109 protein-coding genes and 5 tRNA genes (2 of these 114 cut by a window edge) are annotated in these 114,241 nt (G+C 56.6%); 55 read left to right on the top strand and 59 right to left on the bottom strand.

Annotation, left to right across the window (positions count from 1 at the left end):
* The 3 genes in view from hdeA to O3S68_RS15915 are tightly spaced (at most 41 nt apart) and all read right to left on the bottom strand, a layout consistent with a single transcriptional unit that may run on beyond the window.
* Window positions 1-95: the start of an acid-activated periplasmic chaperone HdeA gene (hdeA, locus tag O3S68_RS15925; protein ID WP_020454885.1), read on the bottom strand. It extends 220 nt beyond the left edge of the window; only the first 95 of its 315 coding nucleotides appear in the window; the start codon lies at window positions 93-95; the stop codon falls past the left edge of the window.
* Between the two features lie 41 nt (window positions 96-136).
* Window positions 137-1,663, bottom strand: coding sequence for a glutamate:gamma-aminobutyrate antiporter (gene gadC, locus O3S68_RS15920; protein WP_269231913.1), 1,527 nt, complete (start codon window positions 1,661-1,663; stop codon window positions 137-139).
* A 35-nt stretch (window positions 1,664-1,698) separates the two neighbouring features.
* A complete protein-coding gene (locus O3S68_RS15915; RefSeq protein WP_269231912.1) occupies window positions 1,699-3,084 on the bottom strand; it encodes a glutamate decarboxylase in 1,386 nt (461 codons plus the stop codon).
* Between the two features lie 443 nt (window positions 3,085-3,527).
* On the opposite strand from O3S68_RS15915, the gene O3S68_RS15910 reads away from it, so the two are divergent.
* The 6 genes from O3S68_RS15910 to O3S68_RS15885 all read left to right on the top strand — a co-directional run bounded on the left by O3S68_RS15910 (window position 3,528) and on the right by O3S68_RS15885 (window position 10,379).
* The gene (locus O3S68_RS15910) at window positions 3,528-4,454 is read left to right on the top strand and encodes an aminoimidazole riboside kinase (RefSeq protein WP_045510868.1); all 927 of its coding nucleotides are present in this window, start codon (window positions 3,528-3,530) and stop codon (window positions 4,452-4,454) included.
* Between the two features lie 163 nt (window positions 4,455-4,617).
* A complete protein-coding gene (locus O3S68_RS15905; protein ID WP_269231911.1) occupies window positions 4,618-6,135 on the top strand; it encodes a carbohydrate porin in 1,518 nt (505 codons plus the stop codon).
* Window positions 6,136-6,202: 67 nt separating this feature from the next.
* Window positions 6,203-7,573, top strand: a complete 1,371-nt coding sequence (locus tag O3S68_RS15900) for a sucrose-specific PTS transporter subunit IIBC (RefSeq protein WP_269231910.1) — start codon at window positions 6,203-6,205, stop codon at window positions 7,571-7,573.
* Window positions 7,573-8,982 carry a sucrose-6-phosphate hydrolase gene (locus O3S68_RS15895; RefSeq protein ID WP_269231909.1) on the top strand — a complete coding sequence of 470 codons (1,410 nt, stop codon included), beginning with the start codon at window positions 7,573-7,575 and terminating at the stop codon, window positions 8,980-8,982. Before O3S68_RS15900 ends, O3S68_RS15895 begins: the two co-directional genes overlap by 1 nt.
* Before the next feature lie 29 nt (window positions 8,983-9,011).
* Window positions 9,012-10,025 carry a substrate-binding domain-containing protein gene (locus O3S68_RS15890; RefSeq protein ID WP_020454892.1) on the top strand — a complete coding sequence of 338 codons (1,014 nt, stop codon included), beginning with the start codon at window positions 9,012-9,014 and terminating at the stop codon, window positions 10,023-10,025.
* Window positions 10,026-10,226: 201 nt separating this feature from the next.
* Window positions 10,227-10,379 carry a hypothetical protein gene (locus O3S68_RS15885; protein ID WP_269231908.1) on the top strand — a complete coding sequence of 51 codons (153 nt, stop codon included), beginning with the start codon at window positions 10,227-10,229 and terminating at the stop codon, window positions 10,377-10,379.
* On the opposite strand, the gene O3S68_RS15880 is transcribed toward O3S68_RS15885, so the two are convergent.
* The gene (locus tag O3S68_RS15880; protein WP_269231907.1) at window positions 10,369-11,640 is read right to left on the bottom strand and encodes a lipase family protein; all 1,272 of its coding nucleotides are present in this window, start codon (window positions 11,638-11,640) and stop codon (window positions 10,369-10,371) included. The two genes, O3S68_RS15885 and O3S68_RS15880, sit on opposite strands and share 11 nt — an antisense overlap.
* 153 nt (window positions 11,641-11,793) lie before the next feature.
* Between O3S68_RS15880 and O3S68_RS15875 the strand changes: the two genes are divergently transcribed.
* The 5 genes from O3S68_RS15875 (at window position 11,794) to tcp (ending at window position 16,551) form a co-directional block, all read left to right on the top strand.
* Complete coding sequence (locus O3S68_RS15875) at window positions 11,794-12,105, top strand: ArsR/SmtB family transcription factor (protein WP_045510887.1); 312 nt, start codon at window positions 11,794-11,796, stop codon at window positions 12,103-12,105.
* A 2-nt stretch (window positions 12,106-12,107) separates the two neighbouring features.
* Window positions 12,108-12,632 (top strand): rhodanese family protein, encoded by a 525-nt coding sequence (locus O3S68_RS15870; protein ID WP_269231906.1) that lies wholly within the window; start codon window positions 12,108-12,110, stop codon window positions 12,630-12,632.
* An 82-nt stretch (window positions 12,633-12,714) separates the two neighbouring features.
* Window positions 12,715-13,257, top strand: a complete 543-nt coding sequence (locus O3S68_RS15865) for an RNA 2'-phosphotransferase (protein ID WP_269231905.1) — start codon at window positions 12,715-12,717, stop codon at window positions 13,255-13,257.
* Window positions 13,258-13,332: 75 nt separating this feature from the next.
* The gene (locus O3S68_RS15860; RefSeq protein WP_269231904.1) at window positions 13,333-14,754 is read left to right on the top strand and encodes a DNA cytosine methyltransferase; all 1,422 of its coding nucleotides are present in this window, start codon (window positions 13,333-13,335) and stop codon (window positions 14,752-14,754) included.
* A gap of 132 nt (window positions 14,755-14,886) precedes the next feature.
* Window positions 14,887-16,551 (top strand): methyl-accepting chemotaxis citrate transducer, encoded by a 1,665-nt coding sequence (gene tcp, locus O3S68_RS15855; protein ID WP_269231903.1) that lies wholly within the window; start codon window positions 14,887-14,889, stop codon window positions 16,549-16,551.
* Between the two features lie 102 nt (window positions 16,552-16,653).
* Here tcp and O3S68_RS15850 read toward each other — a convergent pair whose 3' ends face one another.
* Both O3S68_RS15850 and O3S68_RS15845 read right to left on the bottom strand, forming a co-directional pair.
* Complete coding sequence (locus O3S68_RS15850) at window positions 16,654-17,535, bottom strand: hypothetical protein (RefSeq protein ID WP_269231902.1); 882 nt, start codon at window positions 17,533-17,535, stop codon at window positions 16,654-16,656.
* A 151-nt stretch (window positions 17,536-17,686) separates the two neighbouring features.
* Window positions 17,687-17,845 carry a YqaE/Pmp3 family membrane protein gene (locus tag O3S68_RS15845; protein ID WP_017459341.1) on the bottom strand — a complete coding sequence of 53 codons (159 nt, stop codon included), beginning with the start codon at window positions 17,843-17,845 and terminating at the stop codon, window positions 17,687-17,689.
* A 179-nt stretch (window positions 17,846-18,024) separates the two neighbouring features.
* On the opposite strand from O3S68_RS15845, the gene O3S68_RS15840 reads away from it, so the two are divergent.
* Both O3S68_RS15840 and alaE read left to right on the top strand, forming a co-directional pair.
* The gene (locus O3S68_RS15840; protein WP_020454900.1) at window positions 18,025-18,204 is read left to right on the top strand and encodes a hypothetical protein; all 180 of its coding nucleotides are present in this window, start codon (window positions 18,025-18,027) and stop codon (window positions 18,202-18,204) included.
* Window positions 18,205-18,653: 449 nt separating this feature from the next.
* Entirely contained in the window at window positions 18,654-19,103 is a 450-nt protein-coding gene (alaE, locus tag O3S68_RS15835) for an L-alanine exporter AlaE (protein WP_017459339.1), read from the top strand.
* Between the two features lie 31 nt (window positions 19,104-19,134).
* Here the strand turns inward: alaE and O3S68_RS15830 are convergent, their stop codons facing one another.
* Window positions 19,135-19,479, bottom strand: a complete 345-nt coding sequence (locus O3S68_RS15830; RefSeq protein WP_017459338.1) for a DUF2002 family protein — start codon at window positions 19,477-19,479, stop codon at window positions 19,135-19,137.
* 162 nt (window positions 19,480-19,641) lie between these two features.
* On the opposite strand from O3S68_RS15830, the gene O3S68_RS15825 reads away from it, so the two are divergent.
* The 14 genes from O3S68_RS15825 to emrB all read left to right on the top strand — a co-directional run bounded on the left by O3S68_RS15825 (window position 19,642) and on the right by emrB (window position 33,975).
* Window positions 19,642-19,968, top strand: coding sequence for a DUF883 domain-containing protein (locus tag O3S68_RS15825; RefSeq protein ID WP_017459337.1), 327 nt, complete (start codon window positions 19,642-19,644; stop codon window positions 19,966-19,968).
* A gap of 262 nt (window positions 19,969-20,230) precedes the next feature.
* Window positions 20,231-20,476 carry a glutaredoxin-like protein NrdH gene (gene nrdH / locus O3S68_RS15820; RefSeq protein WP_020454901.1) on the top strand — a complete coding sequence of 82 codons (246 nt, stop codon included), beginning with the start codon at window positions 20,231-20,233 and terminating at the stop codon, window positions 20,474-20,476.
* Entirely contained in the window at window positions 20,473-20,883 is a 411-nt protein-coding gene (nrdI, locus tag O3S68_RS15815) for a class Ib ribonucleoside-diphosphate reductase assembly flavoprotein NrdI (RefSeq protein ID WP_020454902.1), read from the top strand. The genes nrdH and nrdI overlap by 4 nt, the downstream gene beginning before the upstream one ends.
* On the top strand, window positions 20,856-23,000 hold the full coding sequence (gene nrdE / locus O3S68_RS15810) for a class 1b ribonucleoside-diphosphate reductase subunit alpha (protein ID WP_269231901.1): 2,145 nt from the start codon (window positions 20,856-20,858) through the stop codon (window positions 22,998-23,000). The genes nrdI and nrdE overlap by 28 nt, the downstream gene beginning before the upstream one ends.
* A 10-nt stretch (window positions 23,001-23,010) precedes the next feature.
* Window positions 23,011-23,973 carry a class 1b ribonucleoside-diphosphate reductase subunit beta gene (gene nrdF / locus O3S68_RS15805; RefSeq protein WP_269231900.1) on the top strand — a complete coding sequence of 321 codons (963 nt, stop codon included), beginning with the start codon at window positions 23,011-23,013 and terminating at the stop codon, window positions 23,971-23,973.
* A 388-nt stretch (window positions 23,974-24,361) separates the two neighbouring features.
* A complete protein-coding gene (gene proV / locus O3S68_RS15800; RefSeq protein WP_269231899.1) occupies window positions 24,362-25,564 on the top strand; it encodes a glycine betaine/L-proline ABC transporter ATP-binding protein ProV in 1,203 nt (400 codons plus the stop codon).
* Window positions 25,557-26,621, top strand: coding sequence for a glycine betaine/L-proline ABC transporter permease ProW (gene proW, locus O3S68_RS15795; RefSeq protein WP_020454906.1), 1,065 nt, complete (start codon window positions 25,557-25,559; stop codon window positions 26,619-26,621). The genes proV and proW overlap by 8 nt, the downstream gene beginning before the upstream one ends.
* A 58-nt stretch (window positions 26,622-26,679) precedes the next feature.
* Entirely contained in the window at window positions 26,680-27,681 is a 1,002-nt protein-coding gene (gene proX, locus O3S68_RS15790; protein WP_020454907.1) for a glycine betaine/L-proline ABC transporter substrate-binding protein ProX, read from the top strand.
* A gap of 441 nt (window positions 27,682-28,122) precedes the next feature.
* A complete protein-coding gene (locus O3S68_RS15785; protein ID WP_269231898.1) occupies window positions 28,123-29,307 on the top strand; it encodes an MFS transporter in 1,185 nt (394 codons plus the stop codon).
* Window positions 29,308-29,436: 129 nt separating this feature from the next.
* Window positions 29,437-30,183 carry an AzlC family ABC transporter permease gene (locus O3S68_RS15780; protein WP_269231897.1) on the top strand — a complete coding sequence of 249 codons (747 nt, stop codon included), beginning with the start codon at window positions 29,437-29,439 and terminating at the stop codon, window positions 30,181-30,183.
* Window positions 30,173-30,508, top strand: coding sequence for an L-valine transporter subunit YgaH (ygaH, locus tag O3S68_RS15775; protein WP_269231896.1), 336 nt, complete (start codon window positions 30,173-30,175; stop codon window positions 30,506-30,508). Before O3S68_RS15780 ends, ygaH begins: the two co-directional genes overlap by 11 nt.
* Before the next feature lie 90 nt (window positions 30,509-30,598).
* Window positions 30,599-31,129, top strand: coding sequence for a transcriptional repressor MprA (gene mprA / locus O3S68_RS15770; RefSeq protein WP_020454911.1), 531 nt, complete (start codon window positions 30,599-30,601; stop codon window positions 31,127-31,129).
* A gap of 50 nt (window positions 31,130-31,179) precedes the next feature.
* A complete protein-coding gene (gene emrA / locus O3S68_RS15765) occupies window positions 31,180-32,424 on the top strand; it encodes a multidrug efflux MFS transporter periplasmic adaptor subunit EmrA (protein ID WP_304465993.1) in 1,245 nt (414 codons plus the stop codon).
* Between the two features lie 15 nt (window positions 32,425-32,439).
* The gene (gene emrB, locus O3S68_RS15760; RefSeq protein WP_020454913.1) at window positions 32,440-33,975 is read left to right on the top strand and encodes a multidrug efflux MFS transporter permease subunit EmrB; all 1,536 of its coding nucleotides are present in this window, start codon (window positions 32,440-32,442) and stop codon (window positions 33,973-33,975) included.
* A 51-nt stretch (window positions 33,976-34,026) separates the two neighbouring features.
* Here the strand turns inward: emrB and O3S68_RS15755 are convergent, their stop codons facing one another.
* From O3S68_RS15755 to mltB, 20 genes are all read right to left on the bottom strand, one after another.
* Window positions 34,027-36,252, bottom strand: coding sequence for an FKBP-type peptidyl-prolyl cis-trans isomerase N-terminal domain-containing protein (locus O3S68_RS15755; protein ID WP_269231895.1), 2,226 nt, complete (start codon window positions 36,250-36,252; stop codon window positions 34,027-34,029).
* Window positions 36,249-36,620 (bottom strand): hypothetical protein, encoded by a 372-nt coding sequence (locus O3S68_RS15750; RefSeq protein WP_238328387.1) that lies wholly within the window; start codon window positions 36,618-36,620, stop codon window positions 36,249-36,251. Before O3S68_RS15750 ends, O3S68_RS15755 begins: the two co-directional genes overlap by 4 nt.
* Before the next feature lie 277 nt (window positions 36,621-36,897).
* Window positions 36,898-37,413 (bottom strand): S-ribosylhomocysteine lyase, encoded by a 516-nt coding sequence (luxS, locus tag O3S68_RS15745; protein ID WP_071925219.1) that lies wholly within the window; start codon window positions 37,411-37,413, stop codon window positions 36,898-36,900.
* A 152-nt stretch (window positions 37,414-37,565) separates the two neighbouring features.
* On the bottom strand, window positions 37,566-39,110 hold the full coding sequence (gene gshA / locus O3S68_RS15740) for a glutamate--cysteine ligase (protein WP_269231894.1): 1,545 nt from the start codon (window positions 39,108-39,110) through the stop codon (window positions 37,566-37,568).
* Between the two features lie 80 nt (window positions 39,111-39,190).
* A complete protein-coding gene (locus tag O3S68_RS15735) occupies window positions 39,191-39,619 on the bottom strand; it encodes a YqaA family protein (RefSeq protein ID WP_017459318.1) in 429 nt (142 codons plus the stop codon).
* Entirely contained in the window at window positions 39,616-40,182 is a 567-nt protein-coding gene (yqaB, locus tag O3S68_RS15730) for a fructose-1-phosphate/6-phosphogluconate phosphatase (protein WP_269232026.1), read from the bottom strand. Before yqaB ends, O3S68_RS15735 begins: the two co-directional genes overlap by 4 nt.
* 265 nt (window positions 40,183-40,447) lie before the next feature.
* Window positions 40,448-40,524, bottom strand: a tRNA-Arg gene (locus O3S68_RS15725).
* A gap of 173 nt (window positions 40,525-40,697) precedes the next feature.
* A tRNA-Arg gene (locus O3S68_RS15720) sits at window positions 40,698-40,774 on the bottom strand.
* A 63-nt stretch (window positions 40,775-40,837) separates the two neighbouring features.
* Window positions 40,838-40,914: transfer RNA gene (locus O3S68_RS15715), tRNA-Arg, on the bottom strand.
* A gap of 62 nt (window positions 40,915-40,976) precedes the next feature.
* Window positions 40,977-41,053 (bottom strand) — tRNA-Arg (locus tag O3S68_RS15710).
* Window positions 41,054-41,057: 4 nt separating this feature from the next.
* Window positions 41,058-41,150, bottom strand: a tRNA-Ser gene (locus O3S68_RS15705).
* 338 nt (window positions 41,151-41,488) lie between these two features.
* Window positions 41,489-41,674: a carbon storage regulator CsrA gene (gene csrA, locus O3S68_RS15700; protein ID WP_007370562.1), complete on the bottom strand. Its 186-nt coding sequence runs from the start codon at window positions 41,672-41,674 to the stop codon at window positions 41,489-41,491.
* 238 nt (window positions 41,675-41,912) lie between these two features.
* The gene (alaS, locus tag O3S68_RS15695; protein WP_269231893.1) at window positions 41,913-44,543 is read right to left on the bottom strand and encodes an alanine--tRNA ligase; all 2,631 of its coding nucleotides are present in this window, start codon (window positions 44,541-44,543) and stop codon (window positions 41,913-41,915) included.
* Between the two features lie 129 nt (window positions 44,544-44,672).
* Window positions 44,673-45,173, bottom strand: coding sequence for a recombination regulator RecX (recX, locus tag O3S68_RS15690; protein WP_249880924.1), 501 nt, complete (start codon window positions 45,171-45,173; stop codon window positions 44,673-44,675).
* Window positions 45,174-45,241: 68 nt separating this feature from the next.
* Window positions 45,242-46,306, bottom strand: a complete 1,065-nt coding sequence (gene recA / locus O3S68_RS15685) for a recombinase RecA (RefSeq protein ID WP_020454923.1) — start codon at window positions 46,304-46,306, stop codon at window positions 45,242-45,244.
* 89 nt (window positions 46,307-46,395) lie between these two features.
* Window positions 46,396-46,893 carry a nicotinamide-nucleotide amidase gene (pncC, locus tag O3S68_RS15680; RefSeq protein ID WP_269231892.1) on the bottom strand — a complete coding sequence of 166 codons (498 nt, stop codon included), beginning with the start codon at window positions 46,891-46,893 and terminating at the stop codon, window positions 46,396-46,398.
* Between the two features lie 136 nt (window positions 46,894-47,029).
* Window positions 47,030-47,908: a metal ABC transporter substrate-binding protein gene (locus tag O3S68_RS15675; protein WP_200552592.1), complete on the bottom strand. Its 879-nt coding sequence runs from the start codon at window positions 47,906-47,908 to the stop codon at window positions 47,030-47,032.
* A 12-nt stretch (window positions 47,909-47,920) separates the two neighbouring features.
* Window positions 47,921-48,784, bottom strand: coding sequence for a metal ABC transporter permease (locus O3S68_RS15670; RefSeq protein ID WP_269231891.1), 864 nt, complete (start codon window positions 48,782-48,784; stop codon window positions 47,921-47,923).
* Window positions 48,781-49,455: a metal ABC transporter ATP-binding protein gene (locus tag O3S68_RS15665; RefSeq protein WP_269231890.1), complete on the bottom strand. Its 675-nt coding sequence runs from the start codon at window positions 49,453-49,455 to the stop codon at window positions 48,781-48,783. Before O3S68_RS15665 ends, O3S68_RS15670 begins: the two co-directional genes overlap by 4 nt.
* A 227-nt stretch (window positions 49,456-49,682) precedes the next feature.
* On the bottom strand, window positions 49,683-50,765 hold the full coding sequence (gene mltB, locus O3S68_RS15660; RefSeq protein WP_020454928.1) for a lytic murein transglycosylase B: 1,083 nt from the start codon (window positions 50,763-50,765) through the stop codon (window positions 49,683-49,685).
* A gap of 273 nt (window positions 50,766-51,038) precedes the next feature.
* Here mltB and srlA point away from each other — a divergent pair, with 273 nt between their 5' ends.
* The 7 genes from srlA (at window position 51,039) to gutQ (ending at window position 55,936) form a co-directional block, all read left to right on the top strand.
* A complete protein-coding gene (srlA, locus tag O3S68_RS15655; protein WP_045510963.1) occupies window positions 51,039-51,599 on the top strand; it encodes a PTS glucitol/sorbitol transporter subunit IIC in 561 nt (186 codons plus the stop codon).
* Complete coding sequence (srlE, locus tag O3S68_RS15650; RefSeq protein WP_020454930.1) at window positions 51,596-52,561, top strand: PTS glucitol/sorbitol transporter subunit IIB; 966 nt, start codon at window positions 51,596-51,598, stop codon at window positions 52,559-52,561. Before srlA ends, srlE begins: the two co-directional genes overlap by 4 nt.
* A gap of 10 nt (window positions 52,562-52,571) precedes the next feature.
* Window positions 52,572-52,934: a PTS glucitol/sorbitol transporter subunit IIA gene (gene srlB, locus O3S68_RS15645; RefSeq protein WP_269231889.1), complete on the top strand. Its 363-nt coding sequence runs from the start codon at window positions 52,572-52,574 to the stop codon at window positions 52,932-52,934.
* Between the two features lie 17 nt (window positions 52,935-52,951).
* Complete coding sequence (gene srlD, locus O3S68_RS15640) at window positions 52,952-53,731, top strand: sorbitol-6-phosphate dehydrogenase (RefSeq protein WP_017459304.1); 780 nt, start codon at window positions 52,952-52,954, stop codon at window positions 53,729-53,731.
* Window positions 53,732-53,777: 46 nt separating this feature from the next.
* Window positions 53,778-54,134, top strand: a complete 357-nt coding sequence (gene gutM, locus O3S68_RS15635; protein ID WP_269231888.1) for a transcriptional regulator GutM — start codon at window positions 53,778-53,780, stop codon at window positions 54,132-54,134.
* 70 nt (window positions 54,135-54,204) lie between these two features.
* Window positions 54,205-54,978 (top strand): glucitol operon DNA-binding transcriptional repressor SrlR, encoded by a 774-nt coding sequence (gene srlR / locus O3S68_RS15630; protein ID WP_020454933.1) that lies wholly within the window; start codon window positions 54,205-54,207, stop codon window positions 54,976-54,978.
* A complete protein-coding gene (gene gutQ, locus O3S68_RS15625) occupies window positions 54,971-55,936 on the top strand; it encodes an arabinose-5-phosphate isomerase GutQ (RefSeq protein ID WP_269231887.1) in 966 nt (321 codons plus the stop codon). Before srlR ends, gutQ begins: the two co-directional genes overlap by 8 nt.
* Before the next feature lie 79 nt (window positions 55,937-56,015).
* Here gutQ and O3S68_RS15620 read toward each other — a convergent pair whose 3' ends face one another.
* Together O3S68_RS15620 and norR are read right to left on the bottom strand one after the other, a co-directional pair.
* Window positions 56,016-56,177, bottom strand: coding sequence for a hypothetical protein (locus O3S68_RS15620; RefSeq protein WP_269231886.1), 162 nt, complete (start codon window positions 56,175-56,177; stop codon window positions 56,016-56,018).
* A gap of 86 nt (window positions 56,178-56,263) precedes the next feature.
* Window positions 56,264-57,778, bottom strand: coding sequence for a nitric oxide reductase transcriptional regulator NorR (gene norR / locus O3S68_RS15615; protein ID WP_269231885.1), 1,515 nt, complete (start codon window positions 57,776-57,778; stop codon window positions 56,264-56,266).
* A 183-nt stretch (window positions 57,779-57,961) separates the two neighbouring features.
* Between norR and norV the strand changes: the two genes are divergently transcribed.
* Window positions 57,962-59,413, top strand: coding sequence for an anaerobic nitric oxide reductase flavorubredoxin (norV, locus tag O3S68_RS15610; RefSeq protein ID WP_269231884.1), 1,452 nt, complete (start codon window positions 57,962-57,964; stop codon window positions 59,411-59,413).
* Window positions 59,410-60,543, top strand: coding sequence for an NADH:flavorubredoxin reductase NorW (gene norW / locus O3S68_RS15605; protein WP_045510974.1), 1,134 nt, complete (start codon window positions 59,410-59,412; stop codon window positions 60,541-60,543). Before norV ends, norW begins: the two co-directional genes overlap by 4 nt.
* On the opposite strand, the gene hypF is transcribed toward norW, so the two are convergent.
* From hypF to O3S68_RS15585, 4 genes are all read right to left on the bottom strand, one after another.
* On the bottom strand, window positions 60,524-62,782 hold the full coding sequence (gene hypF / locus O3S68_RS15600) for a carbamoyltransferase HypF (RefSeq protein ID WP_269231883.1): 2,259 nt from the start codon (window positions 62,780-62,782) through the stop codon (window positions 60,524-60,526). The two genes, norW and hypF, sit on opposite strands and share 20 nt — an antisense overlap.
* The gene (fdhF, locus tag O3S68_RS15595) at window positions 62,766-64,916 is read right to left on the bottom strand and encodes a formate dehydrogenase subunit alpha (RefSeq protein WP_086873690.1); all 2,151 of its coding nucleotides are present in this window, start codon (window positions 64,914-64,916) and stop codon (window positions 62,766-62,768) included. Before fdhF ends, hypF begins: the two co-directional genes overlap by 17 nt.
* Window positions 64,917-64,952: 36 nt before the next feature.
* Window positions 64,953-65,498 carry an electron transport protein HydN gene (gene hydN, locus O3S68_RS15590; protein WP_269231882.1) on the bottom strand — a complete coding sequence of 182 codons (546 nt, stop codon included), beginning with the start codon at window positions 65,496-65,498 and terminating at the stop codon, window positions 64,953-64,955.
* Between the two features lie 136 nt (window positions 65,499-65,634).
* Window positions 65,635-66,648: a LacI family DNA-binding transcriptional regulator gene (locus O3S68_RS15585; protein ID WP_269231881.1), complete on the bottom strand. Its 1,014-nt coding sequence runs from the start codon at window positions 66,646-66,648 to the stop codon at window positions 65,635-65,637.
* Window positions 66,649-66,913: 265 nt separating this feature from the next.
* Here O3S68_RS15585 and ascF point away from each other — a divergent pair, with 265 nt between their 5' ends.
* The 4 genes from ascF (at window position 66,914) to O3S68_RS15565 (ending at window position 72,755) form a co-directional block, all read left to right on the top strand.
* On the top strand, window positions 66,914-68,356 hold the full coding sequence (gene ascF / locus O3S68_RS15580; protein ID WP_269231880.1) for a PTS cellobiose/arbutin/salicin transporter subunit IIBC: 1,443 nt from the start codon (window positions 66,914-66,916) through the stop codon (window positions 68,354-68,356).
* Between the two features lie 21 nt (window positions 68,357-68,377).
* The gene (locus O3S68_RS15575; protein ID WP_097407340.1) at window positions 68,378-69,802 is read left to right on the top strand and encodes a 6-phospho-beta-glucosidase; all 1,425 of its coding nucleotides are present in this window, start codon (window positions 68,378-68,380) and stop codon (window positions 69,800-69,802) included.
* Window positions 69,803-69,969: 167 nt separating this feature from the next.
* Window positions 69,970-70,863 carry an SDR family oxidoreductase gene (locus O3S68_RS15570; RefSeq protein WP_020454945.1) on the top strand — a complete coding sequence of 298 codons (894 nt, stop codon included), beginning with the start codon at window positions 69,970-69,972 and terminating at the stop codon, window positions 70,861-70,863.
* Between the two features lie 65 nt (window positions 70,864-70,928).
* Window positions 70,929-72,755 carry a glycoside hydrolase family 15 protein gene (locus tag O3S68_RS15565; protein WP_269231879.1) on the top strand — a complete coding sequence of 609 codons (1,827 nt, stop codon included), beginning with the start codon at window positions 70,929-70,931 and terminating at the stop codon, window positions 72,753-72,755.
* 73 nt (window positions 72,756-72,828) lie between these two features.
* Here O3S68_RS15565 and O3S68_RS15560 read toward each other — a convergent pair whose 3' ends face one another.
* Both O3S68_RS15560 and O3S68_RS15555 read right to left on the bottom strand, forming a co-directional pair.
* A complete protein-coding gene (locus tag O3S68_RS15560) occupies window positions 72,829-73,881 on the bottom strand; it encodes a bifunctional transcriptional activator/DNA repair enzyme AdaA (protein WP_045510991.1) in 1,053 nt (350 codons plus the stop codon).
* Window positions 73,865-74,632: an isocitrate lyase/PEP mutase family protein gene (locus O3S68_RS15555; RefSeq protein WP_269231878.1), complete on the bottom strand. Its 768-nt coding sequence runs from the start codon at window positions 74,630-74,632 to the stop codon at window positions 73,865-73,867. Before O3S68_RS15555 ends, O3S68_RS15560 begins: the two co-directional genes overlap by 17 nt.
* Before the next feature lie 267 nt (window positions 74,633-74,899).
* Between O3S68_RS15555 and O3S68_RS15550 the strand changes: the two genes are divergently transcribed.
* On the top strand, window positions 74,900-75,097 hold the full coding sequence (locus tag O3S68_RS15550) for a hypothetical protein (protein WP_269231877.1): 198 nt from the start codon (window positions 74,900-74,902) through the stop codon (window positions 75,095-75,097).
* Window positions 75,098-75,206: 109 nt separating this feature from the next.
* Here the strand turns inward: O3S68_RS15550 and O3S68_RS15545 are convergent, their stop codons facing one another.
* The 5 genes from O3S68_RS15545 to O3S68_RS15525 form a co-directional block, all read right to left on the bottom strand.
* Window positions 75,207-75,758 carry a hypothetical protein gene (locus O3S68_RS15545; protein ID WP_269231876.1) on the bottom strand — a complete coding sequence of 184 codons (552 nt, stop codon included), beginning with the start codon at window positions 75,756-75,758 and terminating at the stop codon, window positions 75,207-75,209.
* A gap of 4 nt (window positions 75,759-75,762) precedes the next feature.
* The gene (locus O3S68_RS15540) at window positions 75,763-76,203 is read right to left on the bottom strand and encodes a hypothetical protein (protein ID WP_269231875.1); all 441 of its coding nucleotides are present in this window, start codon (window positions 76,201-76,203) and stop codon (window positions 75,763-75,765) included.
* Between the two features lie 248 nt (window positions 76,204-76,451).
* Window positions 76,452-77,165, bottom strand: a complete 714-nt coding sequence (locus O3S68_RS15535; RefSeq protein WP_269232025.1) for an ArsR/SmtB family transcription factor — start codon at window positions 77,163-77,165, stop codon at window positions 76,452-76,454.
* Window positions 77,162-77,554 (bottom strand): amino acid-binding protein, encoded by a 393-nt coding sequence (locus O3S68_RS15530; protein ID WP_269231874.1) that lies wholly within the window; start codon window positions 77,552-77,554, stop codon window positions 77,162-77,164. The genes O3S68_RS15535 and O3S68_RS15530 overlap by 4 nt, the downstream gene beginning before the upstream one ends.
* 1 nt (window position 77,555) lies before the next feature.
* Complete coding sequence (locus O3S68_RS15525) at window positions 77,556-77,870, bottom strand: antibiotic biosynthesis monooxygenase family protein (protein WP_269231873.1); 315 nt, start codon at window positions 77,868-77,870, stop codon at window positions 77,556-77,558.
* Window positions 77,871-78,101: 231 nt separating this feature from the next.
* Between O3S68_RS15525 and O3S68_RS15520 the strand changes: the two genes are divergently transcribed.
* Together O3S68_RS15520 and O3S68_RS15515 are read left to right on the top strand one after the other, a co-directional pair.
* A complete protein-coding gene (locus tag O3S68_RS15520; RefSeq protein ID WP_269231872.1) occupies window positions 78,102-79,961 on the top strand; it encodes a beta-glucoside-specific PTS transporter subunit IIABC in 1,860 nt (619 codons plus the stop codon).
* Window positions 79,962-80,000: 39 nt separating this feature from the next.
* Entirely contained in the window at window positions 80,001-81,005 is a 1,005-nt protein-coding gene (locus O3S68_RS15515) for a LacI family DNA-binding transcriptional regulator (RefSeq protein WP_269231871.1), read from the top strand.
* A gap of 16 nt (window positions 81,006-81,021) precedes the next feature.
* On the opposite strand, the gene O3S68_RS15510 is transcribed toward O3S68_RS15515, so the two are convergent.
* Complete coding sequence (locus tag O3S68_RS15510; protein ID WP_020454957.1) at window positions 81,022-81,885, bottom strand: aldo/keto reductase family oxidoreductase; 864 nt, start codon at window positions 81,883-81,885, stop codon at window positions 81,022-81,024.
* A gap of 97 nt (window positions 81,886-81,982) precedes the next feature.
* Between O3S68_RS15510 and O3S68_RS15505 the strand changes: the two genes are divergently transcribed.
* Both O3S68_RS15505 and O3S68_RS15500 read left to right on the top strand, forming a co-directional pair.
* Window positions 81,983-82,903, top strand: coding sequence for a LysR family transcriptional regulator (locus O3S68_RS15505; RefSeq protein ID WP_020454958.1), 921 nt, complete (start codon window positions 81,983-81,985; stop codon window positions 82,901-82,903).
* Window positions 82,904-82,953: 50 nt separating this feature from the next.
* A complete protein-coding gene (locus O3S68_RS15500) occupies window positions 82,954-83,910 on the top strand; it encodes a sensor domain-containing diguanylate cyclase (RefSeq protein WP_020454959.1) in 957 nt (318 codons plus the stop codon).
* Window positions 83,911-83,946: 36 nt separating this feature from the next.
* On the opposite strand, the gene hycI is transcribed toward O3S68_RS15500, so the two are convergent.
* From hycI to hycA, 9 genes are all read right to left on the bottom strand, one after another.
* Window positions 83,947-84,402, bottom strand: a complete 456-nt coding sequence (hycI, locus tag O3S68_RS15495; RefSeq protein WP_249880902.1) for a hydrogenase maturation peptidase HycI — start codon at window positions 84,400-84,402, stop codon at window positions 83,947-83,949.
* Window positions 84,395-84,805: a formate hydrogenlyase maturation HycH family protein gene (locus O3S68_RS15490; protein WP_020454961.1), complete on the bottom strand. Its 411-nt coding sequence runs from the start codon at window positions 84,803-84,805 to the stop codon at window positions 84,395-84,397. Before O3S68_RS15490 ends, hycI begins: the two co-directional genes overlap by 8 nt.
* Window positions 84,805-85,569 carry an NADH-quinone oxidoreductase subunit B family protein gene (locus O3S68_RS15485; RefSeq protein ID WP_020454962.1) on the bottom strand — a complete coding sequence of 255 codons (765 nt, stop codon included), beginning with the start codon at window positions 85,567-85,569 and terminating at the stop codon, window positions 84,805-84,807. The genes O3S68_RS15490 and O3S68_RS15485 overlap by 1 nt, the downstream gene beginning before the upstream one ends.
* Complete coding sequence (locus tag O3S68_RS15480; RefSeq protein WP_269231870.1) at window positions 85,569-86,111, bottom strand: formate hydrogenlyase complex iron-sulfur subunit; 543 nt, start codon at window positions 86,109-86,111, stop codon at window positions 85,569-85,571. Before O3S68_RS15480 ends, O3S68_RS15485 begins: the two co-directional genes overlap by 1 nt.
* Before the next feature lie 16 nt (window positions 86,112-86,127).
* On the bottom strand, window positions 86,128-87,840 hold the full coding sequence (gene hycE, locus O3S68_RS15475; RefSeq protein WP_020454964.1) for a formate hydrogenlyase subunit HycE: 1,713 nt from the start codon (window positions 87,838-87,840) through the stop codon (window positions 86,128-86,130).
* Between the two features lie 12 nt (window positions 87,841-87,852).
* Window positions 87,853-88,779: a respiratory chain complex I subunit 1 family protein gene (locus O3S68_RS15470; RefSeq protein WP_045511026.1), complete on the bottom strand. Its 927-nt coding sequence runs from the start codon at window positions 88,777-88,779 to the stop codon at window positions 87,853-87,855.
* Window positions 88,780-88,781: 2 nt separating this feature from the next.
* The gene (hycC, locus tag O3S68_RS15465; protein WP_269231869.1) at window positions 88,782-90,596 is read right to left on the bottom strand and encodes a formate hydrogenlyase subunit 3; all 1,815 of its coding nucleotides are present in this window, start codon (window positions 90,594-90,596) and stop codon (window positions 88,782-88,784) included.
* Window positions 90,593-91,201 carry a 4Fe-4S dicluster domain-containing protein gene (locus O3S68_RS15460; RefSeq protein ID WP_086873867.1) on the bottom strand — a complete coding sequence of 203 codons (609 nt, stop codon included), beginning with the start codon at window positions 91,199-91,201 and terminating at the stop codon, window positions 90,593-90,595. The genes hycC and O3S68_RS15460 overlap by 4 nt, the downstream gene beginning before the upstream one ends.
* A 97-nt stretch (window positions 91,202-91,298) precedes the next feature.
* Complete coding sequence (gene hycA / locus O3S68_RS15455) at window positions 91,299-91,766, bottom strand: formate hydrogenlyase regulator HycA (protein WP_020454968.1); 468 nt, start codon at window positions 91,764-91,766, stop codon at window positions 91,299-91,301.
* A gap of 200 nt (window positions 91,767-91,966) precedes the next feature.
* Between hycA and hypA the strand changes: the two genes are divergently transcribed.
* Genes hypA through flhA form a run of 6 tightly spaced genes read left to right on the top strand, consistent with a single transcriptional unit; the run spans window position 91,967 to window position 97,710 of the window.
* Window positions 91,967-92,314, top strand: coding sequence for a hydrogenase maturation nickel metallochaperone HypA (gene hypA / locus O3S68_RS15450; protein WP_045511032.1), 348 nt, complete (start codon window positions 91,967-91,969; stop codon window positions 92,312-92,314).
* Window positions 92,315-92,317: 3 nt separating this feature from the next.
* Entirely contained in the window at window positions 92,318-93,190 is an 873-nt protein-coding gene (gene hypB, locus O3S68_RS15445) for a hydrogenase nickel incorporation protein HypB (RefSeq protein WP_020454970.1), read from the top strand.
* A complete protein-coding gene (locus tag O3S68_RS15440) occupies window positions 93,181-93,453 on the top strand; it encodes a HypC/HybG/HupF family hydrogenase formation chaperone (RefSeq protein ID WP_160268885.1) in 273 nt (90 codons plus the stop codon). Before hypB ends, O3S68_RS15440 begins: the two co-directional genes overlap by 10 nt.
* Window positions 93,453-94,574: a hydrogenase formation protein HypD gene (hypD, locus tag O3S68_RS15435; protein WP_097407326.1), complete on the top strand. Its 1,122-nt coding sequence runs from the start codon at window positions 93,453-93,455 to the stop codon at window positions 94,572-94,574. Before O3S68_RS15440 ends, hypD begins: the two co-directional genes overlap by 1 nt.
* A complete protein-coding gene (gene hypE, locus O3S68_RS15430) occupies window positions 94,571-95,581 on the top strand; it encodes a hydrogenase expression/formation protein HypE (protein ID WP_269231868.1) in 1,011 nt (336 codons plus the stop codon). The genes hypD and hypE overlap by 4 nt, the downstream gene beginning before the upstream one ends.
* A 56-nt stretch (window positions 95,582-95,637) precedes the next feature.
* Window positions 95,638-97,710 carry a formate hydrogenlyase transcriptional activator FlhA gene (gene flhA, locus O3S68_RS15425; RefSeq protein WP_044489467.1) on the top strand — a complete coding sequence of 691 codons (2,073 nt, stop codon included), beginning with the start codon at window positions 95,638-95,640 and terminating at the stop codon, window positions 97,708-97,710.
* Between the two features lie 144 nt (window positions 97,711-97,854).
* Here flhA and O3S68_RS15420 read toward each other — a convergent pair whose 3' ends face one another.
* A complete protein-coding gene (locus tag O3S68_RS15420) occupies window positions 97,855-98,196 on the bottom strand; it encodes a nitrous oxide-stimulated promoter family protein (protein ID WP_044489469.1) in 342 nt (113 codons plus the stop codon).
* Window positions 98,197-98,338: 142 nt separating this feature from the next.
* Here O3S68_RS15420 and O3S68_RS15415 point away from each other — a divergent pair, with 142 nt between their 5' ends.
* The 4 genes from O3S68_RS15415 to O3S68_RS15400 all read left to right on the top strand — a co-directional run bounded on the left by O3S68_RS15415 (window position 98,339) and on the right by O3S68_RS15400 (window position 101,127).
* On the top strand, window positions 98,339-98,839 hold the full coding sequence (locus O3S68_RS15415; protein ID WP_269231867.1) for a hypothetical protein: 501 nt from the start codon (window positions 98,339-98,341) through the stop codon (window positions 98,837-98,839).
* Between the two features lie 30 nt (window positions 98,840-98,869).
* Complete coding sequence (locus O3S68_RS15410; protein ID WP_269231866.1) at window positions 98,870-99,478, top strand: hypothetical protein; 609 nt, start codon at window positions 98,870-98,872, stop codon at window positions 99,476-99,478.
* The gene (locus tag O3S68_RS15405) at window positions 99,475-99,996 is read left to right on the top strand and encodes a surface-adhesin E family protein (RefSeq protein ID WP_269231865.1); all 522 of its coding nucleotides are present in this window, start codon (window positions 99,475-99,477) and stop codon (window positions 99,994-99,996) included. The genes O3S68_RS15410 and O3S68_RS15405 overlap by 4 nt, the downstream gene beginning before the upstream one ends.
* 87 nt (window positions 99,997-100,083) lie before the next feature.
* The gene (locus O3S68_RS15400; RefSeq protein ID WP_269231864.1) at window positions 100,084-101,127 is read left to right on the top strand and encodes an alpha/beta fold hydrolase; all 1,044 of its coding nucleotides are present in this window, start codon (window positions 100,084-100,086) and stop codon (window positions 101,125-101,127) included.
* Between the two features lie 42 nt (window positions 101,128-101,169).
* Here the strand turns inward: O3S68_RS15400 and O3S68_RS15395 are convergent, their stop codons facing one another.
* From O3S68_RS15395 to O3S68_RS15360, 8 genes are all read right to left on the bottom strand, one after another.
* Window positions 101,170-102,357 carry a cytochrome c biogenesis protein DipZ gene (locus O3S68_RS15395; RefSeq protein WP_269231863.1) on the bottom strand — a complete coding sequence of 396 codons (1,188 nt, stop codon included), beginning with the start codon at window positions 102,355-102,357 and terminating at the stop codon, window positions 101,170-101,172.
* Between the two features lie 129 nt (window positions 102,358-102,486).
* A complete protein-coding gene (locus O3S68_RS15390; protein ID WP_269231862.1) occupies window positions 102,487-103,788 on the bottom strand; it encodes an ATP-binding protein in 1,302 nt (433 codons plus the stop codon).
* Complete coding sequence (locus O3S68_RS15385; RefSeq protein ID WP_269231861.1) at window positions 103,785-104,525, bottom strand: response regulator; 741 nt, start codon at window positions 104,523-104,525, stop codon at window positions 103,785-103,787. Before O3S68_RS15385 ends, O3S68_RS15390 begins: the two co-directional genes overlap by 4 nt.
* A gap of 91 nt (window positions 104,526-104,616) precedes the next feature.
* Window positions 104,617-108,360 carry a bifunctional nitrate reductase/sulfite reductase flavoprotein subunit alpha gene (locus O3S68_RS15380; protein WP_269231860.1) on the bottom strand — a complete coding sequence of 1,248 codons (3,744 nt, stop codon included), beginning with the start codon at window positions 108,358-108,360 and terminating at the stop codon, window positions 104,617-104,619.
* Between the two features lie 17 nt (window positions 108,361-108,377).
* Window positions 108,378-111,290, bottom strand: coding sequence for a nitrite reductase large subunit NirB (gene nirB, locus O3S68_RS15375; RefSeq protein WP_269231859.1), 2,913 nt, complete (start codon window positions 111,288-111,290; stop codon window positions 108,378-108,380).
* A gap of 34 nt (window positions 111,291-111,324) precedes the next feature.
* Window positions 111,325-112,119, bottom strand: a complete 795-nt coding sequence (locus O3S68_RS15370; RefSeq protein ID WP_269231858.1) for an ABC transporter ATP-binding protein — start codon at window positions 112,117-112,119, stop codon at window positions 111,325-111,327.
* A 9-nt stretch (window positions 112,120-112,128) separates the two neighbouring features.
* Window positions 112,129-113,016: a nitrate ABC transporter permease gene (gene ntrB / locus O3S68_RS15365; protein WP_020454986.1), complete on the bottom strand. Its 888-nt coding sequence runs from the start codon at window positions 113,014-113,016 to the stop codon at window positions 112,129-112,131.
* A gap of 10 nt (window positions 113,017-113,026) precedes the next feature.
* Window positions 113,027-114,241, bottom strand: partial view of a CmpA/NrtA family ABC transporter substrate-binding protein gene (locus tag O3S68_RS15360; protein WP_269231857.1) — the 3' portion only. The gene runs 45 nt beyond the window's last position; the window shows 1,215 of its 1,260 coding nt (coding positions 46-1,260); its start codon lies beyond the right edge, outside the window; it ends in the stop codon at window positions 113,027-113,029.

Genomic DNA, 114,241 nt, shown 5'->3' with positions numbered 1-114,241 from the left:
GTCCAGCTATTCACGGGCTTACCTTTATCTGCTGCCTGTGTTGCAGCGGAAACCAGCAGCAAGCTGCCAACGATGATGCTAACGGTTGTTTTCATTCACTTCTCCTTATTAATGACTCATATCATTGAAAAAACTGCTATTCCTTAGGGGCTAAATGATGCGGTGAACGCGCGCGTGGATGGATAAAGAAATGTCCTTTCGGCGCATTATCAGCGGTGATGGCAACCAGGGTCACAGTGCCTTGTTTACCGCGCTTGTCATGCAGCGCGTAGACCAGAAAGGGGAGGATCAGCACAATCACAAAACAGATAACCAGCAGCGTGATGTACTTCTCGTCGGCGCTTTCGCCGCCAATCGAGGCCGGTGGATAAAACGAGACGATAAAGGCCAGTAGCGAAACCAACAAGCCCAGCCCTGCCACCGCGAGCCGGAATCCTTTTACGCCGGGAATATGAAAGGTGCGCTTGAGCTGTGGCTGTTTGCGAATTAACTGCATATAGCCCAGGAACAATAAAAAATAGCTACACAGATAAATCACCACCGTCAGCGTCAGGGCAATCAAAAAGGACATATTGCTCCCGCCCCCCGCATTGGTGAGCACCACCAGCGCAACGGATGTCATCAGCAGTTGGCTCACCACCAGCGTCACCGGCACACCGTTTTTATTAACCCGGGCGAATGGCGCAGGCAGTATGCCTCGCTGCGCGGTGACATACATGCCGCGAGACGGGCCAACAATCCATGAGGCGATCTCTGCCAGCACGCCCAGTACCAGTAGCGCCGCGATGACTTTTACGGCCCAGGCGAGTCCGGCACCGTAATGGGTGATTAACACGCTGAAAGTTTGAACGACCCCGGCAGAAAGGTTGATCTCGTTATGTGGGATCACGGCCGCGACAGACAAGCCGCCAATCGAACTGAGGCAAATCGCGGCGATCATCAGCAGTATCATTGCCAGTGGATAGTCACGGCCTGGGTTGTTCATTTCGTTAACATGCGTAGCCGACGCCTCGACCCCCATATAACTCAGAATGAACGCCACAAAGACCACCAGCGTGCCAAGCCGGGTGAAATCCGGGACAAACGTCGACATATCAAAAGTGATGGCCAGCGGCGCGCCGCTGAGAAGGTACGCGATGGCCAGCACCACGAGGATAGCGGCAGGCAGCAGGATGCCGCCGAAGAAGCCCAGTTTGGCGATTTGCGCGGTATATTTCGTGCCGCCAAATTGGGTAAACGCCAGCGCCCAAAGAATGATTAACGCGGCGATTGTTTTCGTCAGCGGGTCACTGTTCAGCGCTGGCCAGTCAAGGATATAAGCCAGCGCGCCCAGTACGAAGTAGAGCATCGGGATAAAACCGATCGCGATTTGCAGATAACCAAACGAAATTGCCGCAAACCCCCAGCGTTCTCCCAGCGTTTTTGATACCCAGGTGAAGATCCCGCCCTCTTCCCAGCCCTCAACCGTGGCCATTTCAGCCGCACACAGGCCAACCGGGATAAACCATAAAATACCGCCCAGTAATAAGAAAAAAACCAGGCTGAAACCCGATGTCGCAAACGTCGGGTATTCATACACCGCCATCACCATGGATGCGGTAATAGCAAAAAAACCAATCATGGATAATGTTCTAGCCGGAACGCTTTTGTTCACCGCCTCCATGGCACTCCTCCTTTCATAACGAGACTTTCCGGGCCTCAGGCATGATTAAAACCACTGGCTTCCTCAGCGCTGAGCGGGTTTATGACCGGATGGCGGGAAAAGTAGTCAAGCGCGCGCTTAATATCGTCCACCAGCAAGCTGGCGAGATCATGGCTTACGCCGTGGCGCACCAGCACCCTCTGGATAACCAAATCTTCGCGATGGGCCGGCATTGAATAGGCGGGCACCTGCCAGCCGCGGCTGCGCAGGCGATCTGCAAGGTCATAAAGGGTGTATCCGCCAATGGCGCGCTCGGTGCGCAGCGTCCACGCCAGCGCAGGAATGCCTTGCTGGCTGTCGCCATCGAACAAGATTTTGAACGGCCCAAATTTGTCGATTTCCCGCGCCAGATACTGCGCTGTCTGGTAACAGGCGTGATGAATTTTCGTGTAGCCTTCCCGCCCCAGGCGCAGGAAATTGTAATACTGGGCAATGACCTGCCCGCCAGGTCGTGAAAAGTTGAGGGCGAACGTCGGCATGTTGCCGCCGAGGTAGTTAACATTAAAAATCAGTTCTTCCGGCAAATCAGCGGCCTCGCGCCATACGACCCAACCGGCACCCAGCGGGGCAAGACCGAATTTGTGGCCAGAGGCATTAATTGATTTCACCCGCGGCAGGCGAAAATCCCACGCAATGTCCGGTGCGCAAAACGGCGCCAGAAACCCGCCGCTGGCACCGTCAACATGGATGGGAATATCAAGACCGGTTTCCTGTTGCAGCTTATCCAGCGCATCATGCACCGCTTTTACCGGCTCATACTGGCACGAGAAGGTGACGCCCATCGTCGGGACAACGCCAATGGTGTTCTCATCAACCCGCTTGATCACCTCTTCGGCGTTCATCACTAACCGCTGGCCTTGCAGGGGAATTTCGCGCAGCTCAACATCAAAATAGCGGGCAAACTTGTGCCAGCAGATTTGCACAGGCCCGCAGATCAGGTTCGGTTTGTCGGTAGGTTTGCCTGCAGCGGCCTGTTTTTTTCGCCAGCGCCATTTCAGCGCCAGCCCGCCGAGCATTGCCGCTTCAGAGGAACCAATCGTCGAGCAACCGAGCGTGTTTTGCGCCTCCGGCGAGTGCCATAAATCGGCCAGCATATGTACGCAGCGAGACTCAATTTCAGCCGTTTGCGGGTATTCGTCTTTATCAATCATGTTCTTGTCGATGGACAAGTCCATCAATGTCCGAATTTCATCATCGACCCATGTCTGGCAAAACGTTGCCAGGTTTTGTCGTGAGTTACCGTCAAGCATCAATTCGTCGCGTACTGCGGCAAAGACATTGCGCGGGTCCCGTTCTTTAGCGGGGAACTGGTGTTTTTCCAGGGACGAAGATAATTCCAGGGAGGCATAAATATCATCTATGCCAGGGTATTGCTCATCCATGTGCTCTCTCCTTATGGGTGCAATCGGTAATTCGTTATGCCTGAGAAAGCTATAAACCCTGATTTTTATTTTTTCAAACGAATGGAATTTCCTTATCCAGTAATTAAATGAATGGAAATGGCATCTCATTAGACTGAATTTTAAAGAAAAAAACCATTAACAGGTGAAATGTATATTTATTAATAAGAACAACTAACCTGCTGATATAAATAACCACCCTCATTATCTTAATTTATATTTCATGAGAAAAATTCAGATCTTATATGGCCGGAAATCGTTATTTTCCGCCTGACTATATTCTTCTTTCTCTGATATATCTTTTACGTTGCGCATAAAATCCACCGCACAGCAGGGGTTAAAAAATCACAGGTCTTGCAAAACATCATTGATTTGCTAAACCGTTTTAGTTAATTTTTAGCAATACGTTTTGTCAGGAGAAAAGCATGTCAGCCAGAGTCTGGTGTCTGGGCGATGCCGTCGTGGATTTACTGCCGGAAGCACCGGGACATTTAATGCAGTGTCCCGGCGGCGCACCGGCGAATGTTGCGGTCGGCGTTGCGCGGTTACAGGGAAATAGCGGGTTTATTGGCCGCGTCGGTGACGATCCATTTGGTCGTTTTATGCAACAAACGCTGTCAGCAGAACAGGTCGACACGGCGTTTATGCGCGCTGACCCGTCGCAGCGCACCTCCACGGTGGTGGTGGCGCTGGACGATGACGGTGAACGTTCGTTTACCTTTATGGTACGCCCGAGCGCCGACCTGTTTCTTGCCGAAAGCGACCTGCCGGAATTCCAGTGCGGCGAATGGCTACACTGCTGCTCGATTGCGCTGGCGGCAGAACCATCGCGATCCACCACCTTCTCTGCCATGCAGCGGGTGCGCAGCGCGGGCGGCTTTGTCAGCTTCGATCCCAATATCCGCCAGGATCTCTGGTCGGACGCCACGCAGCTTCGCCAGTGCCTGAGCCAGGCGTTAACGCTGGCCGATGTGGTGAAACTGTCTGAAGAGGAGCTGGCGTTTTTTTCCGGTTCCACACAGCTTGAGGCCAGCATGCAAGCCATGGCAAGTCGTTATGCCATTAGCTTATTGCTGGTGACACAAGGAAAAGCGGGCGTCACCGCCTGGCACAGCGGCAAGATATTCCACTACCCCACTTTACCGGTGGTGAGCATCGATACCACCGGTGCGGGCGACGCCTTTGTCGCCGGGTTGTTGTGGGGGCTCGCGGAGCACGGCCTGCCGGACTGCGAAGCGCAGTTGTCCGCGAGGCTTGCCAGCGCGCAGATCTGCGGCGCGCTGGCGACTACCGCCAAAGGTGCGATGACCGCCCTGCCGTATCACCACCAGCTTCTGGAACAATGCCGCTGATTTAGCGGGCCTGCCGTTTCGTTTTGCGAGCCGTCTCACAATCACTAAACCGGTTTAGCAAATTTCATTGCGTGTAGAAAATGGCCTTGATTATGATTCGAGGCCTAAACCGGTTTAGCAAAATAACTCTGTGATGATGGCTCTTCCTTAGGGATGCAAAAAGATGAAAAAAAGCACGCTCGCCGTAACCCTTGGTTTGATATTAAGCGCCGGGGCCGCTCACGCCGCCGCCCCCAGCATGAGCAGCATTGAAGCGCGTCTCGCCGCACTGGAACAGCGCCTGCAAGCCGCAGAACAACGCGCTAACGCCGCCGAAAACCGTGCGCAGGCCGCCGAAAAACAGGCCCAGCAACTGGCTGCCGCCCAGCAAAAAAACCAGACCACCACCGCCCCGGTTGAACAGCGTATCGCCAAACTGGAACAAAAAGCCGCTGACGAAGGCGGGTTTGAGTTCCACGGCTACGCCCGCTCCGGCTTGCTGATGAACAACTCGGCCGCCAAAACACAGGGTGGCCCAACGGTGACACCTGCCGGAGAAACCGGCGGCCACGTTGGTCGTCTGGGGAATGAGCCGGACACCTATGTCGAGATGAACCTCGAGCATAAACAGACGCTGGCGAACGGTGCGACCACGCGCTTTAAAGTGATGCTCGCCGACGGGCAGAAAACCTATAACGACTGGACGGCGTCCTCAAGCGATCTCAACCTGCGCCAGGCATTTACCGAAATCGGCCATCTGCCAAGCTTCAGCGGCGCGTTTAAAGATTCCACCTTCTGGGCCGGTAAACGCTTTGACCGCGACAACTTCGACATTCACTGGATCGACTCCGATGTGGTGTTCCTCGCCGGGACTGGCGCGGGCGTGTACGACATGAAATGGGGCGACAACGCGCGCAGCAACGTCTCGATTTACGGGCGCACTTTCGGTGATATCGAAAACAGCAAAAACACCGCGCAGAACTACATTCTCTCGCTGAATAACTTCTACGGTCCGGTGCAGTTGATGGTGAGCGGGATGCGCGCCAAAGACAATGATGACCGCCTCGATCTCGACGGCAACAAAGTGAAGAGCGATGCGGCGAACACCGGCGTACATGCTCTGCTCGGCCTGCATAACGACAGCTTCTACGGTCTGCGCGAAGGGTCAGCGAAAACCGCGCTACTGTACGGTCACGGCCTGGGTGCGGAAGTGAAGTCAATCGGTTCAGACGGCGCGCTGCTGCCGGAAGCCAACACCTGGCGTCTTGCCAGCTACGGTATTACGCCGCTCGGCGGCGGCTGGCATATTGCCCCGGCACTGCTGGCGCAGACCAGCAAAGATCGCTATGTCAAAGGCGACAGCTATCAATGGGCAACCGCTAACGTGCGCCTGATTCAGGGCTTTACCGAAAACTTCGAAATGCAGTATGAAGGCAGCTATCAGTACATGGATCTGCGCCCGGAAGGCTACAACAGCCGCAACGCGGTCAGCGGCAACTTCTACAAACTCACCGTCGCCCCAACGCTGAAAGCCAGCGATGTGGGTGAATTCCTTAAACGCCCGGAAATCCGCCTGTTCGCCACCTGGATGGACTGGGATCATCGTCTGGATAAATATGCGAGCTCCGATGCCTTTGGCAGCGACGGCTTCAAGGCCGGCGGTGAATGGAACTTCGGCGTACAAATGGAAACCTGGTTCTGATGAAACGGCTCCTTCGGGAGCCCTTTTTGCCGGTTAGTCCCACAAAAACGATAAAACAGAGGTTTTTATGGATTTTGCACAAATTTCCCGGTCGCTACTGCCGCTGCTGGGAGGCAAGGACAATATTGCCAGCGCCGCGCACTGCGCGACACGCCTGCGCCTGGTGCTGGTGGAAGACGCTAAAGCAGACACTGCCGCGATTGGCAAAGTTGACGGCGTAAAGGGGTGCTTTCGTAACGCTGGTCAGTTGCAGATTATCTTTGGCACAGGCGTAGTGAACAAAGTCTACGCCGCGTTTATTGCCGAAGCCGGGATCAGCGAAACCAGTAAATCGGAAGCGGCAGACATTGCCGCGCGTAAACTGAACCCGTTCCAGCGTATCGCCCGTTTGCTCTCCAACATTTTCGTGCCGATTATTCCGGCGATTGTCGCCTCCGGTCTGCTGATGGGCCTGCTGGGGATGGTGAAAACCTACGGCTGGGTCAACGCCGACAACGCGCTCTATATCATGCTCGACATGTTCAGCTCGGCGGCGTTTATCATTCTGCCGATCCTGATTGGCTTTACTGCCGCGCGCGAATTTGGCGGCAATCCGTACCTTGGCGCAACGCTGGGCGGCATTCTGACTCACCCGGCGCTGACTAACGCCTGGGGCGTGGCGGCTGGCTTCCACACCATGAACTTCTTCGGCATCGAAGTGGCGATGATCGGCTACCAGGGGACCGTCTTCCCGGTGCTGCTGGCGGTGTGGTTTATGAGCCTGCTGGAAAAACAGCTGCGCCGGGTGATCCCGGATGCGCTGGATCTGATCCTCACGCCGTTCCTGACGGTGATTATCTCCGGCTTTGTCGCGATGTTGATTATCGGCCCGGCGGGTCGCGCGCTCGGCGACGGCATCTCGTTTGTGCTCAGTACCCTTATCGCCCATGCCGGATGGCTGGCCGGTCTGCTGTTCGGCGGCTTGTATTCGGTGATTGTCATTACCGGTGTGCACCACAGCTTCCATGCCATTGAAGCCGGGCTGTTGGGGAATCCATCGATTGGCGTTAACTTCCTGCTGCCGATTTGGGCGATGGCAAACGTGGCGCAGGGCGGCGCGTGCCTGGCGGTATGGTTTAAAACCAAAGACGCGAAGATTAAAGCGATTACCCTGCCCTCGGCGTTCTCTGCCCTGCTCGGCATTACCGAGGCGGCAATTTTCGGTATCAACCTGCGCTTTGTAAAACCGTTTATCGCCGCACTGATTGGCGGCGCGGTTGGCGGCGCGTGGGTGGTGTCGGTGCATGTCTATATGACGGCGGTTGGCCTGACCGGCCTACCAGGGATGGCGATTGTGCAGGCCAGCTCGCTGCTGAATTATATTATCGGCATGGCTATCGCCTTTAGCGTCGCCTTTGTTATCTCTTACCTGCTGAAATACAAAACGGACTCTGAATAATGGCTTCACAACCGCTGCTACCCGCCATTTTACAGGCGGTGATGAAAGGTCTACCGAAGGCGCTGAATGACAGCCACTACCCCGGCTGGCACCTGGCGCCGGCCACCGGGTTACTCAACGATCCGAACGGGTTTATCCACTTTGCCGGGCGCTACCACCTGTTCTACCAGTGGAATGCGCTGGGCTGCCAGCACCAGCACAAGTGCTGGGGGCACTGGAGTTCAGAGGACTTAGTGCACTGGCAGCATGAACCTGTCGCGTTGATGCCTGATGAAGAGTACGACCGCAGCGGTTGTTATTCCGGCAGCGCCGTTGATAACAATGGCGTCCTGACGCTTTGTTATACCGGCAATGTGAAATTTGATGATGGCACGCGTACCGCGTGGCAATGCCTGGCGGTGCAAAACAGCGCGGGCGGCTTCGACAAGCTCGGCCCGGCGATCCCCCTGCCGCACGGCTACACCGGCCACGTTCGCGACCCGAAAGTGTGGCGCCACGGCGACTATTGGTACATGGTGCTGGGCGCGCAGGACCTGCAATTGCAGGGCAAAGTTTTACTCCTGCGTTCCGAAAACCTGTGGAACTGGCAAAACCTTGGCGAAATCGCCGGTAGCGGGATGGGTGGACTGGGTGACGCGGGCTATATGTGGGAGTGCCCGGACATGTTCACCCTTAACGGCAGTACGTTTTTAATCTGCTGTCCGCAGGGGATCGCGCGGGAAGAGAAGCGTTATCTCAACACTTACCCAAGCGCTTATTTAAGCGGTCAGCTCGACTACGCCAGTGCAAGCTACCAGCACGGCGACTTTCACGAACTGGACGCCGGGTTTGAGTTTTATGCTCCGCAAACCACGCTCAGCGCCGACGGGCGCCGCCTGCTGGTAGGCTGGATGGGCGTGCCGGACGGCGAAGAGATGCGCCAGCCGACCGTTGCCAACGGTTGGATCCACCAGATGACCTGCCTGCGTGAGCTGTCCTCACGCAACGGAAAACTCTATCAGCAACCGGTCAGGGAGTTGCAGGCACTGCGTGGTGATCAGCAACATTATTGCGGCACAGCGCACAAGATGCCCGCGCTGGATGCGCAGCGCCTGGAACTGGTGCTGGAAAGTGCGGGCGGCATAACGCTGGATTTCGCCGATACGCTGCGCCTCGAATGGCGGCACGATGAACTGCGTCTTTCACGTCGCAGTCTGGAGAACGGCGCGTGGCAGCACCGTTACTGGAACGGTTGCGCGCATAAGTTGCAGATCCTTTGTGACCACTCCAGCGTCGAAATCTTTATCAACGATGGCGAAGGGGTGATGAGCAGCCGCTACTTCCCGGCCCATCCGGCGCAAATAACTCTGACGGGAGACGCAGAAGTGCAGGCCAGCTACTGGTCGTTACGTGCTTGCATGGTAGAATAAGTGCTTGTTTCCTTAACCGATGCACAACCGTGAGAAAAACAAAACGCGTTACCATCAGTGATATCGCCGCGCTGGCGGGGGTCTCAAAAGCCACCGCCAGCCTGGTGCTGAACGGCCGTGGTAAAGAGCTGCGCGTGGCGCAGGAGACGCGCGATCGCGTGCAGGCTATCGCCCAGCAGCATCATTACCAGCCCAGCATTCACGCCCGCCTGCTGCGTGAAAACCGCAGCCACACGCTGGGGCTGGTGGTGCCGGAAATCACCAACTACGGTTTCGCTGTTTTTTCTCACGAGCTGGAAAATCTCTGCCGCGAAGCCGGTTTGCAGCTACTTATCTCCTGTACCGATGAAAACGCCAGCCAGGAAACGGTGGTGGTCAATAACCTGGTTGCGCGCCAGGTCGACGGGCTGATTGTCGCCTCCAGCATGCAAAACGACGCCGACTATGTGAAGCTCAGCGAGCAGTTGCCGGTGGTGCTGTTTGACCGCCATATCAATGACACACAGTTGCCGTTGGTGATCACCGATTCGCTGACGCCGACCGCCGAACTGGTCGAACGGCTGGCGCGCGCCAACCCGGATGAAGTCTACTTTCTTGGCGGGCAACCGCGCCTGTCGCCCACCAAAGACCGCCTTGCCGGATTTATGCAAGGGCTGGAGCGCGCCGGTGTGACTCCGCGCCCGGAGTGGATTATTCACGGTAATTACCATCCGAGCAGCGGTTACGAAATGTTCTCGGCCCTGTGCGCGAAACTGGGCCGCCCGCCAAAAGCGCTGTTCACCGCCGCCTGCGGCCTGCTGGAAGGGGTGCTGCGTTATATGAGCCAGCACCATATGCTGGAGAGCGATATTCATATCGCCAGCTTCGACGATCACTATTTATATGATTCGCTGACGCTACCGATTGATACGGTGGAGCAGAATGTCCCGCGCCTCGCGCAGGACTGCTTTGATATCATCACCCAGATGATAGAAGGCAATGAACCGGCTTCACCACAGCGCGTGCTGCCCGCAACGCTGCGCTTTCGCCACTCCACTTCATAAGAATCATCCCTCTCCTGTTTGCTCTATTTTTAATCATGCAGCCCTGCTGGCGGTTTAACACAAACAGGAGAGGATCATGAGCACATCACTCTTCAGCCTCCCGTCGCTGACGGTTATCGACAACCATAGCCTGCCGGTGCCTGACACCGATTTTTCCCTTTTACTTGCTGCCTTTCAGACGGATTAAAACAGGCGAGAACCATGAGTACATCACTCTTCAGCCTCCCGTCGCTGGCGGTTATCGACAACCGTAGCCTGCCGGTGCCTGACACCGATTTCTCCCTTTTACTTGCTGTCTTTCAGGCGGAGAGTGTATTGCTGCATTTCTGGTCTGCCCGGTACGCTACCGGTTAAACGGCACGCCCTTTAATGGCTGCTGCAATTCGCCAGGAGCCTGTAACGAACCACAACTGTTGGACTGCGGGGCGTTTTCCATCACGCCGCGTACAAATTTCAGTTCGTCATCGAAAGCGACGTTAACCACACCGTTATGCGTAATGCCGGGGTAGGTCTTCCACTCCACCGCATTGCCACCCGCGCAGAGCGCAGCGATAGCGGCGTACTGGTGATGCGGTGACAACGTGTGATCGGCAAGCCCGGTTGCGGTAAACAGCGGCGCAGGAAAGGTTTTCACCGGCATATCCGTTACCGCAAGCAAGGTTGACTCCACCTGTTTTGTGCCACCGATAAACACCGTGTCACCAGTCAGTTTTTCGTGGCGCTCATAGCGCCCCAGTTCCGGCATACAGGATGTTCTGGCGAGCGCCAGCATCTTCGCGCCTTGATCTGTCACCCATTTTTCCGCTGGCGGTGCGCCGTCCGGCAGCGAACCGCCAATGATGCGCAGCAGCGTAAAACGGGCAGGATCGCGCTGCCCTGGCCGCGCAGATCCCGCTTTGATCGGGCCATCCGGAAAAGTGGCGACCACACCGGTAGCAATGGTCGCGCGAAGCTGGAGTTCCGGCGCGTAATCCGGCGCGAGCAGGCTGGCGCCAAGCGATGCGCCGGAGCCTTGCGACTGACCGCTGATCACCAGGTTATTTGCCAGTTGCGGCGTGCTGCTGAGCACAGCGCGCACGCTGTCCAGCACCGAACGCCCTTCTGCTTCCCAGTTCATATATGGGTGCGGGCCTGGCCCGCCAAGGCCCTGGTAATCGGTGGCGACGACAGCAAAACCGTGCTTCAGCCACTGATTGATATAGTGCGCATCCCGCGGGGTCGGGTTAGTCCAGGAAGGCGCACAGCTATCGGCAACGCCCAGCGTACCGTGCGCCCAGGCGACAAGCGGCCAGCCGCCTTTTGGCGCGTGCCCTTTCGGCAACCACAGCGTACCGCTGACCGGCACGATGCCAGCATTCCAGCGTTTATCCTGCGAGGTATAAAGAATGCGCGCGATCTCGCTGGCATCAGGAATGTCAGGCTGACCGGGAATCGGCTCTTCACGCAGCATCACGCCGGGTTTATCGGGTAACGCGCCATCCCAGATATAAAACGGCGAAAGCGTTTGATCACCTGCCGCAGGCCCAACCGGCAGCGCGTTGCTCCAGGCGTTCGCGCCGTTGACCCACAGTGTAAGGGCGCAAATCGTACAGTTGAGATAGCGGCAAACTTTCACGTTTTTCTCCATAGATTGCGGGATGTTAGCCGTCAGTAAACGGAGTTGGCGGCCAGAATTCAAACCGAAAGTGTGAGCAATTTATTCATACAGGTTGCTTTCTCCACGCCACTTATTTTAGAGTTATCTAAATTTAGACAATACTAAAATAAAATGACCAGTCCGGATATCACCTTACTGCAAGCACAGGCAGAGAAAGCGTCTGCCCTGCTGAAAGCGATGAGTAACCCGCATCGTTTACTGATCCTCTGCATGTTGTGCGACGCGCCCGGCACATCCGCCGGGGAGCTAAGCGCGATTACAGGCCTTAGCCCTTCCGCCACGTCGCAGCATCTGGCACGGATGAAAGAGGAAGGGTTGATCGAAAGCCAGCGCCAGGCGCAGCGGGTGAACTACTTCATTAAAGCGCCTGCGATCCGCACGCTGGTTCATACGCTGAAAACCATTTATTGCCCGGAGATATAACCATGCAGTACACCCTCGTCAGCCCACAAGAAGCCAGCGCGCAGCAGCAAAACGGCGCGCTGATTGTTGATATTCGCCAGGCGGATGAATTTCGTCGTGAACATTTGCCGGACGCGGTTTCCCTGCCGCTGGACGACGTGCTTGCCGGGCAAACTGTTACGCCAATTTCGCCGGACCAAACGGTTATTTTCCATTGCCAGTCCGGCATGCGCACGCAACAAAACGCCGACGCATTAGTACGCGCCGCAGCGCCAGCTAAGGTGATGATCCTCGACGGCGGGCTCAATAACTGGAAGCGCGAAAAGCTGCCAACGGTGCAGGATAAACGTCAGCCGCGCCCGCTGATGCAGCAGGTGCAGATTGTGGCAGGCAGCCTGATCCTGCTCGGTGTAGTGCTTGGTTTTACGCTTCACCCTAATTTCTTTCTGCTGTCGGGTTTTGTCGGCGCGGGTTTGCTGTTTGCGGGTCTGAGCGGCTGGTGTGGCATGGCGCTGCTGCTGGCGAAAATGCCGTGGAACCGCAGTTAAGCAGGTTTGCGCTGCCAGAAGTGGGTAATTGCCCGCACAGAAAAGTCGCCAGATAATGGCGCTTTCAAACGGAGAGTCATTGATGGACAAAAAACAGAGTGAGATGAGTAAGTTTTTAAGCTACGTCTTACGCCATGAACCTCAGGCGATTGGGTTGACGCTGGATGCGGAAGGCTGGGCCAATATCGATGCGCTGATCGCCGGCGCAGCGCTGCAAGGTTATGCGTTTACCCACGAGCTGATCCGCCAGATTGTCGAGACCAGCGATAAAAAGCGCTTCACCTTATCTGCCGATGGTGTATCAATCCGCGCCGCGCAGGGGCATTCCACCGCGCAGGTCAATATTTCCTATCAACCGAAAGTGCCGCCAGAAACGCTTTATCACGGCACGGCTACCCGTTTCCTTGACGACATTCTGGCGCAGGGGCTTGAAGCAAAATCGCGCCAGTATGTGCACTTATCCGCCGATGAAGTCACAGCAACGGCAGTTGGCCAGCGCCATGGGAAACCGGTGGTGCTGCGGATTAACGCAGGCGAGATGCAGACGCAGGGCTTTGTTTTCTATCAAGCTGATAACGGCGTGTGGCTCACCGAATCAGTACCGCCTTCATTTATTACGCAGTAAAAATCCCCGCACCTGCCGATTATCCTCTGGGTCAAATGAGTGATATATTTCAGGGCCTAACCCCAAGGAGACGTCATGGCGGAATTTGATTCACTTGCGCAGGATCTGCTGGCGCAGGCAGATACTGACCAGCAGCGACAGCAGGAACGGGACCGGGTACTACTGGATCAGGTGCTGGAAATCTACGGCCAGAAATATGTGGCAGAGCAGTTAAAAAAAGCGGGTAAAGCCGAGTGGAGCCGCGAATCGCTCAACCGCTGGGTCAATGGCAAAGGCAATCCGAGAACGTTCACCGCCGCCGAAGAAGCGCAGCTTCGCAGCTTGCTGCCCTCCCCGCCCGCCCATCACCCGAACTATCGTTTTCGCTTTATCGATCTCTTTGCCGGTATCGGCGGTATTCGCAGCGGGTTTGAAGCCATTGGCGGACAGTGCGTGTTTACCAGTGAATGGAACAAAAACGCGGTGCGCACCTATAAAGCCAACTGGTACAACGATCACGCCACGCATACCTTCAATCAGGATATTCGCGAAGTGACGCTGAGCGGCAACCCGAACGTTTCCGAAGCCGACGCTTACGCGCATATCGCCGCAACGATCCCTGACCACGATGTTCTGCTCGCCGGATTTCCCTGCCAGCCCTTTAGCCTCGCGGGCGTGAGTAAAAAGAACGCCATGGGTCGCGCGCACGGGTTTGAGTGCGAAGCGCAGGGCACGCTGTTTTTCGATGTGGCGCGCATTATCAAAGCCCGTCGCCCGGCGATCTTCGTGCTGGAAAACGTTAAAAACTTAAAGAGCCACGACAAAGGCAAAACCTTCAGCGTGATCATGAATACGCTGGATGAGCTGGGCTATGACGTCGCTGACGCCGCGCTAAACGGCAAAGATGACCCGAAAATCATCGATGGCAAACACTTTTTACCTCAGCACCGCGAGCGCATTGTGCTGGTGGGTTTTCGCCGCGATTTAGATCTCGCCGACGGCTTTACCCTGCGCGATATTGACCGTTTTTATCCGGCAAAGCGGCCCGCGTTCGGTGAGTTACTGGAGCCAACCGTCGACAGCAAATATGTGTTGTCGCATAAGCTGTGGGATTACCTCTATCGCTACGCGAAAAAACACGCCGCGAAAGGCAATGGTTTTGGTTTCGGGCTGGTTGATCCAACCCGCGCGGATAGCGTGGCGCGCACGCTTTCGGCGCGTTATCACAAAGATGGTTCAGAAATTCTTATCGATCGCGGCTGGGATAAAGCGCTCGGCGAGGCCGATTTTGCCAACGCGGAAAACCAGGCGCGTCGCCCGCGACGCCTGACGCCACATGAGTGCGCGCGTTTGATGGGGTTTGAAAAAGTGGGCGAAAAACCGTTTCGCATTCCGGTTTCCGATACCCAAGCTTATCGCCAGTTTGGCAACTCGGTTGTCGTTCCCGTCTTCGCCGCCGTGGCAAAACTGCTGGAACCCCGTATTGCTCTCGCCGTAAAACGCCGCAAAAAAATCTAAAACATGTTCCCGGCGCGCAAGGCGCCGGCACTTATTTAAGTCTTATTTAAGTGTTTAAAAAGTGATCATAAAGTTAATGCTGGCCAGGTCGATATTAGTGGTGCAATCCCGACTCTCTCACGGACTATGGCCATGCTTAAAAATATACGGGTTATTACAGGCATCATTATTGCTCTTTCAGTATTTTGTCTTCTTCAACTGGTTACTGGGGGTCTTTTCTACTCTGCGGTCAATAACGACAGGGTCAACTTTCAGAACACTGGCGTTCTGAACGCGCAGCAAGAAAATCTTGGCGACAGCGTAAACACGCTTATCAAAACACGCGTTACCGTTACCCGCGTAGCAATCCGCTTTTTGAAAAACCAGCGCGATCCGGCGTCGCTGGCCAGCATTGAAAAGCTGCTCACTACGGCGGCAGATTCTCTGGGTAAGTCAGAAGGCTATTTCAACAACTATAAAAGCACACCGCGCGTTGCCGGTCAGGACGCTGCATTAGCCGACGAAGTGGCGCAGAACATCACCAAAATGCACGATGTGTTGCAGCAGTCGATCGCTTTCCTGCGCGCCAATAACTATGAAGCCTATGGCAACCTCGACGCGCAGCAAGCGCAGGATGATATGGATGCCAGCTACGCCAAATGGCGGGCGGAAAACAATACCTTCCTGCAAGCCGCCGCCCAACAAAACCAGAGCAGTTTTACCAGCATGCAGTGGACGCTCGGCGTGATTTTGTTGGTGGTAATTGCGGTAATGACCGTTATCTGGCTCGGTTTGCAGCACTTGCTTCTGCGCCCGCTGCACAGCGTGATGGGGCATATTCGCGCTATCGCCGGGGGCGATTTGACGATGAGCATTTCGGCCGAAGGGCGCAACGAAATGAGCCAGCTCGCCGCCGGCTTACATGAAATGCAAACGTCGCTGGTGAAAACCGTCAGCGCGGTGCGTAACAGCTCCGATTCGATTTACACCGGCGCCAGCGAAATCTCCACCGGCAACAACGATCTCTCGTCGCGTACCGAGCAACAAGCCGCCTCGCTGGAAGAGACCGCCGCCAGCATGGAACAGTTAACGGCCACGGTGAAACAGAACACCGATAACGCCCGTCAGGCATCGCATCTGGCGAAAAATGCCTCCGATACCGCCGCGCGCGGTGGCGAAGTGGTGAATAACGTGGTGCGCACGATGAGCGAAATTTCCGACAGCTCGCAGCAAATCGCCCATATCACCAGCGTGATTGACGGCATCGCCTTCCAGACCAATATTCTCGCGCTCAACGCTGCGGTAGAAGCGGCGCGTGCCGGTGAACAGGGCCGTGGTTTTGCGGTGGTGGCAGGCGAAGTCCGTACGCTGGCAAGCCGCAGTGCGCAGGCGGCTAAAGAGATCAAAACCCTGATCGATAACTCGGTGAACCGGGTGAACTCGGGTACCACGCAGGTTGCTGAAGCGGGCGATACGATGAAAGAGATCGTCAACGCTGTTACGCGCGTGACGGATATCATGGGCGAAATCGCCTCCGCCTCTGAAGAACAGAGCAAGGGAATTGAGCAGGTGAGCCTCGCGGTATCGCAGATGGACAGCGTAACTCAGCAGAACGCCGCGCTGGTACAGGAATCTGCTGCCGCTTCCGCCGCGCTGGAGCAGCAAGCCGAGCAGTTGCGTCAGGCGGTTGCCGTGTTCCGTGTTAACGGACACAACCCACTCCTGAGTGCAAAACCGGGCAAACCGCAAGCCACGCCGCTGCGCCCGGTCGCTACCGCATCGCCTTCAAGTAGTGACAACAACTGGGAAACGTTCTGATACCCGCAAAAAGCCAGCGCGATATGCTTCGCACTGGCTTTTCTTCCTTTCACGATGATGTTTTTAAGCCGGATGGCGCTGCAACGCAGTAGCGGTTACTGGCTACTGCTTGCCCGCCTCTTGTGCTGCATCGCTCTGTTTTGCCGTCTGCAAAAAGACCGCAAACTGCTGCCATTGCTGCTGTAGCGCGCTGATGTGGTTTTTCTCGATATCACGCATAAACGGCAGCGTTCCGCTACTGTCCACTGACTGATTAAACTGCGTGAACCAGCTATCGCTGTCAGTACCGCTGGCGGTGATACTCAGCATTTGATTGCGTACCGTCTGGGAGGCATGAGTGCCCGCACTCAGTTGATCAATCGCCTGCTGATGTTGCCTGGCTTGTGTCGTATTGCCCAGGCTTTGCGCCAGATTCGACGCCTGCGTCAGCACCACGCGGTTAATCTGATCGGCCTGATCGGCTTTATCAGCAATAAAACCAGCGACAAACGCGCTGGCCTGTTGCTGATAATCAGCAGAGATGTACTTTGACACCACCTCATTCAGCTTCGCCTGGGTCATCGACAGATCCATCGCGCTGGTAGTGTAATCACCGCTCGCTTGCGGTGAGACCAGCGCCTGATGCAGCGCGGCGGCCATGTCATCAGGGTTAACGGTTGAGTGCTGGAAAAAGTCGATAAATTTCACCGCGTCGCCCGCGCTTTGCGGATCGGAATAGAATTCGCTGGCGAGGCTTGGCCCACGGGCATAAGTGGCCATGTTGGCATTGCGAACCACCGCCATTGCCTGAGCCCTCTTTTCCGCTTCTTCTTTGGTTGGCGGCGTGTGCCCTTCCATGCCCTTCGCCAGCGCTTCTGCTGAAATGTTGACGGAAATCGAGCGCTCCGTGACGATCTCTTTTCCGGCAAACGTGATGGTTTTTGGCTGACGTACTTCGGGCAACGCCTGTAACGCGACAGCCGAACCGACATCCTGAATGCTCATATCTTCTCCATAGAATTAACGTTCATCAGTCGGTTATCGTCTGCGTCGTATCGCTTCTTTACTTTTTTGCGCAAAATTCACGCAAAACCACCATAAATTGGGGTGTTATCAGGTGAGTTTTAATAATGGGCGGAGACCCGCCCGACAGGGGTTAATTGCGGGTTTGCACCCAAAACGCGTGGATAAGGCCAGGGAAATAGCCCAGCAGTGTAAGCAGGATGTTAATGATAAATGCCCATCCAAAGCCTTTGCCAAGCAGCACGCCCAGCGGCGGCAGAATAATGGTAAATACAACTCGCCAGAAACCCATATAAACCTCCTGTGCAACGTCATTCCAGCTGATTGAAAAAAAAGACAATCCCTTAAAGATTAGCCACTTTGACTGTACCTGCCACTTTCACTGGCCGTGTTTACCCTCTTTTACGCTGTACCCAGGCAGACGTTCAGGCTATGTTTATCTTCACAAACTCATTACAAAAGGAGCAAAGCATGTTTTCTGTCGGCGATATTGTGCAGCCACGCATTGGCGGGCCAAAATTGAAAGTTCTGGAAGTCCATCAGGATCAGATTGTCGCGGTTCCGGCCCACGACGAGCAGGCAGCAAAAATCACGCTGAAAGCGGAAGATGTCTCTTTGTATAAAGAAGACGGTGATTTTGGCGTCTGCTGATCGGCGGCGGTGGGCGTTCACCCACCGCTTAAAACTTCATTTCCATTCAAAAAAACCGCATAAACAAGCAACCTCATTTTCAGCACTAAACACTGCCATTCACGCTTAGTTAGCATAAAAAATGCTGCCTAATGTTTTATTTTCTTCCGCAAAGCATAGCGCTCTGAAACCCGCCCATTTTGTCACAGCCGCTCAGTGCGCCACATCACACAAAACATACAAGCATTTGATAAATAAAACATTTCATAACCAATCCAACAAAAATAATGAAATGCGTAAAATTCACGCAAACACAGAGCACTTTATCCAATAAAGAAAAGAAAATAAAAATTTATAGCTAGTTGTGAGTTTCAATGCAGACGGATAATCTACACACATCAAACCAGCCGTTTCAAAACGCTAACACGACCGTTCATTAGCCTGTTTATTGATTATCAAGGAGCACCACCATGTTCTCTTCGCAGTCTCGCCTGCGTCACGCCGCTGCGGACACCTTTGCTATGGTTGTCTACTGTTCGGTAGTGAACATGTTGATTGAAATATTTCTCTCCGGAATGAGCTTTGAACAGTCACTTTCATCGCGGCTGGTGGCTATCCCGGTGAACATTATTATCGCCTGGCCTTATGGCATGTACCGCGATGCATTTATGCGTTACGCCCGCCGTATTAGCCCGTCTGGCTGGATGAAAAATCTCGCCGATGTGCTGGCTTATGTGACCTTCCAGTCACCGGTGTATGTCGCTATTTTGTGGGGAGTCGGTGCCGACTGGCACCAGATTGTCGCCGCAGTCAGCTCCAATATTGTGCTGTCGATGATGATGGGCGCAGTGTACGGTTACTTCCTTGATTATTGCCGCCGCCTGTTCCGGGTGAGCAACTACCATCAGGCCAAGGCCTGATGGCGGGCGGCAGGCTTCGGTCTGTCGCCTTTTAATGCGCTTCGCCAAATAACCCCGTGATAAACTTTTCCAGCGCCACGCGCGAGCTAAAGCCGTGCGGAATGCCGTAATGCTCCTGCGCATCGCCGCCGAAATAGAGCGGGAAATTCTGGTAGTGATCGCACAGTTTGATGTCCGAGGCGGGTTCCGCAAGCGACGAACTGCGTTCTTTCAACGTGGGGTGGATCACCAGCGCCGTGCGTCCCATACGCGCTTCGCGGTTAACATACACATAATTTTCGCCACGGCGATAACCATAGGTTTTCGGCGTGGCCACATCCATGGTAAATCCCACTTTTTCCAGCACGCGCGCCACTTCATCGGGTCTTAAATACATAGATTTTCCTCGTCATCTTTCCAAAGCCTCGCCACCTTACATGACTGAGCATGGACCGTGACTCAGAAAATTCCACAAACGAACCTGAAAGGCGTGATTGCCGTCTGGCCTTGAAAATTATGGTCTAAACTAAAATTCACATCGAAAACGAGGGAGGATCCTATGTTTAACAGACCGAATCGCCGTGACGTAGATGAAGGTGTTGAGGATATTAACCACGATGTTAACCAGCTCGCTGACAGCCTCGAAGCCGTACTGAAATCCTGGGGCAGCGACGCGAAAGACGAAGCGGAAAGCGCGCGCCGTAAAGCACAGGCCCTGCTGAAAGAGACCCGCGCACGCATGCATGGCCGCAGCCGTGTGCAACAAGCGGCGAGAGACGCCGTGGGTTGTGCCGATACGTTTGTGAAAGACAAACCCTGGTGCAGCGTTGGCGCTGCCGCTGCGGTCGGTATTTTTCTTGGCGCGCTGCTGAGCTTGCGCCGCTAACAGATTTCCACCCTGCTGACCCCTGCTGGTTTCAACGCCCGCAGGGGTTTTTATTTGTCTGCACATGCCCTTTTCTGTACGAAACGCGTACACACCGCCCTTACCCATTGTTTCTATCCTCAGGGCAAAGCCTATGACAATTTCCTATATATTGTGTGGTTGCATCTTTAAATAACTACATCTAGTATTCAGATCAGTAACACAGACACTAACTGACGCGAACCTTCGCGCCGCCAATCCATTTTAGACGGAAATACGAATTATGCGCATTACCATTTACACTCGAAATGATTGTGTTCAGTGCCACGCCACCAAACGTGCGATGGAAAGCCGTGGCCTGGCGTTCGAAATGGTGAACGTTGACCACGTGCCGGAAGCGGCAGATGAGCTGCGTGCAATGGGCTTTCGTCAGTTACCGGTGGTTGTCGCCGGGGAAACAACATGGTCCGGTTTTCGCCCGGATATGATTAATCGCTTACATGCCGCGCCGAGCGTCGCCAGCGCATGAGCACTCTCGTCTACTTCTCCAGCAGCTCGGAAAACACGCAGCGTTTTATCGCGCGTCTCGGGCTGCCGGCCGTGCGCATTCCGCTTAATGAGCGTGAACGCCTCCAGGTAGACGAACCCTATATCCTGGTGGTGCCCAGTTATGGCGGTGGCGGTACGGCAGGTGCGGTTCCGCGCCAGGTGATCCGTTTTTTAAACGATCCGCACAATCGCGCATTGATTCGCGGCGTGATCGCCTCCGGCAACCGTAATTTCGGTGAAGCCTTTGGCCGCGCAGGCGATGTGATATCGCAAAAATGCGCCGTGCCGTATCTGTATCGTTTTGAGTTGATGGGCACTCAACAGGACATCGACAACGTGCGTAAAGGAGTGAGCGAATTTTGGCTACGACAACCGCAGAGCGCGTGATGCAATCCGCGCCCGATTTCCACGCGCTGAATGCGATGCTGAATCTTTATGATAAAGACGGCCGCATTCAGTTTGATAAAGACCGCGAGGCGGTGGACGCCTTTATGGCAACCCATGTGCGCCCGAATACCGTGACGTTTAACAGCCAGGATGAACGTCTGAACTGGCTGGTGGCGGAAGGTTATTACGACGACAGCGTGCTGGCCCGTTACGACCGCGCGTTCGTCGTTGACCTGATTGCCGATGCGCACGCCAGCGGTTTTCGCTTCCAGACCTTTCTCGGCGCATGGAAGTTTTACACCAGCTACACCCTGAAAACCTTTGATGGTAAACGCTATCTTGAACATTTCGAAGATCGCGCCTGCATGGTGGCGCTGACGCTGGCGCAGGGCGATAAAACGCTGGCGCGCCAGTTAACCACCGAGATCCTCTCAGGCCGTTTTCAGCCCGCGACGCCAACGTTCCTCAACTGCGGCAAACAGCAGCGCGGCGAGCTGGTCTCCTGCTTCCTGTTACGCATTGAAGACAATATGGAGTCGATTGGCCGCGCGGTGAATTCCGCGTTGCAGCTTTCCAAACGCGGCGGCGGCGTGGCATTTCTGCTCTCCAACCTGCGCGAAGCCGGCGCGCCGATCAAGCGCATTGAAAACCAGTCCTCCGGGGTGATCCCGGTGATGAAAATGCTGGAAGATGCCTTTTCCTATGCCAACCAGCTTGGCGCACGCCAGGGCGCAGGCGCGGTTTATCTGCACGCGCACCACCCGGATATTCTGCGTTTTCTCGATACCAAGCGCGAAAACGCCGACGAGAAAATCCGTATCAAAACCCTGTCGCTGGGCGTGGTGATCCCGGATATCACTTTCCGTCTGGCGAAAGCGAACGCTGAGATGGCGCTGTTCTCGCCCTATGATATCGAGCGTTTATACGGCAAACCGTTCGGCGACGTAGCCATCAGCGAGATGTACGAGCAGTTGCTGGCCGACGATCGCGTGCGTAAAAGCTACATTAATGCCCGCGATTTCTTCCAGACGCTGGCGGAAATCCAGTTTGAATCCGGCTACCCGTACATCATGTTTGAAGATACGGTCAACCGCGCCAATCCGATTGCCGGTCGCATTAACATGAGCAACCTGTGCTCGGAAATTTTGCAGGTCAGCAGCGCCTCGACCTTCGATGAGAATTTTGATTACGCCAATACCGGGCGCGATATCTCCTGCAACCTTGGCTCGCTGAACATTGCGCACACCATGGATTCCCCGAACTTTGGCCGCACAGTGGAAACCGCCATTCGCGGTTTAACCGCGGTGTCTGACATGAGCCATATCCGCTCGGTGCCCTCGGTGGAAAACGGCAATGCCGCCTCGCACGCCATCGGGCTTGGGCAGATGAACCTGCACGGTTATCTGGCGCGCGAAGGCATCGCCTATGGCAGCGAAGAGGGACTGGATTTCACCAATTTCTACTTCTACACCATTACCTGGCATGCGCTGCATACCTCAATGATGATCGCCCGCGAGCGCGGTCAGCATTTTGCCGGTTTCCCGGCCTCGCGCTACGCCAGCGGCGAGTATTTCAACCAGTACCTTGAGGGTAACTGGCAACCGAAAACGGAAAAAGTGCGGGCGCTGTTTGAACGTGCTGGCATCACCATCCCAACACGTGAAATGTGGCAACAACTGCGTGACGATGTGATGCGCTACGGGATCTACAACCAGAATCTGCAGGCCGTGCCGCCCACCGGGTCGATCTCGTATATCAATCACGCGACATCAAGCATTCACCCGATTGTGTCGAAAATTGAGATCCGCAAAGAGGGCAAGACCGGGCGCGTTTACTACCCGGCGCCATTTATGACCAACGACAACCTGGCGCTGTACGAAGACGCCTACGAAATCGGGCCGGAAAAGATCATTGATACCTACGCCGAGGCCACGCGCCATGTGGATCAGGGGCTCTCCCTAACGCTGTTCTTTAAAGACACCGCCACCACCCGCGATATCAACAAAGCGCAGATTTACGCCTGGAAAAAAGGCATTAAGTCGCTGTATTACATTCGCCTGCGCCAGCTTGCGCTGGAAGGCACCGAAATCCAGGGCTGCGTGTCCTGCGCGTTGTAAGGAGAAAAGGATGAGCCAACTATCACGCGTCAGCGCGGTGAACTGGAACAAAATCCAGGACGATAAAGACCTGGAAGTGTGGAATCGCCTGACCAGCAACTTCTGGTTGCCGGAAAAAGTGCCGCTATCGAACGATATTCCTGCCTGGCAGACGTTAAGCCCGGCAGAACAGCAGCTTACTATTCGCGTTTTTACCGGTCTGACGTTACTCGACACCATTCAGAACACCGTCGGCGCGCCCGCGTTGATGGCGGACGCGCTAACCCCGCACGAAGAGGCGGTGTTGTCGAATGTCAGCTTTATGGAAGCGGTGCATGCCCGCTCTTACAGCTCTATTTTCTCTACGCTGTGCCAGAGCAGAGATGTCGACGCCGCTTACAGCTGGAGCGAAGATAACCGCGCATTGCAGCGCAAAGCGCAACTGATCCTGCACTATTACCGCGCCGATGAACCGCTGAAGAAGAAGATCGCCAGCGTGTTTCTGGAATCATTCCTCTTCTATTCCGGTTTCTGGTTGCCGATGTACTGGTCGAGCCGCGGTAAGCTCACTAACACCGCCGATTTGATTCGCCTGATCATCCGCGATGAAGCGGTGCACGGCTACTACATTGGTTATAAGTACCAGAAAGGGCTGGAAAAAGTGAGCGCGGAAAAACGCGAGGAGTTGAAAACGTTCGCGCTGGATCTGCTGATGGATCTCTACGAGAACGAACTCAGTTACACCGACGATCTGTACGCCGGGAGCGGCTGGGCCGAAGATGTGAAAGCGTTTCTCTGTTACAACGCCAACAAGGCGCTGATGAACCTCGGTTACGAGCCATTATTCCCGCCGGAAATGGCCGACGTGAACCCGGCAATTTTGTCCGCGCTCTCGCCAAATGCCGATGAAAATCATGACTTCTTCTCCGGCTCCGGCTCGTCATACGTGATGGGCAAAGCCGTCGAAACCGAAGATGAAGACTGGAACTTCTAATCTTTCATTCCTCTCCTGAAAGGGAGAGGAATATTCCCGTTGATATTGCACTTAAAATAACCCGCCACGAAAAAAGGATATTATTATTTTAATAATGCCTTCGTGATTTCCCGGCACAATATCCCTTCAGCTTCTACACTGTAATTGTTTCGTCATTTTCATCTGAATCAGCACTATTCAGGTGCGATTCCCCGATGATTTTCAAAAAAATCTCATCCGCCGCCAGCCCTTATTTCATGGGAAATCGCGGCAATTATCGCTTAAGCAAATTCTTAAAGACGGGAAATTCAGGGTTGTCTCAGATTCTGAGTATGCTAGGGTATATCCAGTCAATTATTCTCACCAGGTACGATATCGACACAATAAATAACAGGAACTCTATTATTGCATGGCAATTAAATTAGAAGTTAAAAACCTTTATAAGATATTTGGCGAGCATCCGCAGCGGGCTTTCAAATATATTGAAAAAGGACTTTCGAAAGAACAAATTCTGGAAAAAACGGGTCTATCGCTTGGCGTGAAAGACGCCAGTCTGGCCATTGAAGAAGGCGAGATATTTGTCATCATGGGGTTATCCGGATCGGGTAAATCCACTATGGTACGCCTTCTCAATCGCCTGATTGAACCCACCCGCGGACAGGTGCTGATTGACGGCGTGGATATCGCCAAAATATCAGACGCCGAATTACGCGAGGTGCGCAGGAAAAAGATTGCGATGGTCTTCCAGTCATTTGCGCTAATGCCCCATATGACGGTGCTGGATAATGCCGCCTTTGGCATGGAATTAGCCGGTATTCCGGCGCACGAACGCCAGGAAAAAGCGCTGGACGCGCTGCGTCAGGTTGGGCTGGAGAATTATGCGCACAGTTATCCGGATGAACTTTCTGGCGGTATGCGCCAGCGTGTTGGTCTGGCGCGCGCATTAGCCATCAACCCCGATATCTTATTAATGGATGAAGCCTTCTCCGCGCTCGATCCATTAATTCGCACCGAAATGCAGGATGAACTGGTAAAGCTTCAGGCCCGCTACCAGCGCACCATTGTATTTATTTCCCACGATCTGGATGAAGCCATGCGTATTGGCGACAGGATTGCCATTATGCAAAACGGTGAAGTGGTACAGGTCGGCACGCCGGATGAAATATTGAATAATCCGGCCAATGATTATGTGCGCACCTTCTTCCGTGGTGTGGATATTAGTCAGGTATTTAGCGCCAAAGATATTGCACGGCGTACTCCCGTTGGGCTGATTCGCAAAACGCCAGGCTTCGGCCCGCGTTCGGCGCTGAAAGTGTTGCAGGATGAAGATCGTGAATTCGGGTATGTGATTGAACGCGGCAATAAGTTTGTCGGCGTTGTTTCCATCGACTCCCTGAAAGAGGCGCTCGGTCAAAGCCAGGGGATCGAGGCGGCGTTAATCGACTCCCCGCTTGCGGTGGATGCCGAAACGCCGCTCAGCGAGTTGCTCTCCCACGTTGGACAAGCGCCCTGCGCCGTACCGGTGGTCGGTGAAGAGCAACAGTATGTGGGCATCATCTCTAAACGGATGCTGCTGCAGGCTTTAGATCGCGAGGGGGCAAACAATGGCTGATCAAAACAACCCGTGGGATAGCGCACCGGCAACCGACAACGCCGCGCAGTCTGCGGATGCCTGGGGCGGCGGCAGTAGCGCACCAGCCGATGGCGGCAGCGCTGACTGGCTGCACAGCGCGCCGGCACCCGCGCCGGAACACTTCAATATTATGGATCCGTTCCACAAGACGCTGATCCCGCTCGATAGCTGGGTAACGCAGGCGATCGACTGGGTGGTGATGCACTTCCGCCCGTTGTTTCAGGGCATTCGCGTGCCGGTGGATTACATCCTCAGCGCATTCCAGCAGATGCTGCTGGGCATGCCCGCGCCGGTGGCGATTATTCTTTTCTCGCTGATCGCCTGGCAGATGAGCAGCGCCGGAATGGGCGTTGCCACGCTGGTATCACTGATTGCTATTGGTGCTATCGGTGCCTGGTCGCAGGCGATGGTGACATTGGCGCTGGTACTGACCGCCCTGCTGTTCTGCGTGGTGATCGGTTTGCCAATGGGCATCTGGCTGGCACGTAGCCAGCGCGCGGCGAAAATCGTTCGCCCGCTGCTGGATGCGATGCAGACCACCCCCGCGTTTGTCTACCTGGTGCCGATTGTGATGCTGTTTGGTATCGGCAACGTACCGGGCGTGGTGGTGACGATTATCTTCGCCCTGCCGCCGGTGGTGCGTCTGACTATTCTCGGCATCAACCAGGTGCCGGCCGATTTGATCGAAGCCTCGCGCTCATTTGGCGCAAGCCCGCGCCAGATGTTGTTTAAAGTACAGTTACCGCTGGCCATGCCCACCATTATGGCGGGAATTAACCAGACGTTGATGCTTGCCCTCTCCATGGTAGTGATCGCCTCGATGATCGCCGTTGGCGGGCTTGGCCAGATGGTACTGCGCGGTATTGGCCGCCTTGATATGGGGCTTGCCACCGTTGGCGGCGTGGGGATTGTTATCCTCGCTATCATTCTCGACCGCCTGACGCAGGCTGTCGGTCGCGATTCCCGCAGCCGCGGTAATCGCCGCTGGTATCAAACCGGCCCGCTGGGTCTGCTGACCCGCCCTTTCGCTAAATAATCTGTCGCCCGGCAACTCGCCGGGCAGCAGTATCCCACCTGAACAATAAGGAACAACGATGCGACATAGCGTACTTTTTGCCACAGCGTTTGCCACCCTTGTCTCGACCAGTGCATTTGCTGCGGACGCAGAACTGCCAGGCAAAGGCATCACCGTGAAGCCTTTTCAAAGCACTATTGCCGAAGAGAGTTTCCAGACATTGCTGGTGAGCCGCGCCCTTGAAAAACTCGGTTACACCGTGAATACCCCGGACGAAGTGGATTACAACGTGGGTTACACCTCAATGGCGGCGGGCGATGTCACCTTTACCGCCGTCAACTGGCAACCGCTGCATGACGACATGTATGCCGCCGCCGGAGGCGACAAAAAATTCTACCGTGAAGGCACCTATGTCACCGGCGCGGCGCAGGGGTATTTGATCGATAAGAAAACCGCCGAGAAATATCACATCACCAATATCGAGCAGCTAAAGGATCCGAAAATCGCCAGGCTGTTTGACGGTAACGGCGACGGCAAAGCCGACATGATGGGTTGCTCACCGGGCTGGGGCTGCGAAGCGGTGATTAACCACCAGCATCAGGCTTATGGTCTGGAAAACACTGTCACCGTTAGCCACGGGAACTACTCAGCGATGATGGCGGATACCATTACCCGTTTCAAAGAGGGTAAACCGGTGCTCTATTACACCTGGACGCCGTACTGGGTCAGCGACGTGCTGAAACCGGGTAAAGATGTGGTCTGGCTGCAAGTGCCGTTCTCTTCCCTGCCGGGGGAACAGAAAGATATCGACACCAAACTGCCAAACGGCATGAACTACGGGTTCCCGGTGAATACCATGCATATTGTTGCCAACAAAGCCTGGGCCGAGAAAAACCCGGCGGCGGCGAAACTTTTCGCCGTGATGAAACTGCCGCTGGCCGATATCAATGCCGAAAACGCCATGATGCATGCAGGCAAATCCTCTGAAGCGGATATTCAGGGTCACGTTGATGGCTGGATCAAAGCGCACCAGCAGCAGTTCGACGGCTGGATCAAAGAGGCGCTTGCCGCACAGAAATAACCTGTCGCCGTCACCCCTTCAACAGCGCCATCGGTTTTTTGCCGGATGGCGCTTTTGCTTATTCAGGCAGTACCTGTTCGCCTGTTTACCTGTTACCCGTTACCCGTTACCCGTTGCCCGTTACCCGTTGCCCGTTGCCCGTTGCCCGTTGCCTGTTGCCTGTTGCCTGTTGCCTGTTGCCTGTTGCCTGTTGCCTGTTGCCTGTTGCCTGTTGTCTGTTGTCTGTTGCCTGTTGCCTGTTGCCTGTTGCCTGTTGCCTGTTGCCTGTTGCCTGTTGCCTGTTGCCTGTTGCCTGTTGCCTGTTGCCTGTTGCCTGTTGCCTGTTGCCTGTTGCCTGACAGGGTACGTTACCGCACGTTCCGACACGCGATCTTCCTCACAAAATTCAATCTATTGGCTATGATGAGTGTCTGGAAAAAACATACCTGACTGACAACGCCAATGAACACACCGAACCAGGGTCTCAGCCCGGCGCTGATTGCGCTGATGTCCGTTGCCACCGGCCTCGCCGTCGCCAGCAACTACTATGCACAACCGCTCCTCGATACCATCGCCCACGCCTTTTCGCTCACGCCCAACCAGGCCGGATTTATTGTTACCGCCGCCCAGCTTGGCTACGCCGCCGGGCTGTTATTTCTCGTGCCGCTTGGCGATATGTTCGAACGACGTTCGCTGATCGTACTGATGACACTGCTGTCGGCAGGCGGCATGCTGATCACCGCCAGTAGTTCGTCGCTCGGTCTGATGATCCTCGGCACGGCGCTGACCGGGTTGTTTTCCGTGGTAGCACAAATTCTCGTACCGCTGGCCGCCACGCTGGCAACCCCGGACAAACGCGGCAAAGTGGTGGGCACGATCATGAGCGGTCTGCTGCTCGGCATTTTGCTGGCGCGCACCGTTGCCGGATTACTGGCAAGCCTCGGCGGCTGGCGCACGGTTTACTGGGTCGCCAGCGTATTAATGGTGCTGATGGCACTGGCGCTGTGGCGCGGGCTGCCGAAAATCAAGCAAGATAATCATCTTAATTACCTGCAACTGCTTGGCTCGATATTTGGCCTGTTTGCCGGTGACAAACTGTTACGTACCCGGGCAATGCTTGGCTGCCTGAGCTTTGCGAACTTCAGCATTTTGTGGACGTCAATGGCGTTCCTGCTGGCCTCACCGCCGTTTCAGTTCTCCGAGGCGACGATCGGACTGTTTGGCCTGGTGGGCGCCGCAGGCGCCCTTGGCGCGCGGCAGGCCGGTGGGCTGGCGGATCGGGGTCACTCCCATCTCACCACCACCGGCGGCCTGATCCTGTTGCTGCTCTCGTGGGTGGCTATCTGGCTTGGATACAGCTCGGTTATCGCCTTGATTATTGGCATTATCGTGCTGGATCTCACCGTGCAGGGGGTGCATATCACCAACCAGACGGTTATCTATCGCGTAAAACCGGACGCGCGAAACCGCCTGACCGCCGGGTATATGACCAGCTATTTTATTGGCGGCGCGGCGGGCTCGCTGATCTCCGCTTCCGCATGGCAACACGCCGGCTGGACAGGAGTTTGCCTGGCGGGTAGCGTTCTGGCACTGCTGAATCTGCTGGTTTGGTGGCGAGGATTTCACCGCCAGGAGGCGGCAATCTAAGCACTCCCCCACGTTTGCACGTTTCGGAGGAACACCGGGGTGTTAACGAGTCCCTCAGTCTGTTAAGGTTATGGGACTTGTTTATCCCGGTTATATTAACGTGGGTGATATATAACAAACATTATGGATATGGATAGTTCAGTAACCGCAACAAAGAGCACGTCTGACCAGAGCGCGACATTTCTGGAGGGTATCAAAGACAGCCTTCCCATCGTTTTGAGTTACGTCCCCGTCGCGTTTGCCTTTGGCATGAATGCCACCAAACTCGGTTTTACCCCACTCGAAAGCGTTTTCTTCTCCTGCATTATTTATGCGGGTGCCAGCCAGTTCGTCATCACCACCATGCTTGCCGCAGGTAGCGCATTATGGGTTGCCGCGCTGACTGTGATGGCCATGGATGTTCGCCACGTGCTTTATGGCCCGTCGCTGCGCAGCCGTATTCTGCAACCACTCAAAAACCGCAAAACGGCCGTCTGGGCTTTTGGCCTGACGGATGAGGTATTTGCCGCCGCCACCGCGAAGCTGGTGCGTGATAACCGTCGCTGGAGCGAAAACTGGATGATCGGCATCGCCTTCTTTTCCTGGCTTTCATGGGTGGCAGGCACGGTGCTGGGTGCGTTTTCCGGCGACGGGCTGCTCGATGGTTACCCGGCGGTGGAACCGGCGTTAGGATTTATGTTGCCCGCGCTGTTTATGAGTTTCCTGCTGGCCTCGTTCCAGCGTCGCCAGATAAGTGCCGTGACGGCGGCGCTGCTCGGCGCACTGGCGGGCGTCACGCTGTTTTCCATTCCTGCCGCGATTCTGGCGGGGATTTTCGCCGGTTGCCTGGCCGCGCTGGTACAGGCGTTTTATCAAGGAGCATCGGATGCGCAATGAGGTGCTGCTGCTCGGCCTGCTGGTGGGCTGCGCCAATTTTTTATTCCGTTATCTGCCGTTGCGTATCCGCGCCGGACAGTCGCGCCCGGCGAAACGCGGCGTGAGCGGTGTGTTTTTGGACACCATTGGCATTGCGTCCATCTGCGCGCTGCTGGTGGTTTCCTGCGTGCCGGAAATCGCCGCCGACAGCCGCCGTTTGCTGCCGACACTTGCCGGTTTCGCGGTGCTCGGCGTGAGTTTCTGGAAAACACGCAGCATTATTCTCCCCACGCTACTGAGCGCTTTCGCGTACGGAATCGTCTGGAAACTCCTGGCAGATGCATAGATAAGGCAAATTTATTACTACAAATAATACATTTACTTTATTTGTCACTGTCGTTACTATATCGACTGCAATTAATGAGGTTATACCCAAATGGATAGTTCGTTTACGCCCATTGAACAAATGCTTAAGTTTCGCGCCAGCCGCTATGAAGATTTCCCGTTTCAGGAAATTCTGTTAACCCGCCTGTGTATGCATATGCAGGGCAAGTTGCTGGAAAACCGCAATAAGATGCTGAAAGCGCAGGGCATTAACGAGACATTGTTTATGGCGCTGATTACCCTGGAATCCCAGGAAAATCATAGTATTCAGCCTTCTGAGCTGAGTAGCGCGCTGGGATCATCCCGTACCAATGCGACACGCATCGCTGATGAGCTGGAAAAGCGCGGCTGGATTGAGCGTCGCGAAAGCGATAACGATCGTCGCTGTCTGCACCTGCAACTGACCGAGAAAGGTCACGAGTTCCTGCGCCAGGTTCTGCCCCCGCAGCATAACTGCCTGCATCAACTCTGGTCTTCGCTGAGCGTTGGCGAGAAAGATCAGCTTGAGCATATCACCCGAAAACTCCTGACGCGTCTCGACCAGATGGAAGAGGACGACGTCATTCTCGAGGCGTTACGCTAACGCGATAAGACGCTCGAATATCCAGGATATAAGAATACTGAAAAGCCAGTATCTACTGGCTTTTTTGGCAAAAACAGGCCGGCGTTTGCCGGGATGAAAATAAGAAGATCGTGGAGAAAAGCATGAGCGCAAATGCGGAGAGTCAAACCCCGCAGCAACCGGTCAAAAAGAAAGGCAAACGTAAAAACGCCCTTCTTCTGCTGACCTTGCTCTTTATTGTTATTGCCGTGGCATACGGGATTTATTGGTTTTTGGTACTGCGTCACTTCGAGGAGACCGATGACGCGTACGTGGCAGGGAACCAGGTACAAATCATGGCGCAGGTGTCCGGCAGCGTGACGAAAGTCTGGGCCGATAACACTGATTTCGTAAAACAGGGCGATGTGCTGGTAACGTTGGACGCAACTGACGCGCAGCAGGCGTTTGAAAAAGCGCAAACCGCGCTGGCAAGCAGCGTTCGCCAGACCCGCCAGTCAATCATCAACAGCAAACAGTTGCAGGCGAGCATTGAGCTGAAAAAAACCGCCCTCGCCCAGGCGCAGAGCGATTTTAACCGCCGCGTGCCGCTCGGCAGTGCCAACCTGATTGGCCGTGAAGAGCTGCAACACGCCCGTGATGCCGTGGCCAGCGCGCAAGCAGAGCTGGATGTCGCCATTCAGCAGTACAACGCTAACCAGGCCATCGTGCTTGATACCCGTCTGGAAGATCAACCGGCGGTAAAACAAGCTGCGACCGAAGTTCGCAATAGCTGGCTGGCGCTGCAACGAACTAAAATCGTCAGCCCAATCACCGGCTACGTTTCCCGCCGCGCCGTGCAGCCTGGCGCACAGATCACAACGTCCACCGCGCTGATGGCTGTCGTTCCGGCCAGTAACCTGTGGGTGGATGCGAACTTTAAAGAGACGCAGCTTGCGCATATGCGTATTGGTCAGAGTGCCACCATCGTCAGTGACATTTACGGCGATGAAGTGAAGTACACCGGCAAAGTGGTTGGCCTGGATATGGGCACCGGCAGTGCGTTCTCGCTGCTGCCTGCGCAAAACGCCACCGGTAACTGGATCAAAGTGGTACAGCGTCTGCCGGTACGTATTGAGCTGGATGCAAAACAACTCGCCGACCATCCGCTGCGTATTGGTCTGTCCACGCTGGTGAAAGTGGATACCGCCGATCGTGAAGGTCAGGTGCTGGCAAGCCAGGTGCGCACCAGCCCGGCCTATGAAAGCAACGCCCGGGAAATCAGCCTTGAGCCGGTCAACACCTTGATCGAAAACATCGTGAAAGCCAACGCCGGTTAATCTGAGGTGAGTGCAATGCAACAGAAACCGCTGGAAGGCGCGCAGCTGGTCATTATGACCATTGCGTTGTCGCTTGCGACCTTCATGCAGGTGCTGGACTCGACCATCGCTAACGTTGCTATTCCGACTATTGCCGGTAACCTTGGCTCCTCGCTGAGCCAGGGTACCTGGGTGATCACCTCATTCGGGGTGGCAAACGCCATCTCGATTCCGATCACCGGCTGGCTGGCGAAACGCGTTGGGGAAGTGAAGCTGTTTCTCTGGTCTACCGTCGCCTTCGCAATTGCCTCCTGGGCGTGCGGCGTCTCCAGCAGTCTGGGAATGCTTATCTTCTTTCGCGTGATCCAGGGGATTGTCGCCGGGCCGCTGATCCCGCTGTCACAGAGTTTGCTGCTCAGCAACTATCCGCCTGCCAAGCGCTCTATCGCGCTGGCGCTGTGGTCAATGACGGTGATCGTCGCGCCGATTTGCGGGCCGATCCTCGGCGGCTATATCAGCGATAACTACCACTGGGGCTGGATCTTCTTTATCAACGTACCGATCGGTGCGCTGGTGGTGCTGCTGACGCTGCAAAGCCTGCGTGGGCGCGAAACGCGTACCGAGCAGCGGCGCATTGATGGCGTAGGGCTGGCGTTGCTGATCGTCGGTATCGGTAGCCTGCAGGTGATGCTCGACCAGGGTAAAGAGCTCGACTGGTTTAACTCGACGGAGATCATCGTGCTGACGATTGTCGCCGTGGTGTCGATAAGTTTCCTGGTGGTGTGGGAGTTGACCGACGATAACCCGATAGTCGATCTGTCGCTGTTTAAGTCACGCAACTTTACCATCGGCTGCTTGTGTATCAGCCTTGCCTATATGCTCTATTTCGGCGCGATTGTGTTGTTACCACAGTTGTTGCAGGAAGTGTATGGCTACACCGCGACCTGGGCGGGGCTGGCTTCTGCGCCGGTTGGCGTGATCCCGGTGCTGTTGTCGCCGATTATTGGCCGCTTCGCGCATAAGCTGGATATGCGCCGTCTGGTGACGTTCAGCTTTATTATGTATGCGGTGTGCTTCTACTGGCGTGCGTATACCTTCGAGCCGGGCATGGATTTCGGCGCTTCGGCGTGGCCTCAGTTCATTCAGGGTTTCGCGGTAGCGTGCTTCTTTATGCCGCTGACGACCATCACCCTTTCCGGTTTGCCACCAGAGCGACTGGCGGCGGCGTCGAGCCTGTCGAACTTCGCACGAACGCTGGCGGGCTCGATCGGAACCTCGATCACCACGACGCTGTGGACGAACCGGGAATCGATGCACCATGCGCAGCTTACAGAGTCGGTCAATCCGTACAATCCGAACTCGCAGGAAATCTATAACCAGCTGCAGGGAATGGGCATGTCGCAGCAACAGGCTTCCGGCTGGATAGCGCAGCAGATAACCAACCAGGGGCTGATTATCTCCGCCAATGAGATTTTCTGGTTCTCTGCGGGGGTGTTCCTGATCTTGCTGGGGCTGGTGTGGTTTGCCAAACCGCCATTTGGTGCGGGCGGCGGCGGCGGTGGCGCGCATTAACCTGAAAAGCAAATCGCCTCCTGATGGAGGCGATTTTTTTAATGGCTTGTTTTACTTCTCAATGCCGAGAACTTCCAGCGTCATCACGGAAGTCACGCCGGGCGGTACAGCGCCAGGTATACCTTCCTCGCCGTAAGCCAGCTCGGTGGGAACATAAATCTTCACTCTGCCACCCACGACCAGTTTTTTTACACCAGCACGCATCACCATCGGCAGCTCGCTCACACGCGCGGTGTTGATTTCATTCTGGGCGAGAACCTGCCCGGAGCTGACCTTTTCATCCACTTTGAAACGAATGACATCGGTATCGCCAATAGCGGCACCCGGCCCACGTTTTTCAACCAAATAGACCACGCCGTTATCCGCCTGCACCGCGCCCTTTAGCTTCGCCGCATCGGCCAGCAACTGCTGTCCTTGCTTCTTGTTACGGGTTATTTCGCGTTGCCGCGCATCGTCTACCTGCTTGTTGAGCGTACTGAGGATCTTTTCCAGCTCTGCATTCTGCATTTGCAGAGTGTTAGCGAATTTATCCTGCAAGCCCTGCAAAAAAGCCGTCGGCATAAATTTCTGCCTGATATCTTTGAGCACCTCGCTCTCAAGCTGGACTTTTGCCGCAAACCAGACACCCCAGGCATAGTTAACGCGAGCGTGTTCTGATTTGTTCGCCGCCAGTGAGAAGGCTGGCGAAGCCGCTTTCGTTGCTGCAGTTTTTGCTACAGCTGGCGTAGCCTGTGCCGCTGCGAGCTGCTGCTCCACTTGCGCTTTCTGCTCGCTACTCTGCTTCAGCTTCGCTTCCAGCTCGGCGAGCTGCGCACTCTGCCCGGTAGTTTGCTTTGTCGCCTCAGCCAGTTGCGCATCTGCTGCTTCGCGCGTTTTATTCGCCTCAGCGAGCTGTTTTTCCAAATCTGCCGTTTTCGCCGTCGCCAGCTGGCGTTTCTCCTCAGATGCCGCGGCCTGCTTTTTCGCTTCCGCCAGCTGCTGCTGCGCCAGCGCATTCTCTTCACTGCGCTGCTTCAGCTTCGCTTCCAGCTCGGCAAGTTGCGCGCTCTGCCCGGTAGTTTGCTTTGTCGCCTCAGCCAGTTGCGCATCTGCTGCTTCGCGCGTTTTATTCGCCTCAGCGAGCTGTTTTTCCAGCTCCGCCGTTTTCGCCGTTGCCAGCTGGCGTTTCTCCTCAGATTCAGCGGCCTGCTCTTTCGCTTCCGCCAGCTGCTGCTGCGCCAGCGCATTCTCTTCACTGCGCTGCTTCAGCTTCGCTTCCAGCTCGGCGAGCTGCGCACTCTGCCCGGTAGTTTGCTTTGTCACGTCAGCCAGTTGCGCATCTGCTGCTTCGCGCGTTTTAATCGCCACAGCGAGCTGTTTTTCCAGCTCCGCCGTTTTCGCCGTCTCCAGCTGACGTTTCTCCTCAGATGCCGCGCTCTGCTCTTTCGCCTCCGCCAGCTGTTGCTGCGCAAGCGCATTCTCTTCACTGCGCTGCTTCAGCTTCGCTTCCAACTCGGCGAGCTGCGCACTCTGCCCGGTAGTTTGCTTTGTCGCCTCAGCCAGTTGCGCATCTGCTGCTTCGCGCGTTTTATTCGCCTCAGCGAGCTGTTTTTCCAGATCTGCCGTTTTCGCCATCGCCAGCTGGCGTTTCTCCTCAGATGCAGCGGCCTGCTCTTTCGCCTCCGCCAGCTGCTGCTGTAGCACTTTGTTATCGTTGCTCATCGACTGGAGTTGTTCGGCGTCCTGGGGACGCGGCGTTGCCTGAACCGTATTTAACTGCTGTTTCGCTTGCGCTTTCTCTTCACTACTTTGCTTTAGCGCCTCCTCCAGCTTCTCAATACGGGATGCCTGCATACTCATCTTTTTCATGGCGGCATCGAGCTGGCTGTTTAATGCGTCACCGGATTTATTTGCCTGCGCCAGTTGTTGGCTAAGTGCCTGTAACTGCTGGCGCTGATTATCATCTTCACCAGACGCCTCCCCGGGTTTTACGATCGCGGCGGCCTGCTTTTTCCGTAGCGTTTTGATTTCATGCTGTAGCGCGGCAAGCTGGTCCTTAAGCTGCTTGATGTGTTGTTCACTCAAATCGGGTGTTGGCGCTGGCAGTTTCACAGGGGCCAGAGGTGACGGGACAACAACCTCCCCTGCGGCGCCCCGATCCACCGTAAACGGTGAGTTCGGTTCGGCCGATATGATATGTTCTTTGTTCAGGCGTTCGAGTAATAAATCGGGCTCAGCATAGACGGAAAGAGAGAAAACCGATAACAGTACAGCAGAGGAGTGGCGTAGTTTTATCATAACTGTTTCAGCGTATTTGCTCGGCTGGACATATTCGCGAATACCGCGCTGCGCACGCGAGAACAAACAACTTCTACCTTGTTATCAATTTCCGTTTTCATTATTTCAGCGGCGTTCTTATCAATTATTGGCTGATTTTTCTTATAGACTTCGTAGCTATTATTAATCGTCTTAAATTGCTGGGTGTAGGTTTGAAACGCCGATTTATCCAAACCTTTTAATGCGGTAAGCCATTCGTAGCACTGCTGCGCCTGCTGCTTCTGCGGGGAGTCTTTCACCACCGAAGGCACTGTTGATTTAACACATCCCGTTAATGCAAAAGATAACAAAAGGGAGACACATAAAAGGTAAAGTTGTGAGCGTCGCATAATATCCTCATCACTCAGACATATTCTTTCACTGAAATTCATTCAGTTAATAGATAAATTAAACATGGAATATCGGTCAAATAACAACGAGGATGAAAACTACCACGGCAGCATTTAAATAACAATAAGAAGACCCATACCCACAAAGGATATTGTTCTGACATCATTTATCTTTATATATATAGATAAATAATATTTTTAATGAATAAATAATATTGAAAGGCGTTTGAGTGAAAATAATAATGCCGCCTTCCGGGCAGAAAGGCGGCATGGGAAACTAGATATGCAGTTCCTGCAATTTTTCTTTCGGCAGGGCGAGTTCTTCGTTGCTGTTAACGCGAACATCGCGATCGAGGATGTGACGCGCGATTTCTTGCGCTTCTTCCAGAGAGTGCATCTGGTATGTCCCGCACTGATAGATATTCAGTTCCGGGATCTGGCTTTGATCTTTTACTTTCAGGACATCTGCCATCGCCGCTTTCCAGGCATCGGCGACGCGCTGCTCGTCCGGCGTACCGATCAGGCTCATGTAAAAACCGGTGCGGCAACCCATCGGAGAGATGTCGATGATCTCAACGCCGTTGCCGTTGAGGTGGTTACGCATAAAACCGGCGAACAGATGCTCCAGCGTATGGATACCTTTTTCCGGCATTACTTCTTTGTTCGGTACGCAGAAACGCAGGTCGAATACGGTAATGGTGTCGCCGTGCGGCGTGTCCATAGTCTTGGCAACACGGACTGCTGGCGCTTCCATACGGGTATGATCGACAGTGAAGCTATCCAATAATGGCATTTAGTCACCTCCGACAGTGATTTTTTAAAAATAAAATGAACTCTTTTTTCCCGTGCGAGTCTGAGTATATGAAAGACGCGCATTTGTTATCATCATCCCTGATCTTCAGAGATGAAATTTTGGCCACAGAGATGTGGCCTTTTTCTTTTGTATCAAGCGTGGCGCGCGAGTAACGCCTCGAATGACTCCGAATCTCCGGCTTCAACCTCTGCCTGACGCACCAGCGACGCTTTGCACTCGGCGATAAAATCTTCCTCAAGCAAAATTTCCAGTGGCTCTTCACGCAGCTGCGAACGGTACTGATCGCCCAGGGCTTTCCCCGTGCCGCCGATACCATTATCAATCATCGAGCGCAGAATGCGCGCAGAGAATGTCAATTCTGGATCGTCGAAGCTGGCAACCAACTGGTCGCACACTTTTTCGTACTCTTCGCCACCGTACACGCCATCCAGCGTCTGCGCTACTCGTTTCAGATCGCTAAACAGATCCTTACCGACCTGAGCGAGCGGGAACTGTGCGGTTTCGCAGCCCATTCCGAGCGTCAAACCGGGTTTACGCCCCTCAAGAATCACGCGATTCCAGTTAGTACGGGTGCACAGTAATTCATCGCTGCTCATTTCCGGCGCATCAGCCAGCGCGCACCAGACCATAAACAGATCGAGGAAGCGCACCTGCTGCTCATCAACGCCAATGGCGGTGAACGGATTGATATCCAGAGAACGAACTTCGATGTACTCAATGCCGCCGCGCAGCAACGCATCCGATGGTGTTTCGCCACTTCGGGTCACACGTTTCGGGCGAATGGGCGCATACAGCTCGTTTTCAATCTGCAGAATATTGGTGTTGATCTGTAAGTATTTGCCATCTTTTTTCAGACCAATTTTGGCGTATTCCTCAGAAGGCGTTTTGATTGCGCGCTTCAACGCCACCACATAGTCGTGCAGGTTATTGAAGGTAATACCAAGATTGCTTTGCGATTTATTGGTGTACCCGAGGTCGCTCAGGCGTAATGAGGTCGCATACGGCAAGTAGTACATACCGTTAGACGTTTTCTCAAACGGCAGCGTTGTCGGTTTCCCTTGCAGGAACGACGAGCAAATTGCTGGCGAAGCGCCAAACAGATACGGGATCACCCAGCCGAACCGATAGTAATTGCGGATGAGGCGGAAATACCCTTCCGATACCGATTCTTTATCCGTACTGCCGCTTTTCGCTTCCCAGAAAGCCATTGGCAGCGAGAAATTGTAATGTACGCCGGAAATGGTTTGCATGAGCGCGCCATAGCGATTTTTCAGCCCTTCGCGGTAGAGCGTTTTCAGGCGACCAATATTGGACGTGCCGTACTGCGCCAGCTCAATATCCTGACCATCTTTGATATAACACGGCATGCTCAACGGCCACATGCGTTCATCGCCAATCTGGCGCGCAGTGTAGCGATGAATGTCGCGCATGATAGTCAGCATATGATCGATATCGCCATCTACCGGAGTGATAAATTCCAGCAGTGCTTCAGCAAAATCGGTGGTGATCCATTTATGGGTCAGTGCTGAGCCAAGCACAGCCGCATGACCCGTAGTTGCCAGAGAGCCATCCGCATTTACGCGCAGCGTTTCACGCTCAAGACCGCGTTGTATCCCCTTCAGAGCTTGAGGATGTTTTTCCAGCCAGGACAGCGCCTGTGATACGTCCGGGATCAAATTGACCTCCCGCCTGTCATAATCATTTTATTAAGCATAATTGTAATGGTTGACGATTAAAGGTCACTCACTCAGTCCAATTAGTGCCACCACGTCATACCCTGCAGCGTTACAAAGGCAATCGCCAGATAGCGCAACGCTTTGCCAAGGCATAAAAAAATTACTACTGGCCCCCACGACAAGCGCATCCATCCTGCCAGCAGGCACAGCAAGTCGCCTATAACAGGCACCCAGCTTAACAACAGCGCTGCCGCGCCGTATCGTTTAAGCCAGTCAGTCGCTTTTTCCTGCCAGCGCGATGTTTTACGCTGCGGGAAGAAACGCCCAAGAATAACGTTAGTCAGCCCTCCAAGGCTATTACCCATTGTTGCTATTACAACAAGAAGCCAGGGCTGGCTAACGTGAGAAATGAGCATGGCAACCAGCACAACCTCAGAATTGCCAGGCAACAGCGTGGCGCTGAGAAAACTGCTGGAAAACAGTGACAACAACGACAGTGTGTCACTCACAATAAGCGAACGTCCACGACGTCCATACCGGCTGCACGCGCCGCCTCAAGCCCGAAATCCGCATCTTCGAAAACGATGCATTGCGTCGGTTCCACCCCCATGCTTTGTGCACAAAGCAGAAAAGTATCGGGCGCGGGTTTGTGATGTTTAACATGATCGGCTGCGATAACGGCGTCAAAGTAACCCCGCAGTCCAAGATGTGCCAACAACGCTTCCGCAATCGCGCTTTCGCTGCCCGTTCCTACAGACATCGGACGGCGACCATGCCACGCTTTCACGACCTCGATAAGCGGCAATGGGCGAACAGAGTCCAGCAACATCGCTTTTACCATCGCCGTTTTTTCCTGAGCCAACAGATGCGGATCGAGATCGCCCTGGTTGGCTTCAATAATGGATTGCGCGATACGCCAGGTTGGAGCGCCGTTAAGCCCAATCATTGCCTGTTCGTCAAAACGCATCCCATAACGCCCGAGCACTTCATGCCAGGCTTTACGGTGAGTTGGCTCTGTATCAAGAATAGTGCCATCCATATCGAAAATCAGACCAGCGTAACGTTCGTACATCATGTTCTCACAAAGCGGATAACAAACAGTTACTTTAACGTAAACAGTGATTTTTGTCGCTGCCAGCGAGTGAGAAGCATAGTGTTACGCATGATTTTGGCGGGATAACCGGTAAGACAAAGTTTTGTATTTTACTAAAGTGATGTGGTCAGGAGAATGGCGTTGCTTAGCTTGCAGGGTATTGCCAGAACCGCGTTATTCTTGCTGGTATCAGCAAAAGATGCTCTAAACCTGAGAGAATAAATCGACGGGGTATTACAGAAGATGGTGCATCCGGGAGGATTCGAACCTCCGACCGCTCGGTTCGTAGCCGAGTACTCTATCCAGCTGAGCTACGGATGCATCGGGAAATCTTTTTACGCTACAGATTCAGACCTTCATGACCAAACAAATCCGGAAAGATGACCCGGCGTTGCCTCGCCTTCAGACCGTTTCTGAAACAGCGCAATTCTTTCTGATTCCGGCAGTAAGTTCCGCCAGACTGAAAGAATAAACAGGTTTGTGTATCAATAAGATGGTGCATCCGGGAGGATTCGAACCTCCGACCGCTCGGTTCGTAGCCGAGTACTCTATCCAGCTGAGCTACGGATGCATCGGGAAATGCTATTTACAACACAGATTCATATCTGCATAACATCGGCGTACTGAGCAAGAATGGTGCATCCGGGAGGATTCGAACCTCCGACCGCTCGGTTCGTAGCCGAGTACTCTATCCAGCTGAGCTACGGATGCATCGGGAAACTTACTTTACAACGCTGATTCAGTGCTGCGTTACCTCGCCACACTGAGCAAGATGGTGCATCCGGGAGGATTCGAACCTCCGACCGCTCGGTTCGTAGCCGAGTACTCTATCCAGCTGAGCTACGGATGCAAAATGGCGGTGAGGCGGGGATTCGAACCCCGGATGCAGCTTTTGACCGCATACTCCCTTAGCAGGGGAGCGCCTTCAGCCTCTCGGCCACCTCACCACACGCGCCTCTTTCGAGTGCTTCGAAGAACTTGTTAAGGGCTCATCGTCGCTGCGTGGCGCACATATTACTTTCTGGGACTTATAAGTCAAACACTTTTTCCAGCCCCTGAATCGTTTGCACACTTCGCAGGCAATTAGCCTGCAAAAAGGCCAAAAAGGATGTTTTATCAGCAGAAATTCTGCCGTTTCGCTGTAGAAAAATGGCAAAGACATTCCATCTCAACAGGCGGGTAACAGGGAAAAACAACGAGTATGAAATAAAAAGGAAACGTATTGAGGGGAGAATCAGAGGAGGAGTTGCGTCTCGCCGGAAAACAGCGAGACGCGATAATGGCATCAGTAGTTCGACTGCTGTGATTTTTCAGCCTGGATACGCTGGTAGATCTCTTCACGGTGAACGGAAACTTCTTTAGGGGCGTTAACGCCGATACGAACCTGGTTACCCTTAACCCCTAATACAGTCACAGTGACCTCATCCCCAATCATGAGGGTTTCACCAACTCGACGAGTCAGAATCAGCATTCTTTGCTCCTTGAAAGATTAAAAGAGTCGGGTCTCTCTGTATCCCGGCATTATCCATCATATAACGCCAAAAAGTAAGCGATGACAAACACCTAAGTGTAAGCAGTCACGGCATTACATTCTGTTAAACCTAAGTTTAGCCGATATACAAGACTTCAACCTGACTTTATCGTTATCAATAGCGTAGTGGCAACAACGCCATAACCGCAAGGTTATGGCGTCTGCTTTCGCTTTGTAATTATGACAGTTTAGCGCTTACCCAGTCTTTTACACTGGCGAGAGCGGCAGGCAGTGCGGCTGCGTCTGTACCGCCGGCTTGCGCCATATCCGGACGTCCGCCACCTTTACCCCCGACCTGCTGGGCAACCATACCAATCAATTCCCCTGCTTTAACACGGTCGATCACATCCTTCGACACACCCGCAATCAGGGAAACTTTTCCTTCCGCCACGGTGGCAAGCACAATCACTGAAGCACCCAGTTGGTTTTTCAGATCGTCCACCATGGTACGCAGCATCTTCGGCTCGACGCCAGCCAGTTCGCTAACCAGCAGTTTTACGCCGTTAAGATCGATAGCTTTACCGGACAGGTTAGCGCTCTCCTGCGCTGCCGCCTGCTCTTTAAGCTGCTGCAACTCTTTTTCCAGCTGGCGAGTACGTTCGATAACAGTACGCACTTTATCGCCAAGGTTCTGGCTGTCGCCCTTCAGCAACTGCGCAACATCATGTAGTTGGTCACTCTGCGCATGCAGGCTGGCAATCGCGCCTTCACCGGTAACGGCCTCGATACGACGCACACCTGCCGCTGTGCCGGATTCAGACACAATGCGGAACAGACCAATATCACCGGTGCGGGAAGCATGTGTGCCGCCGCAGAGTTCAGTCGAGAAATCACCCATGCGCAGCACGCGCACGCGGTCTTCGTATTTCTCACCAAACAACGCCATTGCGCCATTCGCTTTTGCCGTTTCCAGATCCATGATGTTGGTTTCGATTGGCAGGTTACGGCGAATTTGCGCATTCACCAGATCTTCTACCGCACGGATTTCCGATGGCTTCATGGCTTCAAAATGGGAGAAGTCAAAGCGCAACGCTTTGTCATTGACCAGAGAGCCTTTCTGCGCAACGTGCGTACCGAGCACATCGCGCAGCGCGGCATGCATCAGGTGTGTGGCAGAGTGGTTCAGACGAATACGCGCACGGCGCGCTTCATCGACTTCCGCTTTCACACCGTCGCCGACTTTCAGCGAACCGCTACTCAACTTGCCGAGATGACCAATCGCCTGGCCGTACTTCTGCGTATCCTGTACGGCAAAGGCAAAGCCATTACCTTTCAGTTCGCCTTTATCGCCCACCTGGCCGCCAGACTCGGCGTAGAACGGCGTTTCATCAAGAACAACAACCGCTTCCTGGCCTGCGGCGATCGCGTTAACCGGCTTACCATCGACAAACAGCGCAGTCACTTTGCCGTTCAGTTCCAGATGGTCATAGCCTTTAAATTCCGAAGCGCCATCAACGCGGATCATCGCGTTGTAATCTGCACCGAAACCGCTGGATTCGCGCGCGCGGCGGCGTTGCTCTTCCATCGCGGCTTCAAAACCTGCTTCGTCAACTTTCAGATTACGTTCACGGCAGACATCGGCGGTTAAATCCACCGGGAAACCATAAGTATCGTACAGGCGGAAAGCGGTCTCGCCGTCCAGCGTGTCACCTTTCAGTTTTGCCAGCTCTTCGTCCAGCAGCGCCAGGCCACGCTCCAGCGTACGCGCAAATTGTTCTTCTTCGGTTTTCAGAACCTGCTCAACCTGCGCCTGCTGGCGTTGCAGATCTTCACCAGCGGAACCCATCACCTCAATCAACGGGCCTACCAGTTTATAGAAGAAGGTGTCCTTCGCGCCCAGCATGTTGCCATGACGAATCGCACGACGAATGATACGACGCAGCACATAGCCACGGTTTTCGTTCGACGGAATGACGCCATCGGCGATCAGGAAGGCACAAGAACGAATGTGGTCGGCAATAACACGCAGCGATTTATTGCTCAAATCTGTCGCGCCGGTCACATTTGCCACCGCCTGAATCAGTCGGGTGAACAGGTCGATTTCGTAGTTGGAATTCACATGTTGCAGCACCGCGGCAACACGCTCCAGGCCCATACCGGTATCCACGGACGGCTTCGGCAGCGGTTCCATAGTGCCATCGGCCTGGCGGTTGAACTGCATAAAGACGATGTTCCAGATTTCGATATAGCGGTCGCCGTCTTCTTCCGGGCTGCCCGGAGGGCCACCCCAGATGTGGTCGCCGTGATCGTAGAAAATCTCGGTGCACGGGCCGCATGGACCGGTATCGCCCATCTGCCAGAAGTTGTCAGAAGCGTAAGCGGCGCCTTTGTTATCGCCGATGCGGATAATGCGCTCGCGCGGCACGCCCACTTCTTTTTCCCAGATTTCGTACGCTTCGTCGTCCGTTTCGTATACCGTCACCCACAGACGCTCTTTCGGCAGGTTGAACCAGTTCTCACCGGTCAGCAGTTCCCATGCGTACTGAATAGCATCATGTTTGAAGTAGTCGCCGAAGCTAAAGTTGCCCAGCATTTCAAAGAATGTGTGATGGCGCGCGGTGTAACCGACGTTTTCCAGGTCGTTGTGTTTACCACCAGCACGAACGCAACGCTGTGCTGTGGTAGCGCGGGAATAATTACGTTTGTCGAGCCCAAGAAATACATCCTTGAACTGGTTCATCCCGGCGTTAGTAAACAGCAGAGTCGGGTCGTTATTCGGTACCAGGGAGCTGCTGGCAACTACCTGATGTCCCTTACTATGGAAAAAATCGAGAAACGCCTGACGGATCTCAGCGGTGCTCTTGCTCATAATTATCCTGAAATCAAGCTAACGAAATGTGGTAACCGGCCGTTGCCATACATGGAAAACGCGCCAGCTACTGGAAAAAGTGGGAATAAGATAAGTTTTCTTTACTGCGAAGTAAAATCCCGTATGCGCTCAGTCGGCAAAATTTCGCCATATTTCCTGAATATCTTCCTGCATAAAGCCGCGATAGAGCAAAAAACGCTGCACTTTTACTTTCGCCGCATATTCAGTCGGTAGCGGTTCGCCATATTTGCGCTGCGCTTGCGCACGGGCACTCTCCACCCAGTCGATATCGCATTCGCGTAGCGCGCTTTCGCTGTCTTCTCGCGAAATCCCTTTTTGATTTAACTCCTGCCGAATGCGTGCCGGACCATACCCTTTGCGCGCACGACTGGCGATAAACTGGCGCACAAAGCGCATATCATCAAGAAAGTTATGCTCCAGACACCATGCCACGACCTCTTCGACCTCTTCCGGCGTGATATCCAGTTCTTCCGGGCCGTTTTTACTCATTACTGGCGCGGTTAATTTGCGGCGAAACTCTTTTTCGCTGTGATCGCGCATCGCCAGAATCCGCATCGCCCGGTCACGCAGGCGGGCAACGGCGGAGCGTCGGGAAGGGTTCTCGGGCATGGCTTGATCCTGTGTTCGTAGAAAAGCAAAAGGGCTGCATCAGCAGCCCTTGATTACCATTCAAATTATCAGAAATCTTCGTTGGTTTCTTCAACGTCTTCGTCATTGCCATCGGCAGTGAATTCAGCGGAAGAACTCTGATTGCTGAGCAGAATTTCGCGCAGCTTTTTCTCGATCTCTTTTGCTGCCGCCGGGTTTTCTTTCAGCCAGGTTGTTGCGTTCGCTTTACCTTGACCAATTTTGTCACCGTTGTAGCTATACCAGGCGCCGGCTTTCTCAATCAGCTTCTCTTTCACGCCAAGATCGACCAGCTCGCCGTAGAAGTTGATGCCCTCGCCATAGAGGATCTGGAATTCAGCCTGCTTAAACGGCGCAGCGATTTTGTTTTTCACCACTTTAACGCGGGTTTCGCTGCCGACCACGTTATCCCCCTCTTTCACCGCACCGATACGGCGAATGTCCAGACGCACAGAGGCGTAGAATTTCAGCGCGTTACCGCCGGTGGTGGTTTCCGGGTTACCGAACATTACGCCAATTTTCATACGGATCTGGTTGATGAAGATCAGCAGCGTATTGGACTGTTTCAGGTTACCAGCCAGTTTACGCATCGCCTGGCTCATCATACGTGCCGCAAGGCCCATGTGAGAGTCACCGATTTCGCCTTCAATTTCCGCTTTCGGCGTCAACGCTGCAACGGAGTCGACCACCAGCACGTCAACCGCACCGGAGCGCGCCAGCGCGTCACAGATTTCCAGCGCCTGCTCACCGGTATCCGGCTGAGAGCAGAGCAGGTTGTCGATATCAACGCCGAGTTTGCGAGCGTAAACCGGATCCAGCGCGTGTTCAGCATCGATAAACGCACAGGTTTTACCTTCGCGCTGTGCTGCGGCAATGACCTGCAAGGTCAGCGTCGTTTTACCTGAAGATTCAGGCCCGTAAATTTCGACGATACGCCCCATCGGCAAACCGCCAGCGCCCAGCGCGATATCCAGCGAGAGCGAACCGGTAGAGATGGTTTCCACATCCATGGAACGGTCTTCACCCAGACGCATGATGGAGCCTTTACCGAATTGCTTTTCGATCTGACCCAGTGCGGCTGCAAGCGCCTTTTGTTTGTTTTCGTCGATAGCCATGATTACTCCTTCATGCAGAGTGAAGCGCGTTACGCTCCGCGGTGAATTACTGTTCTGTTGTCGCAATTATACTGTATAGTCATACAGTATCAAGCATTTTGTAGAAAATGTTGCCAAAGGGTTTGCAGGGCATAGGTGGTGGCCTGTCTGCGCACCGCTTCACGATCGCCGGAAAAGCATTCACGGCGCGTGATCCCTTCCCCGCTGACGCTGGCAATGCCAAACCAAACCGTGCCAACCGGCTTCTCGTCGCTGCCGCCATCCGGCCCGGCGATGCCGCTAATGGAAATCGCATAATCGGCACGCGCTGCTTTCAGCGCGCCAATCGCCATCTCGACCACCACCTGCTCGCTGACCGCACCGTGCGCATCCAGCGTGGCGGGCTGTACGCCAATCATTTGGGCTTTCGCTTCATTACTGTAGGTAACAAACCCGCGTTCAAACCAGGCGGAACTACCAGCGATATCGGTGATCACCTTCGCCACCCAACCACCGGTACAGGACTCCGCCGTTGTCAGCGTCGCGCCGCGCGCCCTGAGCGCCAGCCCAATGCGTTCGCTGAGCTGCATTAATTCATTGTCCGTCATGATGGCTCCCGTGCGTCTAAAAACTGTGGCGGAAAAGATACCACTTTCCGTGAAAAGATGGAGAGGGGATGGCGAATTTACGAGGAGGCTTCCGAAAAAAGGCCAGCGAGCGCCGGCCTGCATGGCTTATTGCTTGTTACTTCATGCTGTTATAGATAGTGTCGACGTTATGACGAAAGGCTTTCTGATAGGTATCTGCCACCCCGCCTTTGGCGCTTAACGCTTCCGGATAAAGCTCGCCACCCGGTTGCGCGCCGGTTGCGCTGGCGATCTGTTTCACCAGCCGTGGATCCAGCTGGTTTTCCATAAACCACACTTTCACGCCATCGGCTTTGATCTGTTTGATCAGCGAAGCGACCTGCGCGGCACTGGCTTCACTTTCAGAAGAGATGCCTTGCGGCGCCATGAAATCAACGCCGTAAGCGCGAGCAAAATAACCAAACGCATCGTGGCTGGTCAGCACTTTGCGTTTCGCCTGCGGCACCGCGCTGAAGCGCTCTTTCGCCCAGCTATCCAGTTTATTTAACTGGTCGATATAACGCTGACCGGAGGCATTCAGCGCGGCTTCGTCAGCCGGATCGGCTTTCACCAGCGCGGCAAGAATATTTTTCGCATACAGCGCACCATTCGCCGCACTGTTCCAGGCGTGGGGATCGGTCACCGTTGCGCCATCTTCTTCCAGCGTATGCGTTGCAACGCCGGTTGATGCGACGACAAGCTGGCCTTTAAAGCCAGAGGCTTTCACCAGACGATCTAACCAGCCTTCCAGCCCCAGGCCGTTCACCACCACCACGTCGGCGCTGTTAAGCAGTGCGCTGTCTTTCGCCGACGGTTCAAAGGTATGCGGATCGCCATCCGGCCCCACCAGCGTCGTCACCTTGACGTGATCGCCGCCAACCTGCTGGGTGATATCGCCCAGAATCGAGAAGCTGGCGACCACATTTACTGTTTTTGCCATTGCGCCCTGCGCCACCAGGCCGAGCGCCAGCGCCAGAATAAGCCCTGTCCGTTTCATCATTTCCCCTTGCTACGTTAAAAGTGCGCGCAGGCTGTGAGCCAGCCCACTGCGCGTGCCGAATAAAATGGAAAAAAAGAAGACAATACTGGCGGTCAGCACAATCGCCGGTCCGGCGGGTAATCCCGCCATCCACGACAGGCTTAACCCAAGCCACGCGCACAGCGCTCCAATGCTGGCCGCAAGCCATAATAATCCCGGTAATGTCCGCGCCCAGCAGCGCGCCGCCACGGCGGGGAGCATCATCACGCCTACGGCCATTAATGTGCCGAGCACCTGAAACCCGGCCACCAGGTTAAGCACCAGTAACGCCAGAAACAGCCCGTGCAGCAGGCCAGGTGCACGCGGGGCGTTAACCTGCAAAAACGCGCTGTCGAACGCTTCACTGACCATGCCGCGATAGCAAAACGCCAACATCATCAGTGTCAGGCTGGCCACTCCTGCGACAAACAGCGCCGAGTCGCGATCGACCGCCAGAATCGAGCCAAACAGCAGATGCAGCAGATCGACACTGGAGCCGCGCAGCGAAACCAGCGTGACGCCGAGCGCCAGCGAACCGAGGTAGAAACCTGCGAAGCTGGCATCCTCTTTCAGCGGCGTGCGGCGGCTTACCCACCCGGCAACCAGCGCAACCACGATCCCGGCGATAAAACCGCCGATACTCATCGCCAGCAATGACATGCCGCTCAGCAAATAACCCACCGCCACGCCCGGCAGAATGGCGTGCGACAGCGCATCGCCCATCAGGCTCATGCGCCGCAGCAGCAAAAAAACGCCCAGCGCCGTGGTACTGATGGAGAGCGCCAGACACACCACCAGTGCGCGGCGCATAAAGCCAAACTCGATAAACGGCTGGAAAAAGAGATGCCAGATCATGCGCTGCACGCCTCATCTTTTGTCGCGAAATGCGCTGTCGCGCCCCACTGCGCCACGCGTTCGTCGAGGCGTAACGTTTGCGGGAAATAGCGAGACACGCGCTCGCTATCGTGCAGCACGGCAATAATGGTTTGCCCGCCACGATGCATGTCCACAATCTGCTCCATCAACAGTTGCGATGTGGCTTCATCAATACCGGTGAACGGCTCGTCGAGCATCACCAGCGGCGCGTTCTGCACCCAGACGCGGGCAAACAACATGCGCTGAAACTGCCCGCCGGAGAGCGTATCAATCGTTTCGCGCGCCATTGCTGTCAGCCCAACGCGCTCCAGCCCCTGAGCGATTCGGCTACGGGCATCGCGATTCAACCCGCGAAACAACGAAACGCGCGGCCAGCAGCCCATACTCACCACGTCCTGCACGGTGAGCGGAAATTGAGATTCCAGCGCGTGGCGCTGCGCCAGCCAGCCGATGACGGGCCGCGCCGGTTGCCAGCGCAAAACGCCGCTCACCGGCGGTAAAAATCCGGCCAGCGTTTTTAACAGGGTCGATTTACCGCAGCCGTTCGCGCCAACAATCGCCGTCATACTACCGCGCGCCAGCGTGCCGCACAGCGCCGGCGTGATCGCGAGGCGATCGTAGCCTGCGACCAGGTGGTCAAGTTCAATCATGGCAGCGCAACCGCCCAGCTAGTCAGGAGCCAAAGCACCGCTAATAGTGCGGCAGCCAGCACTAAACGGATCGTGCCGGAAAGGGAAAACAGCGTTACGGGAATCATTCACACACCTCATATGTTATAACGTAACAATAATCAGTATGAATGATTAAGTAAATCGCTATGCGTAACGGGAGTGCATCGAAATGTTTCAGATTCCCCTCCCGCAGGAGGGGAGAGGGATCAGCGAACGCGCGCCAGTGAAACCGCCTGGCCGAGCTGCCAGACCGCCATCGCGTAATGCGTGCTGTGGTTATAGCGGGTAATGGTGAAGAAGTTCGGCAGACCGTACCAGTACTCATAGCCGGTGCCCACATCAAGGCGCAGCAGGCTCGCCTGTTGGTGCGCGCCCAGCGGTTGTTGCGGTGTTAAACCCGCCGCCGCCAGTTGCCCGACGCTGTAATTGGTTTTAAAGCCATTTTCCAGCCCCGGTGCCTGGCCGTTGGCCGGAACCGCCACGATATCGCCCTTCACCCAGCCGTGCTGTTTGAAGTAGTTCGCCACGCTGCCAATGGCATCCACCGGATCCCACAGGTTGATATGCCCGTCGCCGTTGAAATCGACGGCGTACTGCTTGTACGAAGAGGGCATAAACTGTCCATAGCCCATTGCGCCAGCGAAAGAACCTTTCAGTTCGAGCGGATCATCACTTTCATCGCGCGCCATCAGCAGGAAAGTTTCGAGTTCACTGGCGAAATACTCCGCGCGGCGCGGGTAAGCGAAGGCCAGCGTCGCTAACCCGTCGAGAATACGCGTTTTGCCCATCACGCGGCCCCAGCGGGTTTCCACGCCGATGATGCCAACGATAATTTCCGGCGGCACACCGTAAACCATCCACGCGCGGTTAAGCGCGTCTTCATACTGATTCCAGAACGCCACGCCATTTTGCACGTTGTCCGGGGTGATGAACTGCTTGCGATAGCGCAGCCAGGCGCCGTTCGGCCCGGTGGGTCCCGCTGTCGTCGGCGCTTGCTTATCCATCAGGCGCAACACGTAGTCCAGGCGTTTGGCCTGCGAGAGAATTTCATGCAGTTGCTGGCGGTCAAAACCGTGCTTGCTGACCATCATATTGATGAACTGCTCCGCCGCCGGGTTATTGGCAAAGTCACCGCCGGTCATCAGAACATTGTGCTGCGGCTCAAGCAGAAAACCGCCGGAAGGCGCGGGCGACGCGGTTTGCGGGGTTTCAGCAAGCGGGGGTTTACTGCTACAGGCACAGAGCACAACAAACGCAGGCAGCAATGCTGCGTAACAACGCTTCAACATGGGACTTCCATTTTAAACGAATCAGCCAGGAGCAAGTATGGTAAAGCATCTGGCTACCGACAAGGAAGCGCCGTAACGCCTGCGCACGCGATCTCACTTCACTTTTTCACCCTCCATTACGCGTTCATTTAATTCCGCTCACTCTCGCAAAAAACTTTCACAATGATCATTTTTTCTTTCATAACGAGATCTAAATAACACATTTCAACCTTTCATAATGATTATGATAGTGCACGGTTAAACAACAAAACGACAACCCTACAGGAGAGAACAATGGAAACCATTACGCATGGTGCCGAATGGTTCATCGGGCTGTTTCAGAAAGGCGGCGAAGTGTTCACCGGCATGGTGACCGGTATTTTGCCCCTGCTGATAAGCCTGCTGGTTATCATGAACGCACTGATTAACTTTATTGGCCAACACCGGATCGAAAAATTTGCCCAGCGCTGCGCGGGCAATCCCCTTGCCCGCTATTTGCTGCTGCCCTGCATCGGCACGTTTGTCTTCTGCAACCCCATGACACTGAGCCTCGGGCGCTTTATGCCAGAAAAGTACAAACCCAGTTATTACGCTGCCGCGTCCTACAGTTGCCACTCAATGAATGGCCTGTTTCCGCATATCAACCCCGGCGAGCTGTTTGTCTATCTGGGGATCGCCAACGGTCTGACAACGCTGGGCTTGCCGCTCGGCCCGCTGGCGGTGAGCTACCTGCTGGTCGGCCTGGTGACCAACTTCTTCCGCGGCTGGGTTACCGACCTCACCACTTCCATTTTCGAGAAGAAAATGGGCATTCAACTTGAACAAAAAGTCCAACTCGCTGGAGCAACATCATGACGCGCATAGTGATTGAAAAAGGCACCGGCGGCTGGGGCGGCCCGCTGGAAATCGACGCCAGCACTGAGAAGAAAATTGTCTATATCACCGCGGGCACCCGCCCGGCGATCGTCGATAAGCTGGCGCAACTCACCGGCTGGCAGGCGGTTGACGGCTTTAAAGAGGGCGAGCCGCCAGCAGAGGAGATTGGCGTTGCGGTGATCGACTGCGGCGGTACGCTGCGCTGTGGTATCTATCCGAAACGCCGCATCCCGACGGTGAATATCCATGCGACAGGGAAATCCGGCCCGCTGGCGCAGTACATCCTGGAAGATATCTACGTTTCCGGAGTGAAAGAGGACAATATCCATCTGCACGGTGACGCGCCAACCGCCGCACCAAAACGCCCGGTCGCGAAGGATTACGACACCAGCAAAAAAATCACCGAGCAGAGCGATGGTCTGCTGGCAAAAGTCGGCATGGGCATGGGTTCGGCGGTCGCGGTGCTGTTTCAGGCCGGGCGCGACACCATCGACACGGTGCTGAAAACTATTCTGCCGTTTATGGCCTTCGTCTCGGCGCTCATCGGCATCATCATGGCCTCCGGGCTTGGCGACTGGATTGCCCACGGCCTCGCGCCGCTTGCCAGCCATCCACTCGGGCTGGTAACGCTGGCGCTTATCTGCTCCTTCCCGTTGCTGTCACCCTTCCTCGGCCCAGGCGCGGTGATTGCCCAGGTCATTGGCGTGCTGATTGGCGTACAGATCGGCCTCGGCAATATCCCGCCGCATCTCGCCCTGCCCGCGCTGTTCGCCATCAACGCCCAGGCGGCGTGTGACTTCATCCCGGTGGGCTTGTCGCTGGCGGAAGCGCGTCAGGATACCGTGCGCGTCGGTGTGCCCTCCGTACTGGTCAGCCGTTTTTTAACCGGTGCGCCAACGGTGCTGGTCGCCTGGTTTGTCTCCGGTTTCATTTATCAATAAGGGGTGTTTTATGAGTGTGATTTATCAAACCACCATTACCCATATCGGTGAGAGCGCCCCGGATGCGCTGAGTGACAACATGCTGATCACCTTCCGCGAAGGCGCGCCTGCGGATGTCGCCGAGTTCTGTTTTATCCATAACCACGGTGCGCTTTCGGGCGCGCTGTTACCCGGCGCGCAGTTTGAACTTGGCGATCGTCGCTACCCGGTCACCGCCGTCGGCGATGTCGCCGAGCAGAATCTGCGTGAACTGGGTCATATCACCCTGCGTTTCGATGGGCAAACGCAGTCGGAATACCCCGGAACGGTACACGTCGCAGGCCCGGTGCCGGACGGTATCGCCCCCGGCTGCATTTTGAAATTTGTCGCTTAAGTCGTAAGGAGAAGAGTATGAAACAGGTTGCCGTTGTCATTGGTGGAGGACAAACCCTTGGGGCGTTCCTTAGCCGTGGGCTTGCCGCAGAAGGTTACCGCGTGGCGGTAGTGGATATTCAAAGTGATAAAGCGGCAAATGTCGCCCAGGAGATCAACAGCGAGTTTGGCGAAGGGATGGCCTACGGCTTTGGCGCGGACGCCACCAGCGAGCACAGCGTGCTGGCTCTGGCGCGCGGCGTGGATGAGATTTTTGGCCGCGCGGATTTGCTGGTCTACAGCGCAGGCATTGCCAAAGCGGCGTTTATCAGCGACTTTGCGCTCGGTGATTTCGACCGTTCCTTGCAGGTGAACCTGGTGGGCTATTTCCTCTGCGCACGCGAGTTCGCGAAGTTGATGATTCGCGACGGCATTCAGGGGCGCATCATCCAGATCAACTCCAAATCCGGCAAAGTGGGCAGCAAGCACAACTCGGGCTATAGCGCAGCGAAGTTCGGCGGCGTGGGGCTGACCCAATCACTGGCGCTGGATCTGGCGGAGTACGGCATTACCGTGCATTCGTTGATGCTGGGTAACCTGCTGAAATCGCCGATGTTCCAGTCACTTATCCCGCAATATGCCAGCAAACTGGGCATTGCGGCGGATGAAGTGGAGCAATATTACATCGACAAAGTGCCGCTCAAGCGCGGCTGCGACTACCAGGATGTGCTGAACGTGCTGATGTTTTATGCCAGCCCTAAAGCCTCTTACTGCACCGGCCAGTCGATTAATGTCACCGGCGGCCAGGTCATGTTCTGATCTGCGTGGCCCTCCGCGCGGGGGCCTGATTTAAAAGGAGAGTGCTATGGTTTCAGCCCTGATCACCGTCGCCGCCATTGCCTGGCTCTGCCAGATGGCGCTGGGCGGCTGGCAAATCCGCCAGTTTAATAAAGCGTTTGATACGCTGTGCCAGCGCGGGCGCGTCGGCGTCGGGCGCTCCGGCGGGCGTTTCAAACCGCGCGTGGTGCTGGTCGTGGCCTTCGATCAGCAAGACCGCGTAACGGACACCTTGCTAATGCGCGGTCTCACCGTTTTTGCCCGCCCCACAAAAATTGACTATCTGAAAGGGATTAAAAGAGAGGAATTAGAGCCTGATGTGATCTTTCCCCATGATCCGAGCTGTCAGAATGCACTATCATTAGCGCTTAAAATGAAACATTGATAATTTCGTTGTGAACGCTAATAGCTTGCGAAATTATCATTTCGCAACGTAACGCAGGATATCAGCGCCTATGAAACCACGTCAGCGTCAGGCGGCTATTCTTGAGCATCTGCAAAAGCAGGGAAAGTGTTCTGTTGAAGAGCTGTCAGCTTACTTCGACACCACAGGGACGACCATACGTAAAGATCTCGTCGCGCTGGAACATTCCGGCGCGGTGATCCGCACTTATGGCGGTGTGGTGCTCAACAAAGATGAAGCCGATCCCCCGATTGATCACAAGACGCTTATCAACACCGTGCAAAAAGGGCTGATTGCCGAAACGGCAGTGACCTACATCCACGACGGCGATTCGATCATCCTTGATGCGGGCAGTACCGTGCTGCAAATGGTGCCGCTGCTCAGCCACTTCAATAACATCACGGTAATGACCAACAGTTTGCATATCGTTAACGCCCTTTCTGAGCTGGATAACGAGCAAACGATCCTGATGCCGGGCGGCACTTTCCGTAAGAAATCGGCCTCGTTTCACGGCCAACTGGCGGAAAACGCCTTTGAGCATTTCAGCTTCGACAAGCTGTTTATGGGCACCGATGGCATCGATTTAGAGGCGGGTGTCACCACCTTTAACGAGGTGTTCACCGTCAGTAAAGCGATGTGCAACGCCGCGCGGGAAGTGATCCTGATGGCGGACTCCTCCAAATTTGGCCGTAAAAGCCCGAACGTGGTCTGTAGCCTGGAAAGCGTGGATAAACTGATCACCGATTCCGGGATCGCCGCTGACGTGCGCGCCGCGCTGGAAGCCAAAGGGGTTGAAGTGATCATTGCCGGAGAAAAACATGAGTGAGTCATTAATTAACGCCGGACGGCAAACCCTGCTGCTGGAGCTTCAGGAAGCCAGCCGCCTGCCGGATCGCCTTGACGAGGCGTTTGTGCGCGCCGCTGAAACCGTGCTGAATTGCGAGGGGAAAATTATCGTCTCCGGTATCGGTAAATCCGGTCATATTGGCAAAAAGATTGCCGCGACGCTTGCCAGCACCGGCACACCGGCATTTTTCGTCCATCCGGCGGAAGCGCTGCATGGCGATCTCGGCATGATTGAAAGCCGCGACGTGATGCTGTTTATCTCCTACTCCGGTTCGGCAAAAGAGCTGGATCTGATCCTGCCGCGCCTTGAAGAGAAATCCGTCGCGCTGCTGGCGATGACTGGCAAACCACGCTCCCCACTGGCGCTCGCCGCGCGGGCGGTGCTGGATATTTCGGTGGAGCGCGAAGCCTGCCCGATGCACCTGGCTCCCACCTCCAGCACGGTGAACACACTGATGATGGGCGATGCGCTGGCGATGGCGGTGATGCAGGCGCGCGGGTTTGATGAAGAGGATTTTGCCCGCTCTCACCCGGCAGGCGCACTTGGCGCGCGCTTGCTCAATAAAGTGCACCATCTGATGCGCAAAGAGGAGCAGATCCCGCAGGTGCAGCTTACCACCAGCGTGATGGACGCGATGCTGGAACTGAGCCGCACCGGTTTGGGTCTGGTGGCGGTCTGCGACAACCAGCGCCATGTAAAAGGGGTATTTACTGATGGCGATCTTCGTCGCTGGCTGGTCTCAGGCGGGGCGCTAACCGCGCAGGTCGATAAAGCGATGACGCCCGGCGGCATCACGCTGGAGGCAGGCAGCCGCGCCGTGGACGCCAAAGAGCGCTTAATGCAGCGCAAAATTGCCGCCGCCCCGGTGGTGGATGAGGCCGGTTTACTGGTCGGCGCCATCAACCTGCAAGACTTCTACCAGGCCGGCATTCTTTAACGCTTCAGCCCCGGGCGTTTCGCCAGCCGGTACAGGCTGGCGACGCCACGCGGCACCATTACTGGCAGGCAGTCATCTTTTAACGCTTCAGCCCCAGGCGTTTCGCCAGCCAGTGCTGGCTGGCGACGCCTCGCGGCACCATCACTGGCAGACAGTAATCCTTAACGCTCCAACCTAAGACGTTTCGCCAGCCGGCGCAGACTGGCGACGTCACGCTCCACGATCGCTGGCAGGCAGTCATCTTTTAACGCTTTAGCCCCAGGCGTTTCGCCAGCCGGTGCAGGTTGGCGACGCCACGCTGTACGATCACTGGCAGGCAGTCATCTTTTAACGCTTCAGCCCCAGGCGTTTCGCCAGCCGGTGCAGGTTGGCGACATCCATCTCCAGACAGCGCGCGCAGGCCGCCCAGTTACCGCCCTGCTCTTCCAGCGTGCGGGTAATAAATGCGCGCTGAAAATCCTCCGTCGCATCGCGCAGATTTTGCTCTACGGGCAGCGGCGTCACCGCAGCGGAGGGGGCCGCCGGTTCATCGCTAAGCGCAAAATGGCGCGCTTCCAGCACCACGTCATCACGGTTACGCGTACCGCGCGCCAGCACCACCGCGCGGTGGATGGCGTGCTCCAGTTCGCGCACGTTACCTGGCCAGCCATAACTCAGCAAATGCGCCCGCGCGCCGGGGCTTAGTGCCACTCTCCCCAGCCCCAGCCGCAAACGGCACTGCTCGCAGAAGTAGCCCGCCAGTAAAACAACATCTTCCCCGCGCTCACGCAGCGGCGGCACAGAAAGCGGAAACACACTCAACCGATGGTAGAGATCGGCGCGAAAACGTCCGGCCAGCACCTCTTCGCGCAGGTCGCGGTTGGTGGCGGCCAACACGCGCACATTAACCCGCAGGCTGCGGTCGTCACCGACACGCTGAATATCGCCATATTGCAGGACACGCAGCAGCTTCGCCTGCAACGACAGCGACAACTCGCCAATCTCATCGAGAAACAGCGTGCCGTTATCCGCCATCTCGAACTTGCCACTGCGGTTGCTGATAGCGCCGGTAAAGGCACCTTTGACATGGCCGAACAGCTCGCTCTCCGCCACGCTTTCCGGCAGCGCGGCACAATTGAGATAGACCAGCGGATTGATGGCGCGCGGCGAACCTTCATGAATCGCTTTTGCCACCAGCTCTTTGCCGGTGCCGGTTTCACCACTGATCAACACGTTCAGATCGGAAGCGGCAACAATCTCGATCTCTTTTTTTAGCTGCTCCATGCCCGCCGACAGACCAATCATTTCGCTGCGCGTCACCTGTTCGAACGCCGCCGGTGCGCCGGGTAGCATATTCTGGCTCTCCAGTTGCTCTATCAGCAGCGCGTTGTTCAGCGCGCCTGCCGCCAGCGCAGCAATCAACCGCAGCTCTTCATCGCTAAAAGTGTCGAACTGATCCGGCGACATGCCATCGAGCGTTAGCGCGCCAATCAGGTTTTGCCCGGCGAACAGCGGCAGCCCAACGCAGGCGTGCACTTTCAGGCTCTCCTGACCGGGGATCAGCCCATCGTAGGGATCGGGCAAATCGCTGTCGGCGGGAAAACGCACAACATCGCCCGCGCGAGCGATCGCCTCCAGCCGTGGGTGGCCTTCCAGCGTAAAGCGCCTGCCCAGCACATCCTGCGCCAGCCCGTCGATGGCCAGTGGAATAAACTGCCGCGCGTCGTAGCGCAGCAGCGCCGAAGCGTCGCACTCCAGCACCTGGCGCAGGGTGGTGATTAGCCGCTGGAAACGATCCGCATGGCCGATGCCGCTTTGCAGTTCTATGGCGATCCCCGCCAGGACATTTAGCGAAAAACTCATACCTACCTCACTGTCATTTTGACAATGCATAGTGTCATATTGACTGTATTAGTCATAGTCATAATGACAATTTATTTTTTCGAAAAATCATTAAAACGCTTTTATATCAATCGAATATAAACCTGGCACGCAACTTGATATTAGCCATACATCGAATTGAGAAAACTGCACAGGACAACTGATATGGCTATTCATGTAAAAAACAACATTCACTGGGTTGGACAGCGTGACTGGGAAGTTCGCGACTTTCACGGCACCGAATATAAAACCCTGCGCGGCAGCAGCTACAACAGCTATCTGATCCGCGAAGGCAAAAACGTGCTGATCGATACCGTCGATCATAAATTTAGCCGCGAGTTTGTGCAGAACCTGCGCAGCGAAATCGATCTGCAGATGATCGACTACATCGTTATCAACCATGCGGAAGAAGATCACGCCGGTGCGCTGACCGAGCTGATGTCGCATATCCCGAACACCCCGATTTACTGTACCAATAACGCCATTGATTCGATTAATGGCCACCACCACCACCCGGAGTGGAACTTCAACGTGGTGAAAACCGGCGACACGCTGGATATCGGCAACGGTAAACAGCTTATTTTTGTCGAAACGCCGATGCTGCACTGGCCGGACAGCATGATGACCTACCTGACTGGCGATGCGGTGCTGTTCAGTAATGACGCTTTTGGTCAGCACTACTGCGATGAACGTCTGTTCAATGATGAAGTGGATCAAACGGAACTGTTCGAGCAGTGCCAGCGCTACTACGCCAACATCCTCACACCATTCAGCCGCCTGGTGACGCCGAAAATCACCGAGATCCTCGGTTTTAACCTGCCGGTCGATATGATTGCCACTTCACACGGTGTTGTATGGCGCGATAACCCGACGCAAATCGTTGAGTTGTATCTGAAATGGGCGGCGGATTACCAGGAAGATCGCATCACCATTTTCTACGACACCATGTCCAACAACACCCGCATGATGGCTGACGCTATTGCGCAGGGCATTAACGAAGTCGACCCGCGCGTGGCGGTAAAAATCTTCAACGTCGCCCGCAGCGATAAAAACGACATTCTGACCAATGTGTTCCGCTCCAAAGGCGTGCTGGTCGGCACCTCGACCATGAACAACGTGATGATGCCGAAAATCGCCGGGCTGGTCGAAGAGATAACCGGCCTGCGTTTTCGCAATAAACGCGCCAGCGCTTTTGGCTCCCACGGCTGGAGCGGCGGCGCGGTTGATCGTCTGTCGACCCGTTTACAGGATGCCGGATTTGAAATGTCGGTCAGCCTGAAAGCGAAGTGGCGACCGGATATCGATGCGCTGGAAGTCTGCCGCCAGCACGGGCGTGATATTGCCCGCCAGTGGGCGCTGTCGCCGTTGCCGGAGCCGGTAAACAGCCCTGCCGCCAGCGCACAAGAAACCTGCGCCTGCGCAGCGGCGGCAGCGGCCGATCTCGGCCCATCCATGCAGTGCAGTGTGTGCCAGTGGATTTATGATCCGGCAAAAGGTGAGCCGATGCAGGATGTCGCACCGGGTACGCCGTGGCGCGAATTGCCGGACAATTTCCTCTGCCCGGAATGTTCCCTTGGCAAAGAGGTGTTTGACGAACTGGCAACGGAGGCAAAATGAGCGCAGGCATTGTGATTATCGGTTCGGGCTTCGCCGCCCGGACGCTGGTGAAAAACATCCGCAAACTGGACAGCGCCATACCGTTGACGTTGATTGCCGCCGACGGCATGGAAGAGTACAACAAGCCGGATCTCAGCCATGTGATTAGCCAGGCGCAGCGCGCCGAGGATCTGATTCGCCAGTCAGCGGGTGAGTTCGCCGAGCAATATAATCTGCGGCTGTTCCCGTACACGTTTGTCAGCGCCATCGACACGCAAGCGCGGGTGGTGAAAAGCGCCGACAAACAGTGGCAATACGACAAACTGGTGCTGGCGACCGGGGCAAAGGCCTTCGTTCCGCCGCTTCCTGGGCGCGAAAAAATGCTCACGCTCAATAGCTTGCAGGAGTATCACGCCTGTGAAACCACCCTGCGCGATGCCAGCCGCGTGCTGATTGTGGGTGCCGGGCTGATTGGCTGCGAGCTGGCGATGGACTTTCGCCGCGCAGGCAAAACCGTGACCGTTCTCGATAACGCCGCCAGTATTCTGCCGTCGTTAATGCCGCCGGAAGTGAGTGGCCGCCTGCAACACTGCCTGACGGCGCTGGGCGTACGCCTGTTGCTGCAATCGCGTTTAGCGCAACTCGACGAACACGAACAGGGGGTGCGTGCGCAGCTGGATGACGATCGCTACATCGATACGGATGTGGTCGTCGCCGCTACTGGTCTTGCGCCGCAGGTGTCGCTGGCGCAGAACGCCGGACTGGAGGTTGGGCGCGGCATCGTGGTGGACGGTACGTTGCAAACCAGCAATCCGCACATCTTCGCACTCGGTGATTGCGCGCAGATCAACGGCCAGGTGCTGCCGTTCCTGCAACCGATCCAACTGAGCGCGATGACCCTGGCGAAAAACCTCACCGGCAACAGCACGCAACTGGTGCTGCCCGCGATGCTGGTGAAGGTGAAAACGCCGCTGATGCCGCTGCATCTGGCCGGGGAAACGCACCGCACCGATCTGCGCTGGCACATTGCCACCGGGGCCGACGGCATGGTGGCAAAAGGGCTGGACGCCGAGGATAAACTGCGCGCGTTTGTGGTCAGCGAAGACAGAATGAAAGAGGCGTTTGCCCTGCTTAAAGCACTGGCGATATAGCCCGCGCTGCCGCTACCAGCCCCTGGCCGAAAGCAATGCCGCCATCACCGGCCGGGAGCTGGTGCGCAAACAGCAAAGTAAACTCCGCAAGATAGTGCTGTAAGCGTTTTTTCAGCAGGCGGTTATGCATTACGCCGCCGCTGAACGCCAGCACATGGATGCCACGCCGTGCCGCTTCCTGCCGCGCCAGTGCTGACAGGCCCTGCGCCAGCGCGTCATGGAATGCCCATGCGCGTTCGGCAGCTGTGGCCTGCCAGTTCAGCCAGCTTTGCCAGAACGCCGCCAAATCCAGCATGGTGCCACGCAGCGGCATCTGAACCGGATGTTCAACGGACGCAACGCTCGCCGCCAGCGCTTCCAGCTGGCAGGCCGCTTCACCTTCATAGCTCAGGTGCAGCGGCGCACAACCGAGTGCACAGGCAATGGCATCAAATAAGCGACCGCAGGATGAGGCTTTCGGCGCATTAACCCCGCGTTCAATTGCGCGCGCCAGCATCGGCCAGTTCTGCCGCTGGATATCGGCGGTTTCCGGGTAGCGCTGCCAGTCAGGAACAAAATCCAGCATCTGCGCCAGCAAGTTGCGCCACGGCTGCTGCGCGGCTAAATCCCCGCCGGGGAGCGCCACCGCCGGTAACCCGCCTAAGTGCTCACACTCGCGGTAATTGACCCGCAGACATTCGCCGCCCCACAGCTCGCCGCCTTCGCCCATACCGATGCCATCAAGCGTTATTGCAATGACATCGCCGCCCTCCAGCGGCCAGCCGTGTTCACCAAGGCAGGCAGCGGCGTGAGCGTGGTGATGCAACACCGTCTGCACCGGCAGGCCATAGCTGCTGGCCCACTGATGCGTGCGATAACCCGGATGGGCGTCAACCACCACCTGTTCAGGGGAAAAATCGTAAATATCCAGCATCAAACGCAGCGCACTGCGCCACTGCGCTTCGACGCCTTCATCGGTGAGATCGCCAAAATGCTGACCCGGCACCGCGCTGTTACCGCGCAGCAGACAAAAGGTGTTTTTCAGATCCGCGCCCAGGCACAGCAGCGGCGGAAGATCGTTAAACCCCGGCGGCAGCGATATCGCATCCGGCACATAGCCGCGCGAACGGCGCAGCATCTCCCCGCTCGCGCGTACCACGGAGTCATCCATGCGCTGAACAATATCGCGGTTGTGCAGCAAAAAGCCGTCGGCGATCTCCGCCAGATCGCTTAACGCCTCGTCATTGCTGATTGCGGGCGGTTTGCCGCTGAGGTTGCCGGACGTCATCACCAGCGGGCGCTGTAATTCCTGCGCCAGCAGGTGTTGCAACGGACTGGCAGGCAGCATGACGCCCACTTCATCAAGGCCAGGCGCAATGGCCTCGCAAAGCCCGCAAACGCTGTTTTTGTCCACCAGCACAATCGGTGCCGCGGGTGTCGCAAGTAAACGCTGCGCCTGCGTCGTCACGCCTTCCGCACCGGGTACCATCACCGCCAGCGGTTTTGCCGGACGATGTTTTCGCGCGCGCAGATGCATCACCGCCGCCTGGTTCGTTGCATCGCAGGCGAGATGAAAACCACCAATGCCTTTTACCGCCACAACGCCGCCGCTTTTTAGCAGCGCGACGGCCGCCTGTAGCGCCGCTTCCCCATGTGCATGCTGTTCGCCGCTGCGCCACTCAAGCGCCGGGCCGCATTCATGGCATGCGACGGGCTGAGCGTGAAAACGCCGGTCCAGCGGATCGCGGTACTCAGCTTCGCAAACCGGGCACAACGGAAAACCGGCCATCGCGGTGTTAGGCCGGTCATAGGGCATGGCGTGAATAATGGTAAAGCGCGGCCCGCAGTGGGTGCAGTTAATAAATGGGTAGCGGTAGCGGCGTTCAGAAGGGTCGTTCATCTCCGCCAGGCAAGCCGGACAGGTTGCCGCGTCGGGGACAATTTGGGTATTCATTGCGCCACCCGCGCTGTGGCGAATGGCGAAATCAAGCGGTAAAACGGACCAGCAAAACGGCGCGCTGGTTACCATATCAATGCGCGCCAGCGGCGGGCACTGCTGCTGCAACAGGACGAGAAAGTCGCGCTCATTACCGAGCAGGCGAATCTCCACGCCCTGCGCATCATTACAGACATCACCTTTCAGCCCGAGCTGTTGCGCCAGTTGCCAGACAAAGGGGCGGAAGCCCACCCCCTGTACTTTACCGTACACGCGCAAACAGACACCGTTGCTGTTGGCCGTGTCATCATTGCATTGCTGCATTGAGCAATCGACTCTTCATCTGTTGATAAGTGCTCTGAGTGTACTCTTCGGCCCAGCGCTGATCGTTGATCGCACTCACCCGAACTGCGCAATATTTGGTCTCCGGCGTTTTTGAAATCGGATCCAGATTATCCTGCGTCAGTTCATTACACGCACCAATCCACCACTGATAAGTCATATACACGCTGCCGTGATTGACGCGTTCGCTGACATCCGCGCGGGTGATCACCTTGCCACGGCGCGACTCAACCCACACAAGCTGGCGATCCTGTACGCCCAGCGCCGCCGCATCGTCCGGGTTAATCTGCACAAATCCGGGTTCATCGGCGAGGGTTTGCAGCGCCGCACAGTTGCCGGTCATTGAACGACAAGAGTAGTGACCCACTTCGCGCACCGTACAGAGCACCAGTGGGAACTCATCGTCCGGGCGTTCCGCTGGCGCACGCCACTGGGCAGCAAAAAGATGGCCTTTGCCGTCCGGCGTATCGAATTTGTTGTTCTGATACAGATATGGCGTGCCGGGGTGATCCAGCGTCGGGCAAGGCCACTGAACGTGTCCCATATCGCCCATTTTTTCGTAGGTTACACCGTAGAACAGCGGGCACAACTCGCGCAGCTCATCCCAGATTTGCTGGTTGTTGTCGTAGTGCATCGGGTAGCCCATTTCCGTGGCAATCAGGCTGATGATTTCCCAGTCGCGCTTGACGTTGTACTTCGGCTCAATAGCTTTTTCAAAACGCTGGAAACCGCGATCGGCGCAGGTAAACACGCCACCATGCTCGCCCCAGGAGGTGGCGGGCAGCAGCACATCGGCCTGCTCGGCGGTTTTGGTCATAAAGATGTCCTGCACCACCACGAAATCGAGCGCTTCAAAGCCTTTACGCACCAGGCCTAAATCCGCTTCGGTCTGCAACGGATCTTCGCCCATGATGTAGTAGGCTTTCACTTTGCCTTCCAGCGCCAGGTGCGGCACTTCGGTAATGCGCACGCCTACTTTATCGTCCATCACCGCCGGGTCGATACCCCAGGCTTTGGCGAATTTAGCGCGTACTTCCGGGTTGACCACATCCTGATAACCAGGAAACTGGTTGGGGATCACGCCCATATCGCACGCGCCCTGCACGTTGTTTTGCCCGCGCACCGGGCCAACGCCAACATGTTCACGACCAAGATTACCGGTGAGCAGCGCCAGGCTGGAGAGCCCTTTCACCACGTCCACCGCCTGGCCGAACTGCGTTACGCCCATGCCCCACATAATGGTGGCAGACGGCGCGGCGGCATAGGTGCGCATCGCCTGACGTACCTGTTTTGCCGGCACGCCGGTGATGTGTTCCACCGCTTCCGGCGCGTAATCTTTTACCGTTTCGCGGTACGCCTCAAGCCCGGTGGTAAAGCTGGCAACATAATCTTTGTCGTAAAGTTCTTCTTCGAGCAGCACATAACCAAAGGCGTTGACCAGCGCCATATTGCAGCCGTTATTCAGTTGCAGGTGCTGGTCGGCAATACGCGCGGTTTCGATGCGGCGCGGATCGCAAACAATGATTTTCGCCCCTTTCTGTTTAGCTTTGATCACCCGGCGCGCGACGATCGGATGTGAGTCGGCGCAGTTATAGCCAAATACCAGCAAACAACTGGAGTTTTCGATATCGCTGATGGAGTTACTCATCGCACCGTTGCCGAGCGTTTCCTGTAAACCCGCCACAGACGGGCCGTGGCAAACACGCGCGCAGCAGTCGACATTGTTGGTGTTGAGCACGCCGCGGGCAAATTTTTGCATAACATAGTTGGTTTCATTGCCGGTGCCGCGTGACGAGCCGGTGGTCATAATGGCGCGCGGGCCGTATTTCGCTTTGATGTCGCTAAGGCGTTTGGCGGTGTAGCGGATCGCTTCATCCCAGCTAACCGGCGTCAGTTTGCCGCCTTTTTCGTAGCGGATCATCGGCTGGGTCAGACGCGGCGTCAGCAGTTTGGTGTCGTTGAGGAAATCCCAGCCGTAATAACCTTTCAGGCACAGTTCGTTCTGGTTCGTGTGGCCGTTGGCCGCTTCCGCACGGATGATTTTTCCGTTATCCACGACCAGTTTCAGTTTGCAGCCAGCGCCGCAGTAAGGGCATACGCTCGTAATTTTTTTCATCAGTAACAGACCTGTTAAAAGTGAAATTCAGATTGTTTAGAACACCAGGGAAACGGCGCCATCCAGCGCGGCGCGACGACGTTTTTCCGCGCTCATCTGTTCCAGTAAGTTGCGATCGACACACACCAGCGCGTTGGTCGGGCAGGCCTGCATACAAGCGGGGCCGCTTTCGCTGTGGTAGCACAAATCACATTTGTTGGCTTCGGCTTTCTCGGCACGCACATTCAGGCCAGCGCCGCTGTGACGAATAACCGGGCGCACTACCACTTCCATCGCACCGTACGGGCACGCCACAACGCAGGTTTTGCAGCCAATGCAGCGCTCCTGCATCACATGCACAAACCCTTCGTCGCGGCTGATAGCGCCGTTCGGGCAAACATTCGCGCAGGGCGCATCTTCGCACTGACGGCATAATGTCGCCGTCGACACATTGACACCCTTGATGACATGAATACGCGGCAAAAACGTCTCCGGGGTGAGCGCCGCGCAATCCTGGTTTTCCTGATGAGATACCACGCAGGCGACCTCACAGGTGCGACAGCCGATGCATTTTGCTGCGTCAGCCATAATAAATCGGTTCATGAATTCCTCCGGTAAAAGGCGATATCCCGCCGGAGTATTCACAAAGCGTGCCAGAATTATAATTAATTGTAATTAAAGGAGATTTATAAAATCAGTGGGCTGTCATCGACAGAAGTGACGATGACAGCTGACGAGATTAGGCGTGCGGGCCATTAATAATGGAATCGCGAGTGATGAGCTCGCCGGGAAAGGTTTGCTGGTAGTGAAAATCGCCGCCATCGAGCATAAAGATCAAGCGGTTAATCGTCTCTTTGATCATCTCCGTGACCGGAATTTTCACGCTGGAGAGCGCCGGCACGGTAAATGGCGCAATAGCGATATCATCAAACCCCACCACCGACACCTGCTGGGGTACCGCGAGCTGGCTTTGATGAAGCTGCTTTATCGCGCCGATAGCCATATCGTCATTGCTCGCCACCAGCGCGGTGAACGTCGCCTTGCGGGAAAGCAGCTCCGCCACGCCCTGCGCACCGCTGGCTGGCGTCCATTTCCCTTCGGCTATCAACTCATTACGCACATCGATCCCGTGCTGCGCCAGCGCGTCTTTATAGCCCGATAAACGCTCAATACCGGTGGGCGAATCCAGCGAACCGGTAATAAACGCAATATCGCGGTGACCGCGGGAGATAAGCCGCGACACCACGCTCAGGCTGGAGGCTTTCTGGTCAGAGTAAACGCAGTGGCTGGCGTGTTTACGCAACCGGCGGTTGAGCACCACGATGGGCTGCGAATGGTTGTCGATAATCTCATCGAGTTCATCCACGCTAAGAAAGCGCGGATAAATAATGATCGCGTCGCAGCGCAAATCGAGCAGGTACTGGATCGCCTGGCGCTCCTCTTCGGCGCTGTGTTTGCCATCTGCCAGCAGTAATCGGCGGCCTTTATTTTCGGTCATACGCGCGGCGTGGGAAAGCAGCTCGCTAAAGTAAACCCCGTGATAGAGGGTGTTGGTGACCACCAGCCCTAAGGTCTGGGTTTTGCTGGAAGCCAGGCTGCGCGCCAGCAAATTCGGACGATAACCGCTTTCGGTAATGGCCTGAAAGACGCGCGCTTTCGTCTCTTCGCCGACATACCCTTTGCCCGTCAGCACGCGGGAAACGGTGGCTTTCGACACTCCGGCCCGCTTTGCTACTTCCTGCATTGTCGCCATCGATCCTACCCCTGCAAAAATCGTGACCCGAAGTGTACTTCAGGCGTTGCGATGATGGGAACACCTAACCCCGACAGATGAACATTTCGCACCCACCTCATTAAGTGATCATCATCACGATTATAAAAATAACCTCTTTTTACGTATTGTTTCACACAATGAAACTCATCATGATTTTGTGGAACCGGTTACCTATTTCATGTTTCATGGCCGCAAAACTGCAGTGATGAAGCTGTACCTTATTGATAGAACAGGACAAATCTCCATGGCAAAGAATTATGCCGCGCTGGCCCACTCGGTGGTGAACGCGCTGGGCGGAGCCGATAATATCGCCGCCGTAACGCACTGCATGACGCGTCTGCGTTTTGTAGTGAAAGACGAAACCCGTATCGACGCGCCTACGCTCAAAATCGTCAGCGGCGTTATGGGTGTGGTACGCAATGATAACCAGTGCCAGGTGATCATCGGCAACACGGTTTCCCAGGCGTTTCGCGAAGTGGTCAGCCTGCTGCCGCAAGATATGCAGCCGGTTGAAGTACAGACGAAGCAAAAACTGACGTTGCGCCGCATCGGCGCGGGCATTCTGGATGCCTTAATCGGCACCATGTCGCCGCTAATCCCGGCGATCATCGGCGGGTCGATGGTTAAACTGCTGGCGATGGTGCTGGAGATGTCCGGCGCGCTGCCAAAAGGCTCCTCCACACTGACGATTTTGACGGTGATTGGCGATGGCGCTTTCTTCTTCCTGCCATTGATGGTAGCGGCCTCTGCGGCGGTGAAATTCAAAACCAATATGTCGCTGGCGATTGCCATCGCCGGGGTGCTGGTGCATCCGAGCTTTGTCGATCTGATGGCGAAAGCCGCACAGGGCGAGCACGTTGAGTTCGCGCTGATCCCGGTGACGGCAGTGAAATACACCTATACAGTGATCCCGGCGCTGGTGATGACCTGGTGCCTGTCGTATATCGAACGCTGGGTGGATCGTATTACACCGGCGGTGACGAAAAACTTCTTAAAACCAATGTTGATCGTGCTGATTGCCGCGCCGCTGGCGATTGTGCTGATTGGCCCGCTCGGTATCTGGATCGGTAGCGCGATTTCCGCGCTGGTCTACACCATTCACGGCTATCTCGGCTGGCTTTCCGTCGCCATTATGGGCGCTCTGTGGCCGCTGCTGGTAATGACCGGTATGCACCGTGTGTTCACCCCAACCATTATTCAAACCATCGCGGAAACCGGCAAAGAGGGCATGGTAATGCCGTCGGAAATCGGCGCGAACCTGTCGCTCGGCGGCTCTTCGCTGGCGGTGGCATGGAAAACCAAAAACCCGGAACTGCGTCAGACCGCCATGGCGGCAGCGGCTTCCGCGATCCTGGCCGGTATCTCAGAACCGGCGCTCTACGGTGTGGCGGTGCGCCTGAAACGCCCGCTGATTGCGAGTTTAATTAGTGGTTTTGTCTGCGGCGCGGTCGCCGGTATCGCGGGGCTTGCCAGCCACTCGATGGCGGCACCGGGGTTATTTACCAGCGTGCAGTTCTTCGATCCGGCTAACCCGATGTCCATTGTGTGGGTATTCGGCGTAATGGCGTTGGCGGTAGTGTTGTCATTTGTGTTGACGCTGCTGCTCGGGTTTGAAGATATTCCCGTAGAAACCAGTGACAAACCGCAAGCGGCCGAGCCGGCCACTGTAAAAGAAGCACGAGCCTGATTTAAGAAAGCGAGGTAACGCATGTCAGTATTTCCGCAAGGATTTTTATGGGGCGGCGCGCTTGCCGCCAACCAGTCGGAAGGGGGTTATCTGGAGGGCGGCAAAGGGCTGACCACCGTGGATATGATCCCGCACGGCGCAAACCGTCTGCCGGTGAAACTGGGACAGGAAAAACGCTTTACGCTGCGCGATGACGAATTCTACCCAAGCCACGAGGCGATCGATTTTTATCATCGCTACAAAGAAGATATCGCGCTGATGGCGGAGATGGGTTTTTCGGTGTTTCGTACCTCGATTGCCTGGAGCCGCCTGTATCCGAAAGGCGATGAACTGACGCCGAACCCGGAAGGGATTGCGTTTTACCGGGCGGTGTTTGAAGAGTGCAAAAAGTACAATATCGAACCGCTGGTCACGCTGTGCCATTTCGATGTGCCGATGCATCTGGTCATCGAATATGGCTCATGGCGTAACCGCAAAATGGTGGAGTTTTTCACCCGTTATGCGCGCACCTGTTTTGAAGAATTTAACGGGCTGGTGAAATACTGGCTGACCTTCAACGAGATCAACATCATGTTGCACAGCCCGTTCTCCGGCGCGGGGCTGGTGTTCGAAGAGGGGGAAAATCAGGATCAGGTGAAATACCAGGCGGCGCACCATGAGCTGATAGCCAGCGCGCTGGCAACGAAAATCGCCCATGAAGTGAACCCGCAAAACCAGGTAGGCTGCATGCTGGCGGGCGGGAATTTCTACCCCTACTCCTGCAAACCGGCCGATGTGTGGACCGCACTGGAAAAAGATCGCGAAAACCTGTTCTTTATCGATGTGCAGGCGCGCGGCAGCTACCCGGCGTACTCCGCGCGCGTGTTCCGCGAAAAAGGCGTCACCATTGTCAAAGAAGCCGGTGACGACGAAATCCTGAAGAACACCGTCGATTTTGTCTCCTTCAGTTATTACGCTTCGCGCTGTGCGTCGGCGGATATGAACGCCAACAACACCAGTGCCGCCAACATCGTGAAATCACTGCGCAACCCGTACATTGAGGTCAGCGAATGGGGCTGGGGCATCGATCCGCTGGGTCTGCGCATCACCATGAACATGATGTACGACCGCTACCAGAAACCACTGTTCCTGGTGGAAAACGGCCTGGGCGCGAAAGATGAACTGAACGCCAATGGCGAAGTGGAAGATGATTACCGCATCAGCTACCTGCGCGAGCATATCCGCGCGATGGGCGACGCTATCGAAGATGGCATTCCGGTTATCGGTTACACCAGTTGGGGCTGTATCGATCTGGTGGCGGCATCAACCGGTGAAATGAGCAAACGCTACGGTTTTGTCTATGTTGACCGCGATGATGCCGGTAACGGCACGCTGGCACGCAGCCGTAAAAAATCGTTCTGGTGGTACAAGAAAGTGATCGCCAGTAACGGGGCCGATCTCGACTAAACACCGCGCCACACAAGAGGGGCAATACCGACGCATGTCATCGTTGCCCCTCTTTTCCCCGCTGTTTACAGACTTTTCTCAATGCCGGTTTGCCGCATGATAGCGTGACAACGCTCACATCTATGCCAGGCTTAATGACGTGTACAACAACGTCTGAAGGAGAAAGCATGGCAGAGCAAAGCCCAAAAACCACGCTAGCACCGCACTATCCTACTCCTCCGTTTGTCGAACAACCGCAGCCCGCACCGGGTCTTGCCAGCAAAATGAAACCTGTGCCGGATCACGGTGAAACCAGCTACCGGGGTTCCGGGCGCTTAGCGGGCCGTAAGGCGCTGATTACCGGCGGCGACTCCGGCATTGGCCGGGCGGTTGCCATTGCCTATGCCCGCGAAGGCGCGGATGTGGCGATCAACTACCTGCCGGAAGAGGAATCCGACGCCGCCGAAGTGATCAAATTGATCGAAGCCGAAGGGCGAAAGGCCATCGCCATTCCGGGGGATATCCGTTCAGAGCAGTTTTGCCAGACGCTGGTTAAAGAGGCAGTCGCCAAACTTGGCGGGCTGGATATTCTGGTCAATAACGCCGGTCGTCAGCAGTTCAATGAGTCGATTCTGACCCTGTCGACCGAAGATTTTGACGCCACCTTTAAAACCAACGTCTATGCGATGTTCTGGATAACCAAAGCCGCCGTGGAACATCTGCCGCGCGGTGCCAGCATTATCAACACCTCTTCGGTGCAGGCGTATCAGCCAAGCCCCATTCTGCTGGATTACGCGCAGACCAAAGCGGCGATTGTGGCGTTCACCAAATCGCTGGCGCAGCAACTTGGTGAAAAAGGCATCCGCGTCAATGCAGTGGCTCCAGGCCCTTACTGGACACCGCTGCAGTCGAGCGGCGGTCAGCCACAGGAAAAAGTGCAGCAGTTCGGGGCCAGCGCACCGCTGGGCCGCCCGGGTCAGCCCGTAGAAATTGCCCCGCTGTATGTCACCATGGCCTCGGCGGAAAGCAGCTACACCTCCGGGCAGGTCTGGTGCTCTGACGGCGGTACCGGCACGCTGTAACTCCCCCCGCTTCCACTCTGTATGGCCGCCGTCTGGCGGCCATCGCTGGTAAGGATCGCAACACCGTGAAGAACACAGTCTCGCACTCTCCTGTCCGGGAGGATGGCTTTGCCGAACCCGGCGATTACGCCGCGATTGGCGAAGGACGCTCGGTCGCACTTATTGCCCCCGACGGGTCAATTGACTGGTGGTGCGCACCGAACCTGGATTCCCAGCCGCTGTTTGATCGCCTGCTCGACCCGGAGATTGGCGGTTTTTTTCAGTTAGCGCCGCAACAACCTTACACCGTGACGCGCTGCTACAGGCAGGACAGCAATGTGCTGGAAACCACCTTCACCACCGCCAGCGGCAAAGTGTTACTTACCGAATCCATTAACAGTACGCTCGCTGGACGTTTGCCGTGGAGCGAGCTGGCGCGCCGGATTGAAGGTCTGGAAGGCGAAGTGGCTTTAACGCTGAAAGTGCGTTTCGGGACGCGGGCAGAAACCTGTTCGCCGTGGATGAACAAAACAGCGCACGGCAACGTCTACCATATCGCCGATTTAATGGCGATGCTGCGCACCAGCGAAGAGGTCAACATCACCGACGCCGACGATGAGCAGGTTAATGGTCACATGACTGTTTCGGCGGGCCAGCGGCGGCTGGTTGCACTGCTGGTGACTGAAAAAGAGCCGCTGGCAGTCCCGAGCCTTGAGGCAATTGACGCGCGCATTGAAACCAGCCATGCCGCCTGGTGCGACTGGAGTAAAAGCCTGAGTTATGCGGGGCGTTACGCAGAACATGTCGGGCGTTCCGCGCTGGCATTGAAATTCCTCTGGTATTCCCCCACCGGTGCGCTTGCCGCGGCAGCGACCACCTCCATTCCTGAAGGTATTGGCGGTGAGAAAAACTACGACTATCGCTACGCGTGGATCCGCGATGCCTGCCTGATCATTAAAGCCTTTGCCTTTTTGGGGGCGCTGGAAGAGTGCAAAGCCGCCTTCTCCTGGCTTTCAAAAACCATTATCCGCCACGGTGTCAGGCTGCAGGCGTGTTACACCCTCGAAGGGGAGGAAGTGCCCTGTGAAACGTACCCGGCGCTTCGGGGCTACAAAAATTCACAGCCGGTGCGAGTGGGTAACAACGCGCGCGACCAGCTACAACTCAGCATGTACGGCGATATGCTGGCAACGGCGGAGCTGTTCGTAAAGGCGGGCCACGTGCTGGATCTCACCACCTCGCGACTGCTGGGCGAGCTGGCAAACTGCTGTGCCGATCACTGGCGGCAAAAAGATTGCGGGATTTGGGAACTGCCCGAGCTGCAACATTATACCCACTCCAAGATGGCGTGCTGGCTGGCGCTGGATATGGCCGTGTTGATGGCGAAAGAGAAATACATTGAGCCAACGTGGGTCGGGCGCTGGCAGCGCGAGCGGGATCGCATCCGCGACTGGATCGAAACCCATTGCTGGTCACAGAGCAAACAGGCTTACCTCTTTTACCCCGATAGCGAAGATCGGCTTGATGCTTCGCTGGCGCTGGTTTATCGCTATGGTCAACACGTTAACCCTCAGCGCATGCTTGCCACTTACCGGGCCATTGAAGAGGAGCTGGGCCACGGCGGCGCACTGGTCTACCGCTACAGCGGCGTCGAACAGGAAGAGAACACCTTTGTCGCCTGTTCGTTCTGGCTGGCGGCAGCCTGGGCGGCAATGGGCGAGACAACCAAAGCCGAAGCGGCAATGGATGCGATCCTCAGCGCCCTTTGCGATAAAGGCAATGTCGAAACCTTTAATGAGATGTTCGATGTTCGCACCGGCAAGTGGAGCGGCAACCTGCCGCAGGGTTTAAGCCACCTGGCGCTGATTTGCGCCGCGCAGGCGATTACCGATCACGGCACATCCCCTCCATAAACCGGTATGTTGCCAACGCGCTCGCAGTCACAGCCCGCAACCGGAGGAATTTCTGCCAAAGGGGTTAACAGCGCTACCGCATAAGATGGTTTTTCTCATGCGCGATCAACCACGCTTTACGCGCGATACCGCCACCGTAGCCGGTCATGGTGCCGTCTTTACCAATGATGCGGTGGCAAGGAATGACAATCGCCACCCGGTTCGCGCCATTGGCCGCCGCGACGGCACGTACCGCGGTGGGTTGTGCAAGGCATTCCGCCAGCGCCTGATAATGCGTGGTCTGGCCGTACGGCACCGTTTGCAAACCTTGCCAGACGCGGCGCTGAAACGCGCTGCCGGGCAGATCCAGCGTCAGCGAAAACTGCTGTCTGTCGCCCGCGAAATACTCGCCGATCTCTTTTTCCGCCTGCCGGGTATGCCGGTTTTCCCCGGCGATAATGCGCGCTTTCAACAAGCGCTGTAAGTCGCTGAATTCGGTCTCCAGCATGCGTCTATCCACAAACTCCAGCAGACAAACGCCCTGTTCCGTGGCGCAGACAAACATCGGGCCAATCGGTGTGGTGAAACGGTGGATCATGATCACTTGCTGCCCGAGGCTCGGTGCCGCGCCAGTGAGTTTTTTACAGGTATAACCAAAGCCGCTGAGCGATTCATAACCGCTGTCAAAGGCAACATCGGTGGCGCTGCGCCCGCCTTTCAACTCCTGAAGCGCGACATTTACCCGCGACATGCGCTGAAAAGCCTGAAATGTGATGCCATGTTGCTGCAAAAACCAGCGGCGCACACGCTCCGGGCTGATGCCTTGTTCGCGCAGCAGCGTGTCGCTGATACGCATTTTAGGATTGGCGCGAACGAGCGCTAACGCTTGCTCGATAAAGCCCGGAGCCGAACAGGCATTTTCCGTTGGTCGACACACTTTGCACGGGCGGAAACCGGCATCGAGCGCTGATTTCATCTCGCGGAAAAACACCACATTTTCCCGCTTCGGTTTACGCGCGCGGCAGACGGAAATACAAAAAACTCCGGTGGTTTTGACGCCGACAAAAAAGAGGCCGGTGTATTCAGAAGCGCGATCGAGTAGCGCCTGATACCAGGTATCGCACTGCACTTTATCCGTGATTTGCATAGTGGAAAACGCCCTCAAACGATTGCTGTGTCCGCACGCTCAACAGTATGTTTTTCAACTGCGTTTGTAACGCGGCATGAACAGCATTGCCCATCGAAATACGGCACACGCCAAGCGTGGCCAGTTCGGTGAATCCTGCCAGCCCCGGTACGCACATCACATTGAGCGGCAAAGGGATCTGCTGCGCGATAGCGGCTATATCCGCGTTTTGCATTACGCCGGGCACAAACAGACCGTCCGCGCCGTGTTGAGCATATAATTGCCCGCGATACAGCGTCTCTGCCAGCGCATTTTCCACGTTCAGCAAGAACGTATCGGTACGGATATTCAAAAACAACGGACACGGCAATTGCGCGCGGATTTCCCGTAACTGCCGGGCGAAATGCGCGGCTTCAACCAATTGCCGTTCACCATTGACCACGCGGCTATCTTCCAGATTGATGCCCACCACACCGAGCTTTGTTAATTGTTGCAGGTTATCGGCAATGGCTTGCGCAGTTTGGCCGTAACCGGCTTCCATATCCACGCTGAGTGGCAGATCGCAGACGGCGCGAATGCGTTTCACCATAAACAGCAGTTCGGCAAACGGCATTTGTTCGCCATCGTCATAACCGAGCATTGCGGCAATGGCGGCGCTGGACGTGCCCATCGCCTGGTATCCGGCCTGCTCTGCCGCCTGCGCGCTGGCTGCATCCCAGACATTGGCGAGCAGTAACGGGGTGATTTGATGGTGAAAAGCAGTGAAATCCATGGTCGTCTCCTGGGGCGCTAAGTGGAGTCAGTGTGGCGTTTGCCGTCTACTCCTCACAACCGAAAATCGGACGACCATTTTTTATATGTCGGGCAGAGGCCGTTTTAGTGCTGGCAATCACGTTACCGGGCACGGCGCGAAGATCATTGCCTCAGGCAGTGGTGGTAATCATCGATGTTGCTGTGGATCGGGTTGTTGCGGTAATAGATCACCGAATCGATTTTCCGGGGTGATCGCGACCGAGATCCAGGGTATGGGTGGGCACGTTTGATTCTTTTTGCTGTAGCTCTGGCCGTTTGTCGTGAACGCATTGGCCATCACAATATCGACCTTGGCCAAATCGTTCAGCGTTCCGGGAAAGGCAGTGACGATCTGCGCTTCAACCCACAGCGGATCGTTGTTGATTTTTCGGCTGAGGAAACAATCCCGGGTAAAGCATTAAACGACTGCCTCGATCATCGCTGAAAAAGGTATCCATACCCAATCTCATGAAAGAACGCGCATTTCCTCACATCATCCAGTCTGCTTGTAGGAGCCGGATAAGGCGCAAATAGCCATCCGGCAATGTAGTTTGTCACGGATAGAGGGACATCAAAAGCGAGTGCTTATCCTGATCGAACAGCGCGAAATCGCGGCTCAGCGTGGGGTTTTCCTGCTGGAGACGCTGCTTTTGTGCCGGGAATTTTGGGTCGTCGGTAAAATAGAGCGCCATCAGGTAATCCATGTTTTCAAGGTGCTTGCTTTCAGAATCAACAATCACGCGTTGATAGCACGCCTTATCTTTTTTGCCGATCCGATCTTTGAGCATACACTCTTGCAGCAGCAGAGAGGGATCGGTGTTAGCTCTGTTCACAGGCTCGAGATAAGCGAGGGCTTTCGCATATTCGCCCTTTGAAGAGAGCAAGCTGGTGTAACTTCTGATGACATTGGCGTTCTCAGGATTTTCGCGTGCCAGCTTGTCGAAGTCCTGTAACACTTTGGATTTTGCCGCATCATCTGCCAGCGCATACTGTTTTACCAGGTCTGACGCCTGCTGAGTTGGCTCATCTTTATAGCGACTCACAGCGACGACGCTGACGCTAAAAATAAAAAAAAGAGCGATGAAAAGCGTTTTTTTTACATTCATGATTCTATCCCTGAAAAGGCGTTAAATTGATGACTCTCTTGACGCTAGCAGGAATGGGCGGGACGGTTCCTGTATATCCAGAATCATAGAAGTAGCCGGCTTCAATTTCTAAAGCGGCATTTCTGCTTGATGCGGGGGCAATAAAAAATGACGTATTTCCGATGACGATGTCATCAATGCCTACGGCCCAATGTTCGCCTTTTTTCCTTTCCAGAACATAAGTTTTCCCATCCAAGATATTTTTTACTTTGCACCAGAATAAAAGATTGCCAGAACCTGCGGCTTTCGCTGCATTACTTTTCCCGGTAGCAGAAACAGTAATTTTTTTTCCCTCAGAGGTATTTTCGTCGCTGATAGTTAAATTAACCGAATAACTGGCATGGATCCCGACACCTTCGATTCTTAAGTCAGCGACTTGCGAAAAGTAAAAACTTTTAATTGTCATAAGATATGTCCTTATCAAGCACAATGACGCACTTTTAGCGGATTTATCCTGGTACAGAGACGGGCAGGAGTCAAAAAAACGCTACAAAATGTCGGTCTAACTCTTAGTATTTTTCAGGGCATTCTCGCTCGAACGCACCTGATCACACGGGACATGCACGCGGTTACAACCCCACTTTTCTTGCTGGGGAGCATTAGCTGAAAGTATTGCTTTCTCACGTCCTTTGACAAAATTCACTGTTTACTTTCCTACCCCTTAAACGCCACACCAAACACCTTAGAAATCGCGGTTTTTCCTGCGTCGGTCAGGGTGATTTCGCGATAGCCTGGCGTACGCGTCAGCCAGCCCTGCTGTTCAAAAGCAATCAGTAGCGCCGCGCCTGCATCGCCGCCGAGGTGAAAACGCCGCTCGCTCCAGTCCAGACAGGCGCAACAGGGTTTGCGCCGGGTGCGCGGATCGAGGGTGACGCCAATCTTCTCAAGGCTGCGTTTGCCTGAATCCGTCACCGCGCTGCCATCGTCAGTGATCCAGCCTTCGCGCTGCATAAACGCATACACGCCAACGGCAATCTCACCGGCAAGATGATCATAACAAGTACGCGCCTGACGCAGCGCCAGCGGCGTGCGGGTGACAGGTGCCTGCACACCACGCATGGATACGCTCATCATCGTTTCCAGCAGCGCGGCGACATCGCTGCCTGCCAGCCGGTAGTAGCGGTGCCGTCCCTGCGACACGCAGACCAGCAGCCCGCTGGCGAGCAGTTTTGCCAGATGCGCGCTGGCCGTTGACGCGGCAATATCCACCACCGCGCTCAACTCGGTCGCGGTCCACGCCCGCCCGTCCATTAACGCACAGAGCATTTTCGCCCGGGAAGGCTCCGCCATCGCGCTGGCAAGGCCGGAGAGCATCTCCTCCAGCAGATGCGGTTGTTCCTGCGCTTTACGTAGTTCATTGCCGGTCATTGCGGTTGTACGTCCCATCGTTGTGTTACCTCGCGCGCCAGCGGATCGTTATCGGTGAGCAGGATCAACCGGTTGTCATGATCGCTGTATTGCACAAGGATATTGATATTATATTGCGCGATCGTGCGGGCAATTTCGCCTAACTCGCCGGGACGCTCCTGCTTCAGTTTGCGGATAACCGGCAGGGTTACGGCATGTACCGTTAAACCCACAGCGGTTAACACTTCCCGGGCGCGCTCGCCGTCGACCACCAGGAAGTGCGCATGGCATTGATCGCCTGCGGTAAACACACCGCCCCCTTCCAGCCCGACGCCATGCTTACCGAGCGTTTCACCAAGCCGTGCCAGTTCGCCCGGCGCATTATTCAGGATAACGTGAATATCGTACATATTATGGCTGCTCCGGGGTTGATGCGTAATCGCGAAAAACCGTGGCAACACGGATGCGGTAGGACGAAAAAATGGCTTCCCGCCCTTCGCGCTGAGCCGCCTGGTGCAGCACATTGCTCTTCCAGGCGTGCACTGATGCTTCATCGCGCCACCATGACAGTGACAATATCTTCCCCTCGTGGCTCAGGCTCTGAAAACGTTCGATAGCGATAAACCCGTCGATGCCTGCCAGTATCGGCTTGAGTTCAGCGGCTAATTGCAGGTAACGCGCCTGCTTACCTGCGGCGATATCAGCTTCAAAAAGTACAGCGATCATAACGTGGCTCCTCATCAATAATGAGCCGCCAGTGTTGCGCAGATGCCGGGCCCACGCTTCGTCCCCTGACGAAATATGGCTGTCGATTTCCTCTCCCTAATACAAACCGAGAAGTGATTTAGCTCGCAGATCTCCATGAAACCGGTTGCAGGCGTAGTTTACCAGGTTAGCATGAAACCGGTTTCACCCAGTTACACCAACTCAGTTTCCGATAATAAAAGGGAAATAAAAATGGCCGTTATCAGGGATTACAACAAGTTAGCAAGTGATATCCTCCGCGAGGTCGGCGGTGAAGAGAACATCAATAATTTCTCCCGCTGCGCTACGCGTCTGCGCCTGGTATTGGATCAAACGCCTGACACGGCGAAAGCCAACATCCAGAGCCTGCCAGGCGTGATTGCGGTTGTGGAAAGCGGCGGGCAATTTCAGGTGGTGATTGGCACCCACGTCGCCGATGTGTTTAATGCGTTGAGCGGTATGGTGAAAGAGAAAGACGGCAACGGAGCGCAACCGAAAACACGCTGGCTGGACGCGGTGATCGCCACCATGTCGGCGGTGTTCGCGCCGATTGTCTACATCCTTGCCGCCGCCGGGATTTTGCAGGGTTTACTGATTCTGCTCGGGCTTGCCGATGCGCAGATCAAATCCTCCGGCACGTTTGCGGTGCTGAACTTTATGTCCTGGACACCCTTCGCATTCCTGCCGGTGTTCATCGCCATTACCGCCGCGCGTCATTTTAAATGTAACCCTTTTATTGCCGTGCTCTGTTGCTGCGCGTTAATCAACCCGGAGTGGACAGCGATGGCCGGGAAAATCGCCAGCGGCAGTGAAGTGAAATTCCTCTTTTTCCCGCTGGCGGAAACGGTTTATACCTCGTCAGTGCTGCCGCCGTTGTTCCTCGTCTGGGCGCTGTCGTGGTTTGAACGCCGCGTTGAAAAATGGCTGCCTGAAGTGGTGAGCCCGTTGTTTACACCGCTGCTCTGCTTCGTAGTCATTGTGCCGCTGACGTTAATTGTGATTGGCCCGATCACCAGTTGGGCTGCGCTTGGCGTCGCGCACGGTTATAACACGCTGTTCCACGCCGCACCGGCACTGGCGGCAGCGATTATCGGCGGTGTCTGGCAGGTGATTGTGATTTTTGGCGTCCACTGGGGCATTACGCCGGTGATCATGGCCAACTTCGATACTCAGGGTTATGACTCTTTCCAGGCCTATCAAACCATTGCGGTGATTGGCCAGATGGCGGCAGTATTCGGCGTGTTTATCAAAAGCCGCAACAAGCAGCTGAAGGCAACCTCGCTGTCGGCAGGCGTGACGGCGATTTTTGGTATTACCGAACCGGCAATTTATGGCGTGACGCTGCGCTTTAAAAAACCGTTTATCTGCGGCTGTATTGGTGGCGCGATTGGCGCAGTCGTCGCCAGCCTGTTTGGCAGTCTCTACTATGCTTATGCCGCACTGCCGGGCCTGTTCACGCTGGTCAACGCAATCAGCCCGGATGCGCCAATGTCGTTTATTGGCGAACTGGTGGGCGCGGGCACCGCGATTGTGCTAACCATTGTGATGGTGCAGTTTGTCGGGTTTGACGATCCGGTCGAAGCTGTGGTTTCTGATGAGAAAAACGCGGCGCTGACTGTCGGCTCCCTGCAAATGCTGAGCCCCATCAAAGGCGAAGTTATTGCCCTGGAAAGCGTCGCGGATGAAGCCTTTGCCGGAAAAGTGCTGGGCGATGGCGTCGCCATCATCCCGCACGAAGGTAAAGTTGTCGCCCCTTGTGATGCACAGGTCGCAACATTGATCGACTCTCATCACGCCATTGGCCTGATATGTGATAATGGCGCGGAATTACTGATTCATGTTGGGCTTAACACCGTCAATCTTCAGGGGCAATATTTTACGCCGCTGGTCAAAGAGGGCGACCGGGTTAGCGCCGGAACACCGCTGCTGGCCTTTGATAAAGAACACATTGAGCGGGCAGGTTACGACCTGACCACGCCGGTGCTGGTGGTCAACAGCGAGGAGTTTACGCTCACTCGCCATCAGTCGCAGGGCGCTGTCAGCGCGGGAGTTCCGCTGATGTCGCTGGCCTGAAACTGACCGCCGCAATAATAACAACAGTGAGGTTTAACGATGGTAACGATACTGGATGTCGCCAGGCTGGCCGGCGTCTCCAAAGCGACAGTATCGCGCGCGCTAAACGGCAAAGTTTTTGTCCGTGAGGAAGTGAAAGCCCGCATTATGCAGGCGATTGCCGAAACGGGTTATCGCCCCAATCAGCTGGCGCGCAATCTTGCCAACAATAAAACCAACTCTGTCGGGCTGGTCATCACCAACGGGCTGTATAACGGCCCGTTTTTCTCCAGCATGATTTACCACGCGGCGACCAACAGCGAGCAGCACGGCCGCCAACTGGTGCTGGCGGACGGAAAACACAGCGCGCAGGAAGAGCGCGACGCCATCGACCTGCTGCTGTCGCTGCGCTGTGAAGCGATCATGATCTACCCCAAATACCTGTCGGTCACCGAACTCGATGAGATCATCGAACGCAACCCGACGCCAATCGTGGTGATCAACCGGGAACTTACCCGCCACCGCAACCAGTGCGTGTTTGTCGATCACCAGCAAAGCTGTGAAACAATGATGGAATACCTGTTAGCACAGGGGCATACGCGCATTGCGTTTGTTGCCGGTTCCGATGCGTCCCCCACCGGCGAGAGCCGTTTAGCCGGTTATCGTAAAGCACTGCGCAACGCCGGGATCGAACCCGACCCGCAACTGCTGGTGCGCGGGAGCTGGAGTACCGACAGCGGTTACGAGGCGGGGCGTGAACTGCTGGCGCGCAATGTACCGTTTACCTGCGTGCTGGCCGGGAACGACGATATGGCCATTGGCGTGGCAAAAGCCTGTTATGAAGCGGGTTTGCGGCTGCCACAGGATGTGTCGCTGGCCGGGTTTGATGATTCGGTTATCGGCAAATATTACAACCCGTCACTGACTACCATCCATGTTCCGATGGAGGAGATGATCCGTAACGCCATCGAAATGGTTCTGATGCCAGAGGCGACTGCCATTAGCGCTCATCGGGGCGAGCTGGTGTGCCGTGAGTCGGTGAGTGCGCCTAAAACTGCCCGGTAAACCGGGCAGTTTCTGATTACGCCTGCGCGATAGCGTCGAGTTTCGCCAGCGCATCCGGCGGCAAAGTGAGTTGCGCGCTGGCGAGGTTTTCCTGCAAATGCTGCGGTGACGACGTACCAGGGATCAGCAGGATATTCGGCGAGCGCTGCAACAACCAGGCCAGCGCTACCTGCATCGGCGTGGCACCAAGCGTAGTCGCGACTTCATTCAACTCGCCTGACTGCAACGGCGTAAAGCCGCCGAGAGGGAAGAACGGCACATAGGCGATCCCCTGCGCATTCAACGAATCAATCAGCGCGTCGTCATGGCGGTTCGCCACGTTATAGAGGTTCTGCACGCAGACAATCGGCGTCATTTTCTGCGCATCCGCCACCTGTTTCGCCGTCACGTTGCTCAGACCAATATGGCGAATCAGCCCACGCTCTTTCAGCTTAATCAAAGCCTCCAGCGGCGCTTCAAGCGGCCCCTCTTCCGGCCCATGCACGCCGAACATGGCGCGCAGGTTCACCACTTCCATCACTTCAAGGCCGAGATTTCGCAGATTATCTTCAACGGCTTGCGTTAACTCTTCAGCGCTGAATGCGGGCAGCCAGTTGGCTTTATCATCACGGCGCGCGCCGACTTTGGTGACAATGCACAGATCATCCGGGTACGGATGCAGTGCCTGCTTAATCAATTTATTGGTGACATGCGGGCCATAAAAATCGCTGGTGTCGATATGGTTCACGCCTGCGGCAATCACATCGCGTAGCACCTGCAACGCTTTCGCTTCATCAGCGGGCGGCCCAAACACGCCGGGCCCCGCCAGTTGCATGGCACCATAACCCAGGCGACCAACCTGGCGATCGCCCAGACGAAAGGTAAGTGAAGGTTGAGACATGGAGTACCTCCTGTGCATTAAGTAAACAGATTGTAGGAGTATCGTTGCTGTGCAACAATCCGCTGAAATTAATACACACTGTACGGTTAACCGAACAATGAAGCTGGACTTCGCCCTGCTGAACGCCATTGTGGCGGTCGCTAACGCCGGAGGCTTTCGCGAAGCCGCACGCGTGACCGGCACCAATCCTTCCCGCCTGAGTGATGCGGTGCGCCGCGCAGAACAGCAGCTCGGCGTGCGCCTGTTTAACCGCACCACCCGCACCGTGGCGCTAACCGATGCGGGTAAAGCGCTGATGGAGCGACTGCAACCGGCGATGAGCGAAGTGGACGCGGCGCTCGATGCCATTAACCGTTACCGATCAACACCCAGCGGTACGCTGCGCCTGAACGTGCCGGTCAGCGCTGCCCGGCTGGTGTTGCCCGCCATCGTACCCGCCTTTCTGGCGCACTATCCGGACATTCAGCTGGAAATCGTGGCCGAAAGTAACGTGCAGGATGTCTTTCGCGATAGCTGTGACGCGGGCATCCGCTATGACGAATGTCTGGAGCAGGATATGGTCGCGCTGCCCATCGGCCCGCGCCGCCAGCGTTTTGTCGCCGCTGCCTCGCCCCATTACCTGCAACAACATGGCATACCGCAACATCCACGCGATCTGATTGCGCATAACTGCATTCGCGGCCGCTACGCCAGCGGCGTGATGCCAGAGTGGGAGTTCGAGCGCGATGGCGAAACATTGCGCGTTCAGGTCAATGGCACCTTAGTGGTCAGCGTCGGCGCGGCAATGGATCTGGCCGTGCAAGCCGCGATTGCCGGAAGCGGCATTATTTATCTGTTTGAAGAGTGGCTGCACTCACCGATTGAACGCGGCGAACTGACGCCGGTGCTGGAACCCTGGTGGTTGTCGTTTAACGGCCCGTACCTCTATTACAACTCCCGGCGGCTAATTCCTGCGCCTTTACAGGCGTTTATCGATTTTGTGCGCGCACAGGCAAGTTACGGATATATAACGCGATGATCAGAAGAACTGTCTACACTTTAGGAAACAGAACAGAGCGAGGATGAGCTATGATCTTTCCGGCCATGCCAGTCAATGAAATCGAGCGGCTGAAGTCGCTATATATGATGGATTTGCTTGATAAAAAGGATGATGAGCGCTTTGACCGGTTAACCCGTACGGCGAAGACCACCTTTGACGTACCGATCGCGGTCATCAGCCTGCTCGATCGCGATCGTCAGTGGTTGCTGTCACGCAGCGGTGTCGATACTCACGAAACGCCGCGCAATCTCTCCTTTTGCGCACACGCCATCCTCGAAGAGGGGACTTTCATTGTGAAAGATACTCTCGCCGATCCGCGTTTTGCCGATAACCCGTTTGTCATTGGTGAGCCCTGGGTGCGCTTTTACGCTGGCTGCCCGGTGCGCCTGCCGGACGGGGCTATTGCCGGGACGATTTGTATTATCGACACTTACCCGCGCCCGTTCTCCAGTGCGGAAATCAACACCCTGCTCGACTTCGCTGCCATCGTGGAAGATGAGTTTTTGATCCTCAGTATGGCGATGACCGACAGCCTGACCGGGATGCCAAACAGCCGTGGTTTTTACCGCACCGGCGAGAAGCGCTTTGCCTGGCTAAAAGAGCATAAAAAACCCTTCAGCCTGCTCTATTTCAGCATTGATAATCTGAAAGCCATCAATGAGTTGCTGGGCAGTAAAGAGGGCGATGAGGTGGTAAAAATCTTCGCCAGCAACCTGACAAAATGTATTAAAGAGCAGGATATCGCCGCGCGTCTGGGCGGCGGGGAGTTTGCGGTGCTGCTGGGAAATCTCGCCGTGAATGACGTGGATGCGTTTTTGTTCGATCTGCAATCGCGGATGGACGCCATCGATCATCTGTCCGGTAAGAATTACCACATCAACTATTCGCACGGCATTATCGAAAACGGCGGCAGTCGATACGCCACGCTGCGCGATATGCTGGAAGACTGCGACAAAGTGATGTACGCGGAAAAGCGTCGTCGTTAGTCGTTAAATAACTGCGCCGGACAACCGGCGCACCGTTTACAAATTGTCGAACCCGCCGTTACCTTCCCAGCCCGCCAGCCGCTGGTAGATACATTCCACCGCCGCTTTTACCGGCGGCGTCATCGGGTAGTAAAACCCGACAATATCCGGCTGAATGCCAAGAAAAATCACCTCGCCGGTATCCTCTTTCAATTGATCAATCAGATAGTTGAGCGGCATATTGTGGGTGGTCATCAGGAACATTTCGGCAATGTCATCCGGGTCCACCACGCGGATATCGCCGGGGTTGAGCCCCATATCGGTCGCATCGACAATCAGCAGCCGCGAGGGTTTCAGTTCGCGAATCGCCACCACATCGTTTTCCGGCGCGCTGCCACCATCAATCACCTGCCAGTTACCTTGCGGGTTTTCGGCGCACATTTGCGCCAGCAACGGGCCTGCGCCATCGTCGCCCATCATACTGTTGCCGACACACAGCAATACGTCAGTCACGTAATCTCCTCACCATTAAATAGATGGCGCTTTCCTGATGGATATCATGCAGCATCGACAGCAGCGCTTTACTCCAGGCGAGCTGCTGCGCATTTTGCCGGGTCTGTGCCCGATCAAAGGCGTTTGCCAGCAGCATCACGTGCGTGCTGTCGATAACAATTTCGCCGTAGCGCGGCACGCCTTCCATTTTGCGCCGCGCTTCGCTGCCTGCCTCCAGCGTGGCGATCCACGCAAGGTAATCCTCCCACGGGCAGGAGAGCGCCGTTTCCAGGCAGTCGATCACCCCCAAATGGTGGCCGATAGCCAGGCTGTAATAAACCACTTGCTGCGCCTGTGCGGGTGTAGCGTCGTTCTCGTCGATAAATTTACGCCGCAACTGGCTAAAGACCACCGATTCGCCCATCAGATTTTCGCCTCCTGCACCACCTGGTTCAGATGGCTGACTATCTCGGTCAGGCGCGGATCGTTTTCCTGCGCCAGCCAGTTCACCACTTCATGTTCGCCGACGCTTCGCAAACGCATAAAGTCATCGGCAATCTGGCGGCCGTAGCGGTAACCCGCCAGCCGACGCGCGGTGCGATCCACTTTCACGCGCAGGGGCTGCACCATCGCCGGGTGCAAAATCTCGGCCGGCTGGTCGTCCTGCTCACCAGGCAGACGAGCATGGATTTTCTGCTCCAGCAAGCCCAGCGCCATGGCGAAACCATACAATGTGGCCGCGGGCGTTGGCGGGCAGCCGGGAATATAGACATCCACCGGCACAATCTTGTCGGTGCCGCCCCACACGCAGTACAGGTCGTGGAAGATACCACCGCTGTTGCCGCACGCGCCGTAGGAGATACAGATTTTGGGATCCGGCGCAGATTGCCAGGCCCGCAGCGCAGGTGAGCGCATGGCGCGGGTTACCGCGCCGGTGAACAGCAGAATGTCGGCATGGCGCGGTGACGGAACCACTTTGATACCGAAGCGTTCTGCGTCAAACAGCGGTGAAAGTGTGGCAAAAATCTCGATTTCGCAGCCGTTGCAACCGCCGCAATCTACGCGGTAGACATAGGCGGATCGTTTGATCTTATTCAGCAGCGAGGCTTTCATGCTGGCGATGGACTCCTCCACCGTCATCGGTACCGGAATACCGTCCGCATCGCGCGGACCTAACAGCTGGCTCATTAGCTGGCCTCTCTCATATGGCGGGTCAATTCAATCCGGTCGGACGGCACCAGACACTTCTGGCGCTTACACTCCGGGCAGGTTTCAAAACTTTCACGGTGCAGCTCTGCCCGGCTATCGCCGTTATGCGCCAGCAGCGCGATGGCGTAGTCGATCTCTTTCTGCACCGCGAATGGTCGGGCGCATTCGCGGCACTGGCACAGTTCAAAGCGCGACTGTTGCAGGAAATCCGCTTTGTTCCACACCGCCAGCTCATACTCCTGCGAAAGCGTGATAGCCGCCGTCGGGCACACTTCTTCGCAACGGGCGCAGAAAATGCAGCGCCCCAGGTTGAACTGCCACGCCAGCTCACCGGTGGCCAGATCGGTCTCCACCGACAGCGCATTCGACGGGCAGGCATTGACGCACGCCGCACAGCCAATGCACTGCTGCGGGTTGTGCTGCGGTTTGCCGCGAAAGTTTTTGTCGACCGGCACTGGCGACAGCGGGTAATCGCTGGTTGCCGCGCCGGTTTTGATCACTTTTTTGATAAAGGTAAACATCGCTACCGTTCTCCCCTCACGATTTCAACGGCGAGTTCTTACGCTCAACCCCGTAACGCTCCAGCTCTTTGTAAGCCACGACCTTGCTTTTCTTCTTACGCACATCCACCACCGTCATGCGGTCGGTGCATGAATAGCAGGGGTCGAGGCTGCCAATGATCAGCGGGGCGTCAGAAACCGTGTTGCCGCGCAGCATATAGCGCAGCGTCGGCCAGTTGGCGTATGTCGCCGCACGGCAGCGCCAGCGGTAAAGTTTCTGGTTATCACCGGTCATGCTCCAGTGGATGTCATCCCCGCGCGGCGCTTCAGAGAAACCGAGCGCGAAGCGGTGCGGAATGTAGGTAAAGCCTTCCACCATCAGCGGACCGCCTGGCAGGTTGTCGAGACCGTAATCGATCATATTGAGCGCGGTCAGCACTTCATTGATGCGTACTTTCAGGCGTGAAATTACATCGCAGCCCTGTTCGGTGTGCACAGTCATCGGCAGCAGGCCGTAACCGACAAACGGGTGATCGGCGCGGGTATCGCGAGCGTGTCCGCTGGCGCGTACCATCGGGCCGACGTTACTGAAATCGCGGGCGATTTGCGGGTCAAGGCGGCCAATGCCGACGGTGCGCTGCTCAATGTTTGGCGTGCTCATCAGCACATCGACCAGTTCAGTCACATCACGACGCATCTGCTGCGCTAACTGGCGAGTCTGGATCATGTCCTCTTTCAACATGTCGCGACGGATACCGCCAATCAGGTTCAGACCGTAGGTTTTACGCGCCCCGGTGAGGATTTCCGCCATTTTCATGGAGGCTTCGCGCACGCGGAAAAACTGCATAAACCCGGAATCAAAGCCGACAAAGTGACAGGCCAGACCGAGGTTGAGCAAGTGCGAGTGCAGGCGTTCCACTTCGAGCAAAATGGCGCGGATCATCTGCGCGCGTTCCGGCACCACAATGCCCATCGCGTTTTCAACCGAAGTGGTATAGGCCGTGCTGTGGGCAAAGCCGCAGATACCGCAGACGCGATCGGAAAGAAAAGTGACTTCGTTGTAACCCATGCGGGTTTCCGCCAGCTTCTCCATGCCACGATGGACGTAAAACATGCGGTAGTCGGCATCGACAATATTCTCGCCGTCTACAAACAGGCGGAAATGCCCCGGTTCGTCGGAAGTCACATGCAGCGGGCCAATCGGCACCACATTGTTTTTCTTATCGCCCAGCTCGTTAATGAACTCGTAGGTTTCCGCATCAGTGGTCGGCGCAGGACGCTGACGATAGTCCATGCTGTCTTTACGCAGCGGGTAGAGTTCATCCGGCCAGTCATCCGGCAGCACCAGGCGGCGCTCATCCGGCAGACCCACCGGGATCAGGCCGTACATATCGCGCACTTCGCGCTCGCCCCATACCGCTGCCGGCACGCGCGGCGTTACCGACGGGTATTCCGCTTTCAGCGCGTCCACTTCTACACGCACCGTGATCCAGCACTTCACGCCCTGCTCCATCGACAGCACGTAATAAACGGCGAAATGGCCGTTCAGCTTGCGTTCGTCATTGCCAAACAACACCGAAAGCCAGCCGCCCTGCTGGTAGTAAAGGTACTCCACGACTTCCGGCAGGTAGTTCACTTTGACGGTGACCGTTATCTGGTCTTTGGTCTGCCACGCTTCATCCAGCACCACCCCGGGAAATTTCTCGTGCAGGGCAGCAAGATAGTGTTGACCGATTTTTTCTTCAGACATGCTCAAACTCTCTTAATACGTCGCCAGCAAGGAGACGAAGGCTAAAAAGGCGACGCCGAAACCGGCCCAGGTTACGCGCGATGTGGCAACAAAACGCAGACGCGCCATGCTGTTCTCAAACAGGGCGATAATCAGCACGCCAGCGACCAGTTTCACCACGGCGATCGCCAGCGCCAGCAGCAAACCGGCGGCGCTAAAAGTGGTCATTTGCCCCCAGGGCAGAAACACGCCAACAAACAGTTGCAGCACCACCAGTTGTTTCAGGCTGATGCCCCACTTCAGCACCGCGAAACCGCTGCCGCTGTACTCAGACAGCGGCCCTTCCTGCAACTCCTGCTCCGCTTCCGCGAGATCAAACGGCAGTTTGCCCATTTCGATAAAGGTGGCGAACGCGCAGGCGCAGAGCGCCAGGAACAGAGGAATGCTGCGAGAGAGCGGCCAGTGATACACGGTATTGGTGATGTGGCTGATGTGCGTGGAACCGGCGACCAGCGCCGCTACCCACAGACCAAGCAGCAAAATCGGCTCGACCAGCACGCCGAGCATCGCTTCGCGGCTCGCACCAAGGCCGGTAAATGGGCTGCCGGTATCAAGCCCGGCGATGGCAAAGAAAAAGCGGGCAATAGCGAACAGGTAAATCAGGGTGATCAGATCGCCAAGTTCCGGTAGCGGCGAGGCAACCGTCACCACCGGTAACGCGGTCGCGACGGTCAGCATGACGCCCACCATCACAAACGGCGTCAGGCGAAATACCCAGCCAGACGCCGCCGGAGCAATACTTTGCCGCCCCAGCAGTTTCAGCAGATCGCGGTATTCCTGCAGCACGCCCGGCCCGCGCCGGTTGTGCAAACGCGCACGCGCCACGCGGCTGATGCCGGAAAGCAGCGGCGCTGCGGCAAACAACACCAGCGCCTGTAGTAAAGCAAACAGAAAACTCATCATCAGGCTCCTCGTGAAATCACCACTACCACCAGCACCGCCAGCTCAATCAGCGCCAGCCGACGAAACAGCACCGGCGCGCTATCACCGTGCCAGCCGGGAACAGGAAGCCGGGGCTCCAGCCATTTCCGCAGTTTCAGCACCGGGGCAAAAGCCGCTTTCACCGGCATGGCGAAACCATGCGCGGTAATCACCATTGATCCTTCGTGATCGTAACCGCACACCCAGGCGCTACCGCGGCGGCGTGCGGGCAGGCGATCGCCTTTAAACAGCATCATCAGCAGTAACGGCAGTAGCGGCGTGGCAATCAGCAACAGCGCGATCATCGGCTGCGACACCACGGTGTTTGCCGTTTGCAGCGGCAACGGTACAGCGGCAAACAGGCGCGGCATCAGCCACGGCGCGGCAACACCGCCGATAACGCAGCAAATGGCCAGCGCGGCGACCACACCAGTCATTAACCAGGGAATGGAGCGCGGGTTTTCCGCCTGAGCGCTACGCGGCGCGCCAAGAAAAGTGACGCCATAAACTTTCGCCATGCACATCACCGCCAGCGCGCCGGTAATCGCCAGACCAACCGCCAGCAGCGGCCCCAGCAGTTGCAGCAGGAAATGACCACTGGCGCTTAAACCAAAGAAGGATTGATAAATCACCCACTCACCGGCAAAACCGTTGAGCGGCGGCAACGCCGCCATCGCCATCAGCCCGACCAGCATTGCCAGCGAGATAACCGGCATCTTTTTACCGATACCGCCGAGTTTTTCGATATCGCGATAACCGGTGCCAAACCACAGCGTGCCCGCACCGAGGAACAGCGTGCTTTTAAACAGGCTATGGTTAAAAAGGTGATACAGGCCGCCGGTCAGCCCCAGCGCCAGCAGCACAGGTTGTTGCAGCGCAAGGCCGGTGACGCCAGCGCCAAGGCCGAGCAGAATAATGCCGATGTTCTCCAGCGTGTGGTACGCCAGCAGGCGCTGGATGTTGTGTTCCATCAGTGCATACAGCCCGCCAATAAAGGCGGTAATAATGCCAAATACCAGCAGCGCAATGCCCCACCACAGCGGCGGTTGGCCGCCGAGCAGCGAAAGGCTCAAAATGCCGAACAAGCCGATTTTCATCACCACCGTGGAAAACAGTGCCGCCGCCGGTGCGGGTGCAGTGGCGTGCGCCTGCGGCACCCAGGCATGCAGCGGAATAATCCCGGCAAGCAGGCCAAAACCGATCACGCCGAGCAGCCAGATGTCACTACCGATCGCATGCGTACCGAGCAGTGCAAAATCCAGCGTCTGGTAACGCTGCCACAGCAGCCAGCAGGCCACCGCCAGCAGAACCGTACCGCAACGGCCCATGACAAACCACAGCTTGCCGGATTTGCTACAGCCGGTCAGAAATACCGCGCTCAACGCCATAATTTCCGCCATGATCACCAGCGCGCCGAAGTTTGCCGCGCTCACCGCGCACAGCGCGGCGACCAGCAGTAAGTTCATCAGCAGCCCGTTGGCTTTCACCGCTTCATGGCGATGCCAGTCAATGGAAAACAGGCTAACAAAACCGCCGCAAACGCCGAGCGTGATCAGCCATACGGCGCTGAGCGGCGTGACCAGGACGTGATATTCAATCAACGGCAGCGTGCCGCTCACGGTGACAGCGTCTGTTAATGCCATCACGCCGCAGGCCGCCGCCATTGCACAACCGATAGCGCCACCAAGCCCGGAAAAGAGTCCGCTTAACGCTTTGAACGGCATAAACAGATAGGCCAGCATGGCTGCGCAGGTAAGTACTGCGACAGCAGCGCTTAACAAAGAGAGGATAGTCATTTCGCGCTCCGGTTTAGCTGCGTATACAGCGATAAATCGCCGTAATCCGTGTTGAGGGTTTGCTCGCGTTTGCGACGGCTGGCTCTGGCGATATCCCGGTTATTGACCAGATGCAGTGCTTTGGTCGGGCACATCCGCACACAGGCCGGGCCTTCGGCATCGAAGTGGCAGAGATCGCACTTCACCGCAATTGCCCGCACGCCGGGCACCCAATCCAGCAACGTGCTGACACGCGCCGGCGCAGGCGGCGCAGCGGGCGCTTTGGGCGAGTTAACATTGGCGGGAATATCCAGCGGGCGGCTACCGGAAAACTCAATCGCGCCGAAAGGACACGCAATCGCGCACAGCTTGCAGCTGACGCACAGGCTTTCATTTAACTGCACCGCGCCATCAACGCGGTTGATCGCGTTCACCGGACAAACGCCCGCACAGGGCGCGTCTTCACAGTGGTGGCACTGCTGCGGCGCGGACTCTTTTTCGCTGCGCATCACACGCAGCCGCGGCATCGCCTGCAGGCCATGCGCACGGTGCGTTTCGGCGCAGGCAGCCTCGCAGGTATGGCACCCAATACATAACGCCGAATCGGCAATTACAAAACGGTTCACCAGCAAATCCTCAGGTGATTCACCCTGGTTACGGGCGGTCATTTATGACGAAACGTGTCGTGCTATGTGTCACTTCGACACATGTCGACACCCAAACTCAGGCCAGCGCAGGCGCGTGCGCGTGGCTGACAAGCGTGGTGAGATTGACCGGCGTATCCGCTTCCATTGCGGCATACAGGTTGTCGTAAACGGCGGCGATTTTGCCGAGATAATGCTCCAGCACTTTTTCACGATCGCGCACGCTGAACGCGCCATCGACCTTGCCATCGCTGGAGAGCTGCGCTTTGGCAATCACGCGTCGCTCGTCGCTCTCTTTATTGGCAATCGCATATTCAATGGTGTGACCGTTAAAGCCGCCGGTCAGGGTGATATAAACCGTGAAGTGTTCGAACAGCACAAAGCAGAGTTGCTGTTCCGGCGCACAGCCGATAGCGTGATGCAACCGCGCTCTGGAGAGCGTAACGCCCTGAACTAACGCGTTACAGTAGCTACGCCACTCTTCCTGCAGGCGGTGATGCCGCCCGGCAATGTAATCTGCCTTTTCGCTAATTTCCCAAATCGTCATGTCTGCTTACCCGGTTAATGAAAAACAACGGCGGTAAAGCATCATCCATGCCAAAATTTAATATATTGATTTAAAAAGAAATAAAAACAAAACGCTCACCCTTTCGACGTGTCATCTCGACATTGTCGACATCGTCACCGTGTCAAAACGCGGAATGGCACTCTTATTGCATTAAGGGCGCAAAGTCATCAGGAGGCGTTATGCACGAAATCACCCTCTGCCAGCGTGCGCTGGAAATTATCGAACAACAGGCGTCAGCAAACGGCGCGCGTCGGGTCACCGGCGTGTGGCTGAAAGTCGGCGCATTTTCTTGTGTAGAAACGGAAGCTTTAACGTTTTGTTTTGATCTGGTTTGCCGCGGCAGCCTGGCGGAAGGCTGTACACTGCACATCGAACAACAACAGGCGGAATGCTGGTGCGAGTCCTGCCAACAGTATGTGACGTTACTTACCCAGCGAGTGCGCCGCTGCCCGCAGTGCCACAGCGACCAGTTGCAGATTGTCGCCGATGACGGCATGCAAATTCAGCGACTGGAAATTGAGGAGTAAACAATGTGTACAACATGTGGTTGTCAGGACGGTAACCTTTATATCGAGGGTGACGAACATAACCCGCACTCAGCGTTTCGCGGTGCACCGTTCTCCCCAGCCGCTCGCCCGGCGCTGAAAATCACCGGTATCAAAACCGACGATTTTCGTCCCACGCAACTGGAACACGGCGACCTGCATTATGGTCACGGTGAAGCAGGTACCCACGCGCCAGGCATGAGCCAGCGCCGGATGGTGGAGGTGGAAATCGACGTGCTGGAGAAAAACAACCAAATCGCCGCCCGCAACCGCGCCCGTTTCGCCGCTTCGCAACACCTGGTGCTCAACCTGGTCTCCAGCCCCGGTTCCGGCAAAACCACCCTCCTTACCGAAACCCTTAAACGCCTGAAAGCGCGCGTCCCTTGCGCGGTGATTGAGGGCGATCAGCAAACCGTTAACGATGCCGCACGCATTCGCGCGACCGGCACGCCGGCGATTCAGGTTAACACCGGCAAGGGCTGCCATCTTGATGCGCAGATGATTGCCGACGCCGCACCGCGACTGGCGCTGGAAAATCGCGGCATTCTGTTTATCGAAAATGTCGGCAACCTGGTGTGCCCGGCGGGTTTCGATCTTGGCGAGCGTCATAAAGTGGCGGTGCTGTCGGTGACAGAAGGCGAAGACAAGCCGCTGAAATACCCGCATATGTTCGCCGCTGCCTCACTGATGCTGCTCAATAAAGTGGATTTGCTGCCCTACCTCGATTTTAACGTCGAGCAGTGCATCGCTTATGCCCGTGAAGTGAACCCGACCATTGAAATCATGCTGATTTCTGCCACCAAAGGCGATGGGATGGACGCCTGGCTTGACTGGCTGGAGACGCAACGATGTGTATAGGCGTACCGGGGCAAATTTGCGCCATTGATGGCCTGCAAGCCAAAGTGGATGTCAGCGGCATTCAGCGTGATGTCGATTTAACGCTGGTCGGCAGCATGGACGAAAATGGCCAGTCACGCCTCGGCCAGTGGGTACTGGTGCATGTCGGCTTCGCGATGAGCGTGATTAACGAAGAAGAGGCGCTGGATACGCTGGCGGCGCTGCAAAACATGTTCGATGTCGAACCCGATGTCGGCGCGCTGCTTTACGGCGAGGAGAAATAATGCGTTTTGTCGATGAATATCGCGCCCCGGAACAGGTGATGCAACTGATTGATCACCTGCGTGAACGGGCAGCGCACCTCTCTTACACCGCCGCGCGTCCGCTGCGCATTATGGAAGTGTGCGGCGGGCACACACACGCTATTTTCAAGTTCGGTCTCGACCAGCTACTGCCGGAAAACATTGAGTTTATTCACGGTCCCGGCTGCCCGGTCTGCGTGTTGCCGATGGGGCGAATTGATACCTGCGTGGAGATCGCTCAACACCCGGAAGTGATTTTCTGCACCTTTGGCGACGCCATTCGCGTGCCGGGGAAAAACGGCTCGCTGCTGCAGGCAAAAGCGCGCGGCGCGGATGTGCGGATTGTCTATTCACCAATGGATGCGCTGGCGCTGGCGGAAAAAAATCCGCAGCGCAAGGTGGTGTTTTTCGGCCTCGGGTTTGAAACCACCATGCCCGCCACCGCCATTACATTGCAGCAGGCAAAAGCCCGTAACCTCGATAACTTCTGGTTTTTCTGCCAGCACATCACGCTGATTCCAACGTTGCGCAGCCTGCTGGAGCAGCCGGACAACGGCATCGACGCGTTTCTCGCGCCGGGTCATGTCAGTATGGTGATTGGCACCGACGCCTATACTTTCATCGCCGATACTTATCAGCGCCCGCTGGTGGTCGCCGGTTTTGAACCGCTCGATCTGTTGCAGGGCGTGGTGATGCTGGTTGAGCAAAAAATTGCCGCCCAGAGTAAGGTGGAAAACCAGTATCGCCGCGTGGTACCGGACGAAGGCAACCGGCTGGCGCAGGCCGCCATCGCCGAGGTGTTTACCGTACGCGGCAACAGTGAATGGCGCGGCCTGGGCATGATTGGCGAATCCGGCGTGCATCTGACGCCTGCATATCAGCGCTTTGACGCCGAAGCGCATTTTCGCCCGGCGGTACAGCAAGTGTATGACGATCCGCGCGCCCGCTGCGGTGACGTGCTGACCGGCCGCTGCAAACCGCACCAGTGCCCGCTGTTCGGTAACACTTGTAACCCGCAAAGCGCGTTCGGCGCGCTAATGGTTTCATCAGAAGGTGCCTGCGCGGCCTGGTATCAATATCGTGCTCAGGAGTGTGAAGCATGAATGAAGTGCAGATGGCGCACGGCAGCGGCGGCCAGGCGATGCAACAGCTTATCAGCCAGCTTTTTATGGAGGCGTTCGATAACCCCTGGCTTGCAGAGCAGGAAGATCAGGCGCGTATCAATCTGGCAGAGCTTACAGCAGGCGGCGATCGGATGGCGTTTTCCACCGACAGCTACGTTATCGATCCGCTGTTCTTTCCCGGCGGCAATATCGGCAAGCTGGCGGTATGCGGCACGGCAAATGATATTGCCGTTAGCGGCGCAACACCGCGCTTCCTCTCCTGCGGTTTTATCCTTGAAGAGGGGTTGCCAATAGCAACGCTGAAAACCCTTGTAGAGAGCATGGCCGACACCGCCCGCAGCGCCGGTATCGCTATTGTTACCGGCGATACCAAAGTGGTGCAGCGCGGCGCAGCCGATAAGGTATTTATCAATACCGCCGGCATTGGCGCTATCCCGGCGTCGGTTCACTGGGCAGCAAACTCCCTGCAACCCGGCGATGTGCTGCTGGCAAGCGGCACACTGGGCGATCACGGCGCAACCATCCTTAACCTGCGCGAAGGCTTAGGGCTGGATGGCGAGCTGACCAGCGATTGCGCGGTGCTGACGCCGTTGATTAGCCAACTGCGCGAGCTTCCCGGCGTAAAAGCGCTGCGCGACGCCACGCGCGGCGGCGTTAACGCCGTGGTACATGAGTTTGCTGCCGCCTGCGGTTACGGCATTGAGTTAAATGAACGAGATTTACCGGTAAAACCGGCGGTGCGCGGGGTTTGCGAACTGCTGGGGCTGGATGCATTAAATTTTGCCAACGAAGGCAAACTGGTGATTGCCGTACAGCGCGAAGCCGCAGAGCAGGCGCTGGCACAATTACGCGCTCACCCTTTAGGGCGCGACGCCGCAATAATTGGTGAAGTGGTCGAACGCAAAGGTGTACGTCTGACAGGCCTTTATGGAGTGAAGCGCCTGCTGGATTTGCCCCATGCCGAACCCTTGCCACGGATTTGTTAACCTTTTATTTTTATTAATTTTTTCACACCTTCTGCGTGTGTTCCTGGAAAAGCAAAATGTCGTATACACCGATGAGTGATCTCGGGCAACAAGGATTGTTTGATATAACGCGGATGTTATTACAGCAGCCCGATATGGCCGCGCTTTGTGAAACGTTAACCCGGTTAACCCGCCAGGCGGGTCTCGCCGACAACGCCGCGATTGTGCTGTGGCATGCCGACAGCCATCTCGCCAGCCGTTACGCCGTGCAAACACCCGACAACTGCGCCAGATATAACGACCAGGCGCTGCTGGCAGGCGGCCCGGTGCGGCATATTCTCTCTCACCCGCAGGCGCTGCGCTGCACCGCGCAACTCTTTAGCGAGACCTGGCCCGCCGTTGCCGAAAGCCGGATCTATCCGGCATTCGCGCATTACAGCTTGCTGCCGCTCGCCGCCGAAGGGCAGATTTTTGGCGGCTGCGAATTTTTTCGTACCAGCGACAGGCCATGGAGCGACAAAGAGACCGAGCGCCTGCATACGCTGACGCAGATCGTTGCTGTCGTTGCCGAGCAGTTGCAAAGCCGCGAGCACCCCACGCCGGACTACGAGCTTCTGTGCCAGGAGCGCGACGATTTTCGCATTCTGGTGGCCATCACCAACGCGGTGCTCTCCCGGCTGCATATGGATGAGCTGGTCAGTGAAGTGGCAAAAGAGATCCACTACTACTTCGGCATTGACGCCATTAGCCTGGTGCTGCGCGGCAGCCGCAAGGGCAAACTGACCATCTACTCGACGCATTATCTGGATGAAGCCGACCCCGCCCATGAAACGCAGGAAGTCGACGAACAGGGAACGCTGACCGAGCGGGTATTTAGCAGCAAAGAGATGCTGCTGATTAATCTGCATGAGCGTGACAAACTCGCCCCTTACGAGCGGATGCTGTTTGAAACCTGGGGTAATAAAATTCAGACCCTGTGCCTGCTGCCGCTGATGTCCGGCAAAAATCTGCTGGGCGTGCTGAAACTGGCGCAGTGCCAGAAAGAGGTGTTTACCCCGGCGAACCTGAAGCTGCTGCGCCAGATTGCCGAGCGTATCGCCATTGCCGTGGATAACGCGCTGGCCTACCAGGAGATCCACCGTCTGAAAGAGCGGCTGGTGGATGAAAACCTCGCCTTGACCGAACAACTCAATAATGTCGACAGCGAATTTGGCGAGATCATCGGGCGTAGCGATGCCATGTTCCGCGTGCTCAAGCAGGTTGAGATGGTGGCGCAGAGCAACAGCACGGTGCTGATCCTTGGCGAAACCGGCACCGGGAAAGAGCTTATCGCGCGCGCCATCCATAACCTGAGCGATCGCAACAGCCGCCGGATGGTGAAGATGAACTGCGCGGCAATGCCGGCCGGGCTGCTGGAAAGCGATCTGTTTGGCCACGAGCGCGGCGCGTTTACCGGCGCCAGCGCCCAGCGCATCGGGCGTTTTGAGCTGGCGGATAAAAGCTCGCTGTTTCTTGACGAAGTGGGCGATATGCCGCTTGAGCTGCAACCCAAGCTGCTGCGCGTGTTGCAGGAGCAGGAGTTTGAGCGCCTCGGCAGCAACAAGCTGATCCAGACCGATGTGCGGCTGATCGCCGCCACCAACCGCGATCTTAAACAGATGGTCGCCGACCGGGAATTTCGCAGCGATCTCTATTACCGCCTGAATGTCTTCCCGATCCACCTGCCGCCGCTGCGCGAGCGCCCGGAAGACATTCCGCTGCTGGTAAAAGCCTTCACCTTTAAAATCGCGCGCAAAATGGGGCGCAACATCGACAGCATCCCGGCGGAAACCTTGCGCGTGCTGAGTGCGATGGAGTGGCCGGGGAATGTGCGTGAACTGGAGAACGTGATCGAGCGTGCGGTGCTGCTCACGCGCGGCAACGTGCTGCAACTGTCGATGGCGGAAATCGCCGTGCCCTCCGTCGCGCCTGAAACGCCCGCCGAAGTGGCGCGCGAAGGGGAAGATGAGTATCAGCTGATCGTGCGCGTACTGCGGGAAACCAACGGCGTGGTGGCCGGGCCAAAAGGCGCGGCGCAGCGGCTGGGGCTCAAACGCACCACGCTGCTCTCCCGAATGAAACGATTAGGTATTGATAAAGAGGCGCTATAGCCGCAGACCCGACGGGCGTTTTCGCGCGTCGGGCGTTTCATTGCGCGTCAACAGCGCCGTAAAACCGCTAATCCGGCAAACGCGTAACCCACCTTCGTTCCCCACCTTTACCGAATACGCATCCTGCTTTTTTACCTTTACCCGCTATTTGCGCCGGTACTTCTCCGGCAGCTCCGGCACCGGGCGTTTATCATCAAGCAAATGGCGCACCGTCAGTACCGGGTGACGCCACAGCATACGCGGCCCCGCCCAGCGCATAATCTGTTTCATCTCTTCGCGTTTCGCAGGCTGGTAACAGTGCACCGGGCACTGCTTGCAGGCCGGTTTCTCTTCGCCGAACACGCATTTATCCAGCCGCTTTTCCGCATAAGCGTACAAATCCGCGTAGTGCGCCGCGCTGCTTACCGCATCCGGGCAGGCGCGCTGATAAAGGGCAATCATTTTGCGGATAGTCAGTTTTTCTCGCAGGATCCGGGGGCCAGCCATACACGTCACCAATAATTAAGATGCATAAATAATACAACTTAATGGAATCGCAAAAAACCACGCCCGCCGCGTTTTTATGTAAAGGTCAGACCTCAGGTGCCGATACCCGTCTATCGACGTGGAAATGATCATCGCCGGGGGAATGGTGCGTAAATTAATTGTTATTGTTTCGTTATTTTTATTGGCGGGATGTATCAGTAAAAATAACCCGTTTTTCCCGGAACAGCCTTTTTATTACCCGCCATTAATGACGGATGATGTCGCGAAAATTCGCTTAATCGGCGCAACGATGACCTACGCCATTTATCAAACGGATACCAGCGGGCAGAAAATTGGCGGCTGGGTACAAAAACACGATCGCTTTATTAATAAGGCTTATGGTCCAACCCAGGATATGGGTTTTCCAAAGTTGAAGAACAAAAAATACAGTGACGCTTTTTTTGAAACCACGCTGCTGCCCGATTTGCCGACAACCATTCACCATGAGGCTTACAAAGGGTGCAGCGTGGATATTCACTTCACGCCGAAAAAAGGGGCGTTGTATGAAGTGCATTATGACTATGGCACTGATACCTGCGTCATTTATGTCGCCCGGCTGAAATACAACCCGGCCTCTGCGGAATACGAAGAAATAAAGCCGTAAAAAACACGAAATTAAAACGTAAGGACACCGATGAAACAGTTAATTATGCCGCTGGCGCTACTCACGCTGGCAATAACCGGCAGCGCAAAGGCGCAAACGCTGACCGAAAGTTTACTGCGTTGCGACAGCAGCTTTTTCAGTGAACTCTACAAACAGCGAGCCACACTGGCGCACACTGCGCCAGTGGTGACAGATAAGCAGCATCACGCCTGGTTTGCCGCGCCGAAAGACGGCTCCGATACCGTCTGGTTTAGCAAGCCTCTGCGCATCAATCAGCTCACTATTTCTGGCTTTGACAGGTCGCAGGAGTCACTGGGCAAATTGGGTGATTATTACTTCTGGGGATGGGTGATCGAAGAGCCCATGTCTGCGGTGATAGCTGCGTTGCCTGACATTCACTGGCAAAAAGTCACGGACGGGTATTACGCCAATCCGCTGATCAAACGCGCCGGTGAGACCACATGGCGGGTCAACAAAACCGCCGTCAGCGGTATTGCTCCGGCCGCGGATAGCGTGGAAAAACTCGCAATGCTGGAAGTGAGTGAAGGCAAAACCTTTTTGCGCTGTTCGATTCAGGGCAAGGTCAGCAAGGACGAGTTACTGGCAGTGCGCCCGGATCTGCAAAGAGAGCAAAAATGAAAAAATCCCTGTTTCTTGGCTCAGCACTGCTGCTGATGTCCGGCTGCACCAGCCATCCGGGTGCCAGCGTTACGCAAGAGGAAACCCCGCCCAAGCGGGTCGTTAAGTTCGTGACACTCAGTAGCGGCGTCAGCTATCTGGATTTTCGTACCATTTCCCTTTACGACGGCAATCCCTATTTGCGTCGTATTGACGTGATTCATAACTACACCAAAGGCATGCCGGTGAAAAAGAATCCGCTGATGATGATCCGCAGCGAACGCCAAAGCCTGGTCGTGAACTGTGATACGCACCAGTTCACCCATGTGCATAAGACCTACTTTTCAGAACATTTTGCCACTGGCGACAAAATCGCCCGCATGAACACGCCAGGACAGTGGCAGGATTACCCGCCAACATCCTTGATCGGCCTGACGGCAGGCTTGCTGTGTAAGCTCCCGGAAGATCGCCTGGCCGCAGAGCCTGCACGCGATACGCAAACACCGCTGTTATACACGCTGATACAGAACGGCGCGTAGCCGCACACAATCGGGATACAGTGATCCCTTGCAATAGCGGGTGGATGGCGCAGGACGCCATCGCCCACTTTTTTGCAGGAGTGACTTATGTCATCGATTGAAAATCCGCAACGCCGCCTGCTGTTGCAGGCCACCGCCGCAAGCCTGGCCGCACTGGAACTGGGGCTCAGCGCCCTTCCCGCCCAGGCCAGCGCACCGCCCGCCGCCCTCACCACCACACCGCGCAACCTGACGCCGCTACCGCCCATTAAGCAGATTGACGCAGGCGTGCTGAATATCGGGTATATCGACACCGGGCCGGAAAACGGCGAACCGATGCTGCTACTGCACGGCTGGCCGTATGACATCTACAGCTTTGCCGATGTGATCCCGCGCCTTACCCGTGCCGGGTTTCGCGTGCTGGTGCCGTGGCTGCGCGGCTATGGCAGCACCACATTTTTATCAGCCGACACACCGCGCAACGGCCAGCAGGCGGCGCTCGCCGTCGATGCGATTGCCTTTCTTGACGCGCTCGACATTAAACAGGCGGTGATCGGCGGTTTTGACTGGGGCGCGCGTACCGCCAATATCCTTGCCGCGCTGTGGCCGCAGCGCTGCAAAGGGCTGGTCTCGGTAAGCGGATATCTGATTGGCAGGCAGCAGGCGAATAAAAAACCGCTGCCGCCCGCGGCGGAACTCGCCTGGTGGTATCAATTTTACTTTGCGACCGAGCGCGGAGAAGCAGGCTATCGCGAGCACACCGATGAGTTTGCGAAACTTATCTGGCGAACCGCCTCGCCGCAATGGCGCTTTAGCGAAGCGGAGTTTGCCCGCTCGGCGCAGGCATTGCACAACGCCGATCATGTCGCCATTACGCTGCATAACTATCGCTGGCGGTTGGGAATTGTCAGCAGCGAGCGCCGTTTCGACGCGCTGGAGCAGCAACTGGCCAAGGCACCGGTAATTACGGTGCCGACCATTACGCTTGAGGGCGACGCAAACGGCGCGCCGCATCCGGACCCTGCCAGCTACGCCGCCAAATTCAGCGGCCGCTACCAGCACCGTACCGCCACCGGCGGCATTGGTCATAACCTGCCGCAAGAAGCGCCCGCGTTTTTTGCGCAGGCGCTTATCGACATTGCACGGCATTAAACAGCACGCGCCTTCGGCTGAATCAGCGAAGGCGCTTTTCCCTCATGAATGGGCTTCGGCCAGCAGTTTCTGAATAAGTTGCTCCTGCTGTTGATACTCCCCTTCCCCAAAGTACATCTGCCGCAGTTGCCCTTTGGCATCAAAGTAGTAATGCGCAGGCCAGTACTGGTTCCCAAACGCATTCCAGATGGCGTAGTTATTGTCCACCGCCACCGGGAAGCGGATATTCTCTTTGCGTACCACGTTTTGCAGCGACTGAATGTTCTTCTCGAACGGGTATTCCGGGGTGTGAACACCAATCACCACCAACCCCTGGTCACGGTATTTTTCCGCCCACGCGTTGACATACGGTAGCGTGTGCTGGCAGTTAATACAGTCGAACGTCCAGAAATCCACCAGCACCACTTTGCCCTTCAGCGCCTGCGCAGTGAGCGGCGCGGAGTTAAGCCAGCTCACCGCCCCTTCCAGTGACGGCATGCTATTGCGCACCAGCGGCTCGCTGACCGGCTGCAGCGTGACGGCAGGTTGCGGTGATGTCCGCCAGCTCAGGAGTTGTTGTTCCAGCCGCGTTGTCCACGCCCCCGCCCCCTGCAACGCAGACGTCGCCCCGCTGCCAATCAGCACTACCGCGCCCAGCATGGCGACGCCCGCCCCCTGACGCAGCCGCTCGCTGAAGGGCAGACTGGCGCGCAGGCGGGAAAAAAACCGATCGCCACACAGCCAGAGCAGCGCCAGCATCGCCGCCGCGCCGCTGCCGTAAGCCGCCAGCACCAGCGCCGTCTGCCCGCTTGCGCCGTTAAGCATGGCGGTGCTCAGTACCGCGCCCAGGATCGGCCCGGCGCACGGCGCCCACAGTAGCCCGACGGATAACCCCGCCAGCAGCGCCGAAAGAACACCGCCCGTACGGCGGCTGCGGTTATCGAGCCGTTCACCGGCACGCACGGCAAAGTACATCACCGTGCTGGCAATGCGCGGCGAAATCAGCGCCAGCGCCATCACCGCCAGCAGACCGAGTGCCAGCCAGCGCCCCCAGGCGTTGGCCTGGATGATCCACTGCTGCGTGGCGCCCGCCAGCAGTGCCACCAGCGTAAACATCGCCACCATTCCCGCCAGCAGTGCGGCAAGATGACGTTTATCGCGGCCAAAACTTGCAAACAGTAGCGGAATAACCGGCAGCGTACAGGGGCTGAGCAGCGTCAAGCAGCCGCCTAAAAAAGCAATGATCACCATAACAAGCTCCTTGATTCGTTGAGGAAACAGGCGCATTACACCGCCGCGGTGTATCGCGGCAGTGTCGGTGATGGCGGGTTTTGTCAGCCGGTGTTGCAGGCCGGAGAGCAGATACGCAGAGATACAAACTTAGTGCGGCAATAGCACGCAGGCATCCAGCCCGCCCTGCGGGCGGTTGCTCAGGTGCAATTGCCCACCGAGTTGCGACACCAGTTGCCGGGCAATCGCCAGCCCCAGACCGGTGCCACCGGTGCCGCGATTACGCGAGGTTTCCAGCCGGTAGAAAGGCTCCAGCACCGCTGCCAGCGCCTCTTCAGGAATGCCGGGGCCGTTATCAAGCACATGGATCGCGAGCGGCGCATCTGGCGTAAGTACAATATCGATGTCTGCTTTGCCGGCGAATTTCAGCGCGTTATCCAGCAGATTGGTTAATATGCGCCGCAGCGCCTGCACATCAATGTGCAGCGTGAGATCCGGCGGGCAGCGCAGCAGCGTTACCCGCTTGCCAACGTCGACATAGTCACACACCAGGCTGTCGATAAACGGGTGCAGCGCCAGCCGCTGCGGTGCGAGCGACGGCGCATCCTGCGTGCGGGCATAAGCGATCCCTTCACGAACCAGCCGGGACATCTCATCCAGATCCGCCAGCAGTTTGTCGCGCAGCGCTTCGTCGGCCGCCATTTCGCTGCGCAACCGCATCCGGGTGATCGGCGTTTGCAGGTCGTGCGAAATCGCGGCGAGGATCTGCGCGCGCGAACTCAGGTGATGAGCAATACGCGCCTGCATGGCGTTAAAAGCGCGCACCGCGTGCTGCACCTCCGTTGGGCCGTTTTCGATCATCACCGGCGGGGGTTCGGGCGATGGGGTGAGCGCATCAAGCGCACGGGTAAAGCGGGTCAGCGGCTTCACAGCCAGGCGTACCGCCAGCCAGCAGCAGATAAGCAATAGCAGCAGTTGTGCGACCAGCACCGCAGGCAGCCAACGGGCGATAGGCGTTGGACGCGGGGTGATATCAATGGTCAGCGGCGCGCCATCATGCAGGCGCAAATGCGCCTGCAAATGTTCCTGCGGGCCTGGGACAGCATTGATTTTCAGGGCATATTGGCTGCCCAGCGCCTGTTCAAGCGAGCGTGCGGTATCTTTCGAACGCCAGTTGGTGGGGTAGCGCCCACTTTCACCTGCGCTCAGCAAGTAGCGATAGTTACCGCGATCGATACGCGCCAGCCATGCAGGGCGCTCGCTGGCGGGTAAACGGTCGAGGATCGCCACGCTGGTCGCCACATCGTATTCCAGATTGCCCAGCATTACCGAACGCGCGGTGGTGATGCGTTCATACAGCAGCAGGCTAAGGGTTAACGCGTTCGCCAGCAGCAATCCCACCAGCACAATCACCACTAAACGTGACAGCAGCGAACGCGGCCACAGCCTCATTCCCGCGCCTCTGTGATAACCACCGGCATTGAGAAAACGTAGCCCTCACTGCGCACGGTTTTGATGTAAGCCGGTTCACGCGCGTCGTCGTTCAGGCGCTGGCGCAGGCGGCTTACCAGCAGATCAATGGAGCGTTCGAAAAGCTCCGCGTCGCGCCCCTGCGTAAGGTTCAGAAGCTGGTCGCGGTTGAGTACGCGCTGCGGGTGATCGAGAAACACGCGCATCAGGCGATACTCCGCGCCGCTCAGCGCCACCACGGTCCCCTGCGCATCCACCAGATGACGCGCCGAGGTGTCAAGCTGCCAGTCGCCAAACGCCAGGCAACGTCCCGCTTCGGTGATTTGCAGGTTCGGCGGCAACATGCGCGTGCGGCGCAAAATGGCTTTGATACGCGCCAGCAGTTCGCGGGCAACAAAGGGTTTTACCAGGTAGTCATCCGCGCCCATCTCCAGACCGACAATGCGATCGGTCTCTTCGCTGCGCGCGGTCAGCATCAGCACCGGCACGTTTTTATGCGCGCTGCTGCGCAACTCGCGGCACAGCGTCAGCCCGTCCGTGCCTGGCATCATGATATCCAGCACAATCAAATCCACCAGCGTGGTTTCGAGTAACTGCCGCATCTGTTTGCCATTCGCGGCAACGCTTGCGCGCAGGCCGGAGCGGGTCAGGTAATCAGCAAGCAGCGTGCGAATTTCCCGGTCATCATCAACAACCAAAATGTGGTCAATATGTTCCATCCAAAAAGCCCTGGCGGCGGGTAACGGTAAAATGAGTGTATCCTGGTTACGCGCGACCCGGGCGTTGGCTTTGTATCACACTGTACAACGCTTAATAGACATCGCGCTGATAGCGATTTTCCCGCGCCAGGGTCGCCAGCCAGGCGTCCGCCGCGTCAGCGCTCATGTCGCCAAAGGTTTGTGCCACCTGCTTTAAAGTGTTTTCGACATCCTTCGCCATCTGGCTCGCATCGCCGCAAACATAAAAGTGTGCTCCGGCGGCTAACCAGCGCCACAGCGCTTCCCCCTGCTCCAGCATGCGGTGCTGAACGTAGATTTTCTGCGCCTGATCGCGGGAAAACGCGGTGGTGAAGCGCGACAACACGCCGTCGCGCTGCCAGGCCTCCAGCTCCTCACGGTAATAAAAATCCGTGGCCGCATGCTGCTCGCCAAAGAACAGCCAGTTATCGCCTCTCGCCCCCGTGGCCTGGCGCTCCTGCAGAAAACCGCGAAACGGCGCAATGCCGGTGCCTGCGCCGACCATAATCACCGCCGTGTTCGGATCGGCTGGCAAGCGAAAATGCGGCGAGGGCTGAATAAAGATCGCCACGCGCTCTGCGCGATCCGCCAGAAAGGTCGAACAGACGCCGCCGCGTTGCTTGCTGTCGCCATAACGCACGGTGGAGACCGTCAGTTCAACGCGCTGCGGGGAAACTTTCGGGCTGGAGGAGATGGAATAGAGTCGTGGCTGCAAGCGACGCAGCGCCGAAAGCCACTGTTCAGCCGCCAGATGTACCGGGAAACACTGCAACAGGTCGATAATCTGCCGCCCCCACAGCCACTGCGTAAGTTCGGTACTGTTTTCACTGGAGAGCAGGCTATGCAGCGTTTCGTTTTGCGCATGGTCAGCCACCAGGCGCAGCACCTCCGGGGTGATGCGCGTGATGTCAAAACAGTCACAGAGCGCAGCCTGCAGCGTCATCTCGCCCACGCCGCTAACCTGCACCCTGCTTTGCCCATCCAGCGCCAGCAGGTCGAGGATGTCGGCGACCCGCTGCGGGCAGTTGCGCGGCCAGACACCGAGCGCGTCGCCCGCTTCGTAGTGCAAGCCGCTGCCCTGCAGATCAAACGCGAACTGGCGGATCTCTTTTTCCGCCCCCGGCGCGCTCAGCAGTTGATTCGTGACCAGCGGCACGCTAACGGGATCGTGGCGGCTGAAACCAGGTTTTGCCGTGGGTTGCGCCGTGCTTTGCGGCGGTGCGCCGAGCCGCAGAATGTCAGTGTGGATCGCCGCCAGCCACTGCTGCGCCGCGTCAATATCGCCCGCATCGCACACCTGGCACGCCAGCAGCCGCTGTGCGCCAAGGGCGGCCAGCCGGGCATCGAGCTTGCGGCCAAAACCGCAAAACTGCGCGTAACTGGCATCGCCAAACGCCAGCACCGAAAACGCCGTCCCGCTCAGCGCAGGTGCGTTTTCGGCGCTCAACGCCGCCCATAACGCCGCGCCATTAGCGGGCGGATCGCCATCGCCAAAGGTGCTGGCGAGCAGTAACACGCGCGGCGCGGCGGCCATATCGTTCACACTGACGCTATCCATGGCGCGCAGTTTTACCGCCAGCCCGGCATGCAGCAGCTGTTCGGCGCAGCGGCGGGCAAACGCCTGCGCATTGCCGGTGGTGGAGGCCCACAGCACCAGCACTAACCCGCTGTCTTCATCCGTTGCGGGTGCAGCGGCGGGCGCGGGTTGCTGTTGGCTGCGCACCAGCGCGATGGCGCAGTGTTTCAGCTCGGGTTGCAGCGAAACCGGATCCAGCGCATCGCTGGTCAGGACGTTGATTGCCAGCTTGTCGCCAAACAGATCGTTCCAGTGAAAAGGCGCAAAGCTGTTGCCGGGTCGCACACGGTCAGTCACCACCGCAGGCAGCCGTGCCATACCGCGCCGCGAGCGGATATCCACCCAGTCCCCCTCGTTTATCGCCAGCCGTTGTGCGTCTGTGGGGGAGATTTCGATAAACGGTCCGGGGTTGAGCGTATTAAGCAGCGGGATTTTGCCGGTCTTGGTCAGCGTGTGCCACTGGTGCTGCACGCGCCCGGTGTTGAGCACCAGCGGGTAGTCGTCATCCGGCATTTCGGCAGGCGCGAGATCCGGGCGGGCAAAAAATTGCCCCTTGCCGCTGGCGGTAGCAAAACGCACGCGCCCGTTATCCTGCAAATAGCGAATGGGATGACGGGGTTCATCATCCTCCGGCGCGCACGGCCATTGCAACGGCGTCTGGCGCAGCCGCGCATAGCTCGCGCCGCGAATGTCGTAGCCGGTTGCCGGGTTGTGAGCGGCGCGGATTTCATCAAACACCGCGGCGGCGCTGGCGTAGCGAAAGCCCTCCGCGTAACCCATTTCACACGCCACACTGGCGATAATTTGCCAGTCGGCAAGCGCATCGCCCGGCGGAGATACCGCCTGCTGCATCAGCGTCATGGTGCGTTCGGAGTTGACCATCACTCCTTCGGCCTCCGCCCACAATGCACCCGGCAACAGGATATCGGCGTAGCGGTTGGTTTCGGTATCCAGAAACGCATCCTGCGCAATCACCAGTTCGGCGCGTTCCAGCCCGGCGATCACTTTTTCGCGGTTTGGCACGGTGGCGACCGGGTTGGTGCAGATTATCCAGCAGGCTTTGATCTCGCCTGCGCTCATCGCGTCAAACAGCGCGACCGTACCGCCGCCCACCTCGCCACGCAGCGTGCCGGCAGGACGTTGCCATAGCTGTTCGACGAACGCGCGATCTTCATCCACCAGCACCGATCGCTGACCCGGCAACCCGCCGCCCATATAACCCATTTCCCGCCCGCCCATCGCGTTCGGCTGGCCGGTAAGCGAAAACGGCCCGCTGCCGGGGCGGCAAATCGCGCCGGTCGCCAGGTGTAAATTACACAGCGCGTTGGTGCTCCAGGTGCCGTGCGTGCTCTGGTTTAGCCCCATCGTCCAGCAGCTCATCCATTCCCCCGCCTCGCCAATCCACTGCGCCGCCTGGCGAATGTCGGCTTCACGCAACCCGGTGCGCTCGGCCACCTGCTGCGGCGTATAGTCCAGCAGAAAATCCGGCATCGCCTGCCAGCCTTCGGTGTGCCGGGCGATAAAATCGTTATCCAGTTGGCCGTTTTGCACCAACAGTGCCAGCAAACCGTTCAGCAACGCGAGATCGGTGCCGGGTTTGATCTGCAAAAAGAGCGAGGCTTTCTCTGCCGTGGCAGTACGGCGAGGATCAACGACAATCAGTTTCGCCCCGGCATTGACGCGCTCCATCATGCGCAGAAACAGGATTGGGTGGCAGTCGGCCATGTTGGCGCCAATCACCAGGAACAGATCGGCGCGCTCGAAATCGTCATAAGAGCCAGGCGGCCCATCCGCGCCGAGCGAGAGCTTATAACCGCTGGCGGCGCTGGCCATGCACAAACGTGAGTTGGACTCGATGTTGTTGGTGCCAATAAACCCTTTCGCCAGCTTGTTCGCCAGATATTGCGCTTCTAAAGACATCTGGCCGGAAACATACAGCGCCAGCGCATCCGGGCCGTGCTTATCGATAATGCCACGCAGCCGCCGGGCGGTTTCGCGGATGGCGTCATCAATTGCCGTGCGCACCGGCTCATGCTGACGCGATGTGCGGAGATACGCGCTATCCAGCCGGCCAGTCGCCGTTATCGCCCCGGCACAGCTTTTACCTTTGGTGCACAACCGCCCCTGGTTGGTCGGGTGGGATTTATCGCCCACCACACTGATGATGCGCTGCTTTTCCACCTGCATCACCAGCCCGCAGCCCACCCCGCAGTAGGGGCATACGCTTTTGATCTGCTCCATTTCGCCCCCGGATCTGTTTAAGACGCTTCGGCAATTGCCGACAAGGTGTTCTGCGCGGCGGGCGCGTGCTGCACCCAGATTTGCCCGTGCAGGATTTTCACCGGCCAGACGCGCAGACGCAGCCCGGCATCGTCCAGGCTCTGCCCGTCGCGCAGGCGAAAACGCTTTTTATACAGCGGGGAGATAACCATCGGCTCACCGCTTGCGTCGCCCACCAGCCCGCGCGCCAGCACATTCGCCTGGCTGCCAGGTTCATGGTTTTCGAGCGCGAATACTTGCTCCTCGCAATCAGGCAGGTGAAACAGGGCAATCTGCTGCTGGCCAAGACGCGCGGCCATGCCGGCGTTCGCCGGAATATCAGCCAGCGCGGCAATATGCTGCCACTCGCCATCCCCCGTGTGCGGCTGGTTCTGCATAGGCGGTTTTTCCTGCGCTGTTGCCGGGCGGATCTGCCCGCGCTCCGGCACCATCACCACCGCTTCATCCGGTTGATCGCTATTGAGGAAGCCCCGGAACAGCAGACGGTTTTGCGGGTTATCGAGGGTGGTTTTCCACTCGCACTGGTAGCTGTCGACCACCTGCTGCATTTCGCGCTCCAGTTCAGCGCCAATATTGAGACTGTCTTCCAGTACCACCTGTTTGAGGTAGTCCAGACCGCCTTCCATGTTGTCCAGCCAGGTGCTGGTGCGCTGTAGCCGGTCGGCGGTGCGGATGTAGAACATCAACACCCGGTCGATGGTGCGGATCAGCGCTTCGCTGTCGAGATCGCTGGCAAACAGATCGGCGTGGCGCGGCTTCATACCGCCGTTGCCGCAAACATACAGGTTCCAGCCTTTGTCGGTGGCAATTACGCCAATGTCTTTGCCCTGCGCTTCCGCGCATTCACGGGTACAGCCGGAGACCGCCATTTTGATTTTGTGCGGCGAGCGCAGCCCCTTGTAACGGTTCTCCAGCGCGATCGCCATGCCGGTGGAATCCTGCACGCCGTAGCGGCACCAGGTGGAACCGACGCAGGATTTCACCGTGCGCAGGGATTTGCCGTAAGCGTGGCCGGTTTCAAACCCGGCGGCGATAAGTTCCTCCCAAATCGCGGGCAACTGCTCAAGCCGTGCGCCAAAGAGATCCACCCGCTGCCCGCCGGTGATTTTGGTGTAGAGATTGTAGCGCTGCGCCACTTCGCCGATGGCGATAAGCCCCTGTGGAGTGATTTCGCCCGCCGGGATGCGCGGCACCACCGAGTAGGTGCCATCTTTTTGAATGTTGGCAAAAAAACGGTCGTTGGTATCCTGCAATGGCAGGTGCTGCGGTTTAAGCAGGTAGTCGTTCCAGCACGAAGCGAGCATGGAGCCGACCAGCGGTTTGCACACTTCGCAGCCGTGCCCCTGGCCGAACTGCGCAATCAACGCGTCGAAAGTGCGGATATCGTGCAGGCGGATCAGGTGATACAGCTCCTGACGCGACCAGGCAAAGTGCTCGCAGATATCTTTTTTCACCTCCACGCCGAGCTGTTGCAGCTCGTGCTCCATCACCTGTTTCAGCAGCGGCACGCAGCCGCCGCAGCCGGTGCCCGCTTTGGTGCAGCTTTTCAGTGCTCCCAGTTCGCTGCAACCGCCCGCCACGGCGGCGGCGATATCGCCTTTGCTGACGTTATGGCAGGAGCAGATTTGCGCGCTGGCGGCGAGCGCCGCCACGCCCAGCCCTTTTGGCGCATCGCCGGAAAGCGCAGGCAGGATCAGCGTTTGCGGCTGCGCGGGCAGCGGCATGTCGTTAAGCATCATTTGCAGCAGCAGGCTGTAATCGGCGCTATCGCCAATCAGCACCGCGCCGAGTAGCCGTTTGCCATCGGCGGAGACAACAATTTTCTTGTAGATTTCGCGCGGGCCATCGGTCCACTGGTAACTCTGGCTGCCGGCGGTTTTGCCGTGCGCGTCGCCAATAGAGGCCACCTCGACGCCCAGCAATTTCAGTTTGGTGCTCATATCCGCGCCGGTAAACGGTGTGTCGCGCGCCGCGAGCTTGTCCGCCACGCTGCGCGCCATCTGGTAGCCCGGTGCGACAAGACCAAAAATCTGCCCGTTCCACAACGCGCACTCGCCGATAGCGTAAATCGCTTCATCGGAAGTCTGACAGTGATCGTTGATAACAATGCCGCCGCGCGGCCCTTTTTGCAGCCCTGCGCTTTCCGCCAGCTCATCGCGCGGGCGGATGCCCGCCGAGAACAGCAGCAGATCGGTTTCCAGAAAACTGCCGTCGGCAAAGCAGAGGCGGTGGCGCGCCTGCTCGCCGTCGATGATTTCCCGCGTCTCTTTGCGGGTGTGAACCTGCACGCCAAGCGCTTCGATTTTGCGTTGCAGCATCATGGCGCCGCCCTCGTCGAGCTGCACCGCCATCAGGCGTGGCGCAAATTCAACAACGTGGGTTTCCAGCCCTAACTGACGCAGGGCGTTGGCGGCCTCAAGCCCCAGCAAACCGCCGCCAATCACCACGCCGCGTTTCGCGTTCTTCGCCTGCGCGGCGATGGCGTCCAGATCGTCGAGCGTGCGGTATACCAGGCAGCCAGGGCGCGTATTGCCGCTGATCGGCGGCACAAAAGCATACGAACCGGTGGCGAGCACCAGCGTGTCGTAATGGGTTTCCACACCCTGCGCATCGCGCACACAGCGTTGCTGGCTGTCGATAGCGACAATTTTGCTCGCGCAGTGCAGCGTGATGCCGTTGTCGGCAAAGAACCCCTCGCTTACCAGCGACAACGACTGCGCGCTGCGCCCGGCAAAATACTCCGAAAGATGCACGCGGTCATAAGCGGGCAGCCGCTCTTCGCCAAACACCACGATGTCGTAATGCAGGTGCAGTTCGCGCTCCACGAGCTGTTGCAGAAAGTAGTGGCTCACCATGCCGTGGCCGATCACCGCTAAAACGGGCTTTTTCATAACCTGGATCCTTAATGCGCAAGAGAAAGAGAGGTCAGGCCGCTTTGGGCTGTTTCTCATACAGGAAATGCAGCACTTGCTGGCGATAGCGCTGATACTGCGCGTCGTCGGCCAGCGAAACGCGCGAGCGCGGGCGCTCCAGCTCCACCGCCATGATTTCGCCAATGCTCGCCGCCGGGCCGTTGGTCATCATCAACACGCGGTCAGAGAGCAGCACCGCTTCATCCACGTCGTGGGTGATCAGCACAATGGTGGTGTGCAGGCGCTGTTGAATCTCCATCACCGCATCCTGTAAATGAGCGCGGGTTAAGGCGTCGAGCGCGCCGAAAGGCTCATCCATCAGCAGGACGCTCGGTTTCATCGCCAGCGCGCGGGCAATGCCGACACGCTGCTTCATGCCGCCGGAGATCTCGTGCGGGCGCTTATTCCACGCGTGGGACATATGCACCAGATCCAGGTTGTGCATGATCCATTCATGCATCTCCACTTTGCTCATTTCGCCGCGAAACACCTGGCGCACCGCCAGCCCGACGTTGTCGTACGCCGTCAACCACGGCAGTAGCGAATGGTTCTGAAACACCACGCCGCGCTCCGGCCCCGGGCCGTCGATTTCGCGGTTGTTGCACAGCAGACCGCCGCTGGTGGGCAGCGTCAGCCCGGCAATCAAATTCAGCAGTGTGGATTTGCCGCAGCCGGAGTGACCAATCAGGCTGAGGGTTTCGCCGGGGTGAATGTCAAAGCTAACGCTATCAAGCGCCAGAAACTCGCCGCTGCTGGTGTTAAAACGCTGGCTCACCTGCTGAACCTGGATAATCGGATTGGTACGCATCAGAGCCCCCTAGCGGTTGGTGTAGTTAAAACGGTTAGCAATCCACATCAGCGCCTGTTCGAGCAGCAGGCCGACCACGCCAATCACCACAATGGCGATGATGATGTGTTCCACATTCAGGTTGTTCCACTCGTTCCAGATCCAGAAACCGATGCCGATACCGCCGGTCAGCATTTCTGCCGCCACAATCACCAGCCAGGCGATGCCAATCGATAACCGCATGCCGGTGAGGATGCCCGGCAGCGCGGCGGGCAGCAGGATTTTGCGCATGATGGCGAACTCGGAAAGTTTCAGAACCCGCGCGACATTCAGGTAATCCTGCGGGATCTGCCGCACGCCTTCAGCGGTGTTGAGGATCATCGGCCAGATGGAGCAGATGAAAATCGTCCAGCTTGAGGCCGGTTCCGCACGCTGGAACAGCAGCAAACCTATTGGCAGCCAGGCGAGCGGGCTGACCGGGCGCAGCAGCGAGATGAGCGGGTTGAGCATGCTGGCGACAAAACGAAAGCGGCCAATCAAAAAACCGGTGGGAATACCGACCAGTGCGGCAAGGCCAAAACCGGTCGCCACGCGCTCTAATGAGGCCAGCACGTTCCAGCCAATGCCCTGATCGTTCGGCCCGGCGACATAAAACGGATCGGCGAAAATCTCCAGCGCCGCCAGCCACGTTTGCCACGGCGTGGGGAAGTTTTTGCTGTTCAGCGCCGCCACCTGCCACAGGCAGAGCAGCAGGCCGATGCCGAGCAGCGCAGGCACCACGCGCTGCATCAGCGGGCGAAACAATGACGGGCGGCGACGTACGCGCACTTTGGCGGGCAGCGTAACGATCTCTGCCTGCTGGGGAATTTTCGCCGCTTCGTCCAGCGGGATCGGGATAACTTGCGCCTGGTTTTTCATCAGCGACCTCTCATTTTTTTACGCTAAAGCCGTTGGCGTAGGCGGCAGGATTACTGCCGTCCCAGCGAACGCCATCCATCAACACGCTGCTGCGCATATCGCTGTCCGGCAGCGAAACATTGCCCACGCTGGCGGCGGCCTGTTTGTAGATATCAATGCGGTTCACCTGGCGGGCGATGGCGAGGTAGTCCGGATCGTCTGTGAGCAGCCCCCAGCGCTTGTGCTGGGTGAGGAACCACATGCCATCGGAGAGCCACGGGTAGTTGACCGAGCCATCGTGGAAGAAGCGCATCGCGTGCTGATCTTTCCAGCTTTTGCCAATGCCGTTGTCGTACTGGCCGAGCATGCGGCCAACGATGGTCTCTTCTTTGGTGTTGAGATAAGCGCGCCCGGCAATCACCTTCGCCGTTTCGCGGCGGTTATCGTCCGAGGCGTCAATCCAGCGCGAGGCTTCAAGGATCGCGGCGGTCAGCGCGCGGGCGCTGTTGGGGTTCTTCTCGACCCAATCGGCGCGCGTACCGAGCACTTTTTCCGGGTGATCCGGCCAGATATCCTGGCTGGTCGCGGCGGTAAAACCGATGCCATCGCCGATCGCGCGCTGGTTCCAGGGTTCGCCAACGCAGTAGCCGACCATGTTGCCAATTTTCATGTTCATCACCATTTGCGGCGGTGGCACCACTACGCTGCGGATGTCGTTGAGCGGGTTAATACCCGCGCTCGCCAGCCAGTAGTTGAGCCACATGGCGTGGGTGCCGGTCGGAAAGGTCTGAGCAAAGGTGTACGTGCCTGCGGGACTGGCGGCGAGATGCTTTGCCAGCGCGGGCAAATCGGTGACACCCGCCTCGTGCAGCGCATTAGCGAGCGTGATCCCCTGCCCGTTCTGGTTGAGGGTCATCAGCGCCGCCATGTTGGTTTGCGGCGCGGAAAGCCCCATTTGCAGACCGTAAAGCTGGCCGTAGAGAATGTGCGAGGCGTTCAATTCACCAGAAAGAAGTTTGTCGCGCACCGACGCCCAGTTGGCTTCTTTGCTCGGCAAAATGGTGATGCCATATTTTTTGTCGAAGCCTTTCACCGCCGCCATCACCACCGAGGCGCAGTCGGTGAGCGGAATAAAGCCCACGCGGATCTCTTTAAGCTCCGGTGCGTCAGAACCGGCGGCCCAGGCGCGGTTGATGACGCCCGGCACCAGCAGACTGCCGCCCAGCGCCGCGCTGCCCAGTAAAAA

This window comes from Kosakonia sp. SOY2 (assembly GCF_027109175.1).
Classification (GTDB): Bacteria; Pseudomonadota; Gammaproteobacteria; order Enterobacterales; family Enterobacteriaceae; genus Kosakonia.
The sequence above is the reverse complement of the archived record's forward strand: the minus strand, read 5'-3'. Positions and strand labels throughout refer to the sequence as shown.

Bases quoted from the DNA above. Each gene is read 5' to 3' on its own strand.
- O3S68_RS15845 (WP_017459341.1), bottom strand. From the start codon at position 17,845: ATGGGTTTCTGGCGAGTTGTATTTACCATTATTCTGCCGCCGCTGGGC.
- alaS (WP_269231893.1), bottom strand. From the start codon at position 44,543: ATGAGCAAGAGCACCGCTGAGATCCGTCAGGCGTTTCTCGATTTTTTC.
- srlR (WP_020454933.1), top strand. From the start codon at position 54,205: ATGAAACCACGTCAGCGTCAGGCGGCTATTCTTGAGCATCTGCAAAAG.
- proV (WP_269231899.1), top strand. From the start codon at position 24,362: ATGGCAATTAAATTAGAAGTTAAAAACCTTTATAAGATATTTGGCGAG.
- O3S68_RS15670 (WP_269231891.1), bottom strand. From the start codon at position 48,784: ATGATCTGGCATCTCTTTTTCCAGCCGTTTATCGAGTTTGGCTTTATG.
- srlE (WP_020454930.1), top strand. From the start codon at position 51,596: ATGACGCGCATAGTGATTGAAAAAGGCACCGGCGGCTGGGGCGGCCCG.
- luxS (WP_071925219.1), bottom strand. From the start codon at position 37,413: ATGCCATTATTGGATAGCTTCACTGTCGATCATACCCGTATGGAAGCG.
- emrB (WP_020454913.1), top strand. From the start codon at position 32,440: ATGCAACAGAAACCGCTGGAAGGCGCGCAGCTGGTCATTATGACCATT.
- recX (WP_249880924.1), bottom strand. From the start codon at position 45,173: ATGCCCGAGAACCCTTCCCGACGCTCCGCCGTTGCCCGCCTGCGTGAC.
- O3S68_RS15830 (WP_017459338.1), bottom strand. From the start codon at position 19,479: ATGTATTTAAGACCCGATGAAGTGGCGCGCGTGCTGGAAAAAGTGGGA.
- norV (WP_269231884.1), top strand. From the start codon at position 57,962: ATGGCTATTCATGTAAAAAACAACATTCACTGGGTTGGACAGCGTGAC.
- O3S68_RS15420 (WP_044489469.1), bottom strand. From the start codon at position 98,196: ATGGCTGGCCCCCGGATCCTGCGAGAAAAACTGACTATCCGCAAAATG.
- O3S68_RS15405 (WP_269231865.1), top strand. From the start codon at position 99,475: ATGAAAAAATCCCTGTTTCTTGGCTCAGCACTGCTGCTGATGTCCGGC.
- srlA (WP_045510963.1), top strand. From the start codon at position 51,039: ATGGAAACCATTACGCATGGTGCCGAATGGTTCATCGGGCTGTTTCAG.
- pncC (WP_269231892.1), bottom strand. From the start codon at position 46,893: ATGACGGACAATGAATTAATGCAGCTCAGCGAACGCATTGGGCTGGCG.
- O3S68_RS15440 (WP_160268885.1), top strand. From the start codon at position 93,181: ATGTGTATAGGCGTACCGGGGCAAATTTGCGCCATTGATGGCCTGCAA.
- nrdI (WP_020454902.1), top strand. From the start codon at position 20,473: ATGAGCACTCTCGTCTACTTCTCCAGCAGCTCGGAAAACACGCAGCGT.
- O3S68_RS15540 (WP_269231875.1), bottom strand. From the start codon at position 76,203: ATGACAATTAAAAGTTTTTACTTTTCGCAAGTCGCTGACTTAAGAATC.
- O3S68_RS15530 (WP_269231874.1), bottom strand. From the start codon at position 77,554: ATGTACGATATTCACGTTATCCTGAATAATGCGCCGGGCGAACTGGCA.
- O3S68_RS15380 (WP_269231860.1), bottom strand. From the start codon at position 108,360: ATGGAGCAGATCAAAAGCGTATGCCCCTACTGCGGGGTGGGCTGCGGG.
- hycC (WP_269231869.1), bottom strand. From the start codon at position 90,596: ATGACTATCCTCTCTTTGTTAAGCGCTGCTGTCGCAGTACTTACCTGC.
- O3S68_RS15915 (WP_269231912.1), bottom strand. From the start codon at position 3,084: ATGGATGAGCAATACCCTGGCATAGATGATATTTATGCCTCCCTGGAA.
- O3S68_RS15545 (WP_269231876.1), bottom strand. From the start codon at position 75,758: ATGAATGTAAAAAAAACGCTTTTCATCGCTCTTTTTTTTATTTTTAGC.
- proX (WP_020454907.1), top strand. From the start codon at position 26,680: ATGCGACATAGCGTACTTTTTGCCACAGCGTTTGCCACCCTTGTCTCG.
- nrdF (WP_269231900.1), top strand. From the start codon at position 23,011: ATGAGCCAACTATCACGCGTCAGCGCGGTGAACTGGAACAAAATCCAG.
- O3S68_RS15750 (WP_238328387.1), bottom strand. From the start codon at position 36,620: ATGCGACGCTCACAACTTTACCTTTTATGTGTCTCCCTTTTGTTATCT.
- tcp (WP_269231903.1), top strand. From the start codon at position 14,887: ATGCTTAAAAATATACGGGTTATTACAGGCATCATTATTGCTCTTTCA.
- recA (WP_020454923.1), bottom strand. From the start codon at position 46,306: ATGGCTATCGACGAAAACAAACAAAAGGCGCTTGCAGCCGCACTGGGT.
- O3S68_RS15900 (WP_269231910.1), top strand. From the start codon at position 6,203: ATGGATTTTGCACAAATTTCCCGGTCGCTACTGCCGCTGCTGGGAGGC.
- ascF (WP_269231880.1), top strand. From the start codon at position 66,914: ATGGCAAAGAATTATGCCGCGCTGGCCCACTCGGTGGTGAACGCGCTG.
- hypE (WP_269231868.1), top strand. From the start codon at position 94,571: ATGAATGAAGTGCAGATGGCGCACGGCAGCGGCGGCCAGGCGATGCAA.
- proW (WP_020454906.1), top strand. From the start codon at position 25,557: ATGGCTGATCAAAACAACCCGTGGGATAGCGCACCGGCAACCGACAAC.
- yqaB (WP_269232026.1), bottom strand. From the start codon at position 40,182: ATGTACGAACGTTACGCTGGTCTGATTTTCGATATGGATGGCACTATT.
- norW (WP_045510974.1), top strand. From the start codon at position 59,410: ATGAGCGCAGGCATTGTGATTATCGGTTCGGGCTTCGCCGCCCGGACG.
- O3S68_RS15865 (WP_269231905.1), top strand. From the start codon at position 12,715: ATGGACAAAAAACAGAGTGAGATGAGTAAGTTTTTAAGCTACGTCTTA.
- O3S68_RS15510 (WP_020454957.1), bottom strand. From the start codon at position 81,885: ATGTCTCAACCTTCACTTACCTTTCGTCTGGGCGATCGCCAGGTTGGT.
- O3S68_RS15825 (WP_017459337.1), top strand. From the start codon at position 19,642: ATGTTTAACAGACCGAATCGCCGTGACGTAGATGAAGGTGTTGAGGAT.
- O3S68_RS15535 (WP_269232025.1), bottom strand. From the start codon at position 77,165: ATGACCGGCAATGAACTACGTAAAGCGCAGGAACAACCGCATCTGCTG.
- O3S68_RS15470 (WP_045511026.1), bottom strand. From the start codon at position 88,779: ATGAGTTTTCTGTTTGCTTTACTACAGGCGCTGGTGTTGTTTGCCGCA.
- hypF (WP_269231883.1), bottom strand. From the start codon at position 62,782: ATGCAGCAATGCAATGATGACACGGCCAACAGCAACGGTGTCTGTTTG.
- O3S68_RS15665 (WP_269231890.1), bottom strand. From the start codon at position 49,455: ATGATTGAACTTGACCACCTGGTCGCAGGCTACGATCGCCTCGCGATC.
- O3S68_RS15885 (WP_269231908.1), top strand. From the start codon at position 10,227: ATGAGTACATCACTCTTCAGCCTCCCGTCGCTGGCGGTTATCGACAAC.
- hypA (WP_045511032.1), top strand. From the start codon at position 91,967: ATGCACGAAATCACCCTCTGCCAGCGTGCGCTGGAAATTATCGAACAA.
- srlB (WP_269231889.1), top strand. From the start codon at position 52,572: ATGAGTGTGATTTATCAAACCACCATTACCCATATCGGTGAGAGCGCC.
- srlD (WP_017459304.1), top strand. From the start codon at position 52,952: ATGAAACAGGTTGCCGTTGTCATTGGTGGAGGACAAACCCTTGGGGCG.
- O3S68_RS15505 (WP_020454958.1), top strand. From the start codon at position 81,983: ATGAAGCTGGACTTCGCCCTGCTGAACGCCATTGTGGCGGTCGCTAAC.
- O3S68_RS15910 (WP_045510868.1), top strand. From the start codon at position 3,528: ATGTCAGCCAGAGTCTGGTGTCTGGGCGATGCCGTCGTGGATTTACTG.
- O3S68_RS15485 (WP_020454962.1), bottom strand. From the start codon at position 85,569: ATGAGCCAGCTGTTAGGTCCGCGCGATGCGGACGGTATTCCGGTACCG.
- O3S68_RS15895 (WP_269231909.1), top strand. From the start codon at position 7,573: ATGGCTTCACAACCGCTGCTACCCGCCATTTTACAGGCGGTGATGAAA.
- O3S68_RS15515 (WP_269231871.1), top strand. From the start codon at position 80,001: ATGGTAACGATACTGGATGTCGCCAGGCTGGCCGGCGTCTCCAAAGCG.
- ygaH (WP_269231896.1), top strand. From the start codon at position 30,173: ATGCGCAATGAGGTGCTGCTGCTCGGCCTGCTGGTGGGCTGCGCCAAT.
- O3S68_RS15385 (WP_269231861.1), bottom strand. From the start codon at position 104,525: ATGGAACATATTGACCACATTTTGGTTGTTGATGATGACCGGGAAATT.
- O3S68_RS15415 (WP_269231867.1), top strand. From the start codon at position 98,339: ATGGTGCGTAAATTAATTGTTATTGTTTCGTTATTTTTATTGGCGGGA.
- O3S68_RS15575 (WP_097407340.1), top strand. From the start codon at position 68,378: ATGTCAGTATTTCCGCAAGGATTTTTATGGGGCGGCGCGCTTGCCGCC.
- O3S68_RS15480 (WP_269231870.1), bottom strand. From the start codon at position 86,111: ATGTTTACCTTTATCAAAAAAGTGATCAAAACCGGCGCGGCAACCAGC.
- O3S68_RS15555 (WP_269231878.1), bottom strand. From the start codon at position 74,632: ATGGATTTCACTGCTTTTCACCATCAAATCACCCCGTTACTGCTCGCC.
- gutQ (WP_269231887.1), top strand. From the start codon at position 54,971: ATGAGTGAGTCATTAATTAACGCCGGACGGCAAACCCTGCTGCTGGAG.
- csrA (WP_007370562.1), bottom strand. From the start codon at position 41,674: ATGCTGATTCTGACTCGTCGAGTTGGTGAAACCCTCATGATTGGGGAT.
- O3S68_RS15785 (WP_269231898.1), top strand. From the start codon at position 28,123: ATGAACACACCGAACCAGGGTCTCAGCCCGGCGCTGATTGCGCTGATG.
- O3S68_RS15870 (WP_269231906.1), top strand. From the start codon at position 12,108: ATGCAGTACACCCTCGTCAGCCCACAAGAAGCCAGCGCGCAGCAGCAA.
- gadC (WP_269231913.1), bottom strand. From the start codon at position 1,663: ATGGAGGCGGTGAACAAAAGCGTTCCGGCTAGAACATTATCCATGATT.
- O3S68_RS15490 (WP_020454961.1), bottom strand. From the start codon at position 84,805: ATGGGCGAATCGGTGGTCTTTAGCCAGTTGCGGCGTAAATTTATCGAC.
- O3S68_RS15570 (WP_020454945.1), top strand. From the start codon at position 69,970: ATGGCAGAGCAAAGCCCAAAAACCACGCTAGCACCGCACTATCCTACT.
- O3S68_RS15390 (WP_269231862.1), bottom strand. From the start codon at position 103,788: ATGAGGCTGTGGCCGCGTTCGCTGCTGTCACGTTTAGTGGTGATTGTG.
- ntrB (WP_020454986.1), bottom strand. From the start codon at position 113,016: ATGAAAAACCAGGCGCAAGTTATCCCGATCCCGCTGGACGAAGCGGCG.
- norR (WP_269231885.1), bottom strand. From the start codon at position 57,778: ATGAGTTTTTCGCTAAATGTCCTGGCGGGGATCGCCATAGAACTGCAA.
- flhA (WP_044489467.1), top strand. From the start codon at position 95,638: ATGTCGTATACACCGATGAGTGATCTCGGGCAACAAGGATTGTTTGAT.
- O3S68_RS15850 (WP_269231902.1), bottom strand. From the start codon at position 17,535: ATGAGCATTCAGGATGTCGGTTCGGCTGTCGCGTTACAGGCGTTGCCC.
- O3S68_RS15370 (WP_269231858.1), bottom strand. From the start codon at position 112,119: ATGCGTACCAATCCGATTATCCAGGTTCAGCAGGTGAGCCAGCGTTTT.
- O3S68_RS15400 (WP_269231864.1), top strand. From the start codon at position 100,084: ATGTCATCGATTGAAAATCCGCAACGCCGCCTGCTGTTGCAGGCCACC.
- alaE (WP_017459339.1), top strand. From the start codon at position 18,654: ATGTTCTCTTCGCAGTCTCGCCTGCGTCACGCCGCTGCGGACACCTTT.
- O3S68_RS15780 (WP_269231897.1), top strand. From the start codon at position 29,437: ATGGATAGTTCAGTAACCGCAACAAAGAGCACGTCTGACCAGAGCGCG.
- O3S68_RS15755 (WP_269231895.1), bottom strand. From the start codon at position 36,252: ATGATAAAACTACGCCACTCCTCTGCTGTACTGTTATCGGTTTTCTCT.
- O3S68_RS15675 (WP_200552592.1), bottom strand. From the start codon at position 47,908: ATGAAACGGACAGGGCTTATTCTGGCGCTGGCGCTCGGCCTGGTGGCG.
- O3S68_RS15560 (WP_045510991.1), bottom strand. From the start codon at position 73,881: ATGCAAATCACGGATAAAGTGCAGTGCGATACCTGGTATCAGGCGCTA.
- O3S68_RS15395 (WP_269231863.1), bottom strand. From the start codon at position 102,357: ATGGTGATCATTGCTTTTTTAGGCGGCTGCTTGACGCTGCTCAGCCCC.
- hycA (WP_020454968.1), bottom strand. From the start codon at position 91,766: ATGACGATTTGGGAAATTAGCGAAAAGGCAGATTACATTGCCGGGCGG.
- fdhF (WP_086873690.1), bottom strand. From the start codon at position 64,916: ATGAAAAAAATTACGAGCGTATGCCCTTACTGCGGCGCTGGCTGCAAA.
- nrdH (WP_020454901.1), top strand. From the start codon at position 20,231: ATGCGCATTACCATTTACACTCGAAATGATTGTGTTCAGTGCCACGCC.
- O3S68_RS15620 (WP_269231886.1), bottom strand. From the start codon at position 56,177: ATGACTGCCTGCCAGCGATCGTGGAGCGTGACGTCGCCAGTCTGCGCC.
- O3S68_RS15525 (WP_269231873.1), bottom strand. From the start codon at position 77,870: ATGATCGCTGTACTTTTTGAAGCTGATATCGCCGCAGGTAAGCAGGCG.
- O3S68_RS15840 (WP_020454900.1), top strand. From the start codon at position 18,025: ATGTTTTCTGTCGGCGATATTGTGCAGCCACGCATTGGCGGGCCAAAA.
- O3S68_RS15860 (WP_269231904.1), top strand. From the start codon at position 13,333: ATGGCGGAATTTGATTCACTTGCGCAGGATCTGCTGGCGCAGGCAGAT.
- O3S68_RS15500 (WP_020454959.1), top strand. From the start codon at position 82,954: ATGATCTTTCCGGCCATGCCAGTCAATGAAATCGAGCGGCTGAAGTCG.
- O3S68_RS15410 (WP_269231866.1), top strand. From the start codon at position 98,870: ATGAAACAGTTAATTATGCCGCTGGCGCTACTCACGCTGGCAATAACC.
- hypB (WP_020454970.1), top strand. From the start codon at position 92,318: ATGTGTACAACATGTGGTTGTCAGGACGGTAACCTTTATATCGAGGGT.
- hycE (WP_020454964.1), bottom strand. From the start codon at position 87,840: ATGTCTGAAGAAAAAATCGGTCAACACTATCTTGCTGCCCTGCACGAG.
- mltB (WP_020454928.1), bottom strand. From the start codon at position 50,765: ATGTTGAAGCGTTGTTACGCAGCATTGCTGCCTGCGTTTGTTGTGCTC.
- O3S68_RS15585 (WP_269231881.1), bottom strand. From the start codon at position 66,648: ATGGCGACAATGCAGGAAGTAGCAAAGCGGGCCGGAGTGTCGAAAGCC.
- gutM (WP_269231888.1), top strand. From the start codon at position 53,778: ATGGTTTCAGCCCTGATCACCGTCGCCGCCATTGCCTGGCTCTGCCAG.
- O3S68_RS15875 (WP_045510887.1), top strand. From the start codon at position 11,794: ATGACCAGTCCGGATATCACCTTACTGCAAGCACAGGCAGAGAAAGCG.
- nirB (WP_269231859.1), bottom strand. From the start codon at position 111,290: ATGAAAAAGCCCGTTTTAGCGGTGATCGGCCACGGCATGGTGAGCCAC.
- hydN (WP_269231882.1), bottom strand. From the start codon at position 65,498: ATGAACCGATTTATTATGGCTGACGCAGCAAAATGCATCGGCTGTCGC.
- O3S68_RS15905 (WP_269231911.1), top strand. From the start codon at position 4,618: ATGAAAAAAAGCACGCTCGCCGTAACCCTTGGTTTGATATTAAGCGCC.
- O3S68_RS15520 (WP_269231872.1), top strand. From the start codon at position 78,102: ATGGCCGTTATCAGGGATTACAACAAGTTAGCAAGTGATATCCTCCGC.
- hypD (WP_097407326.1), top strand. From the start codon at position 93,453: ATGCGTTTTGTCGATGAATATCGCGCCCCGGAACAGGTGATGCAACTG.
- mprA (WP_020454911.1), top strand. From the start codon at position 30,599: ATGGATAGTTCGTTTACGCCCATTGAACAAATGCTTAAGTTTCGCGCC.